The organism is Nocardioides sp. J54, from assembly GCF_000519005.1.
Taxonomy (GTDB): Bacteria; Actinomycetota; Actinomycetes; order Propionibacteriales; family Nocardioidaceae; genus Nocardioides.
The window spans coordinates 1-112,557 of the sequence record NZ_JAER01000012.1; the positions used below are offsets into that span (position 1 = coordinate 1).

General features: G+C 71.7%; 103 protein-coding genes (1 of these 103 only partly in view). 43 read left to right on the plus strand and 60 right to left on the minus strand.

Going from position 1 to position 112,557, the window contains the following annotated elements; all coding sequences use genetic code 11:
• Nucleotides 1–97: 97 nt before the first annotated feature.
• Both NOCJ54_RS25030 and NOCJ54_RS0110300 read right to left on the minus strand, forming a co-directional pair.
• On the minus strand, nt 98–358 hold the full coding sequence (locus NOCJ54_RS25030) for a metal-sensitive transcriptional regulator (protein WP_051485693.1): 261 nt from the start codon (nt 356–358) through the stop codon (nt 98–100).
• Nucleotides 342–758 carry a DUF302 domain-containing protein gene (locus NOCJ54_RS0110300; RefSeq protein WP_028655441.1) on the minus strand — a complete coding sequence of 139 codons (417 nt, stop codon included), beginning with the start codon at nt 756–758 and terminating at the stop codon, nt 342–344. Before NOCJ54_RS0110300 ends, NOCJ54_RS25030 begins: the two co-directional genes overlap by 17 nt.
• 185 nt (nt 759–943) lie before the next feature.
• Between NOCJ54_RS0110300 and NOCJ54_RS0110305 the strand changes: the two genes are divergently transcribed.
• The 5 genes from NOCJ54_RS0110305 to NOCJ54_RS0110325 all read left to right on the plus strand — a co-directional run bounded on the left by NOCJ54_RS0110305 (nt 944) and on the right by NOCJ54_RS0110325 (nt 4,877).
• Nucleotides 944–3,019 carry an MMPL family transporter gene (locus NOCJ54_RS0110305; protein ID WP_232221744.1) on the plus strand — a complete coding sequence of 692 codons (2,076 nt, stop codon included), beginning with the start codon at nt 944–946 and terminating at the stop codon, nt 3,017–3,019.
• A gap of 11 nt (nt 3,020–3,030) precedes the next feature.
• Nucleotides 3,031–3,420, plus strand: a complete 390-nt coding sequence (locus NOCJ54_RS0110310) for a carboxymuconolactone decarboxylase family protein (RefSeq protein WP_051485694.1) — start codon at nt 3,031–3,033, stop codon at nt 3,418–3,420.
• Nucleotides 3,421–3,438: 18 nt separating this feature from the next.
• Entirely contained in the window at nt 3,439–3,609 is a 171-nt protein-coding gene (locus NOCJ54_RS29870) for a hypothetical protein (protein ID WP_186449869.1), read from the plus strand.
• 23 nt (nt 3,610–3,632) lie between these two features.
• Nucleotides 3,633–3,836, plus strand: a complete 204-nt coding sequence (locus tag NOCJ54_RS0110320; protein ID WP_028655444.1) for a YgaP-like transmembrane domain — start codon at nt 3,633–3,635, stop codon at nt 3,834–3,836.
• Between the two features lie 855 nt (nt 3,837–4,691).
• Nucleotides 4,692–4,877: a hypothetical protein gene (locus NOCJ54_RS0110325; RefSeq protein ID WP_028655445.1), complete on the plus strand. Its 186-nt coding sequence runs from the start codon at nt 4,692–4,694 to the stop codon at nt 4,875–4,877.
• A 91-nt stretch (nt 4,878–4,968) separates the two neighbouring features.
• Here NOCJ54_RS0110325 and NOCJ54_RS25035 read toward each other — a convergent pair whose 3' ends face one another.
• Together NOCJ54_RS25035 and NOCJ54_RS0110340 are read right to left on the minus strand one after the other, a co-directional pair.
• Nucleotides 4,969–5,799 (minus strand): mechanosensitive ion channel family protein, encoded by an 831-nt coding sequence (locus NOCJ54_RS25035; protein WP_051485695.1) that lies wholly within the window; start codon nt 5,797–5,799, stop codon nt 4,969–4,971.
• Nucleotides 5,800–6,266: 467 nt separating this feature from the next.
• Nucleotides 6,267–6,815 (minus strand): TetR/AcrR family transcriptional regulator, encoded by a 549-nt coding sequence (locus NOCJ54_RS0110340; RefSeq protein WP_028655447.1) that lies wholly within the window; start codon nt 6,813–6,815, stop codon nt 6,267–6,269.
• Nucleotides 6,816–6,941: 126 nt separating this feature from the next.
• Here NOCJ54_RS0110340 and NOCJ54_RS0110345 point away from each other — a divergent pair, with 126 nt between their 5' ends.
• Nucleotides 6,942–7,853 carry an alpha/beta hydrolase gene (locus NOCJ54_RS0110345; RefSeq protein WP_028655448.1) on the plus strand — a complete coding sequence of 304 codons (912 nt, stop codon included), beginning with the start codon at nt 6,942–6,944 and terminating at the stop codon, nt 7,851–7,853.
• A 73-nt stretch (nt 7,854–7,926) separates the two neighbouring features.
• On the opposite strand, the gene NOCJ54_RS25040 is transcribed toward NOCJ54_RS0110345, so the two are convergent.
• The 8 genes from NOCJ54_RS25040 to NOCJ54_RS25045 all read right to left on the minus strand — a co-directional run bounded on the left by NOCJ54_RS25040 (nt 7,927) and on the right by NOCJ54_RS25045 (nt 16,778).
• On the minus strand, nt 7,927–8,193 hold the full coding sequence (locus tag NOCJ54_RS25040) for a hypothetical protein (RefSeq protein ID WP_051485698.1): 267 nt from the start codon (nt 8,191–8,193) through the stop codon (nt 7,927–7,929).
• A 274-nt stretch (nt 8,194–8,467) separates the two neighbouring features.
• The gene (locus tag NOCJ54_RS0110355; protein ID WP_028655449.1) at nt 8,468–9,544 is read right to left on the minus strand and encodes an ABC transporter ATP-binding protein; all 1,077 of its coding nucleotides are present in this window, start codon (nt 9,542–9,544) and stop codon (nt 8,468–8,470) included.
• Nucleotides 9,544–10,611, minus strand: coding sequence for an ABC transporter ATP-binding protein (locus tag NOCJ54_RS0110360; protein ID WP_028655450.1), 1,068 nt, complete (start codon nt 10,609–10,611; stop codon nt 9,544–9,546). Before NOCJ54_RS0110360 ends, NOCJ54_RS0110355 begins: the two co-directional genes overlap by 1 nt.
• Nucleotides 10,611–11,528 carry a carbohydrate ABC transporter permease gene (locus NOCJ54_RS0110365; protein ID WP_028655451.1) on the minus strand — a complete coding sequence of 306 codons (918 nt, stop codon included), beginning with the start codon at nt 11,526–11,528 and terminating at the stop codon, nt 10,611–10,613. Before NOCJ54_RS0110365 ends, NOCJ54_RS0110360 begins: the two co-directional genes overlap by 1 nt.
• The gene (locus NOCJ54_RS0110370) at nt 11,528–12,466 is read right to left on the minus strand and encodes a carbohydrate ABC transporter permease (RefSeq protein ID WP_028655452.1); all 939 of its coding nucleotides are present in this window, start codon (nt 12,464–12,466) and stop codon (nt 11,528–11,530) included. Before NOCJ54_RS0110370 ends, NOCJ54_RS0110365 begins: the two co-directional genes overlap by 1 nt.
• A gap of 6 nt (nt 12,467–12,472) precedes the next feature.
• Nucleotides 12,473–13,879: an ABC transporter substrate-binding protein gene (locus NOCJ54_RS0110375; protein WP_028655453.1), complete on the minus strand. Its 1,407-nt coding sequence runs from the start codon at nt 13,877–13,879 to the stop codon at nt 12,473–12,475.
• Nucleotides 13,880–13,980: 101 nt separating this feature from the next.
• A complete protein-coding gene (locus tag NOCJ54_RS0110380; protein WP_028655454.1) occupies nt 13,981–15,459 on the minus strand; it encodes an NAD-dependent succinate-semialdehyde dehydrogenase in 1,479 nt (492 codons plus the stop codon).
• A complete protein-coding gene (locus NOCJ54_RS25045; RefSeq protein WP_332248990.1) occupies nt 15,456–16,778 on the minus strand; it encodes an iron-containing alcohol dehydrogenase in 1,323 nt (440 codons plus the stop codon). The genes NOCJ54_RS0110380 and NOCJ54_RS25045 overlap by 4 nt, the downstream gene beginning before the upstream one ends.
• 138 nt (nt 16,779–16,916) lie before the next feature.
• On the opposite strand from NOCJ54_RS25045, the gene NOCJ54_RS25050 reads away from it, so the two are divergent.
• The 5 genes from NOCJ54_RS25050 (at nt 16,917) to NOCJ54_RS0110410 (ending at nt 20,797) form a co-directional block, all read left to right on the plus strand.
• Complete coding sequence (locus tag NOCJ54_RS25050; protein WP_084255046.1) at nt 16,917–17,696, plus strand: GntR family transcriptional regulator; 780 nt, start codon at nt 16,917–16,919, stop codon at nt 17,694–17,696.
• 131 nt (nt 17,697–17,827) lie between these two features.
• On the plus strand, nt 17,828–18,397 hold the full coding sequence (locus NOCJ54_RS0110395) for a DJ-1/PfpI family protein (RefSeq protein ID WP_028655455.1): 570 nt from the start codon (nt 17,828–17,830) through the stop codon (nt 18,395–18,397).
• 92 nt (nt 18,398–18,489) lie between these two features.
• Nucleotides 18,490–19,224, plus strand: coding sequence for an alpha/beta fold hydrolase (locus NOCJ54_RS0110400; protein WP_198020183.1), 735 nt, complete (start codon nt 18,490–18,492; stop codon nt 19,222–19,224).
• A gap of 48 nt (nt 19,225–19,272) precedes the next feature.
• Nucleotides 19,273–20,346, plus strand: coding sequence for an NADH:flavin oxidoreductase (locus tag NOCJ54_RS0110405; RefSeq protein WP_028655457.1), 1,074 nt, complete (start codon nt 19,273–19,275; stop codon nt 20,344–20,346).
• A gap of 85 nt (nt 20,347–20,431) precedes the next feature.
• Nucleotides 20,432–20,797: a DUF1330 domain-containing protein gene (locus NOCJ54_RS0110410; RefSeq protein WP_028655458.1), complete on the plus strand. Its 366-nt coding sequence runs from the start codon at nt 20,432–20,434 to the stop codon at nt 20,795–20,797.
• A 292-nt stretch (nt 20,798–21,089) separates the two neighbouring features.
• On the opposite strand, the gene NOCJ54_RS0110415 is transcribed toward NOCJ54_RS0110410, so the two are convergent.
• A complete protein-coding gene (locus NOCJ54_RS0110415; RefSeq protein WP_051485701.1) occupies nt 21,090–23,087 on the minus strand; it encodes a fatty acid desaturase in 1,998 nt (665 codons plus the stop codon).
• Nucleotides 23,088–23,327: 240 nt separating this feature from the next.
• On the opposite strand from NOCJ54_RS0110415, the gene NOCJ54_RS0110420 reads away from it, so the two are divergent.
• Together NOCJ54_RS0110420 and NOCJ54_RS0110425 are read left to right on the plus strand one after the other, a co-directional pair.
• Entirely contained in the window at nt 23,328–24,800 is a 1,473-nt protein-coding gene (locus tag NOCJ54_RS0110420; RefSeq protein ID WP_028655460.1) for a long-chain-fatty-acid--CoA ligase, read from the plus strand.
• A complete protein-coding gene (locus NOCJ54_RS0110425; RefSeq protein ID WP_028655461.1) occupies nt 24,797–26,335 on the plus strand; it encodes an aldehyde dehydrogenase family protein in 1,539 nt (512 codons plus the stop codon). Before NOCJ54_RS0110420 ends, NOCJ54_RS0110425 begins: the two co-directional genes overlap by 4 nt.
• A 205-nt stretch (nt 26,336–26,540) precedes the next feature.
• Here the strand turns inward: NOCJ54_RS0110425 and NOCJ54_RS0110430 are convergent, their stop codons facing one another.
• The 11 genes from NOCJ54_RS0110430 to NOCJ54_RS0110480 all read right to left on the minus strand — a co-directional run bounded on the left by NOCJ54_RS0110430 (nt 26,541) and on the right by NOCJ54_RS0110480 (nt 38,258).
• Entirely contained in the window at nt 26,541–28,292 is a 1,752-nt protein-coding gene (locus tag NOCJ54_RS0110430) for an FAD-dependent oxidoreductase (RefSeq protein ID WP_028655462.1), read from the minus strand.
• A gap of 161 nt (nt 28,293–28,453) precedes the next feature.
• Nucleotides 28,454–29,029, minus strand: a complete 576-nt coding sequence (locus NOCJ54_RS0110435; protein WP_051485703.1) for a hypothetical protein — start codon at nt 29,027–29,029, stop codon at nt 28,454–28,456.
• Nucleotides 29,026–29,529 carry a hypothetical protein gene (locus NOCJ54_RS28200; protein ID WP_028655464.1) on the minus strand — a complete coding sequence of 168 codons (504 nt, stop codon included), beginning with the start codon at nt 29,527–29,529 and terminating at the stop codon, nt 29,026–29,028. The genes NOCJ54_RS0110435 and NOCJ54_RS28200 overlap by 4 nt, the downstream gene beginning before the upstream one ends.
• On the minus strand, nt 29,526–30,866 hold the full coding sequence (locus NOCJ54_RS25060) for an MCE family protein (protein ID WP_157514865.1): 1,341 nt from the start codon (nt 30,864–30,866) through the stop codon (nt 29,526–29,528). The genes NOCJ54_RS28200 and NOCJ54_RS25060 overlap by 4 nt, the downstream gene beginning before the upstream one ends.
• Nucleotides 30,866–32,191 carry an MlaD family protein gene (locus tag NOCJ54_RS0110450; RefSeq protein WP_028655465.1) on the minus strand — a complete coding sequence of 442 codons (1,326 nt, stop codon included), beginning with the start codon at nt 32,189–32,191 and terminating at the stop codon, nt 30,866–30,868. The genes NOCJ54_RS25060 and NOCJ54_RS0110450 overlap by 1 nt, the downstream gene beginning before the upstream one ends.
• Nucleotides 32,188–33,291: an MCE family protein gene (locus NOCJ54_RS25065; protein WP_157514866.1), complete on the minus strand. Its 1,104-nt coding sequence runs from the start codon at nt 33,289–33,291 to the stop codon at nt 32,188–32,190. Before NOCJ54_RS25065 ends, NOCJ54_RS0110450 begins: the two co-directional genes overlap by 4 nt.
• Before the next feature lie 8 nt (nt 33,292–33,299).
• Entirely contained in the window at nt 33,300–34,304 is a 1,005-nt protein-coding gene (locus NOCJ54_RS25070) for an MCE family protein (RefSeq protein ID WP_051485709.1), read from the minus strand.
• A complete protein-coding gene (locus NOCJ54_RS25075; protein ID WP_051485711.1) occupies nt 34,301–35,341 on the minus strand; it encodes an MCE family protein in 1,041 nt (346 codons plus the stop codon). Before NOCJ54_RS25075 ends, NOCJ54_RS25070 begins: the two co-directional genes overlap by 4 nt.
• A 14-nt stretch (nt 35,342–35,355) precedes the next feature.
• Nucleotides 35,356–36,540: an MCE family protein gene (locus NOCJ54_RS25080; RefSeq protein WP_051485712.1), complete on the minus strand. Its 1,185-nt coding sequence runs from the start codon at nt 36,538–36,540 to the stop codon at nt 35,356–35,358.
• A gap of 7 nt (nt 36,541–36,547) precedes the next feature.
• Entirely contained in the window at nt 36,548–37,399 is an 852-nt protein-coding gene (locus NOCJ54_RS0110475; RefSeq protein ID WP_028655466.1) for an MlaE family ABC transporter permease, read from the minus strand.
• Nucleotide 37,400: 1 nt separating this feature from the next.
• Nucleotides 37,401–38,258, minus strand: coding sequence for an MlaE family ABC transporter permease (locus tag NOCJ54_RS0110480; RefSeq protein WP_028655467.1), 858 nt, complete (start codon nt 38,256–38,258; stop codon nt 37,401–37,403).
• Between the two features lie 240 nt (nt 38,259–38,498).
• Here NOCJ54_RS0110480 and NOCJ54_RS28205 point away from each other — a divergent pair, with 240 nt between their 5' ends.
• Nucleotides 38,499–39,734, plus strand: coding sequence for a PucR family transcriptional regulator (locus NOCJ54_RS28205; protein ID WP_051485713.1), 1,236 nt, complete (start codon nt 38,499–38,501; stop codon nt 39,732–39,734).
• 28 nt (nt 39,735–39,762) lie between these two features.
• Here the strand turns inward: NOCJ54_RS28205 and NOCJ54_RS0110490 are convergent, their stop codons facing one another.
• From NOCJ54_RS0110490 to NOCJ54_RS0110520, 7 genes are all read right to left on the minus strand, one after another.
• Nucleotides 39,763–41,001, minus strand: a complete 1,239-nt coding sequence (locus NOCJ54_RS0110490; protein WP_028655468.1) for an NAD(P)/FAD-dependent oxidoreductase — start codon at nt 40,999–41,001, stop codon at nt 39,763–39,765.
• A 43-nt stretch (nt 41,002–41,044) separates the two neighbouring features.
• Nucleotides 41,045–42,445, minus strand: a complete 1,401-nt coding sequence (locus tag NOCJ54_RS0110495; protein ID WP_051485714.1) for a cytochrome P450 — start codon at nt 42,443–42,445, stop codon at nt 41,045–41,047.
• A 115-nt stretch (nt 42,446–42,560) separates the two neighbouring features.
• Nucleotides 42,561–42,881, minus strand: coding sequence for a 2Fe-2S iron-sulfur cluster-binding protein (locus tag NOCJ54_RS0110500; RefSeq protein ID WP_028655470.1), 321 nt, complete (start codon nt 42,879–42,881; stop codon nt 42,561–42,563).
• 215 nt (nt 42,882–43,096) lie between these two features.
• Nucleotides 43,097–43,288: a hypothetical protein gene (locus tag NOCJ54_RS0110505; protein ID WP_028655471.1), complete on the minus strand. Its 192-nt coding sequence runs from the start codon at nt 43,286–43,288 to the stop codon at nt 43,097–43,099.
• Nucleotides 43,289–43,476: 188 nt separating this feature from the next.
• Nucleotides 43,477–44,898 (minus strand): phytoene desaturase family protein, encoded by a 1,422-nt coding sequence (locus NOCJ54_RS0110510; protein WP_028655472.1) that lies wholly within the window; start codon nt 44,896–44,898, stop codon nt 43,477–43,479.
• On the minus strand, nt 44,895–46,745 hold the full coding sequence (locus NOCJ54_RS0110515) for a DUF3556 domain-containing protein (protein WP_028655473.1): 1,851 nt from the start codon (nt 46,743–46,745) through the stop codon (nt 44,895–44,897). Before NOCJ54_RS0110515 ends, NOCJ54_RS0110510 begins: the two co-directional genes overlap by 4 nt.
• A 1-nt stretch (nt 46,746) precedes the next feature.
• Nucleotides 46,747–48,213, minus strand: coding sequence for a class I adenylate-forming enzyme family protein (locus NOCJ54_RS0110520; protein WP_028655474.1), 1,467 nt, complete (start codon nt 48,211–48,213; stop codon nt 46,747–46,749).
• A 194-nt stretch (nt 48,214–48,407) separates the two neighbouring features.
• Between NOCJ54_RS0110520 and NOCJ54_RS0110525 the strand changes: the two genes are divergently transcribed.
• The 9 genes from NOCJ54_RS0110525 to ppsA all read left to right on the plus strand — a co-directional run bounded on the left by NOCJ54_RS0110525 (nt 48,408) and on the right by ppsA (nt 58,813).
• The gene (locus tag NOCJ54_RS0110525; RefSeq protein ID WP_084255049.1) at nt 48,408–49,697 is read left to right on the plus strand and encodes a PucR family transcriptional regulator; all 1,290 of its coding nucleotides are present in this window, start codon (nt 48,408–48,410) and stop codon (nt 49,695–49,697) included.
• A gap of 135 nt (nt 49,698–49,832) precedes the next feature.
• Complete coding sequence (locus NOCJ54_RS0110530) at nt 49,833–50,138, plus strand: rhodanese-like domain-containing protein (RefSeq protein WP_028655476.1); 306 nt, start codon at nt 49,833–49,835, stop codon at nt 50,136–50,138.
• Nucleotides 50,139–50,141: 3 nt separating this feature from the next.
• A complete protein-coding gene (locus NOCJ54_RS25090; RefSeq protein ID WP_036517517.1) occupies nt 50,142–51,548 on the plus strand; it encodes an MBL fold metallo-hydrolase in 1,407 nt (468 codons plus the stop codon).
• 1 nt (nt 51,549) lies between these two features.
• Entirely contained in the window at nt 51,550–52,368 is an 819-nt protein-coding gene (locus tag NOCJ54_RS0110540; protein WP_028655477.1) for a sulfite exporter TauE/SafE family protein, read from the plus strand.
• Nucleotides 52,369–52,607: 239 nt separating this feature from the next.
• Nucleotides 52,608–53,438 carry a (Fe-S)-binding protein gene (locus NOCJ54_RS25095; RefSeq protein ID WP_261376794.1) on the plus strand — a complete coding sequence of 277 codons (831 nt, stop codon included), beginning with the start codon at nt 52,608–52,610 and terminating at the stop codon, nt 53,436–53,438.
• Nucleotides 53,435–54,883, plus strand: coding sequence for a LutB/LldF family L-lactate oxidation iron-sulfur protein (locus NOCJ54_RS0110555; RefSeq protein WP_028655478.1), 1,449 nt, complete (start codon nt 53,435–53,437; stop codon nt 54,881–54,883). The genes NOCJ54_RS25095 and NOCJ54_RS0110555 overlap by 4 nt, the downstream gene beginning before the upstream one ends.
• On the plus strand, nt 54,880–55,530 hold the full coding sequence (locus NOCJ54_RS0110560) for a LutC/YkgG family protein (protein ID WP_028655479.1): 651 nt from the start codon (nt 54,880–54,882) through the stop codon (nt 55,528–55,530). Before NOCJ54_RS0110555 ends, NOCJ54_RS0110560 begins: the two co-directional genes overlap by 4 nt.
• A complete protein-coding gene (locus tag NOCJ54_RS25100; protein ID WP_051485715.1) occupies nt 55,527–56,441 on the plus strand; it encodes a pyruvate, water dikinase regulatory protein in 915 nt (304 codons plus the stop codon). The genes NOCJ54_RS0110560 and NOCJ54_RS25100 overlap by 4 nt, the downstream gene beginning before the upstream one ends.
• The gene (ppsA, locus tag NOCJ54_RS0110570; RefSeq protein WP_028655480.1) at nt 56,438–58,813 is read left to right on the plus strand and encodes a phosphoenolpyruvate synthase; all 2,376 of its coding nucleotides are present in this window, start codon (nt 56,438–56,440) and stop codon (nt 58,811–58,813) included. Before NOCJ54_RS25100 ends, ppsA begins: the two co-directional genes overlap by 4 nt.
• 66 nt (nt 58,814–58,879) lie before the next feature.
• On the opposite strand, the gene NOCJ54_RS0110575 is transcribed toward ppsA, so the two are convergent.
• Nucleotides 58,880–59,071 carry a hypothetical protein gene (locus NOCJ54_RS0110575; protein ID WP_028655481.1) on the minus strand — a complete coding sequence of 64 codons (192 nt, stop codon included), beginning with the start codon at nt 59,069–59,071 and terminating at the stop codon, nt 58,880–58,882.
• Nucleotides 59,072–59,256: 185 nt separating this feature from the next.
• Between NOCJ54_RS0110575 and NOCJ54_RS0110580 the strand changes: the two genes are divergently transcribed.
• Together NOCJ54_RS0110580 and NOCJ54_RS0110585 are read left to right on the plus strand one after the other, a co-directional pair.
• A complete protein-coding gene (locus tag NOCJ54_RS0110580; RefSeq protein ID WP_232221745.1) occupies nt 59,257–60,762 on the plus strand; it encodes a malate:quinone oxidoreductase in 1,506 nt (501 codons plus the stop codon).
• A 108-nt stretch (nt 60,763–60,870) separates the two neighbouring features.
• Nucleotides 60,871–61,071 carry a hypothetical protein gene (locus tag NOCJ54_RS0110585; RefSeq protein ID WP_028655483.1) on the plus strand — a complete coding sequence of 67 codons (201 nt, stop codon included), beginning with the start codon at nt 60,871–60,873 and terminating at the stop codon, nt 61,069–61,071.
• A 29-nt stretch (nt 61,072–61,100) separates the two neighbouring features.
• Here NOCJ54_RS0110585 and NOCJ54_RS29440 read toward each other — a convergent pair whose 3' ends face one another.
• From NOCJ54_RS29440 to NOCJ54_RS30515, 3 genes are all read right to left on the minus strand, one after another.
• Nucleotides 61,101–61,277 carry a hypothetical protein gene (locus NOCJ54_RS29440; RefSeq protein WP_157514867.1) on the minus strand — a complete coding sequence of 59 codons (177 nt, stop codon included), beginning with the start codon at nt 61,275–61,277 and terminating at the stop codon, nt 61,101–61,103.
• 35 nt (nt 61,278–61,312) lie between these two features.
• On the minus strand, nt 61,313–61,660 hold the full coding sequence (locus NOCJ54_RS0110595) for a hypothetical protein (protein ID WP_157514868.1): 348 nt from the start codon (nt 61,658–61,660) through the stop codon (nt 61,313–61,315).
• A 134-nt stretch (nt 61,661–61,794) separates the two neighbouring features.
• Entirely contained in the window at nt 61,795–61,917 is a 123-nt protein-coding gene (locus NOCJ54_RS30515) for a hypothetical protein (protein ID WP_261376793.1), read from the minus strand.
• A 141-nt stretch (nt 61,918–62,058) separates the two neighbouring features.
• On the opposite strand from NOCJ54_RS30515, the gene NOCJ54_RS25105 reads away from it, so the two are divergent.
• The 3 genes from NOCJ54_RS25105 to katG all read left to right on the plus strand — a co-directional run bounded on the left by NOCJ54_RS25105 (nt 62,059) and on the right by katG (nt 66,440).
• Nucleotides 62,059–63,504, plus strand: a complete 1,446-nt coding sequence (locus NOCJ54_RS25105; RefSeq protein ID WP_051485717.1) for an APC family permease — start codon at nt 62,059–62,061, stop codon at nt 63,502–63,504.
• Between the two features lies 1 nt (nt 63,505).
• A complete protein-coding gene (locus NOCJ54_RS0110605) occupies nt 63,506–63,979 on the plus strand; it encodes a universal stress protein (RefSeq protein ID WP_028655485.1) in 474 nt (157 codons plus the stop codon).
• A 148-nt stretch (nt 63,980–64,127) separates the two neighbouring features.
• Complete coding sequence (gene katG, locus NOCJ54_RS25110) at nt 64,128–66,440, plus strand: catalase/peroxidase HPI (protein ID WP_051485718.1); 2,313 nt, start codon at nt 64,128–64,130, stop codon at nt 66,438–66,440.
• A gap of 77 nt (nt 66,441–66,517) precedes the next feature.
• On the opposite strand, the gene NOCJ54_RS0110615 is transcribed toward katG, so the two are convergent.
• Entirely contained in the window at nt 66,518–66,847 is a 330-nt protein-coding gene (locus NOCJ54_RS0110615) for a hypothetical protein (protein ID WP_028655486.1), read from the minus strand.
• A 40-nt stretch (nt 66,848–66,887) separates the two neighbouring features.
• The gene (locus NOCJ54_RS25115; protein ID WP_051485719.1) at nt 66,888–67,994 is read right to left on the minus strand and encodes a glycosyltransferase family 4 protein; all 1,107 of its coding nucleotides are present in this window, start codon (nt 67,992–67,994) and stop codon (nt 66,888–66,890) included.
• Between the two features lie 109 nt (nt 67,995–68,103).
• Here NOCJ54_RS25115 and NOCJ54_RS25120 point away from each other — a divergent pair, with 109 nt between their 5' ends.
• From NOCJ54_RS25120 to NOCJ54_RS0110635, 3 genes are all read left to right on the plus strand, one after another.
• Entirely contained in the window at nt 68,104–70,245 is a 2,142-nt protein-coding gene (locus tag NOCJ54_RS25120) for an amylo-alpha-1,6-glucosidase (RefSeq protein ID WP_084255050.1), read from the plus strand.
• A 62-nt stretch (nt 70,246–70,307) separates the two neighbouring features.
• On the plus strand, nt 70,308–70,655 hold the full coding sequence (locus tag NOCJ54_RS0110630; RefSeq protein ID WP_028655487.1) for a MerR family transcriptional regulator: 348 nt from the start codon (nt 70,308–70,310) through the stop codon (nt 70,653–70,655).
• 130 nt (nt 70,656–70,785) lie between these two features.
• Nucleotides 70,786–71,226 carry a hypothetical protein gene (locus NOCJ54_RS0110635; RefSeq protein WP_028655488.1) on the plus strand — a complete coding sequence of 147 codons (441 nt, stop codon included), beginning with the start codon at nt 70,786–70,788 and terminating at the stop codon, nt 71,224–71,226.
• A 58-nt stretch (nt 71,227–71,284) separates the two neighbouring features.
• On the opposite strand, the gene NOCJ54_RS0110640 is transcribed toward NOCJ54_RS0110635, so the two are convergent.
• Together NOCJ54_RS0110640 and NOCJ54_RS0110645 are read right to left on the minus strand one after the other, a co-directional pair.
• A complete protein-coding gene (locus NOCJ54_RS0110640; protein ID WP_157514869.1) occupies nt 71,285–71,833 on the minus strand; it encodes a hypothetical protein in 549 nt (182 codons plus the stop codon).
• Nucleotides 71,834–71,932: 99 nt separating this feature from the next.
• Complete coding sequence (locus NOCJ54_RS0110645) at nt 71,933–72,394, minus strand: Lrp/AsnC family transcriptional regulator (RefSeq protein WP_028655490.1); 462 nt, start codon at nt 72,392–72,394, stop codon at nt 71,933–71,935.
• Between the two features lie 145 nt (nt 72,395–72,539).
• On the opposite strand from NOCJ54_RS0110645, the gene NOCJ54_RS0110650 reads away from it, so the two are divergent.
• Genes NOCJ54_RS0110650 through NOCJ54_RS0110665 form a run of 4 tightly spaced genes read left to right on the plus strand, consistent with a single transcriptional unit; the run spans nt 72,540 to nt 76,516 of the window.
• Complete coding sequence (locus NOCJ54_RS0110650; RefSeq protein WP_028655491.1) at nt 72,540–73,709, plus strand: polyamine ABC transporter substrate-binding protein; 1,170 nt, start codon at nt 72,540–72,542, stop codon at nt 73,707–73,709.
• A complete protein-coding gene (locus NOCJ54_RS0110655; protein ID WP_051485721.1) occupies nt 73,693–74,856 on the plus strand; it encodes an ABC transporter ATP-binding protein in 1,164 nt (387 codons plus the stop codon). The genes NOCJ54_RS0110650 and NOCJ54_RS0110655 overlap by 17 nt, the downstream gene beginning before the upstream one ends.
• Entirely contained in the window at nt 74,856–75,704 is an 849-nt protein-coding gene (locus tag NOCJ54_RS0110660) for an ABC transporter permease (protein WP_036517519.1), read from the plus strand. The genes NOCJ54_RS0110655 and NOCJ54_RS0110660 overlap by 1 nt, the downstream gene beginning before the upstream one ends.
• Entirely contained in the window at nt 75,701–76,516 is an 816-nt protein-coding gene (locus NOCJ54_RS0110665) for an ABC transporter permease (protein WP_232221746.1), read from the plus strand. Before NOCJ54_RS0110660 ends, NOCJ54_RS0110665 begins: the two co-directional genes overlap by 4 nt.
• 216 nt (nt 76,517–76,732) lie before the next feature.
• On the opposite strand, the gene NOCJ54_RS0110670 is transcribed toward NOCJ54_RS0110665, so the two are convergent.
• Entirely contained in the window at nt 76,733–78,127 is a 1,395-nt protein-coding gene (locus NOCJ54_RS0110670) for an aspartate aminotransferase family protein (protein WP_028655495.1), read from the minus strand.
• A 124-nt stretch (nt 78,128–78,251) separates the two neighbouring features.
• Between NOCJ54_RS0110670 and NOCJ54_RS0110675 the strand changes: the two genes are divergently transcribed.
• The 4 genes from NOCJ54_RS0110675 to NOCJ54_RS0110690 all read left to right on the plus strand — a co-directional run bounded on the left by NOCJ54_RS0110675 (nt 78,252) and on the right by NOCJ54_RS0110690 (nt 83,187).
• Complete coding sequence (locus tag NOCJ54_RS0110675) at nt 78,252–79,691, plus strand: aminobutyraldehyde dehydrogenase (protein WP_028655496.1); 1,440 nt, start codon at nt 78,252–78,254, stop codon at nt 79,689–79,691.
• A 14-nt stretch (nt 79,692–79,705) separates the two neighbouring features.
• A complete protein-coding gene (locus tag NOCJ54_RS0110680) occupies nt 79,706–80,932 on the plus strand; it encodes a saccharopine dehydrogenase family protein (RefSeq protein ID WP_028655497.1) in 1,227 nt (408 codons plus the stop codon).
• Complete coding sequence (locus NOCJ54_RS0110685; RefSeq protein WP_028655498.1) at nt 80,929–82,305, plus strand: NAD(P)/FAD-dependent oxidoreductase; 1,377 nt, start codon at nt 80,929–80,931, stop codon at nt 82,303–82,305. Before NOCJ54_RS0110680 ends, NOCJ54_RS0110685 begins: the two co-directional genes overlap by 4 nt.
• Before the next feature lie 213 nt (nt 82,306–82,518).
• A complete protein-coding gene (locus NOCJ54_RS0110690; protein WP_028655499.1) occupies nt 82,519–83,187 on the plus strand; it encodes a lysophospholipid acyltransferase family protein in 669 nt (222 codons plus the stop codon).
• A 21-nt stretch (nt 83,188–83,208) separates the two neighbouring features.
• Here the strand turns inward: NOCJ54_RS0110690 and NOCJ54_RS0110695 are convergent, their stop codons facing one another.
• The 8 genes from NOCJ54_RS0110695 to NOCJ54_RS0110730 form a co-directional block, all read right to left on the minus strand.
• Nucleotides 83,209–83,574 (minus strand): YciI family protein, encoded by a 366-nt coding sequence (locus NOCJ54_RS0110695; protein ID WP_028655500.1) that lies wholly within the window; start codon nt 83,572–83,574, stop codon nt 83,209–83,211.
• Nucleotides 83,575–83,699: 125 nt separating this feature from the next.
• Nucleotides 83,700–84,296 carry an NAD(P)H:quinone oxidoreductase gene (gene wrbA / locus NOCJ54_RS0110700; RefSeq protein WP_028655501.1) on the minus strand — a complete coding sequence of 199 codons (597 nt, stop codon included), beginning with the start codon at nt 84,294–84,296 and terminating at the stop codon, nt 83,700–83,702.
• A 50-nt stretch (nt 84,297–84,346) separates the two neighbouring features.
• A complete protein-coding gene (locus NOCJ54_RS0110705) occupies nt 84,347–85,804 on the minus strand; it encodes a protein adenylyltransferase SelO (RefSeq protein ID WP_028655502.1) in 1,458 nt (485 codons plus the stop codon).
• The gene (treZ, locus tag NOCJ54_RS0110710) at nt 85,801–87,549 is read right to left on the minus strand and encodes a malto-oligosyltrehalose trehalohydrolase (RefSeq protein ID WP_028655503.1); all 1,749 of its coding nucleotides are present in this window, start codon (nt 87,547–87,549) and stop codon (nt 85,801–85,803) included. The genes NOCJ54_RS0110705 and treZ overlap by 4 nt, the downstream gene beginning before the upstream one ends.
• A complete protein-coding gene (gene treY / locus NOCJ54_RS0110715; RefSeq protein ID WP_028655504.1) occupies nt 87,546–89,906 on the minus strand; it encodes a malto-oligosyltrehalose synthase in 2,361 nt (786 codons plus the stop codon). Before treY ends, treZ begins: the two co-directional genes overlap by 4 nt.
• Complete coding sequence (glgX, locus tag NOCJ54_RS0110720) at nt 89,903–92,092, minus strand: glycogen debranching protein GlgX (protein WP_198020184.1); 2,190 nt, start codon at nt 92,090–92,092, stop codon at nt 89,903–89,905. The genes treY and glgX overlap by 4 nt, the downstream gene beginning before the upstream one ends.
• A 64-nt stretch (nt 92,093–92,156) precedes the next feature.
• Nucleotides 92,157–93,929 (minus strand): DUF429 domain-containing protein, encoded by a 1,773-nt coding sequence (locus NOCJ54_RS0110725; RefSeq protein ID WP_028655506.1) that lies wholly within the window; start codon nt 93,927–93,929, stop codon nt 92,157–92,159.
• Between the two features lie 8 nt (nt 93,930–93,937).
• On the minus strand, nt 93,938–94,279 hold the full coding sequence (locus NOCJ54_RS0110730; RefSeq protein WP_028655507.1) for a DUF1801 domain-containing protein: 342 nt from the start codon (nt 94,277–94,279) through the stop codon (nt 93,938–93,940).
• A 131-nt stretch (nt 94,280–94,410) separates the two neighbouring features.
• Between NOCJ54_RS0110730 and NOCJ54_RS0110735 the strand changes: the two genes are divergently transcribed.
• On the plus strand, nt 94,411–95,358 hold the full coding sequence (locus NOCJ54_RS0110735; RefSeq protein WP_028655508.1) for a TIGR03557 family F420-dependent LLM class oxidoreductase: 948 nt from the start codon (nt 94,411–94,413) through the stop codon (nt 95,356–95,358).
• A gap of 32 nt (nt 95,359–95,390) precedes the next feature.
• On the opposite strand, the gene NOCJ54_RS0110740 is transcribed toward NOCJ54_RS0110735, so the two are convergent.
• From NOCJ54_RS0110740 to NOCJ54_RS0110785, 9 genes are all read right to left on the minus strand, one after another.
• Entirely contained in the window at nt 95,391–95,789 is a 399-nt protein-coding gene (locus NOCJ54_RS0110740) for a hypothetical protein (protein ID WP_028655509.1), read from the minus strand.
• 166 nt (nt 95,790–95,955) lie between these two features.
• Nucleotides 95,956–97,206: an NAD(P)/FAD-dependent oxidoreductase gene (locus tag NOCJ54_RS0110745; RefSeq protein ID WP_198020185.1), complete on the minus strand. Its 1,251-nt coding sequence runs from the start codon at nt 97,204–97,206 to the stop codon at nt 95,956–95,958.
• A 3-nt stretch (nt 97,207–97,209) separates the two neighbouring features.
• Nucleotides 97,210–97,422: a DUF2945 domain-containing protein gene (locus NOCJ54_RS0110750; RefSeq protein ID WP_028655511.1), complete on the minus strand. Its 213-nt coding sequence runs from the start codon at nt 97,420–97,422 to the stop codon at nt 97,210–97,212.
• A gap of 160 nt (nt 97,423–97,582) precedes the next feature.
• Entirely contained in the window at nt 97,583–101,062 is a 3,480-nt protein-coding gene (locus NOCJ54_RS0110755; RefSeq protein WP_051485722.1) for an ATP-binding protein, read from the minus strand.
• Nucleotides 101,059–101,778, minus strand: a complete 720-nt coding sequence (locus NOCJ54_RS25125; protein ID WP_084255052.1) for a DUF4194 domain-containing protein — start codon at nt 101,776–101,778, stop codon at nt 101,059–101,061. The genes NOCJ54_RS0110755 and NOCJ54_RS25125 overlap by 4 nt, the downstream gene beginning before the upstream one ends.
• Complete coding sequence (locus NOCJ54_RS0110770) at nt 101,775–103,280, minus strand: DUF3375 domain-containing protein (RefSeq protein WP_028655513.1); 1,506 nt, start codon at nt 103,278–103,280, stop codon at nt 101,775–101,777. Before NOCJ54_RS0110770 ends, NOCJ54_RS25125 begins: the two co-directional genes overlap by 4 nt.
• A 149-nt stretch (nt 103,281–103,429) precedes the next feature.
• Nucleotides 103,430–104,047 (minus strand): HD domain-containing protein, encoded by a 618-nt coding sequence (locus tag NOCJ54_RS0110775; protein WP_051485723.1) that lies wholly within the window; start codon nt 104,045–104,047, stop codon nt 103,430–103,432.
• Entirely contained in the window at nt 104,028–105,554 is a 1,527-nt protein-coding gene (locus NOCJ54_RS0110780) for an ADP-ribosylglycohydrolase family protein (protein ID WP_036517526.1), read from the minus strand. Before NOCJ54_RS0110780 ends, NOCJ54_RS0110775 begins: the two co-directional genes overlap by 20 nt.
• Entirely contained in the window at nt 105,554–106,525 is a 972-nt protein-coding gene (locus tag NOCJ54_RS0110785) for a TY-Chap domain-containing protein (protein ID WP_028655516.1), read from the minus strand. The genes NOCJ54_RS0110780 and NOCJ54_RS0110785 overlap by 1 nt, the downstream gene beginning before the upstream one ends.
• A 65-nt stretch (nt 106,526–106,590) precedes the next feature.
• Between NOCJ54_RS0110785 and NOCJ54_RS0110790 the strand changes: the two genes are divergently transcribed.
• Together NOCJ54_RS0110790 and NOCJ54_RS28210 are read left to right on the plus strand one after the other, a co-directional pair.
• Entirely contained in the window at nt 106,591–107,286 is a 696-nt protein-coding gene (locus NOCJ54_RS0110790; protein ID WP_028655517.1) for an NrtR DNA-binding winged helix domain-containing protein, read from the plus strand.
• A gap of 551 nt (nt 107,287–107,837) precedes the next feature.
• A complete protein-coding gene (locus NOCJ54_RS28210) occupies nt 107,838–109,244 on the plus strand; it encodes an HNH endonuclease signature motif containing protein (RefSeq protein WP_028655518.1) in 1,407 nt (468 codons plus the stop codon).
• A 638-nt stretch (nt 109,245–109,882) separates the two neighbouring features.
• Here NOCJ54_RS28210 and NOCJ54_RS0110800 read toward each other — a convergent pair.
• From NOCJ54_RS0110800 to NOCJ54_RS0110810, 3 genes are read right to left on the minus strand one after another with little or no spacing between them, the layout of a single operon-like run.
• Nucleotides 109,883–110,617, minus strand: a complete 735-nt coding sequence (locus NOCJ54_RS0110800; protein ID WP_028655519.1) for an AIM24 family protein — start codon at nt 110,615–110,617, stop codon at nt 109,883–109,885.
• A 10-nt stretch (nt 110,618–110,627) separates the two neighbouring features.
• Complete coding sequence (locus NOCJ54_RS0110805) at nt 110,628–111,269, minus strand: AIM24 family protein (protein WP_028655520.1); 642 nt, start codon at nt 111,267–111,269, stop codon at nt 110,628–110,630.
• A gap of 5 nt (nt 111,270–111,274) precedes the next feature.
• Complete coding sequence (locus NOCJ54_RS0110810; protein WP_028655521.1) at nt 111,275–111,892, minus strand: AIM24 family protein; 618 nt, start codon at nt 111,890–111,892, stop codon at nt 111,275–111,277.
• A 192-nt stretch (nt 111,893–112,084) separates the two neighbouring features.
• Here NOCJ54_RS0110810 and NOCJ54_RS0110815 point away from each other — a divergent pair, with 192 nt between their 5' ends.
• Nucleotides 112,085–112,557 carry the 5' portion of a glutathione S-transferase C-terminal domain-containing protein gene (locus tag NOCJ54_RS0110815; protein WP_028655522.1) on the plus strand. The gene runs 505 nt beyond the window's last position, so only the first 473 of its 978 coding nucleotides appear in the window; it begins with the start codon at nt 112,085–112,087; its stop codon lies off the right edge, out of view.

A 112,557-nucleotide genomic window follows, 5' to 3' on the forward strand; every position in this document is an offset into this window, starting at 1 on the left:
CTCGGACAGGGCAGACTGGGGCAAGGCCATCGGTGGATCTCCTTCAGTGTGTCTCTTGGTCGTTTCACACCGAAGATCCCGCCGATGGCCGTCTACGTCAGGCAGCCTCGCCGTGGTCCCTCAAACCCCACCACTCCCGGGGACTCTTACGGCCGCCCTCGGTCAGACACTTCTCCAGGCCGGTGGCCACCAGCGCGTAGCCACCTCGACTGATGGCCTTGTTGACGGCCGCAAGTTGCGTAAGGGCGTCTTCACACTCCGAGCCCTCCTCGAGCATCCGGATCACCGACGCGAGGTGTCCATTGGCCCGCTTGAGGCGAGTGATGATCGCCTTGGTCTCCTCAGGTTCGAGCCGCATCGGAACCCTCCATTTCACCGGTCAGAGCGTTCATCATCCCCGACAGCCGCTCGCGCGCCTCGCGCGCCACGTCGGCGAGGGCCGGACTGAACTCGGTCATCACCGCCGGGTCGAACACCTCGACCGTCGCCCCATCGCCGCTGGCGGCCACCACCACATTGCAGGGCAGCATGGTCGCGACCCGCGGATCTGCGAGGAGCGCCTGGTGGGCCAGCTGTGGCCGGCAGGCGCCGAGGATGATCCGCGGCTCGGTCTCGACGCCGAGCTTGGCCTGCAGCGTGGCGGCCATGTCGATCTCCGTGAGCACGCCGAAGCCGGCGTCGGCCAAGAGGCCACGGACGCGCTCGACGGTGTCGTCGTACGGCGCCGCGACGGTGGCGCTGAGCGTGAAGTCAGTCATTTCGTTCCCTTCGTCGCAGCCGACTCTACATCCCCCCGGGGGGTTATGCTAACGTCGGCCTGCATATCCCCCTGGGGGGTTCCGATCTGAAGGGTTCAACCACTGTGCAGACGACACGCGAGTCAGCCGACGTACACGTCGCGACGACAACCGACACAGGGCCGCTGGGCCGACTGGGGATCTGGGTGACGAACCATCGGCGCCTCGTGACCGTGGCCTGGATCCTGATCGTCGTCGGCCTCGGGGTATTCGCACCCGCCGTGGAGAAGAACCTCTCCGGCGCCGGGTGGCAGGCCGATGGCTCGGAGTCGGTCGCGGTACGTGAGCTCGCCCAGGACCACTTCGGCGGCAACGCCAGCCACGCGATCCAGGTCGTCGTGCACAGCACCGACGGCCCGGTCACCGAGGGCGAGGGGCGGGACGTGCTCGCGGAGGTGACCCGCACCCTCGAGGAGGAGCCGCGCCTCGCGGAGGTCGTCGCCCCGATGCCCGGCGTCAGCCTCTCGGAGGACGGTCGGACCGCGATCGTCCTCGCCGGAGCCGGCGTGGACACAAACGAGATGGTCCGGGTCGCCACCGACCTCAAGGAAGGGCTTCAGGGCCTGTCTACCGACAGGGTGCAGGTCAACCCCACCGGATCCTCGCTGCTGTGGTCGGACTTCAACGAGGCGAACCTCGAGGCGATGTTGACCTCGGAGATGATCTCGTGGCCGGTCACCCTGGCCATCCTCGTCCTGGCGTTCGGCGCGCTGGTCGCCGCCGGCCTGCCGCTGATCCTGACCCTCGCCGGACTGGTCGCCTCGGCCGGTTCCCTGGTGCTCATCAACGAACTGGTTCCGGTCTCCATCTGGGCCATGAACTTCGCGATGATGTTCGCCCTCGCCCTGGGCATCGACTACGCCTTGTTCCTCGTGGTCCGCTACCGGGCGGCCCGCATGGGCCACCACGAGACCGCCCGTGAGGCGATCGCCGAGACCATGGACACCGCAGGCAAAGCCGTTCTCCTCTCCGGCGCTACCGTCCTGATCTCGCTGTCCGCGGTGATGCTCGTCCCGTCGCCGTCGTTCCGGTCGATGGCGGGCGGCATCATGCTCTCGGTCGTGTTCGTGCTTGCGGCGACGCTGACCCTGCTTCCCCTGGTGTTGTTCAAGCTCGACCACAAGATCAACAAGTTCTCGCTCCCGTGGGTCAACGCCGGTGAGCATCGCTCCCCCGCGTTCGCCGCCTGGGGCGAGCGACTCTGGCGCCGCCCGGTCATCTTCGGTCTCGGCTCGCTGGTCGTGCTCGTCGCACTCGCCGCGCCGATCCTCGGCCTCAAGACCGCGATGCCCTCGATCAAGGTCCTCCCCGAGGACGCCAGCGCACGCATCGGCTATGACCAGGTCCAGGACGCGTTCGGCACCGGAGCACCCGGCATGCTGCAGGTCGTCACCGACAACGACGACGCAGAGGAAGCCGCCCGCGTCCTGGAGGCGGACTCGGGCATCGGCGCCGTGCTGCCGGCAATGCCCGCAGCCGACAGGAGCGACCACGCGCTCATTCAGGCCGTCCCCACCGTCGATCCGTCCGACCCGGACCTCGGTGACACCGTCGAGCGCCTCCGCGCCGACCTGCCCAGGTCTGCACTGGTCGGCGGTGCCGCGGTGGAGAACATCGACCTCAAGACCCAGCTCGACGAGTCCACGCCCCTGGTTATCGGGGTCGTCCTCGTCCTCGGGTTCCTGTTGCTTCTCGTCGCGCTGCAGGCCCCGCTGATCTCGCTGCTCGGCACACTCGCCAGCCTGCTCTCGACCGCCGCCGCCTTCGGTGTCGCCCGACTGGTGTTCCAGGACGGCCACGGCGCCGGGCTGCTCGGGTTCGAGAGCCAAGGCTTCCTCGACGCTTGGGCTCCGGTGTTCTTCTTCGCGATGATCTTCGCCATCGCGATGGACTACACCGTCTTCCTGCTCGCCTCCGCCAAGGAACACTGGGAGAAGACCGGTGACCCCCGCGAGGCCATGGTCGGCGCAGTCGCGCACTCGGGGCGCGTCATCTTCGCCGCCGGCGGCGTGATGGTCGCCGTGTTCTTCACCTTCGCCCTCTCCGGCCCCCTGCCGCCCAAGGAGATGGGCGTCATCCTCGGCATCGCAGTTCTCCTCGACGCCTTCCTCGTCCGGCTCGTGCTGCTGCCCGTGATGCTCCGTCTCGCCGGACGCGCCGCCTGGGCCAGCCCGGCCTGGCTGCGCCGAATCCTCCCGAAGATCACCTTCTCCCACGGCTGAAAGGAACACCCATGACCGCCATCCACGTGCACGGCTCACCGCACGGCAAGGCCGTCCTGCGCGATATCGGCCCGCTCCACCAGGAGCTGCGGCGCGCGATCCCAGAGGTCTACAAGGGCTTCGGCGAGCTGTCGAAGGCAGCCTTCGCCGACGGTGCCCTGGACCGCAAGACCAAGGAACTCATCGCCTTCGCGATCGGGGTCGTCGAGGGCTGCGACGGCTGCATCGCCTCCCACGGCCAGGCAGCCGCCCGCGCCGGCGCCACCCCGCAGGAGGCAGCCGAGGCGATCGGCGTCACCTTCCTGATGCACGGGGGCCCGGCGACCATCCACGGTGCACGCGCCTTCGACGCCTTCTGCGAGTTCGTCGACGCCATCGACGCCGGTGAAGCCCCGGCCTGACCCCGAGAGGAATCGACCATGTGCCACCCGAAGAAGTGCCGCACCTGCGGCAAGACCACCTGGTCCGGCTGCGGCCAGCACATTGACCAGGTCAAGGCTCGTGTGCCAGCCGAGCAGTGGTGCGCCGGCCACACCGCCGACGCCAACGACCCCAACGGCGGCTGGCTCAGCCGCATCCTCGGCCGCTGACGGCCCAGACGAAAGTGAACGCAATGAACGTCGACCGCGCCGTGTTCCTGATGGCTGGCACCATCACCCTCCTCGGCCTGCTGCTCGCCCTTATCGTCTCGCAGTGGTTCCTGCTCCTGCCCGCCTTCGTCGGAGCCAACATGCTCCAGGCCAGCATCACCGGCCTCTGCCCCGCCGCGATGATCTTCAAGCGCATGGGCATGCCAGCGGGCTGCGCGTTCAACTGAGGCCATCCGCAAGGGAGCCGATCGCATACGCTCGCTTGGCCGAGTGCAGGCACGTGAACTGACACGACCGTCTCGAGGCGGAACCGGGCACGGAGGGAGATCTGAGATGCACGGTCCTACGATGCTTACGGGCTCGACATCTGCCAGCGTCTTCCGATGTCGTGCGTACCACCTGCACCCCACCGCCACCCTGAATCGGCATTTCCGCAGGTCAGATCACTAGCGGCATCAGAACTACGACATCTGATCCAGTGGGCGGAACCCGCCCCTGACCGCGATCACCGAACCCCCGTCGGCGTGTTCCCCTGGAGCGCCGGCGGGGGTTCGCGCTTGCCCGGCCCGGGGAGAAGCCGCCCGGTGGGCCCTCTGGTTGCGACCTGGGACCGCGACGGTCTGGGGAGCGGACCGACCAGACCTGTCGGCGGAGAGCGCCTCGTCGGGGCCACGCCAAGGCGCCGACGGCACGGCCCGGCAGGATCTCCGGAGTTTGTGGCCGACACCAGCGGAACCGATAGGCCGCATCACCAGCGCGGACCCGTATGGCGGCCGATCCTCGAGGCACAGGTTGTCTGACAACGTGCGCCGAGATCGGGCGGCGCACCCGGGGAGGGCAGGAGGCCATGAGCTCCCGCGGTGCGCACCATGACTCCTTCCGCCGGCGTCGCCAGGCACGGCCGGTCGCGTGTGGGACCACGACCAAGGGACGCTCCCGGTGCCGTCGCCAGCGGCGCTGGCGGAAGGGCCTGCCGCACCGGCAGACAGCAGGAGCTGGACCCAGCTGCTTGCGACGGTTTCGTGCCGGCACCACGCAGGCAGCTCGCCACGATCCCCTCGCAGTCACCGAAGGGGATCGCCGTGGTAGACGACCACGCCGAGTCGATCAGGACGCTCACCTACAGCGTCGAACGCCTCGCGGACGCCCTCACGTACCTCGCCGAGAGGCACCAGGCCCTCGCCGAACGTGTCGAAGCGCTCGAGGCCACGGTCAGCGCCCTCGACGACATCTGCCATCGGAGCGTCCGGGACCGCCACCCAGGATGAGGCGTGGCCCCTGTGGTGCAGGTCGAGGACACGGTTCCCAGGACGCGACCGTCGCCGGCAGGGGTCCGAAGCCCCTGCCGGCACTCGGGCGTCAGGGACGCTCGCCGCGGCCTTCTGTCGACCAGGTGGTCGTCGGGTCGAACTGTTGCGTACTGGTGCTGGGATCGGTGACGCCCGGAGGCGGCGTCGGCGGCGGCGTCTGGCGCGCGGGAGGTGCGGCGCTCGTGCTCGCCTGCCCGGCGTGACGTCGCGAACGAGTGCGCTCGGCCTCCTCACGGCCCTTCCGATAAGCGTCCTCGAGCATCGACTGGGCCACCGGGCGTCCCCCGAGCCCGAAGGCGAGCGCCAGACCCAGCGCGAGCGCCCCCATGGTGGCCGCGAACGCGATGCGGACGATCTCAGGTGCGATCTGGAGCTGCTCGAGGATCATGAACAGCGCAATGACCATCACCACGGCAGGAGCCACCGTCGCGACGATCCGCCCCGTGGGCGTGTCACCCATCGTCCGGGACACAGCGGCGGCGATGCCGCCGGAGACCAGGGCCGCGACGACGAAGATGGCGATCGCCACGAGGACGTTCGGCAGGTAGGCCAGGACCTCGTTCATGAACCTGGTGAGCTCCGGGATGTCCAGGGCGGTCACCGCAGCCACCGCGAAGAACACCAGCACGAACCAGAAGGCGACCAGCGCGACGGCGTGCGACACGCTGGCACCGGGCAGTGCCCGCTCGACGTAACTGTGCGCACGGGACCGCTGCATGTGACCGTCGATGCCCGTCATGGACAGGCCCTTGCGCACCGCGGTGCGGACGAGTCTCGCCACGATCCACCCGATGACCAGCAGGACCAGGAAGCCGATCAGGTTCGGCAGGAAGCCGATGAACCTGTCCAGGGCATTCTGCAGGCTGTTCTCGATATCCATTTGTTCTCTCCCCCCGAAGGTCGCAGGACTCCCCACGACGTGCAGGAGCAGTACCTCCCGCGACCACCGTCACACGGGGCGGAGTCGTGCGACCGGCCCGCGCGTGGGGTCCTCTCGGTACGTCGACAACCGCGCTGAAGCCTGAGGAACTGGCTGCCTAGCCAGCGCCTATTGGGCACCTACCTCCACCAGGCGCAGGCGTACCGTCGCCAGATCCGCGCTGACCTGAGAAAACACTGCAACTCGAAGGGGTCGGCGAGGTGGCACCAGAGGTACTACGACATCCAGGCCCAGGTAGAGGAGAGCGGGCCGGACTCGTTCTCCTTGGTCGGCGGGTGGCGGCTGACCTGCGGAGCTCCCGCGGGTCAGCCGCCGCTCCCCGGTGGGGCGCACGCGAGGAGCATCTGAGGTCGCACGGATGCGGAGACCTGATCGAGCTCGGTCTCGCGAGATCGACCGCACGCCGGTCAGGTGGGACGGGTCCACTGCTCGGCTAGTCGCCTGCAGATCGCCTGCTGCTCCTCCTGGCTCAGCCCGTGGGTCAGGAGTCCTTCGACGGTGAAGACGCCGATCTTGACCTCGGCGTCGAGCCCGGCATGGTCGACGCCCGCCTGGGCGAGGGCCTCGCGGAACATGCCTTCTGCAATGGCGTGGAAACCGGTGTGCCACTCGTCGATGGCAGGTGAGTGCGCTGCCCGCGCGTGGACGGTGTTGACGAGACGCTGCATCTGCTGCAGCTGCCGAACCACCCAGACGACCTGGTCCTCCAACGGCGCGGTCGCGACGCGTTCGTAGTCACCCAGGGCTTCGGTCAGCACGTCGTCGAGCACGGCGAGAAGGACGTCGTCCTTGTCTGCGAAGTACCAGTAGATCGTGTTGCCGGCCACCCCCGCGGCCTTGGCGAGGCTCGCCATGGAGGTGTTCTCGTACCCGTGCTCGATGAACAGCCGGCGCGCCTCGACGAGCAGCTCTGCGCGCTTCTCCTCGCGGTCCTGGTGGCGCTTGTTCGCGGGCATGGACGGGACCCTACCGCTCTCTTGATCATCGTTCCAGAGCGCTCTTGAACGGCAATCAAGATCGGTGCTACGGTCGCTCGAGATCCTTGAATGCGATTCAACAGCAGTGCGAAGGGACCACCAGAGATGACCGGCTACACCCGCGAGGACGTCACGTTCGACTCGCAAGGAACGGCATGCGCAGCGTGGCTGTACCGCCCGAGCGGGACGCAGAATCCGCCGATCGTCGTGATGGCGCACGGATTCGCAGCGATCCGGGCCCTCCGCCTGGACGCGTACGCCGCGCGCTTCGCCGAGGCCGGCTACGCCGTTCTCGTCTTCGACTACCGAGGGTGGGGCGACAGTGCGGGCGAACCGCGACGTGTGCTCGACATCCGCGCCCAGCACCGCGACTGGCGCGCCGCCATCGCCCACGCCCGCAGCATCGAGGGCATCGACGCCAATCGCGTCGTGCTCTGGGGGACGTCGTTCGGTGGCGGTCACGCGTTGCGCCTGGCCGCAGAGGACCACACCCTCGCCGCTGTCATCGCGCAGGTCCCGCACATCAGCGGCCCGGCGTCGGCCTTTTCCCAGCCACCGGGGCTCGTCGCGCGGTTGATCGCTGCCGGTCTCTGGGACCAGCTGCGCGCGCTGCTCGGCCACCAGCCGTACCGGGTGGACGCTGCCGGCTATCCGGGCGACCTGGCGATGATGACCTCGCCGGACGCCGCGCCGATGGCGATGCGCCTGGCCGGCGACCGCTACGAGGAGCTGCTCCCGGAGAACAACGTGGCAGCACGTATCGCGCTGCGGGTGCCCTTCTACTCCCCCGGCCGTCTGGCCCCCAGGATCACAGCTCCCACCCTCGTGCAGATCGCCGAGCGCGACACCGTCACCCCGTTCAAGGTCGCGCAGCGGGCCGCCGCGAAGCTTCCCAACGGCGAGGTCCGCACCTACGACTGCCAGCACTTCGAGCCCTACCTCGACCCCTACTTCGACACCGTCGTCGGCGACCAGCTCGACTTCCTCAGGGCCCACGTGCCGCTAGCCGCATCCTGAGCTTCCGAGCCCGGCCACAGCAGGAGGCCGCAGCGCCCGGACCCGGCCGACGGCGCTCGGGTGCGGCGGTGGGTCAGAGGTCCAGCTCCCGCAACGTCAGGTCCGCCGGCAGCTCGCCGGTCTCGAACCAGTGCCGGAACACAGGGGTCACCGTCGCCGACGTCCAGACCTCGTGGGGAGACACCAGGGCGACGTGGTCGCTCCACTCGATCTCCTCGGTCGGGGCCGGCGCCCTCGCCTCGTCGCGGTCACCGACCGCGCGGCCGAGGACGTACTGCCGGAACCGACCACCCTCGGCCCGGCGTACCTCGGCCGTCAGGCGAACCCGGCGGCCCGCCACCTGGAGGTAACTCCTCCGGCCACTGGTCGAAGTCGATGGCGCTCAGGCTGGGATCACCGACGAGCGGAGCCGGCAGCGCCGCCCAGATCTCGGACCACTTCCGCTTGCCGTCGAGGTGCGTGAACCCGCTCGACCCGGCGAAGGGGTTGCCCGGGTTCAGCGGGTCCGGCAGCGGCATCGTCGTGCGCCCGTACCGGCCGTGGTTGATCTTGACGTGGGTGAAGTTGGCGCTCGACACGCCCCCACCCTCGCACGGTGCTCCGGTGCGGAGGGCTCACCGCCCCGTCCCGGCCAGTGCCAGGCCGGTGTCGGCGTCGAAGAGGTGGGCGCGGTCGAGGTCGACGGCGACCGACATCCGCTCGCCGCGGGTCCCGGTGACGGTGGGGCGGGCCTTCACCTTGACCATCGCGTCGCCGATCTTGACGTCGACCAGCGCCCGGTCCCCCAGCGGCTCGAGGCCGTAGAGCTCGCCGTCCAGGGCCACGTCGCTGCGGCGCTCGACCGACAGGTCCTCGGCCCGCAGGCCCAGCAGGAGGGGGCGGCCGTCCTCGGCCGTCGCCCACTGCGGCCGCGGCAGCTTCCACCCCTCGGCGCCGATGAGCTGGTCGCCCTCGGCGTGGCAGGCGAGCAGGCTGATGCGGGGGCTGCCGACGAAGCCGGCGACCCACTTGTTCGCGGGGCGCTCGTACACCTCGGTCGGTGTGCCGACCTGCTGCACCGTGCCGTCGCGCAGGACGGCGAGGTGGTCGGCCATCGAGAGGGCCTCGACCTGGTCGTTGGTGACGTAGACGAACGTGCCGCCGAGGCTGCGGTGGATGCGGGTGAGCTCGGTGCGCATCTCGACCCGGAGCTTGAGGTCGAGGTTGGTCAGCGGCTCGTCCATCAGGAACGCCCGTGGCCGTCGTACGAGCGCACGTGCCAGCGCGACCCGCTGCATCTCGCCGCCGGACATCTGCGCGGGTCGCCGGTCCAGCAGCCGCTCGATGTGCAGGAGCTCGGCGACCTGCGCGACCGCGGTGCGGATCTCGTCCGCCGGCGCCTTGCGGGCGCGCAACGGCGAGGCGATGTTCTCGAACGCGGTCTGCCGGGGGTAGAGCGCGTAGCTCTGGAACACCATGGCCAGGTCGCGGGCGGCCGGCGGGTCGTGGGTGGCGTCGCGCCCGTCGAGGTGGACGGTCCCGGCGTCGAGCCGCTCCAGCCCGGCCAGCGCCCGCAGCGTCGTCGTCTTGCCCGCCCCGGACGGACCGAGCACGACGAAGAAGGACCCGTCGGGCACCTCCAGCGTCACGTCGTTCAGCGCCTGCACGTCTCCGAAGGACTTGCGCAGCCCCTGCGCGCTCACGGTTCCCATCAGGCCACCAGCTCTTCCGTGGTCGTGTCGTAGACGGGCGGGGTGCCGCCCGCGTGCCGCAGGCCGACCGGGGCGTCCTCGCCGAACCGCACGGTGGGTGGCATCCGCACCCGTACGTCGCGCTCGCCCCCGTGGTCGACCACGTAGATGATCTCGTCGCCCAGCGCCTCTGCGGAGACGATCCGGGCGGGGACCGCGCCCTCTGCCCCGGGCTGGGTGACCTCCAGCGCCTCGGGCCGTACGCCGGCGACCAGCTGCCGGTCGCGCGGGAGACCGGGCGGCGGGGTGAGCGTGAGCCCGCCCGGCGCCCGCAGCGCGCCGTCGGCCACCTCGACCTCGAGCAGGTTCATCGGCGGTGACCCGATGAACCCTGCGCAGAAGAGGCTCGCCGGCCGCTGGTAGACCTCGAGCGGGGTACCGACCTGCTCGACCCGGCCCTGGTTGAGGATCGCGATCCGGTGACCCAGCGACATGGCCTCGACCTGGTCGTGGGTGACGTAGACCATCGTGGTCCCGAGCTCGGCCTGGAGGTGCTTGATCTCGGTGCGCATGTCGGCACGCAGCTCCGCGTCGAGGTTGGTCAGCGGCTCGTCCATGAGGAACGCCCGCGGTCGTCGTACGAGTGCACGCGCCAGCGCGACGCGCTGCTGCTCGCCGCCCGAGAGCCGGTTGGGGCGCCGGTCGAGGAGCTTCTCGAGCTTCATCATCCGCGCGGCCTCGTCGACCCGCTCCCGGACCTCGGCCGCGGGCAGTCCCTCGGCCCGCAACGGGAAGGCCAGGTTGTCCCGGGTGCGCAGGTGCGGGTACAGAGCGTAGAACTGGAAGACCATCGCGATGTCCCGCTCGGCGGGTTCCAGGTCGTTGAGCAACGTGTCCCCGATGTGGATGTCGCCCGACGTCTGCCGCTCCAGGCCAGCGATCGCGCGCAGCGTGGTGGTCTTGCCGCAGCCCGAGGGGCCGAGCATGACGAAGAGCTCACCGTCGCCGATGGACAGGTCCACCCGGTCGACCGCGACGGTTCCGTCGGGATAGCGCTTGTGCAGGGCGCTCACCTCGATGCCGGCCATCAGCGACGCACCGCCCCGAGGGTCACGCCCGCCACCAGGTGCTTGCGGACGAGGTAGGTGAACACCAGCACCGGCAGCGCGAACACCACGGCGGACGCAGCCACCAGGCCCCAGTCGACGGTCGTGCCGCCGATCAGACCGGCGATCGCCGGTGGTGCGGTCCGCACGTCCGAGCTGGAGGTGAGGAAGATCGCGAAGACGAACTCGTTCCACGAGAAGATCAGGGCGAACACCGCGGTCGCTGCGATGCCCGGGACGAGCAGCGGGAGGGTGACCTTGTAGAACGCCTGGAACCGCGAGTAGCCGTCCAGCATCGCGGCGTCCTCGTACTCCGCGGGGACCTCGTCGATGAAGCCCTTCATCATCCAGATCGTGAACGGCACGTTGAACGCCGTGTAGATCAGGACGAGGCCGAGCTTGGTGTTGATGAGCCCGAGGTCGCGGTACATGAGGAAGATCGGGATCACGACGACCACGGGCGGCATGAACCGGGTCGAGAGGATGAAGAACAGCTGGTCCTTCTTCGCCTTCAGCGTGAAGCGCGAGTAGGCCCAGGCGGCCGGCACCCCGAGCAGCGTCGCCAGCGCCGTCGAGGCACCCGCGACGATGACGGAGTTGAGGAACGCGACCGAGAGGTCGGAGCGGCCACCGCCGGGCTTCACGAAGACGTCGCGGTAGTGGTCCAGCGTCGCGTCGAACCCGATGAACTGCGCGGGTACGGCGTAGACGTCGCGGCCGTCCTTGATGGAGGTCTCAACCATCCACAGGACGGGGAACAGCATGGCCACCGCCAGCAGGAGCAGCAGCCCGCCCTCGATCACCGCGCGGGCCCGGCTGCCGCCGCCGGTGCGGCGGCGGGCGTGCGGGGTCGGGTCGGAAGCCGGACCGGGGACGGCCTCGTCGACGGAGAGCGCCATCACCCCTCCTTCAGCTTGTTGAGGTAGCGCAGGTAGAACTGCGCCAGGACGATGACGACGAGGACCATCAAGATCCCGTACGCCGATGCGGTGCCGGTGTCGAAGCCGAGGAACGCGACCTTGTAGACGTGGAAGGACAGCGTCTCGGTCGACACCCCCGGACCGCCGTTGGTCAGGATGTAGACGGTGTCGAACTGGCGGAAGGCCTCGATCGCGCGGAACATCACGGCGATGAGCAGCAGCGGCCAGACCAGCGGCAGCGTGATGTAGCGGAAGCGGAACCACTCCGACGCCCGGTCGATCGCCGCCGCCTCGTAGAGGTACTTCGGGACGGCGGTCAGGCCGGCCAGTGCGATGAGCATGATGAACGGCGTCCACTGCCAGGTGTCGACCACGACCAGGGACAGCATCGCGGTCCGCTGCTGGGTCAGCCACTCGACCTGGCCGAGGCCCAGCGACCCGAGGAGGCTGTTGACGACGCCGAACTGGGTGTCGAGCATGAACCGCCAGAACAGACCGACGACGATCGGTGAGAGCATCATCGGCACCAGGAACATCGTGGTGAGGGCGCCCCGGCCGCGGGTCCGCCGCGAGATCAGGTAGGCGATGCTGAAACCCAGGACGGTCTGCAGGCCGACCGCCCCCACGACGTAGATCAAGGTCGTCAACGCCCGCTGACGCACCTGCGAGGAGGTCAGGACCTCCGCGTAGTTGTCGAAGCCCACGAAGCTGGCCGGCACGTCCCGCGCTGCCGAGTAGTCGGTGAACGACAGGTAGAGCGCCCACAGCAACGGGAAGACCGACATCGCCAGCAGCAGCAGCATGGCCGGCGAGATGAACCCGATCGCGAGCCATCGGTCGCCGAGGCGGGAGAGCCGCCCTGGAGCAGGAGGCGACACGGTCGCCTCCTGCTCCGGGGTCTCGAGCGTCGAGGTCATCGGCCGTCAGTCCAGCCCGCCGCTGGACTCCAGCACGGACTGCTGCTGCCGGGCGATCTCGTCGAGAGCCTCACGCGGGTCCTTGGCGCCGTTGAGCGCGGCGTTCACGTTGGTGTTCTCGATGTCGATCAGGCGGGCGTACTCGGGCACGTTCCACATGTCGCGCAGGCGCGGGACCGACTCGGCGTACACCACGTTGAACGGTGCGGCGTCGAGGAACTCCGGCGACTGCAGCGCGTCGGTGCGCGAGGGCACGCCACCCGCGGCAGCCCACTTCTTCTGGACCTCCGGCTGCTGGAACCAGCGCATGAAGTTCAGCGCCTCGAGCTGCTCGGCCTCGGAGGTGTACGCCGAGACGTGCATCCCCATGCCGCCCAGCGGCACGAAGTCGGCGTCCTGGGACGGCAGGGTCGCGAAGCCGAGCTTGTCGAGGATCTCCTCGCGGGTCTTGCCGAGCGTCGACTGGGCCGGGTCGAGCAGACCGCCGCTCGCGGCGATCCACTGGAAGGCGATGCACGCCTTGCCCTGGGCGACGGCGGCGTTGACCTCGTCGATGAACCAGTTGCCCGAGCCCTTCGCGGTGAGCGGCTTCATCTGGTTGACGAGGACGTCCATGGCCTTGTGCCCGGCCTCGTCGTTGATGACGCCCTCGATCTTCCGGTCCTTGGACTCCCAGAGGTTGCCGCCGTACACGCCGTTCACCGTGTTGTAGGTGACGGCTGCTGCGTCGGAGCCGTTGGACTGGTGGAACGCGAGCCCGCTGACACCGGGGTTCTCGTCCTGGCAGGTCTTGGCCGCGGCGATCATCTCGTCCCAGGTCTTCGGCGGCTCCTCGCCGATGAGGTCCTTGCGGTAGATCATCGTCCACGTGTCGCCGAGCAACGGCAGGCCGTAGAGGCTCGCGTCCTCGTCGCGCTGACCGGTCTCGGCCTGGGGGTACTGGCCGTACGCCGCCAGGAGGTAGGGGTCGTAGGCATCGGTGTCGATGTTCTCCTCGACGAACTCGGTGATGTCGAGGATGTTGTCGTTCGTCACGGCCTCACCGATGTGCTGCGAGTCCAGGACCGCGATGTCGAAGTCGGTCTGGCGCGCGGCGAACTGGGTGAACATGGCGTCGTGCCAGTTGGCGTTGGGCACCGTGTCGACCTTGATGGTCACGTTGGGGCGCTCCTTGGTGTACTCCGCGTTCGCGAAGTCCTCGAGCGCCTGCGCCGGCGGCCACTCGAACCAGATGAAGTTGAGGGTGACCGGGTCGTCGGTCAGGTCGTCGAGCTCGGACGGCGCCTCCTTGCTGGCGGGCTCGGAGTCGTCCCCGCACGCGGCGAGCCCGAGGCTCACCAGCATCGCGACGGCGGTGGCCCCCGCCAGCCGGGCGCGACGGGCCGGCCCTCGGGATCGGTTGGCGAATCGCATTGTTGTCTCCTCGTTCCTTCGCGAGCGGGTGGTTCGGCTCGTGGTTCCTCAGGTTCTTGCGGGTGGTGGTGGTTGTGGGTGGTGCTGTTCTCGTTCGTGGATCACCAGGACGTCGCGACGTACTGGGCCTCCAGGAACTCGAGGAGCCCTTCGGTGCTCCCCTCGCGGCCGAGTCCGCTCTGCTTGGTGCCGCCGAAGGGGGCGGCAGGGTCCGAGACGAGGCCTCGGTTGAGGCCGACCATCCCGCTCTCGAGGCGCTCCGCCAGGCGGAGGCCACGGGCGAGGTCGGCCGAGTACAGGTAGCTGACGAGGCCGTACTCGGTGTCGTTGACGGAGCCGAGCACGGCCTCCACGTCGTCGAACCGGACGACCGGCGCCACGGGCCCGAAGATCTCCTCGCGCAGCAGGCGGGCGTCTGCGGGTACGTCGACCAGGACGGTGGGCGGGTAGAAGCAGCCGGGGCCCTCGCCCGGGCTGCCGCCGAGCAGGACGCGGGCGCCCCGGCTGACGGCGTCGGACACCAGCTCGTCCACCTTGCGCACCGCCTCTGCGTTGACCAGAGGTCCGCAGTCGGTGACGTCGTCGGTGCCGGGGCCGACGGTGAGCGCACCCATCCGCTCGACGAGACCGTCGACGAACGCGTCGTGGATCCCACCCTGGACGTAGAAGCGGTTGGCCGCCGTGCAGGCCTGGCCGCCGTTGCGCATCTTGGCCACCATCGCACCGTCGAGCGCGGCGTCGAGGTCGGCGTCGTCGAGGACGACGAACGGCGCGTTGCCGCCGAGCTCCATCGCGGTCTTGAGGACGCGGCCGGCGGCGATCCCCAGCAGCACCCGGCCGACCTCGGTGGACCCGGTGAACGAGACCATCCGGGTGCGCTCGTGCGTCAGCATCGCCTCGACGACCGGACCGGGCGAGGAGGTGGTGACGACGTTGACCACGCCGGCGGGGAGGCCGGCCTCCTCGAGCAGCGCCGCGACCGCGAGTGCGGTGAGCGGTGTCTCCGCGGCCGGCTTGAGGACGGTCGTGCAGCCCGCGGCCACCGCCGGCGCGATCTTCCTGGTCGCCATGGCCGCCGGGAAGTTCCAGGGCGTGACGAGCACGCTGACGCCGACCGGCTGGTAGGACACGAGCAGCCGGTTGGCGCCCGAGGGGGCCGTGCCGAGCTGGCCGCGCAGCCGCACCCCCTCCTCGGCGTACCACCGGAAGAACTCGGCGGCGTACGACACCTCCGCGCGGGCGTCGCCGAGCGCCTTGCCGTTCTCGAGGCTGATCAGCCGCGCGAGCGCCTCGCTGCGCTCCTGCATGAGGTCGAAGGCGCGCATCAGGACTCCGGCCCGGTGCCGGGGGGACGTCGCCGCCCACTCGGCCGCAGCCGCCGCGGCGGCGTCGACAGCGGCGACCCCGTCCTGCGGGTCGGCGTCGGCGACGGAGGTGAGCACCGTGCCGGTCGCCGGGTCGTTCACGTCGAGGCGGCGCCCGGTGGCCGAGCCGCGCCAGGCACCGCCGATGAGGAGGTCGGTCGGCTGGGCCAGCCCGGGCACGAGGGCCGGATGGACGGGCTGGGCGAACGCGGTCATCGCGCACCTCCTGCTGCGGTGAGGTCGGGCTCGTCGAGGTCGTGCACGGTCGCGGAGGAGTCACGGAGCGCGGCGCGGTCGCCGGCGTACGCCGCCCGGACGATCTGCTCGACTGTGTCCACGTCGAGCGGCCGGGGGTTGTTGGCCACCAGCCGCTGGGCCCCCATCGCCTGCTCGGCGGTCCAGCGCAGCTGGTCGGCCGGCAGCCCGAGGTCGGCGAGGGAGGAAGGGATGCCGACCGCGTCGAGCAGCGCGGCGACCCGGTCGATCGCCTCGGTGGCGAGGTCCTCGGCGGAGGCGTCGGGCGAGGCGCCCATCGCCAGGGCGATCGCGGCGAGCTCGGGGATCCGGGCCGGACGGTTGAACTCCATCGCATAGGGCAGCAGTGCGCCCACCCCGAGGCCGTGCGCGGTGTGGGTCAGGGCCCCGACGGGGTACTGGATGGCGTGCGCCACCGCGGTGCCGGCGCTGCCGAGCGCGAAGCCGCCGGCCGTCGCGCCGAGCATCATCGCCTCGCGGGCGACGAGGTCGTCCGGCGTGGACCACGCTCGCTGCAGGTGGGCCGTGATGACGCGGACGCCGAGCAGCGCGAAGACGTCGGTCAGCTCGTTCTTGCCCACGAAGACCCGCTCGGTGCCGACCTCCGCGACCACTGGACGTCGTACGGCGGTGAAGGCCTCGATCGCGTGGCAGAGCGCGTCGGCGCCGGCCGCCGCCGTGAGGCCGGGAGGGCAGCCGACGGTGAGCTCCGGGTCGCAGATCGCGGTGTGCGGGATCAGGTGCGGGCTCGAGATGCCCACCTTGCTGACCCGCTCGGGATCCGTCAGGACCGCGACCGGCGTGACCTCCGACCCGGTGCCGGCGGTGGTCGGGAGTGCGACGACCGGCACGACGGGGCCGGGGACGCGGAGCTCGCCGTAGTAGTCGGCAGGGTCACCGCCGTGGGTCAGGACGACGGCGACGGCCTTGGCGAGGTCCAGGCAGCTGCCGCCCCCCATCCCGACGATGACATCGGGCCCGATGCCGGCGGCCAGCTCGGCACACTGGGCGACCTGGTGGACCGGGACGTCGGGCAGCACCTCGGTGTACGTCGTCACACCGACCCCCGCCTCCTCGAGGACCTGGACCAGCTCGGCGAACTCGGGGGTCGCGCCGAACCGGGCGTCGGTGCACACCAGGGCACGTCGGCCCAGGCCCGCAGTCATCGTCCCGAGCGCGCGCCGCTGCCCTGCTCCGAAGAGGACCTGACGCGGACCGCGCAGAACGCCGAGCATGCTCACGGGGGGACTCCCTTGCGTGGTTCGGGATGGTGGGACCATCGGTCGTGGGAACCGGTTCGGAGGAACGGCTACTTCTGGAAGTAGCCGATTTCCTATACGATCCGATTTCGTGAACAATGCATGAACTGGAAGGCCGTGTCAACAGACTCGGGGGAAGATTCCATGGGAGGAATGCGCATGGCTGGCGACCGACTGGTCCGGACCGATCCCGACTCCGCGACCGAGGCGAACGACCCCGAGCCGACCCGGCTCGGCAGCAGCTCGCCCCGCCACGGGAAGACCCGCGGCCGGATGGCGGACGAGGTGCACGCGACCTTGATGCGCGAGCTGATGTCGCTGCGGATCGTCCCGGGCGCCCGCCTCACCATCGACACGCTGGCCCGCGAGCTGGGCGTCTCGCAGACCCCGATCCGCGACGCGCTGAACCGCATGGAGGCGGACGGCCTGGTCGTCCGCGTGCCCAACGCGGGCTACCGCATCCCCCCGCAGATCACCCGCGACCGGTTCGAGGACATGGTCGAGGTACGACTGCTGCTCGAGCCCGCAGCGGCCCGCCGCGCGGCCGAACGAGCCACGAAAGCGCAGGTCAACGAGCTGCGGAGGATGATCGACGAGATGGCCGAGCTGGTCGAGGGCGGCGGCCAGGTGGCCTACGGGGACTTCGGCCTGCGCGACGCCGCGCTGCACGACCTGGTGGCCCAGGCGGCCGGCAACGAGCTGGTCCGGGAGGCGCTCGCCCGCCTGCACGCCCACGTCCACCTGTTCCGGCTCGTCTACGACACCCAGGTCACCTTCCTCGCGATGGGCGAGCACGAGGAGATCCTCAAGGCGATCGCCGCGCGCGACCCCGACGCGGCGGCGTACTCGATGCGGCAGCACATCCTGCTCTCGCGCGACCGCTTCCAGGTCCTCCTCGACCGCGCCGAGGCGTCCGCGGCATCGGCCGACGAGACCTGAGACACCGGGGCGGCGCCCGCACACAACCCGGATCTGGGGGTTGACGCCGCGTAGGTGGAGCGGGATTCTTAGCCCAATCCGGGTTCGATCGGATCGGATTTGATACCAGCCCACCTCCCGAGGAGAGAGACGTGCCCAGAGCGCTGCTCCTGGCCGGCGACGCCGCCGAAGAGCTCGACACCATGTACCCCTACTACCGCGTCCAGGAGGGCGGCTGGCAGGTCGACGTCGCCAACCGCTCGATGCGGCCCATCCAGCTCGTCATCCACGAGTTCGACCCCGAGTGCGACGCCTACGTCGAGAAGGACGGCCGCAAGCTGCCCGTCGACGTCTTGTGGTCCGAGGTCGACGTCGAGGCGTACGACGCGCTGATCATCCCGGGCGGTCGCGCCCCGGAGTGGATCCGCGACGACGCCGACGTACGCCGGATCACCGAGCACTTCTTCGCCCGCGACCTGCCGATCGCGCTGATCTGCCACGGCGCCCAGGTGCCGGCCGTCTACGGCTTGCTGAAGGGCCGCCAGACCGCCTGCTTCCCGCCGATCACCGGTGACATGGAGAACGCCGGCGCCACCGTCGTCGACGCCCCCGACGTGGTCGACGGCAACCTGGTCTCGTGCCGCGGGTGGCCCGACATGCCGCAGTTCGGCCGGGTGCTGATGGAGGTCTTCGACAAGTCCGTCAGCTCCGCGACCGCGTGAGCGCCGGGACTCCTGCGCTCACGGCAGGGGGGCGCACGGTCGTCGTCGGGGGCCTTCCGGTCTCGCTCCTCGACGTAGGCGACGGTCCGTTCGTGCTCCTCCTGCACGGCTCCGGCCCCGGCACCACCGGGGCCGGAGCCTGGTCGGCGACGGCCACGGCGCTCGCGGGCCGGGTCCGCTGCATCGCGCCCGACCAGGCCGGCTTCGGCCACTCGCCGCTCCCGCACGGGTCCCGCGGCGGCCTGCAGGTGTGGACCGAGCGCGCCGCCGCGCTGATGGACGAGCTCGGTGCGACGGCGTACTCCGTCGTCGGCCACTCGATGGGCGGCGCGGTCGCCCTCGCCCTCGCCGCCGCGCTCCCCGAGAGGGTCACCCGCGCCGTCGCCGTCTCCACGATGGGGGCGCCCGGCGCTCCCCTCTCCCCCGACCTCGACGCCTTGTGGGGCGCTCCCCCGGGTCCGCACGGCGCCCGGGACATGCTGGGTCGGCTCCTCCACGACCCCGCCCTCGTCACCGACGCCGCCGTCGCCGCCAGGGCCGAGGCCATGGAGGCCGGCAAGGACTCCTTCGCCGCGCTCTTCCCGCCGCCGCGCGAGCGCTGGGTCGACGACCTCACCCTCTCCCCGACCATCCTCGCGGCCATCCGCGCGCCGGTCCTCCTCGTCCACGGCGCCCGGGACCGCGTCACCCCGCTCGCCGAGTCGGCACTCCCCCTCCTCGACCACGTCCCCGACGTGCGCCTCCACGTCTTCGGGCGGTGCGGCCACGTGCCCGCCGTCGAGCACCCCGGGGAGCTCCGCCGGCTGCTGCTGGACTTCCTGACCTGAGGGCGCACCGCTGCTCGCGAGGTTGGCTCGCACTGAGACCATTCCGGGGTGTCCGCCCTCTCCGACAGCCTTCGTCCCGCCCACGGCCCCGCCTGGCGCAACCGCTTGGCCCTCGCGCCCCTCACCAACACCCAGAGCAACGACGACGGCACCCTGTCCGACGACGAGCTCGACTGGCTGGTGGCCCGGGGGCGCGGGGGCTTCGGGCTGACCGTGACCTGCGCTGCGTACGTCTCCCCCGAGGGCCGGGCGTGGCGTGGCCAGCTCGGCATCGCGAGCGACGACCACCTCCCCGGCCTCACCCGACTCGCCGCGGGGCTGCGGGCCACGGGCACCCGCTCGGCGGTGCAGCTGCACCACGCCGGGATGCGCGCCGACGCCGGCCTCAACGGGACGGCCAACGTGGCCCCCTGGGACGAGCCGCGCAAGGACGCCGTCGCCCTGACCACCGAGGGCGTGGACCGGGTCGTCACCGACTTCGTCGACGCCGCCGTGCGGGCGGAGCAGGCCGGGTTCGACGGCGTGCAGGTCCACGGCGCCCACGGCTACCTGCTGGGCCAGTTCCTCGACGGCCGCTCCAACCACCGCGCCGACGGCTACGGTGGCCCGCTGGAGCACCGGATGCGGGCCCTGCTCGAGGTGGTCAGCGGGATCCGTGCCGCCACCGGACCCGATTTCCAGCTCGGCCTCCGGCTCAGCCCGGAGGGCTACGGCATCACGGTCGCGGAGGGCCGCGAGACCGCGCGCACCCTGCTCGCGACCGGCGTGCTGGACTACCTCGACATCTCGCTGTGGGACGTGCGGATGCGCTCCCGCGACACGTCGTACGACGGCCTGCTGATCGACCACTTCACCGACCTGCCCCGGCACGGGGCGCTGCTGAGCGTCGCCGGCAAGGTCACCTCGGCCGCCGACGCCCGGTGGTGCCTGGACAAGGGCGCCGACGTCGTCTCGGTCGGCATCGGCGCGATCCTGCACCACGACTTCGCCGCCCGGGCCATCGCGGACCCCGGGTTCGAGGTGCGCGCGCGTCCCGTGCCCGCCGAGGTCCTGGCCGCGGAGCACGTCGGCCCCGCCTTCGTCGACTACCTCGCGGCGGGCTGGGACGACCTCGTCGCCTGACCTCTCGTGGGCACGGCGCGGCGGCAGGTGGGCCGGGTGGGCCGGGTCCCGCCGGCGACCGATGCTCCGTGCGAGACTCCCGGCCATGGCGATCGATCCCAGCGGCAAGGACGTGAAGCGCTTCCTCGAGGAGGACCCGGACGGACCGGTGGTGATGCTCAACCTGCTGCGGTTCGCCGAGGGCGGGCGCGAGCTCTACGACCAGTACGCCGAGGCCGTCACCACGACCTTCCTCCCGCGGTACGGCGGCAAGGTCGTCTACGCCGGCAGTGGCTCGACCGCGCTCGTGGCCGAGGACGGCCAGGCGTGGGACGCCGTGCTGCTGGTCCGCTACCCGTCGCGGGCGGCGTTCTGCCAGATGGTCGCCGACCCGGAGTACCAGCAGGTCACGCAGCTGCGGACCCGGGCGCTCGCCGAGGCCGTGCTCCAGCCCACCTCCGCCTGGGCGTAGCGGTAACCGGGCGAGTCAGGAGGTCGCGGCCAGGCCGATCAGCAGCGCGACAGCGGCAGCGCCGAGCGTCAGCCAGCACGCTTGGGACACACCACACGTCGGCGCCTGCCGGTGGCCCTCCGCCGACGCGTCGGTGCGGGCGGACGCCGCGTGGGCTGGCATCCTGCGTGGGGCGCGCGACCGGGGCGCGCCGGCGGAGGGGGTCTGCGAGGAGGGTCTCGACGAGCGGACGGGCGGCCAGGTGCTCCCTCGCACCCAGCCACCCCGGTCCGCGCTCCCCTCCGCGACGCCGTCAGGCGTCGTAGTCCACGCGGACCTCCTCGCTGACCGGGTGCGCCTGGCAGGTCAGCACGTAGCCGTCCGCCACCTCGGCGTCGTCGAGGGCGTGGTTCTGGTCCATGACGGCCTTGCCGAGGAGGACCTTGGCGCGGCAGGTCCCGCAGGCGCCGCCTGCGCAGGAGTACGGCGGGTCGATGCCGGCCTGCAGCGCGGCGTCGAGGATCGACTCGCCGGTCGACGCGAGCTCGAAGGTCGATTCGACCCCACCCACGGACACGATGACCTGGCTGGTGATCTCCACGTCGACGGCCGACTCGGCCTCGGCGAGGTGGAAGACCTCCGAGAGGACCTGCCCCCGGGCGGTGGGTGCGAGGGCACCGCGCACGTCGTCGACCATCTCCTGCGGTCCGCAGAGGAACCAGGCGTCGACGTCGGCCGCGTCGGGCACGAGGCTCGTGACCAGCGCCGGCGAGATGCGGCCCGCCAGCGCGGCCCCGGGCTCGCGGGACAGGACGCGGTGGACGACGAGGCGCTCGCCGTACCGCTCCTCCCATGCGCGGATCTCGGCGTCGAACATGGTCGAGTCGGCGGTGCGGTTGCCGTAGACGAGGGTGAACCGGCTCCGCGGCTCGCAGTCGAGCGTGGTGGGGATCGTCGACATCATCGGCGTGATGCCCGAGCCGGCGACCACCGCGACGTGGTGGCGCGCCTGCCCGGCGTCGAGCGGCACGTTGAAGGATCCGGTCGGCGTCATCACGTCGAGGAGCTCGTCGACGGCGAGATCCTGGTTGACGTAGGTCGAGAACACGCCGCCCTCGATCTGCTTGACGGCGACGCGCAGGGTGTTGGCCTCGACCGGCTCGACGAGCGAGTAGCTGCGCCGCACCTCGACGCCGCCGACCACGGCCCGCAGGGTGATGTGCTGGCCCTGTGTGTAGCGGTACTCCGCCGCCAGGTCGGCCGGGACGTCGAAGGTGACCACCGTGCTGTCGTCGGTCAGTCGCTCCACCGCGGAGACCCGCAGCGGGTGGAAGACCGGCCGGCGGGTGGTGCCGTCGCCGGCGCTCGGGGCGAGCTCATCGGTGAGGCGGCGCCACGTCCGGTACTCGCTGGCCGTCAGCGACCGGCCGAACCAGGTCGAGATCGCCGCGTTGCGGTCGAGGTAGGCCTGCTCGTTGCGCCGCCAGGCGCGGACGTAGCGGTAGAACGGGATGCTCGGGTGCAGGTGGTGCACCAGGTGGTAGTTCTGGTAGACGAACAGCGGCGTGAGCAGCGCCTCGCCGCCGACACGGACGCGGGTTGCCTGGTACCTGTCCTCGCGCTGCGTCCGGGTCAGGCCGTGGTGCGGCAGGTAGTCGAACCACCAGGCGAGGAACATGATCCCGATCCGCTGCGGGATGAACCACGCCCACAGCAGCTCGTGGCCGTAGCCCGCGGCGGCGACAGCGGCGAAGGCACCGGCGACGACCGTGAACACCAGCAGGACCGAGACCACCTCGCGCCGCGGCCGGTCGTTGATCCGGCGCAGGTAGTAGACGATGTACCAGATGTCGATGGTCGCCCACCGGAACGGGTACTGCCAGGCCGGACCCTCGTCGCACCACTTGTCCGGGTCGATCGACTTCGGCTCGTTGGTGTTGCGGTGGTGCTCGATGTGGATGAACTTCACCAGCGGGAAGGTCGCCCACGGCACCACCAGCGGCACGGACAGGTGACCCAGCGCGTCGTTGACGCGGGTGTTGGTGCTGATGGCGTGGTGGGTCGCCTCGTGCAGCACGCTGAACATCAGGAACGTGACCGCGGCCCCCATGGGCACCGTCACCCACGGCGACCAGCCCCAGGCCAGGGCGCCGGCCAGCTCGATCCCGAAGAGCGCCAGCGTGCCGACGTACAGGGCCAGCGTGGGCCAGGCCATCCGCGGCACGCGCTCGCCGGGATCCGGCAGCCCGGTGACCGGCTGGCGCAGCTGCGGCCGGGCGGTGTCTTCACGGAGTCCGGTTGACGTGTCCATGGCGCCACCGTAGGGCGCGCCGCCGGGGCGTGGCCTGTGCAGAAGTACAACGCTGGGCGGAGCGCTTGGACGGGCCACCGAGCCGGGAGCGCCCGCGCTGTCGTCGGCCTCCCCGACGCCGCCGCCCGGGTGGGCATTGGGCGGGCGACCAACGCCCCGCTGCAGATTTGGCCCTGCGCACGTATCGCCCCGGTGTGGCGTTGCCGACACTCGTCGTCACCATCCCGAGAAGGAGCTTCGATGACGAACCTGGGCGCACTGCTCACCACGACCGCCGCGGCCCACCCCGAGCGCGCCGCCATCCGCATGGACGACGCCGTGCTGTCCTACAGCGCGCTGGACGCCGCGAGCGCCCGCATGGCCGGCCACCTGGTCGCCGCGGGGGTCCGCCCGGGCGACCGCGTCGGCGTGATGCTGCCCAACGTGCCGTACTTCCCCGTCGTCTACTACGCCGTGCTCCGCGCCGGCGGCGTCGTGGTGCCGATGAACGTGCTGCTCAAGGAGCGCGAGACCGGCTTCTACCTCAGCGACTCGGGCGCGAAGCTCGTCGTCGCGTGGCACGACTTCCTGCCGGCCGCCCAGGCGGGCGCCGCCGAGGCCGGTGCCGAGTGCCTGTCCGTCGTGCCCGGCGAGCTCGAGAAGCTGCTGGCCGCCGCCACGCCGGCCCCCGAGGTCGTCGACCGCGACGACAGCGACACGGCCGTGATCCTCTACACCTCCGGCACCACCGGCAAGCCCAAGGGTGCCGAGCTCACCCACGCCAACCTCCGCAGCAACGTCGAGACGGTCGTCGCGATGCTCGAGCTGACCCCGGAGGACGTGATCCTGGGCGCGCTCCCCTTGTTCCACTCCTTCGGCCAGACCGCCGGCCTCAACGCCGCCATCGCCTCCGGCGCGTGCCTGAGCGTGATCCCGCGCTTCGACCCCGCCAAGGCCGTGGAGATGCTGGACCGCGACGACGTCACGATCTTCGAGGGCGTGCCGACCATGTTCTCCGCCATGCTGCACACGCCCGGGCGCCCCACGCACGGCTCCCTGCGCCTGTGCGTCTCGGGCGGCGCGGCCATGCCGGTCGAGGTCATGCGCGGCTTCGAGGAGGCGTTCGGCTGCATGGTCCTCGAGGGCTACGGCCTGTCCGAGACCTCGCCCGTGGCGTCATTCAACCACCCCGACCGCGAGCGCAAGGCCGGGTCGATCGGCACCCCGATCGCCGGGGTCGAGATGAAGCTCGTCGACGTCCGCGACGACGGCGTGGGCGAGATCGCGATCCGCGGCGCCAACGTGATGCGCGGCTACTGGCACCGCCCCGACGCGACCGCCGAGGCGATCGACGCCGACGGGTGGTTCCGCAGCGGCGACCTCGCCCGTGTCGACGAGGACGGCTACTTCTTCATCGTCGACCGCTCGAAGGACATGATCATCCGCGGCGGCTACAACGTCTACCCGCGCGAGGTCGAGGAGGTCCTCTACGAGCACCCGGCGATCGCCGAGGCGGCGGTCGTCGGCATCCCGGACGCCGAGCTCGGTGAGGAGGTCGTCGCGGTGGTCGCCTTCCGCCCCGGCGCGGAGGCGGACCCCGACGAGGTCCAGCGCTTCGTGCAGGACCGGGTCGCTGCCTACAAGTACCCCCGCAAGGTCTTCGTCCGCGACGAGCTGCCGAAGGGGCCCACGGGCAAGATCCTGAAGCGCGACATCCAGGTGGTGCCGGCGTGACGACCACGACGAAGGCCAGGAAGCGCGCCGCGGCGGCGCAGCCGGAGCAGATCCGGGTCGACAACCCCGCCACCGGCGAGGTCCTCACCCACGTGCCGAACCTGACCGCGGCCGAGGTGGCCGAGGTCGCCGCGCGCGCCAGGGCGGCACAGCCGGGCTGGGAGCAGCTCGGCTTCGAGGGCCGGGCCGCCGTGCTGCGTCGGATGCAGCGCTGGGTCGTCGACCACGCCGACGAGGTCGCGCGCACGATCTGCTCCGAGACGGGCAAGGCCTACGAGGACGCGCTGCTCGCCGAGATCAACTACGGGGCGGCAGCGTTCGGCTTCTGGGCGAAGCAGGCCCCGTCGTACCTCGCCGAGACCCGGGTGCGCTCCGCGCAGCCGCTGGTCGCCGGGAAGAAGCTGGTCCAGCGCTACCGCCCGATGGGCCTCGTCGGCGTCATCGGCCCGTGGAACTACCCGCTGACCAACTCCTTCGGTGACTGCATCCCGGCGCTGGCCGCCGGCAACGCCGTGCTGCTCAAGCCGTCCGAGCTGACGCCCCTGACCTCGCTGCTGCTGGCCGAGGGCCTGGCTGCGAGCGGGCTGCCGGACGGCGTGTTCAACGTCGTGACCGGCACCGGCGCGACCGGGTCGGCGCTCGTCGACGAGGTCGACATGGTGATGTTCACCGGCTCCACCGCGACCGGGCGCAAGGTCGCGGCCCAGGCGGCGCAGCGGCTCGTCCCGGTGTCGCTGGAGCTCGGGGGCAAGGACCCGATGATCGTGCTGGCCGACGCCGACCTCGAGCGGGCGGCCACGCACGCGGCGTACTACTCGATGTTCAACTGCGGGCAGACCTGCATCTCCATCGAGCGCTGCTACGTCGAGGCACCCGTGTACGACGAGTTCGTCGACCTGGTCACGAAGAAGGTCACGGCGCTGCGCCAGGGTGTCCCGGGCGGCCCGGGGAGCGTGGACGTCGGCTCGCTCACCTCGCCCGCGCAGGTGGACATCGTCGAGCGCCACGTCCGTGACGCCGTCGCTGCCGGCGCGCGGGCGCTGACCGGCGGGCAGCGGCCCCACCGTGAGGGCCTCTGGTTCCCGCCCACCGTCCTGGTGGACGTGGACCACGACATGACCATCATGCGCGAGGAGACCTTCGGCCCGACCCTGCCCGTCATGAAGGTCGCCGACGCCCAGGAGGCTGTGCGGCTGGCCAACGACAGCGAGTACGGGCTGTGCGGGTCGGTGTTCGGCCGTGACCTCGAGCGTGCCGAGGCCGTCGCACGTCGGCTCGAGGTCGGGGCGGTCACGGTCAACGACGCCCTGGTGAACTACACCGCGCTGGAGCTGCCGATGGGTGGCGCCAAGCCGGCGTCCGGGATCGGGCGCCGCCACGGCAAGGAGGGCATCACCAAGTACTGCCGTCAGCAGTCGGTGCTCGTCTCCCGCTGGCACCTGCGCCGCGACCTGCACACCTACCCCTACCGGGCGAGCCGCACCCGCGTGCTGGCGCGGCTCCTGGCCGTCCTCAACCGGGGTGCGAAGGACTAGCCGGCACCGCCGCGGCTGAGCCGACGACAGCAGGACGCCGCAGGACCCCACGTCGGTGGGGCCCTGCGGCGTCCTCGTCGTTGCACGCTGCTGCAACCGCTGCAGCCGCTGCCGCCGCAGCCAGCAGCTGCGGGCACGCCGAAAGGGGCACCGTCCGGCGTCCCCCCTGCCGCCGGACGATGCCCCTGCTCGAGGGCGGGTCGGGCTACGCCTTCGCGTCCTTGCCGCCCACCACGAAGAGCGGGAGCCGCAGCGCGGCCGGTGCGGTCGGCGGCACCACCGGGCGGGCCGGGGCCACCGGGGCGAGGCGCTCGTACGACGAGCCGAGGGCCGGCCGCTGGTCTGCCTCTCCCTTGTTGGGCCACAGCGACATGGCGCGCTCGGCCTGGGCGGTGATCGTGAGGCTCGGGTTGACCCCCAGGTTCGCCGAGATCGCGGCCCCGTCGACGACGTGCAGCCCGGGGTGCCCGTAGACCCGGTGGTACGGGTCGATGACGCCCGTCCGAGCGGAGTCGCCGATGGGGCAGCCGCCGAGGAAGTGCGCGGTCATGGGGATGTTGAAGATCTCGCCCGTGGTCGAGTAGGAGCCACCGTCGATCCTGGCGCTGATCCGGCGCACGACGTCGTTGGCCACCGGCAGCCACGTCGGGTTCGGCGCGCCGTGCCCCTGCCGGGAGGTGAGCCGGGCACGCTTGCCCTTGCGCCCCTTCTTCGGGAACACGGTGATCGAGTTGTCGCTGGTCTGCATGACCAGGGCGATGATGGTCCGCTCCGGCCAGCTGCCCAGTCCCAGCACGGTGGAGGCCAGCAGGCCGGGGTGGCGCACCGCCTGGCCGATCCACCTGACCCAGCGCGGCACGCGACCACCACCGTCGGTCATCAGCGTCAGCAGCAGGCCCATGAGGCCCGACCCCTTGCCGTAGCGGACCGGCTCGACGTGGGTGACGTCGTCGGGGTGGATCGACGACGTGATCGCGACTCCGTGGTGGAAGTCGTACTTGTCCTTGTTGCGCATCTTCGTGCTGGACGCGCACAGCGCCTCGGAGTTGGTCCGGGTCAGGTAGCCCAGCCGGTCCGAGAGGTTCGGCAGGTCTCCGGAGCGCCGCATGCCGTGCAGGAGCTCCTGCGTCCCCCACGTCCCGGCGGCGAGCACGACCTGGCCCGCGGTGATCGTCGTCGTACGACTCGCGGATCGTCCCGTCCGGTGCGTCACCACGTCGTAGCCGCCGTCCGGGCGCTGGCGGACCGCGCGGACCGTGGTGCGCTCGCGCACCTCCGCCCCGGCCCGCTCAGCCAGGTAGAGGTAGTTCTTGAGCAGCGTGTTCTTCGCGTTGTGGCGACAGCCCGTCATGCACTCGCCGCACTCCAGGCAGCCGCGGCGCTCCGGACCGGCGCCGCCGAAGTACGGGTCCGGCACCGCCTGGCCGGGCTGCTTGGTGCCGTCCGCACCGAAGCAGACCCCGATCGGCGTGGGCCGGTAGGTGTGGCCGACGCCCATGTCCTCGGCGACCTGCTTCATGATGTCGTCCGACGGGGTGACCGTGGGGTTCTCGACGACGCCGAGCATCCGCTTGGCCTGGTCGTAGTAGGGCGCGAGCTCCGACTTCCAGTCGGTGATGTGCGCCCACTGCGCGTCCTCGTAGAAGGCCGGCGACTTCGGCTCGTACAGGGTGTTGGCGTAGTTGAGGGAACCACCGCCGACACCGGCGCCGGCCAGCACGACGACGTCGCGCAGCAGGCGGATCCGCTGGATGCCGAAGCAGCCCAGGCGCGGTGCGAAGAGGAAGCGCCGCACGTCCCACGACGTCCTGGCGAACTCGTCGTCCTCGAAGCGGCGGCCCGCCTCCAGCACGCAGACGCGGTACCCCTTCTCCGTCAGCCGCAGCGCGGTGACCGATCCGCCGAACCCGGAACCGACGACGACGACGTCGTAGTCGTTGGCCTGGTTGCCCTTCATCCCACTACCTCCTGACCGGCATGACCCTCGTCACGTCCGCAACCTCATCCCACCGCGCCCGGCGCAGCCGGTTCTCGTTCCGCGCGCCAATGCCGATCAACCGGTTTGGGCAGCCGGACAACCCGGTCGGGGAGGGCACCTGGGCGCCTCGGACGGGTCCGTCAGACCGGGTCGAGGCCGGCGATGAGCCACTCGCCGTCGACCTCGACCATGGTGACCTCGACCCGACTGCCGGTGACGGCGGGCACGGACTTCCCGGCGGTGGTGGTCTGGGTCAGGAAGACGAGGACGACGACCCGGTCGCGGTCCGCCGAGACGACGCCGGCCGCACTGACGACGGCCGCCGTGCTGATCTTCCGCTTCCTCGCCGTCGGCTCGACGGCGTCCTCCAGGATGCGCTGGTAGTCGGCGGTGAAGTCTCCCGTGGTCTGGGCCAGCGCGCGGTCGAGGTCCTCCTCGAGCGACGCGGCCCGGTAGCTGAGCAGGTCGGGCACGCGGGCAGTCGCCGCGGCCAGTGCGTCCGCCCTGGCCGTGGTCAGGCCGGCGGCGCGGTGGGCGCCGAACGCCGCGGTGCCCGCCAGGGCAGCGGCGAGGACCAGGGCGACGACGGGAGCGAGGCGGCGCACTGCGGCCGTACGACGTGCGCCGTCGCCGGCGTCCTGCTCCACGTCCTGCCCGGCGTCGTTCCCGGTGTCCTTCCCGGTGTCCTTCCCGGTGTCTGCGTCCAGTGCGCTCACGACACGAACTCCAGTCCCGAGACCAGCCACTTCTCGTCCACCTCGCTGAGCTCGACCCGCAGGCGGTAGTTGCGCGGTTCGGCCTTCTTCGTCGACTTGTTCCTCACCGACCCGGCGGCGGCAACGATCACCGTCGCCCGGTCCTCGCCCAGCTCCACCACACCGGCGGAGACGACCTCACCGGTGGCGGTCACCTTGTTGTCCACGAGGGCCTTCCTGAGCTGCTCGGCCTGCGCCTCGAGCTCGGTCCGGAACCCGGCCGTGGCGCCGTCGAGCAGTGCGTCCAGGTCGGCCTCGGAGGTCGAGGAGCTGATGTCGACCAGCCCGGCGACCTCGGCGCTCGCCGCCGCGACGACCTCCTCCGCGTCGGACGCGCGCTGGCGCTCGTCGGACCACGCCAGGCCCCGCTCGACCGACAGCCCCAGCAGCACCAGCGTCGCCGCCAGCAGGACCAGGCTGCGTCGGCTGGCACCGGTGATCCAGCCGCGCACGGCGCTCATCGACGTCCTCCCACGGTCAGGGGGCCCAGGACCAGGAGGGTCCACAGGTCGTCCGCCGAGGTGGTCTCGTCGTCGACGGTGATCGAGCCGGACGAGTCGTCGCCGCCCTTGCCGACCGCGAGGTCGTAGGCGACCTTCCCGCTGGTCTCGGGCCAGACCCCGGCGCCGAACTCCAGCCCGCACGAGGCCGGGAGCGGTCCGCGGAGGTCACCCTCGGGACACGGCAGGTTGCGGGCGCCCCGGACGGCTGCGGGGTTGTCGGGCGCGATCTTGCAGTGGGCGAGGTGGTCCACGTCGCGGGTGGTCAGCCGCGAGGGGCTGCGACGCTGGTCCGGAGGCACGTAGCCCGTGATGCAGGTCGGCGGGTCGTTGAGCGTCCCGCGCAGGTCGAGCTGGACGTCGCCGAACTCGGCGCGCGGGTTGACCGCGCTCTGCACCCTGGCGACCGTCGCCGGGTAGACCACCAGCGTCTGCCGCAGCTCGGGCAGGTAGGTGTTGAGCACCTCGGCGTTCGTGGTCAGGTTGGCCAGCAGCATCGGCAGCACCTCCTGCTGGTCGGAGATCGCGCCGGTGGCCGCGTCCAGCCCGCCGGGGCCGTCGGCCAGCAGCGCACGCAGGTCGGCACTGTCGTCCCGGGCCAGCTCGGCGGTCACGTCGTCGAGCGAGTCCGCCCACGAGCGCGTCGACGGCCCCAGGTCGCGCTGCGTCTCCAGGACGGGTTGCAGCGCCGAGATCAGCTCCCGCGTGGCGCGGACGTTGGTCTGCGCCTCGGCGAGGAGGGTCGCGGACGACTGGACCAGCTCGTTGAGCTCCGGGCCGGTGCCGCCCAGGCCGTCGTCGACCTGCGCCAGCACCGCCCGCGTCTCCTCCCTGGGGACCGACTCGAGGAGCCGGTTGAGCGAGTCGAGCACGGGTGCGATCTGGGGAAGGTCGGTGGCGCGCTCGCGCGGGATGCTCGCGCCCTGGGCGAGGAGGTCGCCCGTCACGTCACCCTCGTGGACGAGGTCGACGTACTGCTCCCCGATGGCGGAGGTGCTGTGCAGCTCGGCGCGCACGTCCGCGGGGATGTCGATCCCGTTGTCGATGCGCAGCGTGGCGACGGCACCTGCGTCGCTGACCTCGAGGTCGGAGACGATGCCGACCTTCACCCCGCGGTAGGTCACCGACGCCTTCGGGTAGAGCCCGCTCGCGTCGGCGAACTCGACGCTCACGTCGTACACGCCGATGCCGAGCATGGCCGGCACCCGGGCGTAGTTGAAGAACGCCATGCCCAGGGCGACCACCGCGAGCACCGCGAAGATGCGCAGCTGGCGCTTGATGAGAGGAGTCAGCAGCATCAGCACAGCCCCAGGATCCGGAGCAGGCAACCCCTGGCCTGCTCCTGCTCGTCGTTCTTCCCCGACTGCCCGGACTTGCCGGACTTGCCGGACTTGGGCGACAGCAGGTCCTCGAGGAGGCTCGGGGCCCGTGCGTCGCCCTCGTCCGCCGTCTCGTCCGCCGGCTTCCCCTCGGGCTTGGTCCCCTCCTTGCCCTTCGGTGCGGTCCCGGGCGTCGTGAGCGGCCCCTGCACGGGGTCGCCGGCCTGCATCGAGGGCGTCAGGCCGCCGAGCCACGCGTCGACGAGGCCGTCGGTGCGCAGGTCGATGGTGGCGAAGAGGTTGGCGAAGTCACCCCTCACGGCCTCGGTCGTGGTCATCGCCGGGAACGGGATCGTGGCGCCGATCTTCAGGGCCTCGGGCAGCTTGTTGCTGGCCTTGCCGAGGTTCGTCAGGATCGGGCCGAGCGAGTCCAGGTTGGCGAGGAGCGCGCTCTGGCTGGCACGCACCACCTTCACGGCCCGGTTGCCGGTCCGGCCGGTCTCCGTGACCGCCCTGACCAGGGCGGCTCGCTCCTCCTCCAGCGCCTCGAGCCCCGGGGTGATCTGGTCGATCGCCTTCGCGATGCGCTTCTCGTCCTTGCGCAGGCCAGCGGCGAGGTCGTTCAGCGACTCCAGCGCCGCCACGATCTCGCCCTTGTTGGCGTCGAGCACCGCGAGCAGGCGGTTGGTACGACGGACCAGGCTCCGGGTGTCCGGCACCCGGTCCCGCAGGGCCGTCGACAGCTCGCCGGTGATGGTGCTGATCTGGGAGAGGCCGCCGTTGTTGAGCAACAGGGCGACCGCGCCCAGGACCTGCTCGGTGGCCGGGTAGGTGCCGGTCTGCTCGACACCGACCACGTCGCCGTCGGCCAGCAGGCCATCGGTCCCGGCCGTCGCGGACGCCGGCAGCACGGCTCCCTCCCCCGTGCTCCCGTCGCCCTCGACGGTGTCGTCGGTCGTCGTGACCTCGACGTACTGGGCCCCGAGCAGCGTCTTCTGGCCGATCGAGAACACCGAGTCCTTCGGCAGTGCCACGTCGTCCAGGAGGCGCAGCTCGACGACGGCCTCCCAGTCCTCGACATCGATCTTCGCGACCGTGCCGATCACCACGTTGTCCTTCTGGACGGTGGAGTTCGGGACGAGGTTCTCGATCTGGTCGAAGTGCACGGTGACGCTGTAGCCGTCGTCACCCACACCGGCCTGGCCGGGCAGGGTGTTGTCGTTGGGCTGGATCTCGCACCCGGTGGCGACGAGGGCCGCAGCGAGCAGCCCCGGCACCGCGAGCCGGCGCAGCTGGTGGTTCATCGGGTCCCTCCCGGCAGGTTCGGCAGCAGGCCGATGCCGCCGTTGTCGCCCTTGTTGAGCAGCCCGATCAGCGGCTGCAGCGCGCTGGTGCACGCCTCCTCCGTGCCGCCGGCGCCGAGGAGTGCGCCGCACAGCAGCATCGCCAGGTTGTCGAAGCCGGTGAGGCTGGCACGGCCGGTGAGGGCCTGGTCCTCGACGGTGTTGTGCAGGCCGATCAGCGAGTGGGGCGCGACGTGCAGCACGCCGGCGAGCTCGTTGGACTTGTCAGCCAGGGTGGCCGCCAGGGCGTTGAGGTCGGTGGTGGCCTCGGTGAGACGACCCCGGTGCTTCTTGAAGTAGGCCTCGGTCTCGTCGAGGACCACGGCGAGGTCGCGAATGGCGCCACTCAGGCTGGTCCGGTTCGCCGACAGGACCCCGGAGACCGCGTCGAGCTCGGCGGTGAAGCCGCGCACGGCCGCGTCGTTGAGTGCGAGGTTGCGGGTGAAGTCGTTGAGGTTGCTGATCGTGCTGAACAGGTCCGACCGACCGTCGGCGAGCGCGGTGGCAGCAGCCCTCAGCTCGCGGATCGACGTGCGCAGCTGATCGGCGTTGCCCGTGCGCAGGCTGGCGTCCATGGTCCGGATCGCCTCGGCGAGCGGCCCGTCCTTCCTCCCCCGGCCCGGGCCCAGGGTCGTCGACAGGTCGATCAGCTCCTGCTTGACGTCGTCGAAGGTGACCGGGACCGCGGTCCGCTCGACATCGATCGTGTCACCGTCCCGGAGCCGGTCCCCGCCGGTGAAGACGGGCGAGAGCTGCACGAACCGGCCGCTGACCAGGCTGGGCGAGACGATCGCTGCGCGGGCGTCCGCCGGGATCGGCTGGCCGGCGTCGACCTTCATGCTCACCAGCACGCCGTCGCCATCGTTCTCGACACCGGTGATCTCACCGACCCGGACGCCGAGCACCTTCACGTCGTCGCCCACGTAGAGCCCCTCGGCGCTCGTGAAGCGCGCCGTGAGCTCGGTGCTGCTGGAGTCCCGCGTCCAAACGAGGGCAGCTGCACCGAGGGCTGCGACGAGCAGCAGGGCCACCAGGGTGCGGCCACGCGGAAGGAAACGCATCAGCGACGTCACTGGAGCACCCCGGAGAGGATCGGAACCAGCGTCGAGGGCGACGTGAGGTTCTGGATGTAGGCGTCGAACCACGGCCCGGTGGCGAGCGCCTCGCCGAAGCCGGTGGCGTAGCCCTGGAGCCCGTCGATCGCGGCTTGCAGGTCGACCTTGTTGGCGTTGAGGACGTCGACGACGCCGTCGAGCTGGTCGAGCGCCGGCCCGATCACGTCGTCGGTCGTGGTCAGCAGCGCGCGCAGCTCGGTGGCCAGCTCGCGGGCGCCCTCGAGCAGGCTGACCACCACGGCCTGGCGCTTGTCGAGCTCCGCCAGCAGGGAGCGTCCGGACCCGAGCAGCGAGGCGATCTGCCGGTCCCGGCTGGCCAGCACACCGGTGACCCGGTCCGCCCGGTCGACGAGCGAGAGCAGCTCGTCGTCGTTGGCCGAGATGGCACGCGACAGGGCGGTGATGCCGTCGAGCGCCGGACGCAGGTCGGGATTCGAGGCCTTGAGGGTCGCCGACGCCTGATCGAGCGCCTCCGCGAGCTGCGCCTTGTCGATCTCGGCGCTGGTCTCGGTCAGCTCGTTCAGGGTGGCGGTCAGGTTGTACGGCGCGGACGTCCGCTCGACCGGGATCGAGTCACCCGCGCCGAGCGCACCCGTGCCGCGCGGCTCCAGCTCGAGCGCGGCCCTGCCGAGCAGCGTGATGGTGATGATCCGCGCCTCGGTGAGGTCACCCAGGCTGATGTCCTCGTCGGTGATCACGACGTCGGCGACGACCTTGTCGCCGTCGATCCGGACGTCGCGCACCTTGCCCACCGACGCCCCGGACACCTGCACGTCGTCCCCGCCCCGGAGACCGCCGGACTCGGCGAACTCGACGTGCAGGACCTCGTTGTTGCCGACCAGCGGCAGCCGGTTGATGTTCAGCGCAGCCAGGACGACGAGCGCGATGGTCAGCGTGCCCGCGAGGCCGCGCACGGCGAGCCGCTCGGGGCTGGCGTCCCTGCGCCGACGGCGGCTCATCGGTCACACCTCGGCGCGTCGCTGTAGATCCACGGCGTGAGGACGCCGGGACCGCTGCCGATGCCGGTCTGGACCCGCACCCCGCAGAGGAAGAAGTTGAAGAAGTTGCCGTACGACGACGTGTTGGCCAGCGTCCGGTAGTGGGTGGGCAGCTTCTGCAGGACCGCCTCCAGGGTCTCCTTCTCGCTGTTGACTCCCCTGGCGGCGACAGCGAGCGCGCGCAGGTCCGTACGCACGTCCGACCGGGCGTCAGCCACCAGGTTCGACGTCGTGCGGGCGAACCGGTCGATCCGCGCCGCGGCGTCGAGGACCTGCGTGTCCTGCTTGTCGAGCGAGGTCAGCAGCACGTCGAGGCGGTCGAGCAGCAGCCCGACGGTGTCCCGGCGCGCGTCGACGGTGCCGAGCACGCTGTTGAGGTTCCCGATGACCTCGCCGATGAGCTGCTCGCGGTTGCCGATGGTGGTGGTGAAGGACCCGACCTGCCGCACGAGGGTGGCGACGGACGACTGCTGGCCCTGCAGCACACGGACCAGCTGATTGGACAGCTCGTTGACCTGGGTGGGGTTGAGCCCCGCGAAGAGCGGCTTGAAGCCGTTGAGCAGGGTGTCGAGGTCGAGGGCCGAGGCCGTCTGGTTGGCGGGGATCGTGTCCCCGGGAGCCAGCGGTTCTGCCTTCCTCGCACCGGCGCCCCTGGTGAGCTGCAGGATCCGGTCGCCGATCAGGTTGCGGTACTGGATCGTGGCCCGGGTGGCGGAGGTGAGCTGCTGCCCCTCCGTGACGTCGAACCCGACGAGCACGGTGTTGTCGGGCTGGACGTCGATCTCCTTGACCTTCCCGACGTCGACCCCGGCGATGCGGACCTTGTCACCGACGGAGAGGCCGGACACGTCGTCGAAGCTGGCGCGGTAGAGCGCCTTCTCCCCGCCCCGGTACTCGCCGGTGATGGCGGCGATCCAGAACGTGAACACGGCGGCCATGGCGAGGAACGCCGTGAACTTCAGCAGGTCGTTGCGCTGGCGGCGTCGTTCGGGACTCACGGATCTCCTCTCGCTCATGGCAGGTTCACCGCACCCTTGAGCAGCCCCAGGAGCGTGGTGAGCGCTGCCTCGTCCGGGGTGGGCTGGGGACCGTGGTGCGGGTTGGCGCCGGTGCCGAACGCCGGCGGCGGCACCTGGGCCTCCTCGGCGTCGACGTAGGGCAGGCCGTGGCACACGGGGCCCCGGTCGTCGGTCTGCACCGGCAGGTTCTCCTCGTAGGTGTAGGCCTTGCGCCCCGGCACCAGCCGGGTGATGGTCGTGACGCCGGGGTTCGTGCCGCCGACGGCGGCCTCCGCGAGCTTGTTGGCGTTGGCGAGGCCCAGCAGCAGGCACGGCAGCTCCGGCGAGTAGCGCTCCAGCACACCCGTGACCGGCCGCAGCAGGGTCAGGCTGGTGACCAGGCCCTCGCGAGAGCTGCGCAGCAGGACGTCGGCCTCGTTGCTGAAGCCGGTCAGGCTGCGGCTCAGCGCGCGCAGCGACGCCTGCTGCCGGACCGCGGTCTCCGAGATGGTCCCCGCCTGGGTGAGCGAGGCGACGAGGTCGGGCCGGGCCGCGGCGTACACGTCGGCGACGTCGTCGGCGACCGCCAGGTCCTGGCTGAGGGTGCGCAGGGCGGGGTTGAAGGACCGCAGGTAGTCGTCGGTCTGCGAGATCAGCTCGCCGATCAGCTCGCCGCGCTCGTCGAGGGCCCCCGCGACCGCGGTCAGCGCGGAGTTGACCTCCGCCGGGCGGGCGACCTCGAGGACGGCGGTGAGGTTCTCGAACGCCTCGTCGATCTCGACCGTCACCCGGTCGCCGCGGAGCACTGCGCCTGCGCGGATGGGTCCGGCCGTGCTGCTGGCTGGCTCGGTGAGCTGGACGTACTTCGCGCCGAACGCGGTCGGGGGAACGATCTGGGCGGTGACGTCCGCCCGGACGCGGTCGGCCTTGTCGGTGTCGAGGAGCAGCTCGACGCGGACCCGGTCGCCCTCCCCCTCGATCTGCCCCACGGAGCCGACCTCGACGCCGCGGAGCTTGACGGGCGCGCCGGCGGCGAGCGTGAGCCCGGCGCGGTCGGTCTCGACCGTCACCGCGATGTTGTCGTCGAAGGCCCCGCGGTAGGTCGCGATGGTGCCGGCGATGACGGCCAGGACGAGCCCGACGAACAGGAAGCCGTAGACGACCTGGCGGTCGACGTGGTGTGCGTGCTTGGCGGTCATGTGGTGATCACCCCGCGATGTGGACCGACGGACCGCCCCAGATGGCAATCGCGAAGATCAGGTCGATGAACATCGTGACGATGAGGGCGGAGCGAACTGCCGAGCCGACCGCCTTGCCGACGCCCGCGGGGCCGCCGGCCGCGCGGAAGCCGTGGTAGCAACAGATCGAGACGATCGCGAGGGCCATCAGCACGACCTTGACGATCGCGAGGAAGAGGTCCTCCGGGATCAGGAAGGTGTCGAAGTAGTGCTGGTAGGTGCCCGGCGCCTGGTCGTAGCCGACGGTCACCACGACGTACGTCGCGAGCCAGCACATCATCAGGGCGATCGCGAAGAGCGGGACGACGGCGATCAGCCCGGCGATGATCCGGGTCGTGACGAGGAAGGGCACCGGGTGGACGGCCATGACCTCGAGGGCGTCGATCTCCTCGCTGACCCGCATCGCGCCGATCTGCGCGGTGAAGCCGGCCCCGACGGTCGCGGTCAGCGCGATGCCGGCGATGATCGGCGCGACCTCGCGGGTGTTGAAGTAGGCGGAGAAGAACCCGGAGAGGGTCGAGACGCCGATGTTGTCGAACGACGTGTAGGCCTGGAGCCCGACCTCGATCCCGGCCGCGGTGGTGAGGAAGCCGATGACGAGCACCGTGCCGCCGATGAGGGCCAGCGCACCGGAGCCGAGGGAGACCTCCGCGAGCAGCCGCACGACCTCCTTCGGGTAGTGCTTGATCGTGCGCGGCATGTGCGCGTAGGCGTTGCCGTGGAAGCTGAGCTGGTCCCCGAGCCGCCGCAGCGAGGAGACCGGCTTCGCCACCTGGCGCGCGAGCGCGCCGGGCTCACGGGCGGGTGCGTCACTGGCCACGTCAGGCTCCCAGCTTGATCTGGAGGAACAGGGCACTGATCACGCTGTTCGCGGCGAAGAGCAGCATGAAGGAGAAGACGACGGTCTGGTTCACCGCGTCGCCCACGCCCTTGGGCCCGCCCTTCGCGTTGAGGCCCAGGTAGCAGGCCGTGAGCCCGGCGAGCAGTCCGAAGACGAGGGCCTTCGCCTCGGAGGCGAGGAAGTCGGGCAGGCCCACCAAGAGCGTGAGGTCGGAGAGGTAGAGGCCGGGGGTGGCACCCTGCAGCACCACGGAGAAGAAGTAGCCGCCCGTCAGGCCGACCATCGTGACCATGCCGTTGAGCGCGAGCCCCACCAGCATCGACGCCACCACCCTCGGCACCACGAGGCGCTCGATCGGATCGATGCCCAGGGTGACCATGGCGTCGATCTCCTCCCGGATCTTCCGGGAGCCCAGGTCCGCGCAGACCGCGGTCGCGCCCGCACCGGCGACCACCAGCACGCTGACGATGGGCCCGATCTCACGGACCACCGCGACGGCCGCGCCGGCACCGGCGAGGTCGACCGCGCCGATCTGGATGAGCAGCTGGTTGACCTGGAAGATGATCACGACGCAGAACGGGATCGAGACCAGCATCGCCGGCCAGAACGACACGGTCGTGATGAACCACGCCTGCGAGATGAACTCCCGGAAGTGGAACTTGCGGGTGAACATCTGCTTGAAGACGGTTCCGACGAAGCCGTAGAAGTCGCCGAAGGTCCCCATCACCTTGAACGGCAGGGTGCTGCGCACGGCGTCCCGGGCCAGCTGGCGCGACTCCTCGGACATGCCGGCCGGCGCCGGCCGCTCCTCGACGGGCCGGTCCTGGGTGGTCGTCACGCGGCGCCACCGCCGAGGTCCGGTGTCCGGCGACCACGGCGCTGTGCCGCACGGTGCTCGGCAGTCATCGCAGAAGGCCTCCTGGCATCACGCTGGGATCGGGCACCGCTGTCCGCGCGACGCCGTCGTCAGGCCATCTAAGTTCGTTGCGACCGTCACACTCTCGGTCGTTCGTCCAACAATTCGCCGCGGGTTTGGTCACCCGAACCACACGCGCCGGCATTGGTTACCGTGAGGATCATGAGCAACGACGTGCTGCCCTCCGGCATCGAGCCCTGGCTGCTGGCCTACGTCGCCGAGCAGGCCCAGCCCGCCCGGGTCGAGGAGTGGTCCGCCCAGGTGACGGCGGGGATCCTCCGGGAGATGCCGGACGCCCGCCGCTTCGACGGCGTCGTGGACCTCCTGCAGACCGCCGTGCGGGACCACTGGGTGGCCTTCCTCGCCGACTTCGCCCGGCCGGAGCAGCACTTCTACCTCGTCGACACGGCCGCCGAGCTGGCGCGCGTCGTCGCCCAGCAGCAGGTCCCGGCGGAGACGTTGATCCAGTTCTACCGCGTCGCCCAGCAGGAGGTCTGGGTCTACGTGCGCGAGGTGACGACGAAGCTGAGCACCGACGAGGTCGACCGCGCCGAGCTGCTCGTCTACTTCTGGAACCGCGCGGGGGTCTGGCTGGACAAGTCGATCGGGGCGTCCATCGAGATCTACCACGCCGAGCGGAACCGGGTGCTGGCCGGCGCCGCCGCTCAGCGCTACGAGTCGGTCAAGGCGATCCTCGCCGGCGAGGTGACCGACCCGCGGGCCGCCTCCGCCGCCCTCGGCGGCTACCCCATCTCCGTCTTCCACACCGCCTTCGTCCTGTCCGTCGACGACCCCGAGCGCGCCGGCAGCCTCGAGGCGCTGGCCAGCGAGCTGGTCCGGGTGGTGGGCGGCAACAAGCCGCTCCTGGTCAAGCCCGGTGGCCGCCAGCTGTGGCTGTGGGTGGCGACGCGGGACGCCCTCGACCTGGCGGACCTCGCCGACGCCGCGTCGGGCTCCGCCCACGAGGGCATCCGGGTCGGTGTCGGCTCCCCCGAGCAGGGCCTGCGGGGCTTCGCCTCCAGCCACGCCGAGGCGATGGGCGCCCTGGAGGTGACCTCGTCGGACCGGAACTGGCTCGCGACGTACGTCGACGTGGAGCTGCCCGTGCTGCTCGGCTGCAGCCCCGAGGTCGACCGGTTCATGGAGCGCCAGCTCGGCCCGCTGCTCGGCGAGGACGAGTCGACCGAGCGCGTCCGCGAGACGGTGGTCGCCTTCCTCGCCTGCGGCGGCAGCGCCGAGGAGGCCGCGCGCACGCTGGTGGTGCACCGCAACACGGTGCGCTACCGCCTGGGCCAGGCCGAGGAGCTGCTCGGGCGGCCGGTCACGAAGGTCAGCCCCGACCTCGCGGTGGCGCTGCGGCACCACGAGCTCTTCCACCAGAGGGCCCCCCGCAGCTAGGTCGCGGAGGCTCCTCCCCCGGCCGGCGTCAGCCGACTGCGACGGGCCGGGCCAGGAGTGCCTTCAGGTCCGTCCGGGGATCGGCGAGCAGCTCCCGCTGGGGCGCGAGCCCGTCTGCTATCGCCCGCTTGCTGAACATGAACTCCTGCGGCCGGTTGACGCAGTCCGCGGCGATGATCCGACCCCGGGAGAGGTAGAAGCAGGCGAAGTCGCGGGCCGTCGTCGGGTCACCGCGGAGCACCACCTCGTCGTGCCCCGTGCTGAGGCCGGCGATCTGGAGCTTGAGGTCGTACTGGTCCGACCAGAACCAGGGCAGTGCGGCGATCTCCTTCTCCCTGCCGCAGATGGCGGCGGCGACGCTCTTGGCGTGCTCGACGGCGTTGGGGACCGACTCGAGGCGGAGCCGACGACCGTAGCGCCGGTCGGGGAAGCTCGCGCAGTCGCCAGCGGCGAAGACGTCGGGCGCGCTGGTCCGCCCGCAGGCGTCGATGGCGATGCCGTTGTCGACGTGCAGCCCGGCCTCGGCCGCGAGCTCGACGTTCGGGACGACGCCGATGCCGACGACCACGAGGTCGGCGACGACGAGCTCGCCATCGGCCAGCCTGACCCCGGTGACCCGGCCCTCGCCCTCGAGGGCGGCGACGCCCGTGCCCACCCGGAGGTCGACGCCCTCCTCGCGGTGGACCCGGTCGTAGAACGCGGACACCTCCGGGGCGGTGACCCGCTGCAGGACCCGGTCGGCTGCCTCGACGACCGTCACGGGGATGCCCAGCTGCCTGAGGGAGGCCGCGGTCTCGAGTCCGATGTAGCCGGCCCCGATGATGACGGCGTGCCGCGTGGTGGGCAGGTCCGCCCGGATGCCCTCGATGTCCTCCGCCGTGCGGAGGTGGTGCACGCCGGCGAGGTCGGCACCGGGGAGGTCGAACCGGCGCGGGCGTGCCCCGAGGCAGAGGACGAGCTTGTCGTAGGCGAGCGCCTCGCCACCGTCCAGCGTGACCTGCCGGGCGCCGGTGTCGATGCTGGTGACCCGCCCCTGGCGGACGTCGACCTGCTGCTTGTCGTAGAAGTCCGGCTTGCGGATCAACAGCTCGTCCAGGCTCGTCCTGCCCGCGAGGTAGGTCTTGGACAGCGGTGGTCGCTGGTACGGCAGGGAGGGCTCGTCCCCGACGAGGAGCACCTCCCCCGTCCACCCCTCCTGCCGCAGGCTCGCGCACAGCTGGGCGCTCGCGTGGCTGGCCCCGACGATGATCACTCGTGGGCTGGTCATGGTGCCTCTCCTCGCCGCTGCTGGCTGGGCTGGGTGGTGTGGTTCAGCTCGCCGCCTTCGGCGTGAGCCGGACCATCATCGACTCGTAGCCCTTCACGAAGTTGGACTGCACGTAGGTGGGCTCGTCGAGGACCTCGATCCGGTCGAAGCGGGCGAGGATCTCCTCCCACAGGATGCGCAGCTGCATCTCCGCGAGCCGGTTGCCCATGCACCGGTGGACGCCGAAGCCGAAGGACATGTGGTTGCGCGCGTTCGGCCGGTCGATGATGAAGTCGTCCGGGTTCTCGAACTGACGCTCGTCGCGGTTGCCCGAGCAGTACCACATCACGACCTTGTCGCCCTTGCGGATGAACTGGCCACCGAAGTGGACGTCCTTCTTCGCGACCCGGCGCATGTAAGCGAGCGGCGTCTGCCAGCGGATGGTCTCCGAGACCATGTTGGGGATCAGCGACGGGTCCGCCTTGAGCTTCTCGAACTGGTCGGGATTCTGGTGCAGGGCCAGGACGCTGCCGGACATCGAGTTGCGGGTGGTGTCGTTGCCGCCGACGATCAGCAGCGTCAGGTTGCCGAGGAACTCCATCGGCCGGTGGATGAGGTCCTTGGTGTCCTCCGAGGACTGCATCAGGCTGATCAGGTCGAAGCCCGTCTCCCCCTCCTCCCGGCGGGCGGCCTTGTCGTGCCACAGCGCGATGAAGCTCCGGGCCATGTCGCCGACGGCCTCGTAGAAGGTGTCCTGGTCAGTGGTCCCGCCGGTCGCCTCGGCGGTGCCGCTCATCGTGTCCGACCAGTACGGCAGCTTGTGGCGCTCCTCGTAGGGGAAGTCGAGCAGCGTCGCAAGCATCCGCGCGGTGATCTCCTTGGAGACCCGCTCCACCCAGTCGAACGGACGATCCGTGGGGAGGTTGTCCAGCACGTCCTGGACGCGCTCGCGGATGAGCGACTCCATCTCCTTGAGGTTGCGCGGTGCCACGACGCCCTGGACGGCCTTGCGCTGGACGTCATGCTTCGGCGGGTCCATCGCGATGAACATCTCGACGTTGATCGGGGCGTGCCCGAGGATGATGAAGGGCTCCGCGGAGAACGTGTCCGGGTCCAGGTCGACGGCGCGGATGTCCTCGTACCGGGTGATCGACCAGAACGGGCCGAAGGGGCTGTCGGCCAGGTAGTGCACCGGGGCCTCGTCGCGCAGTCGCCTGAAGTACGAGTGCCACTTGCCCTGGCGGAACAGGAACGGGTTGCTGACGTCGAGCTCGGTCAGCGGCACGTCGGCGGCGTCCGGGACAGGGCGCTCGGTGAAGACGACCTGGTCGCCCATCCCGACGAGGCGCTTGGCCTTGTCGACGAGGTACGCCGCCTGGACCTGCCGGTCGACGGGCACGGTCGCCTGGACCTTGCGCTGGACGGTGGCCTTCGCGCGCTCGAGCACGCTCTCGGTGGTGGTCATGTCTGTGTGCCGCCTCGGTGTCGTTCGGGTGGTCGTTCGCTGGTGTCGGTGACGTCGGTGACGTCGGTGCAATCGGTGGCCGGGACCGCGGCGCCCGGACTGCGGTGGCGCGGACCTACATCTGGAACTCGGGCAGGCGGACGCGCAACCCGTCCAGGGCCCCGGACGCGACGACCTGGCAGGCCAGCCGGGAGCTCGTCACGCACTCGGGCGACATCTCGAGCATCTGGCTCTCCCGGTCCGTGCGGAGGCCCGTCGTGCCGACCCACTCGTCGCTGACGATGATGTGGCACGTGCCGCAGGCGGCCTCGCCGCCGCAGTCCCCCTCGATGCCGGGGACCGCACTGCTGGTCGCGAGCTCCATGAGCGACTCGCCCTCGACGATGTCCACGTCGTGCGAGGTGCCGTCGTGCTCGACAAAGGTGACCGTTGCCATCTTCTCTCCCCTAACCGCGGCGGCAGGTGTGCTGCTCCGCCACCGTTGATCTGCCGGTGCCTTCCGGTGGCAGTGACCCTGCTCACCGGGTGCTCCCAGCGTGACAAGGGAGGACGCCCGCCTTCTTGGGCGAGCGGACAAGGGTTCGCGGTGCGCTCGGGCATCCGTCACAACGACGGGGCCCACCTGGCCACCCCGGCCCCGCACCGAACCACCTACTCCGCGGTGGCGAGGCCGTAGGACGCGGTCCGGGCCCGCTTGCCCGCGACGCGCCGGCCGGGGGCCGCCGACCGCCGCGGCCGTACGACGTCGAGGACGGCGCCGAACGTCACCGCGATCAGCGGGATCCAGATCGGCAGCAGCATGAACAGGTACATCGGCAGGAGTGCCTCGAGCGCTTCCTTCATCGGCTCGCTTCCCTTCGGCTGTCTCGGTGGACGTTCCGGGTGCGGCGACCGTCGACCCCGTCACACGGCCAGGCCTTCAGCGGTGTGACCGTCGCCACACGGGACGGTAGGTCGGACGCTGGACGCGTGGCCTGTGCCGGCCGCACAGCATTCAGCGCGGGAGTTGTGCCCTGGGACGACCCCGCGGGTCAGGCCTCCGTGCCGAGCCAGCGGAGTGCCCTGGCCGCGGCGTGGGCGCCGCACATGCCGTGGGCGCCGGGGCCGGGGGGCGTCGCGGCAGAGCAGATGAAGTGCCCGGGCACCCCGACGTCGTACGGCTGGACGCCGGGGCGCGGTCCCAGCAGGAGCTGGCGCACGTCCTTGGCGCCGGTGAGGATGTCACCACCGACGTAGTTGGGGTTGTCCTCGGCGAAGGCCGCAGCCGAGCGCACCTGCAGGCCGACGACCCGGTCCCTGAAGCCCGGCGCGAAGCGCTCGACCTGTCGCACGATGGCCTCCGTCGCATCACCGGTGTAGCCGTGCGGGACGTGTGCGTAGGTGTAGAGCGGGTGCACGTCGCCCACCGACCGGGTGGGGTCGGCGAGGTACTGCTGGCCGACCAGGACGAAGGGGCGCTCGGGCATGCGCCCCCGGTGCACGGCCCGCTCGTTCGCCACGACCTCCGCCAGGGGCCCACCGAGGTGGAGGGTGCCGGCCCTCCGCGCGGCCTCCGCGGTCCACGGCACCCCGCCCTCCACGGCGAAGTCGACCTTGAAGGCAGCCGGACCGTGGCGGAACCTCCGGTAGGCCCGCGCGACCCGGGCAGGCAGCCGGTTGCCGAGGATGTCCGCGACCGCTGCCGGGGCGAGGTCGTAGAGCACGACGTCGCTCGCCGGGAGCTCGGCGGCCGACGTGACGCGCACACCGGTCTCGATCCGACCGCCGTTGGCCCGGACCACCGCAGCCATCGCCCGGGTGATCGCCTGCGAGCCACCCTCCGCCACGGCCCAGCCGTTGGCGTGACCGGCGGTGAGGATCCCCATCCCGATCGCCGAGCTCAGCGGCCTGCCGAGCGGGTGGAACGCGTGCGCCGCCACCCCGGCGAAGAGTGCCCGGCCCTCCTCCGTCCGGAAGAGGCGCGCGAGCACGGTGGCCGGCAGGAGGGTCGGTGCCCCGAAGCGGGCCAGCCGCACAGGGTGCCGCGGCACCCGGACCAGCGGACCGAGGATGTCGTCCGACAGCTCGTCGTACCAGGACGCCGGACGGCGGAACAACCGTCGCCACGCCTCCCCGTCGGGTCCCAGCCCTCGCGCCGTCTCCTCGACGGAGCGGTGGAGCACCCCGGCACCGCCGCCGTCCAGCGGGTGCGCGCAGTCGACCTCCGGCAACCTCCAGACCAGGCCGTGCTCCTCCAGGCCGAGGTCGCGGAGGAACTTCGAGCCGGCCGCCATGGGGTGGATCGCGGCACAGTGGTCGTGCAGGAGCCCCGGGAGGATGCCCTCGCTGGTCCGGGTCCCTCCCCCGATCTCGTCGGACGCCTCCAGCACCGTGACGGACACACCGCGACGACTCAGCGCGGCGGCAGCGGCCAGCCCGTTGGGGCCGCTGCCGACCACGACCGCACTGCTCATGCCACGGGGCTGTCGACGCCGGTCCGCGGTGCCGCCGGGTCACCGTCCGCGCGCCACTGCACCTGCAGCGGGACCGGGCCGTTCGGCAGCCACGGCTGCTCGCGGACGCAGTCGCGGACGTCCCACGTGCCCCGCTCGACCACTCCCAGGGCGGCGTCGATCACCCGGTAGTGCTGGGGACGGCTCGTGCGCCAGGGCGTCGCCTGGGACTCGCAGTAGACGACCACCAGGTCACCCGGGGCGAGGTGGAGCCGGTCCTGGACCGCACGCACGAGGCGCTCGTCGTGGAGGTGGCCGTCGCCGAAGTTCCAGCCGAGGATGGTGTTGCAGACGAACTCACCCTCGCGGACCGTCCGGCTCTCGAGGTCGTCCAGCCGCTCGCAGAGCACCGAGAGCAGGCCCCGGCCCTGGCTGTGCATCGCCCGCCACGCGATGGCCTTCTGGATCGCCATCTCGGCGTCCTCGGCCGTGTACGGCATCGGCTTCATGCGCTGGAGCTGGTCGACCTGGCTCTCGGTGAGCGGGAGCTCGTTGAGCCGCTCCTCCACGCCGGGCTTCATGGCCCACACCGAGCACGCCCAGTTGCCGGCGTACTGGCGCATCGACGGGAGGAAGGAGACGAGGTCCGGGCGCAGGTTGCCCAGCACGGGACCGAAGCACAGCAGCGCGATGATCGGGACGAGCCACAGCGGCTCGGAGAACTCCCAGATGTTGTAGACCGACGCGGTGAAGCCGTCACCGATGCCGCACCACAGCACGATCGCGATATAGCCGAAGTACACGTTCCACTCGAGCGGGACCGCCAGCGGGAACGTGGAGGTGATGAAGAGGTGGAAGACCAGCATCGCGACCGCACCCACGGCAGCGACCGTCGGGCTGGTGGTGAGCAGGAGGACCACCGGGATGAGGATCTCGAGCGTGGTGCCTCCGACGTGCGCCATGAACCACGCGCCGCGGCTGGGGCGCAGGTCGTCCGGGGCGTTGCGGTAGTGCAGCTTCTTGATCCAGCCGAGCTGGCCGGGGCTGTTCGACACCATGGGCGGGACGACGTTGACGAAGTGCTCGCCCACCTTGGAGATGCCGGCGCCGATCCACACCACGCAGATGATGATCTTGAAGACCACGACGAGGTCGACGAAGTCGGCCGGGTCGCTGGAGGACAGCACGACCGCGCCGAGCACGGCGGAGAAGAACATGATCGGGTAGTACTGCTCCGACCTGGCGGCCAGGAAGACCACCTTGTCGCGCAGGCCCATCAGGGGCATGACCACCAGGATGGGCAGGAAGGCGGCGGGCGGCACGAGCTCCTGCGGCCCCGTTCCCAGCGGGACCGCGTCGACCTCCACCGCGGGCAGCGCCAGCGGGACGACGAGGCTGGCCAGGACGGCCCCGTACAGCACCACGTCCGCCACCGTCCGGACGTCGCCACCCGTGAGCGGGACCCGGCCCGCCCAGGGGGCCATCCGGACGGTGCCGGGCCGCAGCCAGTAGCGGATGTTGCCCACCATGGGGACGAAGTGCCCGCACAGCGGCCCGAACGTGCCGCCCAGGCCGACGACCTCGAGGAGCATCAGCCAGATCGCCAGCTTCTGGTAGACCACGATGTTGTCGAACCAGGTGCCGGGGTCGGTCAGGTGGACGTACTCGGTGGTCAGCGACGTGATCGCCAGGCCGAGGGCGAAGTAGAGGCCCAGCATCTTCAGGATGTAGACGACGTGGAGGACCCGGGGGGTCCCGAAGCCGTCGAGGACCCAGTTGGTCGTCAGGACGCGGACCCGCTCCAGGAAGGGCAGCGCGAAGAACTCGGCCGGCTCCATCGGCGGAGACGAGGGGTTGATGAAGCCCATGTCAGGCCTCCGCCATCTGTGCCCGCAGCCGGGGCTTGTCGATCTTGCCCACGGGGTTCTTGGGGATCTCTGCCAGCAGGTGGATGCGGGCCGGGACCTTGACCTTGGTGAGCTGCTCGGCGCAGTGGGCGCGGAGCTCGTCCTCGCCGACCTCCGTGCCGGGGCGGGCCGAGACGTAGGCGACCGGGATCTCGCCGTACGTCGCGTCGGGTGCGCCGACGACCGCCGCCTCCAGCACCACCGGGTGCGCGTGGAGGACGGCCTCGATCTCCTTGGGGTAGATGTTCTCGCCACCGCGGATGATCATGTCCTTGATCCGGTCGACGATGGTCAGGTAGCCGTCCTCGTCGAGCACCCCGACGTCGCCGGTGTGCAGCCAGCCGTCGCCCAGCGCCTCGGCCGTGGCCGACGGGTTGTTCAGGTAGCCCTGCATCACCGTCGGCCCCTGGATGACGACCTCTCCCCGCTCGCCCGCAGGCAGCAGGTTGCCGTCCGGGTCCATCACGGCGACCGTCTGCCCGGGCAGGGCGATGCCGACCGTGCCGGCCTTGCGAGGACCGTCGACGGGGTTGGCCGTGGAGGCGCACGTGCCCTCGGACAGGCCGTAGCCCTCGACCACCGGGAAGCCGAACCTGCTCTCGACCGCAGCCAGGAGGTCGGCCGGGGCGGGGGCCGCGCCGCAGATCCCTACCCGGACCGACGAGGTGTCGGCCTCGACCTCGGCCGGCAGGGAGACCAGGACCTGGTAGATCGTCGGGACGGCCGAGAAGTACGTCGGCCTCAGCCGGGCGACCTGCTCGAGGAAGCCCGTCGGGTGGAAGCGCTCGAGCAGGGAGACCTGCGCACCGTTGCGCAGGGGCGTCAGCACGCTCACGCAGATCGCGTTGACGTGGAAGAGCGGCAGGACCAGGAGGCAGTGGTCGTCCGGCGTCACCCGCAGCGCCTCGCCCATCGACGCGGTCATCGCGTCGATGTTCGCGTGGCTCAGCATCACGCCCTTGGGCCGTCCCGTGGAACCGCTGGTGTAGATGAGCAGCGCCAGGTCGCTGGCCCGGGTGGCCGGCGCCGGCACGGCGCCGAGGGCGCCCTCGGGGCGCAGGCGGAGCTGGTCGGCCAGGAGGGCGGGTCGACCAGCGGTCGGTGCGCCGTCCTGCCCCACGACGACGACCGTCGCGTCCGCGTCGGCGATCTGGTACTCGGCCTCGTTGGCCGTGAAGGTGGGGTTGACGGGCGTCGCTGCCGCGCCCAGGCGCCACGCGGCCACCATCGCCACGAGGAGCTCGACCCGGTTCGGCAGCATGATCGCCACGACCGAGCCCGTGCCGACACCCCGCTCGGCGAGCTGCTCGGCGGCTCCCTCGACACGCTCGGCGAACTCGGCGTAGGTCAGCTCGACCCGCTCGTCGCGCACGCAGGGACGGTCGGAGTACGCGGCCGGGCGCGTCCAGGGCAGGTAGTCCAGGGTCATGGTCAGCTCCGTGGTCAGGGATCGGGCGAAGGCTGACGCTAGGGACTGACCGACCGCGCCGACTTGTGCTGGCGGTACGAAACGCAGGCCACATTTCGGATGCGTGGCACCGGGAAGCCCGTGGCACAATCCGGGGTCGCTGGCCCGGTAGTCCACATCAGGTCGCACACCAGATCGCGAGGAGCGAGGTAGCCATGGCTCTGCGTCCGTCCCCCGACGGGGCGATCGACCCCCGGGTCGACCGACGGGTCCAGCAGGTGGGCGCCCTGCTGGCCGGCCACCTGCCCGACATCGCCAGCGCCATCTACGCCGAGCTGACCAACCGGGTCACCCACCTGAAGGGCGACCCCGTCATCGAGGAGCTGCTGCTGGCCAGCACGCTCGGCAACCTCGAGAACGTCGCCCACCTCATCCAGGGCCACACCCAGCCGGAGGACATCCAGCCGCCCGCCCCTGCGGTGGAGTACGCCCGGCGCCTGGCCCAGCGCGAGGTCCCCCTCGGCGCCTTGCTGCGCGCCTACCGGCTCGGGCAGCGGCAGTTCATCGACTGGGCCAACGACCAGCTGACGAGGCTCGAGGACGACGCCGACCTTGCCTACGCAGCGTCCCGGGAGCTGACGACCTTCGGCTTCGAGTACATCGACCGGGTCTCCGAGGCCCTGGTCGAGGTCTACCAGGTCGAGCGCGACCTGTGGCTGGCCAACCGGAACACGGTCCGGCTGGAGGTCGTGGAGAAGCTGGTCGCAGGACAGCCCGTCGACGTCGGCGCTGCGGAGGCCGCGCTCGGGCACCGACTGCGCCAGCACCACCTCGGAGTCGTCGTGTGGCGCGCACAGCCGGACACCCGTATGGCTGGCGACCTCGACCAGGTCGTGGACGCCATCGCCCGGAGCACCTCCGGGACGGGCAGACCGCTCGTCATCCCGCAGGACACCGGGACAGCGTGGGCCTGGATCCCCCTGGGCCGCCAGACGTCCACGCCGTCACCCTCCGCCGTGGCTGCCGCCGTGGAGGCGTGCGGCCCCGGCGTCCGGGCGGCCCTCGGCGTCACCGCAGCAGGGGAAGGTGGCTTCCGCACCTCGATCCTGGATGCCCGGAGGGCACACGAGGTCGCGATGGTCGCCGGCGGCCACGCCCGGGCCGTGACGTCGTACGACGACCCCGAGGTGCGCACGGCCTGGCTCCTCACCCAGGACCTGGAGAGCACGCGCCGCCTGGTGGCGTCGTCACTCCGGGGCCTCGCCGAGGACTCGGAGGGCGCCGAGCGGCTCCGGGCGACCCTGCACGCCTTCCTGCGAGCCGCAGAGAGCTACGTGGTCACCGCCGAGCGGCTCCACCTGCACAAGAACACTGTTCGTTACCGCGTCGCCAAGGCGCTCGAGAGCCGCGGGGTCCCCCTGACCGAGGACAGGCTGGAGCTCGAGCTCGCCCTGGTCGCCGCCCACCACCTCGGCCCGAGGGTCCTCCAGGCACCGGGCGACTGACGGCACGGCTCGATCGTCACATCGCCGCGAACCAAGGGGAGACTAACCCCCCGGGGGGTTGTGCTACTGTTGCCGAAGGATGATCCCCCCGGGGGGATCACGGCCTTTGCTGGAGCCACGAAGGAGAATCCACCCATGCGCGAGATCGACATCGACCAGCTCGCAGACGCGATCGACGGCGGTGCCGTGGTCGTGGACGTGCGCGAGACCAGCGAGTACGCCGATGGGCACGTGCCCGGCGCGCGCAACATCCCGATGGGCCAGCTGCCCGGGCGCCTCGACGAGCTCGACCGCTCCGCCGTCGTGCACGTAGTCTGCGCGAGCGGCAACCGCAGCTCCGCGATGACCGACGTGCTCGTGGCGCAGGGCTTCGACGCCGTCAACGTGGCCGGCGGGACCCGCGCCTGGATCAGCTCCGGACGCCCGGTCGAGCAGGGCTGAGCGATGACCACGCCGTCCTCCCCCGCCGACCTGACGATCGTCCCGATCGAGACGCCGACGCTCGGCGACCGCAGCTACCTGGTCCACGACGGCGACGTCGCCTTCGTCGTCGACCCGCAGCGCGACATCGACCGTGTCACGGACCTGCTGGCCGAGCACGGCGTGCGGCTGACGCACGTCCTCGAGACCCACATCCACAACGACTACGTCACCGGCGGCTTCGCGCTGGCCCGGGCGACCGGTGCGGCGTACCTGGTGAACGCGGCCGACGACGTGTCCTTCGAGCGGACCCCGATCAGCGACGGCGACGTCGTCGAGGTCGGCGACCGCATGCGCCTGACCGCCCTCGCGACGCCGGGCCACACGTTCACCCACCTCTCCTACGCGCTGCGCGACCTCGGTCCGGAGGCCGACTCCCCCAGGCGCGACGTCGGCGTCTTCTCCGGCGGCTCGCTGCTCTTCGGTGCGACGGGACGTCCCGACCTCCTCGGGCCGGAGCACACCGACGAGCTGGTCCGCCACCAGCACGCCTCGGCCCACCGCCTGGCCGAGCTGCTCCCGGACGACGCCGGCGTCTTCCCGACGCACGGCTTCGGCTCCTTCTGCAGCGCGACCCAGTCCGACGCCACGTCGTCGACCATCGGCCGCGAGAAGCAGGCCAACCCGGTCCTGACCCAGGACGAGGAGACCTACGTCCGCGAGCTGCTCGCCGGGCTCGGCGCCTGGCCGGCGTACTACGCCCACATGGCGCCCGCCAACGCCGCCGGCCCCGCGGCGCCCGACCTCAGCCCGCCCGCACTGGCCGACGCCACCGACCTGCGGCGTCGCATCGAGGCCGGCGAGTGGGTCGTCGACCTGCGCAACCGCACCGTGTTCGCCGCCGGCCACGCCGCCGGCACGCTCAACTTCGGCCTGGACGGCTCGTTCGCGACCTACCTCGGCTGGCTGGTGCCGTGGGGCACGCCGATCACGCTGCTGGGCGAGACCGCCGAGGACGTCGCCGAGGCGCAGCGCGAGCTCGTCCGGATCGGCATCGACCGACCCGCGGCCCACGCCACCGGCGGCCCCGAGGACTGGAGCACCCGGGCACCGGTCAGCTTCCCGACCGCGACCTTCGCCGACCTGGCCCAGGTTCGCCACCACCGCGACGTCGTGGTCCTCGATGTCCGCCGCGCCGACGAGCACGCCGCGGGCGCCATCGACGGCGCCGAGAACGTCCCCCTGCACGAGCTGTGGAACCGCATCGACGAGGTCCCGGCCGGCGAGGTCTGGGTGCACTGCGCGAGCGGCTACCGCGCCTCGATCGCTGCGTCCGTGCTGCACGCGCGGGGGCGGACGACGGTGGCGGTCGACGACAGCTTCGCCGACGCCGCCGCGGCGGGCCTGGACCTGGTGGGACCCGAGTCCTGACATGACCCTCGTCCTCGCCGTCGTCGCGGGAGCGCTCATCGGGCTCAGCCTGGGCTCCCTCGGCGGCGGCGGATCGATCCTCGCGGTGCCGGTCCTCGTCTTCCTCCTCGACCAGGGCCCCACCCAGGCGACGACCGGGTCCCTGGTCGTCGTGGGCGTCACGGCGCTGACCGGTGCCGTGGCCGCGGCTCGAGCGGGCCACGCGATGGTGGGACGCGGGGTCGTCTTCGGCCTCGTGGCCGTCGGCGGCGCCGTGCTCGGAGCACGCGCGTCGTCCCTCGTCGACGGGGACGTGCTGCTCGCCACCTTCGCGGCCCTGATGCTGCTGGTGGGCATCCTCATGGCCCTGCGGCAGCTGCGTCACCGCACCGGCCCCCAGCACGCGGCACGACCGACCCTCGACGACCCGATCATCACCTTCAGCCCGACCTTCGCGTGCGCCTGCCCGCGGGCCCTCAAGGTGCTCGTGACCGCGACGCTGGTCGGCCTGCTCACCGGGTTCCTCGGCGTGGGAGGCGGGTTCCTCGTCGTACCCGCCCTGGTGCTGGGCCTCGCCCTCCCGCTCCCCCACGCCGCCGGCACCTCGCTCGTGGTCATCACGATCACCAGCACCACCGCCCTCGCGGCCCGCGCGGGAGCCGGCACGAGCCCCGACTGGGGCCCCGTCCTCGTCCTCACTGCGTCCTCGGCCCTGGCCGCGGTCGCCGGCGCCCGCGTCGCGGCCCGGGTCGACGCTCGCGTGCTGTCCGGCGCCTTCACCGTGCTGGTGCTCGCCGTCGCCGCCTACACCGCCACCCGGGCGGTGCCCGCCCTCCTCTGACAGCGCGCCGTCAGGTGGTGGGCGAGTGGGAGCGCGCGGATGTGCTGGTCCACCCGGTCGGCGGCGAGCGCGCCGTCGCCGCCCTCGATGGCCGCGAAGATGCCACGGTGCTCGGTGAGCACGACCTGCGTCCGATCTGTCGGCCTTGACGCTGGGCCGAGGGCCACCCCACTGTCGATCGTGTGGCCCGACCACAGGATGGCCAGCCAACGAATCGCCGACGACCCTCGGGAGGTCCCGTGACTTCGCTCCCCGGCAGCGGCCTGCGCGTCGCGCTGTTCGCCACCTGCTTCAACGACACGATGTGGCCCGAGACGCCCAGGGCGGTGGTGACGGTCCTCGAGCGGCTCGGTGTGAGCGTCGACTTCCCGCTCGAGCAGACCTGCTGCGGGCAGATGTTCACCAACACGGGCTACGCCCGCGAGGCGCTGCCGCTGGTCGAGCGCTTCGCCGACGTCTTCGAGGAGTACGACGCCGTGGTGGCTCCCTCGGGCTCCTGCGTCGGCAGCGTGCGGCACCAGCACGCCGGGGTCGCGCGGGGCTGCGGCCGGCCGGCGCTGGCCGACCGTGCGACGGCGGCGGCCGGGAAGGTCTACGAGCTCAGCGAGCTGCTGATCGACGTCCTGGGGGTGACCGACGTGGGCGCGACCTTCCCGCACCGGGTGACCTACCACCCGACCTGCCACTCGCTGCGGATGCTGCGCGTGGCCGACAAGCCGCTGCGGTTGCTGCGCGAGGTGCGCGGCATCGAGCTGGTCGACCTGCCCGAGGCCGAGGAGTGCTGCGGCTTCGGCGGCACCTTCGCGATGAAGAACTCCGACACCTCGGTGGCGATGGGGGCCGACAAGGCCCAGCACGTCCGCGAGACCCGCGCCGAGGTCCTGGTCGCCGGTGACAACAGCTGCCTCGCCCACATCGGCGGCCTCCTCACCCGCCAGCGCTCCGGCACCCGTGTCATGCACCTGGCCGAGGTGCTGGCGTCCACCGAGCGCGACTTCGCCGCCGCGAACGAGCTCGGCGGTCCGCCGTACGCGGCCGGTGCGCGCGACGGCAGGGAGGCGACGGCATGAGCGGCACCTTCCTCGGCATGCCGTCGTTCCAGGCCGCGGCAAAGGAGGCGCTGGGCAACGCCCAGCAGCGGCGCAACCTCGAGCACGCCACCCGCACGATCCGCGGCAAGCGGGCGCAGGTCGTCGCCGAGCTCGATGACTGGGAGGGCCTGCGGCGCACGGCCGCGGCGATCAAGGACAACGTCCTCACCCACCTCGACTCCTACCTGCTGCAGCTGGAGGAGTCGCTCACCCGCGCCGGCGCGACGGTGCACTGGGCGTCCGACGCCGAGGAGGCCAACCGGATCATCACCGGCCTGGTCCGGGCGACGGGTACCGACGAGGTCGTCAAGGTCAAGTCGATGGCGACCCAGGAGATCGGCCTCAACGAGGCGCTCGAGGAGGCCGGCATCCGTGCGTGGGAGACCGACCTGGCCGAGCTGATCGTCCAGCTGGGGCACGACCGTCCCAGCCACATCCTGGTGCCGGCCGTCCACCGCAACCGCGCGGAGATCCGCGAGATCTTCCTGCGCGAGATGGGCCAGGTCGGCGCGCCTCCCCCGGCCGTCCTCACCTCCGACCCGCGCGAGCTCGCGGAGGCGGCGCGGGTGCACCTGCGCGAGAAGTTCCTGCGCGCGAGGGTCGCCGTCTCGGGGGCGAACTTCGCCGTCGCCGACACCGGCACCCTCGTGGTGGTGGAGTCGGAGGGCAACGGCCGGATGTGCCTCACCCTGCCCGAGACGCTGATCAGCGTCGTCGGCATCGAGAAGGTCGTGCCGCGCCTGGAGGACCTCGAGGTCTTCCTGCAGCTCCTGCCGCGCAGCTCCACCGGGGAGCGGATGAATCCCTACACGTCCACGTGGACGGGCGTCACCCCCGGCGACGGGCCGCAGGACGTGCACGTCGTGCTGCTCGACAACGGCCGCACGGACGCGCTCGCCGACAGCGTCGGGCGGCAGGCCCTGCGCTGCATCCGCTGCTCGGCGTGCCTCAACGTCTGCCCCGTCTACCAGCGCGTCGGCGGCCACGCCTACGGCTCGGTCTACCCCGGCCCGATCGGCGCGATCCTCAACCCGCAGCTGCGCGGGACGACCAGCGAGGTCGACCAGTCGCTGCCCTACGCGTCGTCGCTGTGCGGCGCGTGCGGCGACGTCTGCCCGGTGGGGATCGAGATCCCCGACCTCATCGTCCACCTGCGCACCCGGGTCGTCGACGAGCACCGCGGCGGCGTCCCGTCCGGCGAGCAGCTCGCCATGAAGGGCGCCGCGTGGCTCTTCGCCGACCACCGGCGCTGGGAGAAGGCGCAGAAGGGCGCCGAGCTCGGCGGTCGGGTCCTCGGGGGCAAGGACACCATCGGCCGCCTGCCGGGCCCGCTGGCGGCCTGGAGCGATGCCCGCGACGCCCCGACCCCACCTGCGGAGACCTTCCGGACGTGGTGGAAGCGGGAGAAGGGAGGCCGGCGATGAGCAGCCGCGCAGCGATCCTCGGCAGGGTCAGCGCCGCCCTGGCCGGCGCCGACCGGGTGCCCCCGCCCCGGCAGGAGTACGGCGCTCCGGCCGCCGTGCCCGACGTCGTCGGCCTGTTCGTCGAGCGGGTCGAGGACTACCGCGCCGTCGTCGAGCAGGTCGCACCGCAGGAGCTCGCCGCCGCCGTGGCCCGCGCGCTGGGCGGGACCGACCGGGTCGTCGTACCCCCGGGGCTGGAGGGGGCGTGGCTCTCCGCGCTCGACGGGGCCGAGGTGCTCGTCGACGACGGGGACCTCTCCCCCGACGACCTGGACCGGTGCGGCGCGGTCGTCACCGCAGCGGCCGTCGGCATCGCCACGACTGGCACGATCGTGCTCGACCACCGACCCGACCAGGGCCGCCGGGCGCTGTCGCTGGTGCCCGACCTGCACGTGTGCGTGGTGCGGGAGTCACAGCTCGTCGGCGACGTCCCCGAGTCGGTCACGCTGCTGCGCGCCGCCGTCGACGCCGGCCGTCCGTCGACGTGGATCAGCGGTCCCTCGGCGACCAGCGACATCGAGCTGGAGCGGGTCGAGGGCGTCCACGGTCCGAGAACCCTGCACGTGCTGCTCGTCCGTGACGGGGACGGTCTACAGTCACCGGCATGACGACGGCCGGCAGGGCGAACCGCGGGGCTGCGGACGACGTGGTGCCGGTCTTCTTCCTGTCCGACAGCACCGGCATCAGTGCCGAGACGATGGGCAACGCGCTGCTCATCCAGTTCCCCGAGCTGCGCTTCGAGCGGACGGTCATCCCGTTCATCTCCACCGTCGAGGACGCGCGCGAGGTGGTCGCCCGCCTCGACCGGACGCTGGACGAGAGCCCGCGCACGCCCCTGGTGTTCACGACGGCGGCGAGCGACGAGGTCCGGCTCGAGCTGCAGCGCACCCGCTGCCCGGTCATCGACTTCTTCGACATGCACATGCAGCGGGTGGAGTCGATCCTCGACACCCGCGGCGTGCGGCTGCCGGCCCGGCTGCACGGCGTGGGCGACGTCCAGCGCTACAACAGCCGGATGCAGGCGATCGAGTACGCCATCGAGCACGACGACGGCCAGAGCCTGCGCAGCCTGGAGAAGGCCGACGTGATCCTCGTGGCGCCCTCGCGCTGCGGCAAGACACCGACGTCGATGTACCTCGCCCTGCAGCACGGGCTGTTCGTCGCGAACTACCCGATCGTCGAGGACGACCTCGACCACACCGACCTGCCGCGTCCCGTCCGGCACCTGCGCGAGCGGTGCTTCGGGCTGACCACCTCCCCGCAACGCCTCGCAGCGGTGCGCGAGGAGCGCCGGCCCGGGTCGCGTTACGCCTCCCTCGAGCAGTGCACCTTCGAGCTGCGCCGCACCGCCGAGATGTTCCGGCGCCACGACCTCCCGGTCGTCGACTCCTCGACCAAGTCGGTCGAGGAGATCTCGACGATCATCCTGCAGCGGCTGAAGACCATGAAGGCTCTGCCCCCGTCGGTCGCGCGTCCACCGAGCTCACCCGTCCCCGGAACCCCGAGGAGTCGTCCATGACCCAGTCCCCCTACGTCCGCCCGTTCGCCGAGCTCGGCATGGCCGACCTCGAGCAGGTCGGCGGCAAGAACGCCTCCCTGGGCGAGATGGTCAGCAACCTGTCCTCGCTGGGCGTCAGCGTGCCCGACGGCTTCGCGACGACGGTCGAGGCGTTCCGGCGCTTCATCGGCGACACCGGGCTGGCCGAGGAGATCTCCAGCGCGTTGAAGGGGCTGGACCCCGACGACACCCTCGAGCTGGCCCGCGTCGGCCGCTCGCTGCGCGAGTCGGTGGCTGCGCAGGCCTTCCCGCCCGAGGTCGAGGCCGACATCCGGGCGGCGTACGAGCGCCTCGTGGACGGCCGCGAGGGCGTCTCCTTCGCGGTGCGCTCCAGCGCCACCGCCGAGGACCTGCCCGACGCCTCCTTCGCGGGCCAGCAGGAGACCTTCCTCAACATCACCGGCATCGACGGGGTGCTGCAGGCGGTCCGCGAGGTGTTCGCCTCGCTCTACAACGACCGGGCGATCGCCTACCGCGTGCACCACGGCTTCGACCACGACGAGGTCGGCCTGTCCGCCGGCGTGCAGCAGATGGCGCGCTCCGACGTCGGTGCGTCCGGGGTCATGTTCACGATGGACACCGAGTCCGGCTTCGACGACGCGGTGTTCGTGACGTCGTCGTACGGCCTGGGCGAGGCCGTCGTGCAGGGCGCCGTGAACCCCGACGAGTTCTACGTCTACAAGCCCGCCCTGCGCGCCGGGCGCCCCGCGATCCTCAAGCGCGGCGTGGGCTCGAAGGCCACCAAGATGGTCTACACCGACGACGCGTCGGTCGGCCGGACCACTGCCTTCGTCGACACCGACCCCGCCGAGCGCGGGCTGCTCAGCCTCACCGACGCCGAGGTCGAGGAGCTGGCCCGGCACGCCCTCGTCATTGAGGAGCACTACGGCCGGCCGATGGACATCGAGTGGGCCAGGGACGGCGTCGACGGCCGGCTCTACATCCTCCAGGCCCGCCCGGAGACGGTCATGTCGCGCGCCGGCGTGCAGCAGCGCTTCCGGATGAAGGACACCGGAACCGTCGTCGTGGAGGGCCGCGCGATCGGCCAGAAGATCGGCGCCGGCCCGGTGCGGGTGCTGACCTCGGTCGACCAGATGCACGAGTTCGTGCAGGGCGAGGTGCTCGTCGCCGACATGACCGACCCCGACTGGGAGCCGATCATGAAGCGCGCCTCCGCCATCGTCACCAACCGCGGCGGGCGCACCTGCCACGCGGCGATCATCGCCCGCGAGCTCGGCATCCCCGCCGTCGTCGGCACCGGCGGCGCCACCCGCGAGCTCACCGACGGCCGCGACGTCACCGTATCGTGCGCGGAGGGCGACACCGGCTTCGTGTACGACGGCCGGCTGGACTTCTCCGTCGAGGAGACCGAGCTGTCCGCGATGCCGGACGTGCCCACGAAGATCATGATGAACGTCGGCACGCCGGAGCAGGCCTTCGCCTTCGCCCGGCTTCCCCACTCCGGCATCGGGCTGGCCCGCCTGGAGTTCATCATCAACCGCCAGATCGGCATCCACCCCAAGGCGCTGCTCGACCACGCGTCGCTCGAGGAGCCGTTGCGCTCGGAGATCGCGGAGGCGACCAAGGCCTACGCGAGCCCGCGGGAGTTCTTCGTGCGCCGCGTCGCCGAGGGCGTGTCGATGCTCGCGGCGGCCTTCGCCCCCGAGCCGGTGATCGTGCGGATGAGCGACTTCAAGTCCAACGAGTACGCCAACCTCGTCGCGGGCGAGCTCTACGAGCCGCACGAGGAGAACCCGATGATCGGCTACCGCGGGGCGTCGCGGTACCTCTCGGCGGACTTCGCGGACTGCTTCGCGATGGAGGCCGAGGCACTGAGGTACGTGCGCGACGAGATGGGCCTGACCAACGTCAAGGTGATGATCCCGTTCGTGCGGACCCTCGCCGAGGCGGACGGGGTCATCGCGCTCCTCGCCGAGCACGGCCTGGTCCGTGGGGAGAACGGCCTCGAGGTCGTGATGATGTGCGAGGTCCCGTCCAACGCGATCCTGGCCGACGAGTTCCTCGAGCGCTTCGACGGCTTCTCCATCGGCTCCAACGACATGACCCAGCTGACCCTCGGCGTCGACCGCGACTCCGCGCTCGTCGCCGGCTCGTTCGACGAGCGCGACCCGGCCGTGCTGTTCATGCTCGAGCGCGCGATCGAGGCGTGCCGCAAGGCCGGCAAGTACGTCGGCATCTGCGGCCAGGGCCCCAGCGACCACCCCGACCTCGCGCAGTGGCTGCTGGAGCGGGGCATCACGTCGATGTCGCTCAACCCCGACACGGTCGTCGACACCTGGCTGGCGCTCGCCGAGACGGGCACGCAGGGCTGACCGGCTGACGGGGCTGACGGACGGCTGCGAGCCGCGGCTGGGGTGCCGGCCGCGGCTCAGCCGGCGTCAGGAGTCGCGCTCGCCGATCGCGGCGACGACGAGGCGGACCCGGTCGTCGTCGTACTCGAGCTGCAGGTAGTCCGGCCCGACCTCGAACCGGTCGGACGCCTCCTGCTGCCAGACCGGCTCGCCGAAGCGTGCCCGGACCTCGGCCCGGGTGGGCGTCGCGGACAGCCCGTCGTCCGCGACGGTCTGCACGATGACGGACTGCAGACGTCCTCGTCGACGATGTACTCCGCGGACCTCTGCTCGGCGATCCGTGCCGGTGCTACTGCCCCTGCCGAGCGTGCTGAGACGTGCGGGGTGTGACGTGCGTCAAATAATCGGGGGTGCCGGGACCCCCCGCTGCTTGTGAATGATTTCCCATGCTGGATAACAGGAGGGTGCACACCTCTGTAGCGCAGCCGCCCGCGGAGCAGACCACCGACGTGCTCCTCATCGGCGGCGGGATCATGAGCGCCACCCTCGCCTCCCTCATCGCCGAGCTCGAGCCGACCTGGTCGATCCGGGTCCTCGAGCGGCTCGACCGCCCCGCGCGGGAGAGCTCGAACCCGTGGAACAACGCGGGCACCGGCCACGCCGCCCTCTGCGAGCTGAACTACACGCCGCAGGCCGAGGACGGCACGGTCGACATCTCCAAGGCCGTGACCGTGAACGAGCAGTTCGCGGTCTCGCGCCAGCTGTGGTCCTTCCTCGTGGAGGCGGGCCGGATCCCGGACCCCGAGGCCTTCATCCACGCGACCCCGCACATGAGCTTCGTCTGGGGCGAGGAGAACGTCGCCTACCTGCGCGAGCGCCACGCCCTGCTGTCGGCGCACCCGCTGTTCGAGGGCATGGAGTACTCCGAGGACCCGGCGCAGATCGCGCAGTGGGCCCCGCTGCTGGGAGCCGGGCGCACCGGCGACGAGCCGATCGCGGCGACGTACTCCCCCGAGGGCACCGACGTCGACTTCGGCGCGCTCACCGAGCTGCTGCTGCAGTCGGTCGCCGAGCGCGGCGCGAGCATCGACTACGACGCGCACGTCAAGCTGGTCCACCGCACCATGGACGGCACCTGGCACGTCATGGGCAAGCAGGGTGGCGAGAAGTTCCACCACCGCGCCCGCTTCGTGTTCGTCGGCGCCGGTGGACAGGCGCTGACGCTGCTGCAGAAGTCGCGGATCCCCGAAATCAAGGGCTTCGGCGGCTTCCCCGTCAGCGGCGAGTTCCTGCGCACCAGCAACCCCGACGTGGTGGCCCGCCACCACGCCAAGGTCTACGGCAAGGCCGCGGTCGGCGCTCCCCCGATGTCGGTGCCGCACCTGGACACCCGCGTCGTGGACGGCAAGGCCAGCCTGATGTTCGGCCCGTACGCCGGCTTCAGCCCCCGCTTCCTCAAGCACGGCTCGCTGCTCGACCTGTTCCGCTCGCTGCGCGGGCACAACATCGTGCCGATGATCCGCGCCGGCCTCGCGAACATCCCGCTGACCGTCTACCTGGTCACCCAGCTGCTCGCGTCGGCGAAGAAGAAGTTCACCGAGCTGAAGGCCTTCTTCCCCGACGCCGACCCCGCCGACTGGGAGAAGATCACCGCCGGCCAGCGGGTCCAGGTGATCCGCCCCGACGGCGTGCTGCAGTTCGGCACCGAGGTGATCACGCACCGCGACGGCACGATCGCGGGCCTGCTGGGCGCCTCGCCGGGCGCCTCGACCGCGGCCCCGATCATGCTCGAGGTCCTCGAGCGCTGCTTCCCTGAGCGCTGGGAGGCCTGGCAGCCGCAGCTGCGGGAGATCGTGCCGAGCCACGGCAGCGCACTCTCGGACGACCCGGACTTCGCCCGCGAGGTCCGCGACCGCACCGCGAAGGTGCTCGGCCTGGACGCCGACGCCGCTGTGCGGGGCGCTGCCTGAGCCCCACCTGCCTGGCGCGCCCGGTATGAGCGGGCGCGCCACGGGGTAACTCCCGGTCCCCTCGGCGCGGCGTCCCACCGCGCCCTCTGCCGGCCCGAGGAGCGCACCATGTACTTCGACACCAAGCCCTGCCAGGTGTGCGGCTCCCAGGTCGAGCTGCGGGCGGGCGGCCCCGAGAGAGCCGACCTGTCCGAGCCGGTCGGTCCGGCCGACGGCGTCGTCGGCGACGGCGACTCCACCCCGGACGAGCGGGTCTGCACCAACGCCGACTGCCCGACCAACCAGGCGGGCAGCAGCGACCAGCCCTGAGGCCAGGTCCGGCTCGGCTGCGCCGGCGCTCAGGCTCCTCCGTCGCGACGGCCGCCACGGCGGCGGCCCCGCTGACGCGTGGTCCGCGGCGCCTGCTCACGGAGGTCGTGCTCGATCTCGCGGGCGCGACGGCGCTCGAACAGCAGGATCGCCAACGCGATGCCCAGCATCACGACGACGGTGAGGACGAGCCCGAAGAGGTCCATGCCCGGGCGGTACCCAGCACCGCCGCGAGCACCGGTCACAGGGTGAGCGCGATGAGCACCGGCGCCACGAGGAGCAGCGCGACCACCCAGGCCCGGATCACGGCCTGCTCGTAGCGGGGCCACCGGACCCCGACGAGGGCGAGCAGCCCGAGGAGCGTGAGGAAGGGGATGAGCCACCAGAAGAAGCTCTGCCCGAGGAGGACTAGCTTGCCGAAGATCGGCAGGAAGCCGATGACCAGCAGCACCTCCCACCAGGACGCCTTCTGGGTGAGCTTTCCCTCGGCACCCGGGTGGGTCGCCTGCAGGTGCTCGAAGAACTCCCCCGTCGCCGCCTGGGACGCAGCGGCTGCGTCCTCGCCCGGACGGTCGCCCGCCAGTCGCACGACCGGCACCAGACGTCGGCAGCACTCACCGCACCACCGTCCACCACCTGCGGACGGCTGTAGCGCCCGCGCACCCGCTCCACGTCAGCGACCCACCTTCGGTCCGAGCACCACCCGTCCCGGGTGGGGCCGGCTCAGTAGCAGGGCGCGCCCTCGCAGCACGGGCGGATGTAGCCGCAGCCGTCGCACCGCTCGTGGGAGGTCTCCCACCGCATCATCGTCTGGCAGTTGGGGCAGGGCTCGGTCAGGTCAGCCACAGACCCCAGCGTAGGTGGGGCGGCTGCGGCTGCGGCGGAGGCACGACGGTCCTTGCAGGAGGACCAGCGAAGCGTCGTACTCATGTTTCCGGCGGTTCGGGGAACCGGGGAGTCGCACATCCCCCAGCTCCGGAGGCTGACATGACGTCGTCCCAGACCGCGGACCGGTCGAGTCCCGACGCGGAGGTGGAGCTCACCCGGAGCATCACCGGCCGCCTGCTCTTCTTCTACGTGCTCGGGGACGTCCTCGGCTCGGGCATCTACGTCCTCATCGGGTCGGTCGCCGGGGAGGTCGGCGGTGCGTTCTGGATCGCCTTCGCCGTGGGCGTCTCGGTCGCCGCGATCACCGGGCTCGCGTACGCCGAGCTCGCGACGAAGTACCCCAAGGCAGCGGGGGCAGCGCTCTACCTCTACAAGGCGTTCGGGAACCGGCCGCTGGCATTCCTCGTGACGGTGTCCTTCCTGTCCGCCAGCTTCGCTGCGGCGGGGTCGCTCTCGGTCGGGTTCGCGCGCTACTTCCTCGAGCTGTGGGACGTCCCGCCCGCGCTCCTGGTGGCGCTGCTCTTCCTGCTGGTGCTGACGATCATCAACTTCATCGGCATCACCGAGTCGGTCGTGGTCAACATGGTGATGACCATCGTCGAGCTCTCCGGCCTCGTCATCGTGGTCGGGATCGGGATCTGGTTCGTCGCCCAGGGCGACGCCGACTTCGGCCGGATCACCGAGTTCGAGACCACGACGACCCCGATCTTCGCGATCATCGCGGGCGTCGCGCTCGCCTTCTTCGCCATGACCGGCTTCGAGAACGTCGCCAACGTCGCGGAGGAGACGGTCGACCCGCAGCGCTCGTTCCCGCGGGCCCTCATCGGCGGCATGGTCGCTGCGGGCGTCATCTACGTGCTGGTCGCGATCACCGCGTCCCTGGTCGTCGGCGCCAAGGACCTCGCCGCGTCCGACGCCGCCCTGCTGGAGGTCGTGAAGGCGGACATCATCCCGGTGCCGCTGGGCTTCATGACGACGCTGTTCGCGATCATCGCGTGCATCGCGATCACCAACACGACCCTGGTCGCGGTGGTCACCCAGCCACGCATCCTCTACGGCATGGCTCGCGAGGACGTCGTCCCCGGCGTGTTCGCGAAGCTGCACCCCGGCCGCCGCAGCCCGTGGGTCGGGCTGATCTTCTCCGCGCTCGTCGTCGCCGCCCTGCTGGTCATCGGCACGCTGGTGGTCGAGGCCGGCGGCGGCATCGACCTGATCGCGCGGCTGGCGACGGTCACCGTCGTGCTGCTGCTCTTCATCTACTTCCTCGTGATCCTCGCGGCGCTCAAGCTGTCCGGCCAGGACGTCACCGACCAGACCTTCCGCGCGCCGCGGCCGCTGCTCTACGTCGGCCTGATCGGCAACATCGTGCTGCTGGGGTACGTCGTCGTGGACGACCCGACGTCCGTGGTGTGGTGCGCGGGCCTGCTCGCCATCGGCGGGGTGCTGTTCCTCCTCGAGCACTTCTTCGGTCGCCGCAACCGTCCACCGACGGCCGCCCCGGGTGACCCGACGACCACCACGACCACCGGCGCGGAAGGAGCCTGACATGCACGTCCTCGTCACGACGGACGGCTCGCGCCAGTCCCTGCAGGCCGCCCGCACGTTCCTCGGCTTCGCCGACCCGACGAAGGTCACCGACGTGTCCGTGGTCGCCGTCGTCCGGCCGCTGTCCTCGGTCGCCTTCGCGGACGAGATCTCCGGCGCCTCCCCCGCCTCGTCCGGTCCCGAGCGCACCTTCCGCGCCGAGGCCGAGCGGGCCGTCGCCACGGTCGCCGCCGAGTTCGACGGCTGGGGCCCCAAGGTGCACCAGCGGATCCGCAGCGGCTCGCCGGCCAACGAGATCATCAAGGCGGCCCGCCAGCTCGGTGCCGGCCTGGTCGTCATCGCGGCGGGTGGTCGCGGGCTCAGCGAGTCGGTGCTGATGGGCAGCACGGCCCAGCGGGTCCAGCACTACGCGCCGTGCCCGGTGCTCGTCGTACGGCCGCAGCCGCGGGCGCGCAAGAAGGCGCCGAAGCGCTAGCCCGTTACATCCCGATCCCCGGGGTACCACGCTGCCGAGGCGGGCCTGGTCCTCGCGTGCTCCCTGCTGCCCGTTGCGCGGGTGCAGGGTGCAGGACGAGACTCCGGCTACGTGCACCAACCTCGAGACGAAGGACGGGAAGCGAACCATGACGTCGAGTGGCGACAACACACCCACGGACCCGCAGGGCTCGGAGCGCAAGGAGCAGGAGGGCTGCCCGGTCATGGGCGACTCGGCCCGCGCGAGCGGTAGCGAGAGCGAGAACCCGGCGATCCCGTCGCCGGAGCCGAAGGGGACGTCCCGGCCGCGGGGCAACCGCGACTGGTGGCCCAACCAGGTCGACTTGTCGGTGCTGCGCTCGAACCAGCCGGCGTCCGACCCGCTGCCGCCCGGCTTCGACTACGCCGCGGAGTTCGCCACGCTCGACGTCGAGGCCCTCAAGGCCGACGTGGTCGCCGTGCTGCGGGACTCCCAGGACTGGTGGCCGGCCGACTTCGGGCACTACGGCGGGCTGTTCATCCGGATGAGCTGGCACGCCGCCGGCACCTACCGCATCTACGACGGTCGCGGCGGCGCGAGCACCGGGCAGCAGCGCTTCGCCCCGCTCAACAGCTGGCCCGACAACGTCAGCCTCGACAAGGCGCGCCGGCTGCTGTGGCCGGTGAAGAAGAAGTACGGCCAGAAGGTCTCGTGGGCCGACCTGCTCGTGTTCGCAGGCAACGCGGCGCTGGAGGACATGGGCCTGCCGACGTTCGGGTTCGGGTTCGGCCGCCCCGACGTGTGGGAGTCGGAGGAGATCTTCTGGGGACCGGAGGACGCCTGGCTGGGCGACGAGCGCTACAGCGGAGAGCGCGACCTGGCCGAGCCGCTGGGCGCAGTCCAGATGGGCCTGATCTACGTCAACCCCGAGGGCCCCAACGGCAACCCGGACCCGCTCGCGTCGGCGCGCGACATCCGCGAGACCTTCCGCAGGATGGGCATGAACGACGAGGAGACGGTCGCCCTCATCGCCGGTGGCCACACCTTCGGCAAGACCCACGGCGCCGGTCCCGCCGACGCCGTCGGCCCCGAGCCCGAGGCGGCCCCGATCGAGAAGCAGGGCCTCGGCTGGGAGAACAGCCACGGCACGGGCAAGGGTGACGACACGATCACGTCGGGCCTCGAGGTCACCTGGACCTACCACCCGACGCGCTGGGACAACGAGTTCTTCCACATCCTCTTCAGCTACGACTGGGAGCTGATGGAGTCGCCGGCGGGCGCGAAGCAGTGGCGGCCGAAGAACGGCGCAGGCGCCGACCTGGTGCCGATGGCCCACGACCCGTCGAAGCACCGCGAGCCGCGGATGCTCACCTCGGACCTCGCCCTGCGCTTCGACCCGGAGTACGAGAAGATCTCGCGACGCTTCCACGAGCACCCCGAGGAGTTCACCGAGGCCTTCGCCAAGGCCTGGTACAAGCTGCTGCACCGCGACATGGGGCCGGTCGACCGCTACCTCGGACCGTGGGTGCCGGAGCCCCAGCCGTGGCAGGACCCGGTGCCGGCCGTCGACCACGAGCTGGTCGACGAGGCCGACGTCGAGACGCTCAAGGCGAAGGTGCTCGAGTCCGGGCTCGGCGTGCCCGAGCTGGTCCGCACGGCGTGGGCGTCGGCGTCCACCTACCGCAAGACCGACTACCGGGGCGGCGCGAACGGCGCCCGGGTCCGGCTGGCGCCGCAGAAGGACTGGGAGGTCAACGACCCGGAGGAGCTGCAGCGCGTCATCGGCGTGCTGGAGGGCATCCGCGACGAGTTCAACGCCGGCGGGTCCGGCAAGGCGGTCTCGCTGGCCGACCTGATCGTGCTGGCGGGCAACGCCGCGATCGAGAAGGCCGCGCGCGACGCCGGGGTCGAGGTCACCGCCCCCTTCCACCCGGGCCGCACCGACGCCAGCCAGGAGCTCACCGACGTCGAGTCCTTCTCCGTGCTCGAGCCGCGCGCCGACGCGTTCCGCAACTACGTCCGCCCGGGCGACAAGCTGGACCCGGAGGTGCTGATGGTGGAGCGGTCCTACCTGCTCGACCTGACGCCGCCGGAGATGACCGTCCTCGTCGGCGGGATGCGGGTGCTCGGCGCCAACCACGGCGGGACGCAGCACGGCGTGCTGACCGACCGCGTCGGCGTGCTGAGCAACGACTTCTTCGCCACGCTGCTCGACATGCGCACCGAGTGGCGCGTGTCGCGCGACCACGAGGGCGTCTACGAAGGTGTCGACCGTGCCAGCGGCGAGGTCGTGCACACCGCCACGGCGGTCGACCTCGTCTTCGGCCACAGCTCCGAGCTGCGTGCGCTCGCCGAGGTGTACGCCGCCGATGACGCCACGGAGCGCTTCGTCCACGCCTTCGTGGACGCCTGGACCAAGGTCATGGAGGCCGACCGGTTCGACCTCGACCGCTCCGGCGCCCGGGGTCGTCACGTGGCCTGAGCCGGCGGCCGGCCGCACCCGAGGGACGGCGCGACGTGCCCAGCGCGTCGCGCCGTCCTGCTGCCCGGCCGGACCGGCTAGGGGCCGTTGTCGATCACGCCGAGCGCTGCGGTCACCACCCGCGCGGCGACCACACCGGTCGTCCAGCCGATCAGCACCCCGGTGGCGGCGGCGGTGCCGAGGCCGGCCAGGGCCACGCCGATGCGGCGCGGCTCGGCAGCGAACCACCCGACCAGGCGCGCGGCGAGGACACAGGTCCGGGCGGTGGCGTGCCACAGCGCGGTCCCCACGGCGGCGAGGCCCCGGGCCAGCAGCGCCAGCAGCCGTCGCAGCCCGCCGGCGGGGTCGGCTCCCGACGAGCGCCGCGGGAGCTGGGGGATCCCGATCGGTTGCGTCGAGATCGTCATCGTTCCTCCTCTCAGACGTTCAGCAGGCCAGGTCTCCGGCTCAGGCGATCCGCGCGGTCGGCAGGTCGCGCAGGCCGCGGGTTCCGTCGACCAGGAGCTCGAAGACCCGCTCGTAGGAAGCTGCCATCACGGACAGGTCGAAGCGCTCGGCCGCGCTCCGGCGGCAGGCGACCGGCGACAGCGTGGTCGCACGCTCGAGGGCGCCGGCGAAGTCGGCCACGTGGTCGACGACCACGCCGGTGACGCCGTCCTCGATCACCTCCGGCACGCTCCCCCGGCCGATCGCGGCCACCGGCGTGCCGCACGCGAGGGCCTCGACCATCACCATGCCGAAGGGCTCGTCCCACTGGATCGGGAACGCGAGGCAGGCAGCGCGGGAGCACAGCTCGCGCTTGAGTGCCGCGTCGGCCTCCCCGACGTACTCCGCCGCGACGCCGTCGCGCTGGCCCAGCCGCGGACGCACCGCCTCCTCGAAGTAGGCCCGCTCCTCCGGCTCGTTGAGCTTGCCGGCGAGCACGATGCGGCGCCCGACGGCGCGGGCGGCGTCGATGGCGAGGTGGGCGCCCTTGTCGGCGCTGAACCGGCCGATCCACAGCACGTAGTCGTCCTTGCGCTCCACGTAGGGGAAGGACGCCACGTCGATGCCGTTGTGCACCACCCCGGCCCAGTTCAGCCGGGGGTTGAGCCGCTGCTGCGCCGCCGAGATCGCAACGACGTCGACGCTGGCGCCGAGGGCCTCGAAGTACTGCCCGTTCGGCCCGAGCGCGGGTCCGTGCAACGTCGTGACCGTCGGGACCGCGCGGGAGCGGGCCAGGAGCGGCCCGGCGAGGCTGTGGTCGTGGACCAGGTCGACGTCGAGCTCCGCGAGCGCACCAGCGGCGACCGCCGCAGCCTGCACCTCGGGCATCGGGGTGCCGAGCAGCGAGGACGGCGGGACGTCGTAGACCTGGACGAAGTGCTGGGCGCGGGTGCGGTGCCGGCCCGAGGCGACGAGGGTGACCTCGTGACCCCGCTCGACCAGCTGGTCCACGAGCCCGGCGACGACGACCTCGGTGCCGCCGTAGCCCCGGGGCGGGAGCTCGAACCACGGCGGAGCCACGACGGCGATCCGCAGGGCGGCCGGCTGGGGCGAGACGGTCAGCGACATCCAGTGAACTCCTCCCTTGCTGGCGTCCACGACGCAGGTTTGCTGTAGTTCCAGTTGGGCTAAAGTTACAACTCACGTTACAGATTCTCGGAAAGGGGTCAAGCAGGGAATGGAGACCGCCGCGCGCCCGACGCCGGACACCGCCACGACCACCGACCGCGCCGACCGGCACGACCGGGACGGGGAGGTCGCCGCCTCGAGCGCCGTCGTCGCCCGCGGCCGGGACGTGACGCTGGTCGAGGGATCCTCCTTCTGCGTGTCCGACCACGCCGGGGCGATCGACCCCGGCGGCGCGCACGGACTGTTCGTGCGCGACACCCGGGTCCTGTCGCGCTGGCAGCTGTACGTCGACAGGCACCCGGTCGAGCCGCTGACGGTCATCTCCGAGGAGCCGTTCAGCTGCCGCTTCCTGGGCCGTTGCACACCGCGCCCGGGCCAGGCCGACGCCACGCTGGTCAGCGAGGTCCGCCGCTTCGTCGGCCAGGGCATGCGCGAGGACATCACCTTGCACAACCACGGCCCGGAGGCTGCCGGCGTCGAGGTCCTGCTCCAGGTGGAGGCGGACTTCGCCGACCTCTTCGAGGTCAAGGACCGCCGCCCGGGGGGCCGGCGCGGGGTGGGCCGACGCGCCGTCGGCACCGACCTGGTCTGCTGGGTCGAGAACACCCCCGAGCAGCGCGGGGTGCGGATCTCGGCGCCCGGCGCCCAGATCACCGCGGAGGGCATCTCCTTCCGGGCGGTCGTGCCGCCGCACGGACGCTGGACGACGACGGTGGAGGTGCTGCCGAGCGTCTCCGGCCAGGAGCTCGCCGCCGCCTTCCCGACCGACCGGCCGCTGGAGTCCGCCGCACCCGCCCGGCGGATGCAGGGGTGGACGGCCGCGGCACCGACCATCGAGGTGGGTCACGCGGGGCTCGCAGCGGCGCTGGCGATGAGCCGGCGCGACCTGGGTGCGCTGCGCATCGTCGACGCCGACCACCCCGGGGACGACGTGGTCGCCGCCGGGGCACCGTGGTTCATGGCGCTGTTCGGACGCGACTCGCTGCTGACCAGCGCGATGTTGCTGCCCTACATGCCCGAGCTCGCGCTCGGCACCTTGCGCACGCTCGCCCGGCTGCAGGGACGCCGCGAGGACGCGATGACCGAGGAGCAGCCCGGCAAGATCCTGCACGAGGTCCGGCTCGGCGCCGACCTGTCCCTCGCGCTCGGCGGCGACAGCGTCTACTACGGCTCCATCGACTCCACCCCGCTGTTCGCGGTGCTCGTCGGCAGCGCCCTGCGGTGGGGCGTCCCCGTGGAGCAGCTGCGCGAGCTGGTCCCCGCTGTCGACCGCGGCCTGCGGTGGGTGGACACCTACGGCGACCGCGACGGGGACGGCTTCGTGGAGTACCAGCGCTCGACCGATCGCGGGCTGGTCAACCAGGGCTGGAAGGACAGCTTCGACGCCATCGCATTCCCCGACGGGCGCGCCGCCCGGCCTCCGATCGCGCTGGCCGAGGTGCAGGGCTACGTGTACGCCGCCCTCCTCGCCCGTGCCGACCTCGCCGACGCGCTCGGCGCCGACGGCGCACCGTGGCGGGACCGGGCAGCCGCACTGCGCCAGCGCTTCCACGACGCGTTCTGGCTTCCCGACCGCGGCTTCCACGCCATGGCCCTGGACGGTGACAAGCGACCGGTCGAGGTGCTCTCCTCGAACATCGGCCACTGCCTGTGGACCGGGATCGTCGAGGAGTCCGTCGCCGGGCAGATGATCGACCACCTGCTCTCTCCGGAGATGTTCACCGGGTTCGGGATCCGCACCCTCGGCACGGAGGCGGCGTCGTACAACCCGGTGAGCTACCACAACGGCTCGGTGTGGCCGCACGACACGGTCCTCGCGGCCGCCGGCATCGCGCGCTACGGCTACCGCGAGCAGGCCGAGCGGGTGCTCTCCGGCCTGTTGGACGCAGTCGGGGCGTTCGGCGGCCGGCTGCCGGAGCTCTTCTGCGGCTTCGACCGCACCGAGCTGCCCGTGCCGGTCCCCTACCCGACGTCCTGCTCGCCGCAGGCATGGGCCGCCGGGGTGCCCTACGAGCTGCTGCGCATCGCGGTCGGGCTGGATGCGGACGTGCCGCGCGGGAGGCTGTCCGCCGAGCCGGCCATGGGCCTGGTCGGATCGGTGCGTATCGACGGGCTGAGACTGGGCAACCGAACAGTGTCGGTCCACGCCGACGCGGCGCAGTCGCGCCTGACGGGGTGGACGCAGGGCTAGGATCCGGACCCGACCGCCCGGGACCGGGCGCGAGGATCAAGGGACGAGGAGCAGGGGGTGTGATGGCGGGCAGCAGCGACAAGGGCAGCGCGACCGACCCGTCCTCCCCCCTCGACGACGGGTCCGCGCCCTTCTTCACGATCGGCCAGGTGGCCCAGATCCTCGGCCTGCAGCCGGCCGCCCTGCGCCGGCTCGACGAGCAGGACATCGTCAGTCCCAGCCGCTCCGACGGCGGTCAGCGTCGTTACAGCCGCGACGAGGTCGAGCGCCTCCGTGAGGTCGTGGAGCTGACGGAGAGCGGCATCACCCTGCCGGGCGTGCGCGAGGTGCTCGCCCTGCGCCAGCGCGTCAGCGACCTCGAGGACGAGCTCGACGAGCTGCGCGGCCGGGGCCACGACGTCGAGGACTGATCGCCGGACCCTCCCCGACCGGGAACTCCCCCGAGCAACAAGGGCGATCCACGTCGTCCCGGTGCGTTGAGCGGGCGCGATCGGGTACCTCCGGGTCGAACCCGTCGTACCCCAGTGAGAGGACCCTGCCGTGCTCGGCACCCCGCACCTCAGCACCGTCAAGAAGATCGCCTCCAGCGCGGTCGGGCTCCCCCTGTCCGCGGCCCGGACGACCATCGGGGCAGCCGTCGGTGCGGCCCACGAGGCGGCCCGCGCCGTGCGCCCCGGGAAGCACGAGGGCGCCCGCCCCACCCCTTCCGCGCCGCGCGAGGCGACCGCCGACCAGGGCGGCCCGGCCGGGACGTCAGGCGCGGTCGAGCCCGAGGAGCCCGAGGTCGACATCGACCCGGAGACGCCGGTGAACGTCGTCGACGAGCTCGGCCTCGACCCGGCACCGGTGGACCGCTCCGGCGAACCGAAGCCGGTCACCGGCATCGACGCCGCGGCGGACCCGGATCACGTCGACGCGACGCCTGCGGACGTCGCCGACATCGTCGGCGAGACCGACGACACCCCGCCGCCGACCTCCTAGCCCGTCGGCCCCAAGGCACACGGCGCTCCCCTCCCCTGCGCATCACGCATCGCAGTGGTCAGGGGCGCGTCGTGATCGGTGCGAGGAGGCACTCGACGAGGTCGGGGATGTCCGTGCACCGCCCGTCCGGCGTCGGGCTGGGCGTCGGCGGGTCGGACGGCCTCGGGGTCGGCTTGCGCGTCGGCTTCGGTGTCGGCTTCGGTGTCGGCTTCGACTTCGGCGTGGACGAGCTGGAGGTCGGCTTCGTCCCGGGCGTCCGGGTGTCGGGCCCAGGTGCTGGCAGGTCGGCACCGGCGTCCACGACCGGAGCACCCTCGACGGTGCCCGGCGTCGGCAGGTCGGTCGCGCCCGGGCTCGTGGTCTCCGATGCCGCGTCGCCGCTGGCAGCCCCGGACGGCGTCGAGCGGGGCTCTTCCGACAGCTCCTCCTCGACGAGGGGGTCAGCCGACGTGCTGGCGGCGGGCGCGGGTTCGCGCGCCTGGTCCGCGCCGTCGTCGGTGCCGACCACCAGGCCGACCGTCCAGGCACCCGCCACGAAGGTGAGCACCCCCGCGGCGCCGCCGCGCATCAACCAGACCCTGCCCATGCCCCACGTCACCAGCCCCATGTCGGATGCGGCGATCGTAGGGGGTGCGGACGTCCGCGCGCACCTGTGGCACCGAGGGGTGGGCAGGACCCGTGAGGTCCCGGTCGCCCGGGCGTCCGCTCAGCGCACGCCCCACGCGTAGGTCTGCTTGCGCAGCCGCAGGTAGACGAGGGTCTCCGTCGACAGCACGCCCGGGATCTTCCGGATCCCGGCGGAGATGATCTGCAGCAGGTGCTCGTCGCTCTCGCACACCACCTCGGCGAGCAGGTCGAACGTGCCCGCCGTGATCACGACGTAGTCCACCTCGTCCAGCTCGGCCAGGGCGTCCGCGATCGGCTCCAGCTCACCGGTGGCGCGGATGCCGATCATCGCCTGCCGGGCGAACCCCATCTCCAGCGGGTCGGTGACCGCCACGACCTGCATCACGCCGCTGTCGACCAGTCGCTGCACCCGTTGCCGCACGGCCGCCTCCGAGAGCCCGACCGCCTTGCCGATGGCGGCGTACGAGCGGCGCCCGTCCTCCTGCAGCTCGGCGATGATCGCCTTGGAGACGTCGTCCAGCGGGGCCTTCGGCTTGGTCACCTCCGAATCCTCACAGGTGGGGACGGCGATACGCAACGCGCACGTTCGGATTCCGTTGCGTTCTCATGAACTGACCACGGAATCGCTTGTCACCTCCACGTCGGCGTGCCACGATGCGCAGACCCACACCCGAGGAGGTGAGCCATTGGCAGGCTCGTCCGGACTCAGTCGCAGGGCTGTCCTGCGCGGCGGGGCGGGGGTCGCGCTCGGCGCGGCCAGCCTCGGCGTGCTCCCCCTGTTCGGGACCCCCGACCGCAAGCAGGATCCCGCCACCTGCACGACGCGCGACCTGTCGGACTCGGAGCGCCGGCTGGTCGTGTCCAACTGGCCCGGCTACATGGACGAGGACGACGACGGCTACGTGTCGACCCTCACCGAGTTCCAGCGGCGCACCGGGATCGACGTCAGCTACACCGCCGACATCAACGACAACCTCGAGTTCTTCGCCAAGGTCGTCAACCAGCTCGGCGCGTGCGAGAGCTCCAAGCGCGACCTGTTCATGCTGACCGACTGGATGGCGGCCCGGATGATCCAGGTCGGCTGGATCCAGCCGCTGGACCCCGCGAAGGTCCCGAACCTGCACGAGAACCTCATCGACTCCCTCCGGGGTGTGGGCTGGGACCCGGACCGCACCTACTCGGCGCCGTGGCAGAGCGGCCTCACCGGCATCGCCTACAACAAGGCGAAGGTCAAGGAGGTGCGCTCCTTCGAGGAGCTGCTGTCGCGCCCGGACCTCAAGGGCCGGGTCACCCTGCTCACCGAGATGCGCGACACGATGGGCCTGACCCTCCTCGCCCAGGGCGACGATCCCGAGGAGTTCACCGAGGACCAGTGGTCCAACGCGATCGACCGCATCCGCAAGGCGCGTGCCGACGGGCAGATCCGGGCGTTCACCGGCAACGACTACATCCAGGACCTCGCAGCCGGCAACGTGCTCGCGTGCGAGGCGTGGTCGGGCGACGTCGCCGCGGCCGAGGACGAGAACCTCGTCTTCGTCGCGCCGGAGGAGGGCCAGATGATCTGGTCGGACAACATGCTGGTGCCCAACCTCTCGACCCACCAGGCCCATGCCGAGGAGTGGATCAACTACTACTACGAACCCGAGGTGGCGGCGAAGCTGGCTGCCTGGGTCTGGTACATCTGCCCGGTCAAGGGTGCCCAGGAGGCGATGGAGAAGGTCGACCCGAGCCTCGTCGACAACCCGCTGATCTTCCCGACGGCCGAGTCGCTGGCCACGACCCACGCGTTCATGGCACTCGAGGAGTTCCAGGTCCGCGCCTACGAGAAGGACTACGCCGATGTCACTGGCGGCTGACCGCACCGACACCACCGCCCGTCCCGCCGAAGGTCCGCGGGACCTGCGGCTGGCTGCGCTGACGAAGGAGTTCGCGACGTTCACCGCCGTACGCTCCCTCGACCTCACCGTGCCGGCCGGCACCTTCTTCGCCCTGCTCGGACCGTCGGGCTGCGGCAAGACGACCACGCTGCGCATGGTCGCGGGCCTGGAGACGCCGACCTCGGGGACGATCCACCTCGGCGACCGCGACATCACGTGGGAGAAGCCGTACCGGCGGCCCGTCAACACGGTCTTCCAGAACTACGCGCTCTTCCCCCACCTCGACATCCACGAGAACGTCGCCTTCGGCCTGCGGCGCCGTGGCGTCAAGGACGTCGACCAGCAGGTGCAGGAGATGCTGGAGCTGGTCGAGCTCGAGAGCCAGGCCCGCAAGAAGCCGCCGCAGATGTCCGGCGGCCAGCAGCAGCGGGTCGCACTGGCCCGGGCGCTGATCAACCGTCCCGAGGTGTTGCTCCTCGACGAGCCGCTCGGCGCCCTCGACCTCAAGCTGCGCCGGTCGATGCAGATCGAGATCAAGCGCATCCAGGAAGAGGTCGGCCTCACCTTCGTGCACGTCACGCACGACCAGGAGGAGGCGATGACCATGGCCGACACGATCGCCGTCATGAACGGCGGCGTGATCGAGCAGATGGGCTCGCCGACCGAGCTCTACGAGAACCCGCAGACCACCTTCGTCGCCAACTTCCTCGGTCAGTCCAACCTCATTGCGGGGACCGTGGCCAGCGCGGAGGGGGACGTCGTACGCGTCGACATGCACGGCACCCAGGTCTCGATCCCGGTCGACCGCGCGCACACCCGGACCGGCGCCGGGTGGGTGGGCATCCGGCCGGAGAAGGTGCTGGTCGCCCCGGCCGGCGAGCCGATCGACGCCCCCGGCAACCACATGACCGGCGGCGTGGTGACCGACGTCAGCTTCGTCGGCGTCAGCACGCAGTACCTCGTGCGGATGCCATGGGGGCAGGAGCTGATGGCGTTCGAGCAGAACACCGGTCGTCGCAAGATCCTGCGCCACGGCGCCGAGGTCGACGTGTCGTGGCGCCCCGAGTTCGCGTTCCTGCTGCCCGCCGACCAGGACGTCCGGGCCGGCGCGTTCGAGGAGGACTGATGCGTCGCGGCCGCTTCACGGGCTACTGGCTGATGCTGCCAGCGGCCCTGTGGCTCGGCGTCTTCTTCGTCATCCCGTTCTACTCGCTGCTGGCGACCAGCCTCTACGACCCCGAGGGGTCGGTGCTGACGGGCTACGACGTCACCTGGCACGTCGCGAACTTCGCCGACGCGCTGCGCGAGCACGCGGACGAGCTGTGGCGATCGCTGTGGTACGCCGGCGTCGCGACCGTGATCTGCGCCGTGCTGGGCTACGTGCTGGCCTACGCGATCGCGTTCAAGGCGGGCCGCTGGCGCAACGTGATGCTGGTGCTGGTCATCGCGCCGTTCTTCACCAGCTTCCTGGTGCGCACGCTGTCGTGGAAGCTGATCCTCGCCGACGACGGGTTCGTGGTCGACTTCCTCCAGACGCTGCACCTCATGGGCGAGGACGACCGGCTGCTGGCCACGCCGGTCGCGGTGATCGCGGGCCTGGTCTACAACTTCCTGCCGTTCATGGTGCTCCCCCTCTACGCCAGCCTGGAGAAGATCGACGTACGCCTCATCGAGGCAGCGGGCGACCTCTACGCCTCGCCGGCGCGGGGCTTCTGGAAGGTGACGCTGCCGCTGTCGATGCCCGGCCTGGTCGCCGGCACCCTGCTGACCTTCATCCCCTCCGCGGGCGACTACATCAACGCCCAGCTCCTCGGCAGCACCAACCAGCGGATGGTCGGCAACGTGATCCAGGACCTCTTCACCAACACCGGCGACTACGCCACCGCCGGCGCGCTGTCGGTGACGCTGATGGTGATCATCGTGGCGATGGTCGTGCTCTACATCCGCAAGGCGGGGACGGAGGAGCTGCTGTGAACGTCCTGCACCGCGTCGGTCGGTGGATCGGCGAGCACCTCGTCCTGGCGGCCGGCGTGCTCGTGCTGGTCTACATGTTCGTGCCGATCGCCGTCGTGATGCTGATGAGCTTCAACGACAACAGCAAGTCGCGCAACGTCTACGCCTTCCGCGACTTCACCTGGCACAACTGGGCGAACGTGTGCCAGCCGGACGGGATGTGCGAGGCGGTGCTGCGCAGCGTCGTCATCGGGTTGTCCGCCACCCTGGTCGCCACGATCCTCGGCACGCTCGCCGCGTTCGCGCTGGTGCGGCACCGCTTCCTGGGCCGCTCGTCGATGAACACGATCATCTTCTTGCCGATGGCCTCGCCGGAGATCGTGATGGGCTCCTCGCTGCTGGCCCTCTTCGTCTCCGCCGGCTTCGGCGGCCGGCTCGGCATGGTCACGATCTTCATCGCGCACGTGATGTTCTGCCTGTCGTTCGTCATCGTGACGGTCAAGGCGAGGCTCGCCGGCCTCGACGGCAACCTCGAGGAAGCGGCGATGGACCTCTACGCCAGCGAGTCCACGACCTTCTGGCGGGTGACCTTCCCGCTGGTCTTCCCCGGTATCGCCGCCGCGGCCCTGCTGAGCTTCTCGCTGTCCTTCGACGACTTCATCATCACCAACCTCAACGCCGGCCAGACCGTGACCTTCCCGATGTACGTCTGGGGAGTGGCCCAGCGCGGCATCCCGATGCAGGTGAACGTGATCGGCACGATCATGTTCCTCGTCGCCCTGGCCATCGTCGTCGGCAACATGCTCGCCACCCGCCGCAAGCAACCCGCCTGACCGGCCCGGGCCAGCCGGCCACCGCCCGCTCGTGTGCCGCGCACGGCGTACGCAACGCGCCCCAAGCGACCACTGGACCCGGCACACGTGACCACTCGACCCGCCACAAGTGACGTCTCGACGAGCCGGCCAACGAGAACCGGGCCGGTGTCGCGCGCTCTCCCACTCAGCTCTGCGCGACGCCGACCCGGTCCCGGTCCCCGGTTCGTTGGTGCCCTACAGGAGGGCGACCGCCTCGGTCAGCACCGAGCGGAGCTTCTCCTCGATCTCGTCGAAGTGCGCCTGGTCGCAGACCAGCGGCGGAGAGAGCTGGATGACCGGGTCGCCCCGGTCGTCGGCGCGGCAGTAGAGGCCCGCGTCGAAGAGGGCCTTCGAGAGGAAGCCGCGCAGCAGGCGCTCGGACTCGGCCTCGTCGAAGGACTCCTTGGTGCTCTTGTCCTTGACGAGCTCGATGCCGTAGAAGTACCCGTCCCCGCGGACGTCGCCGACGATCGGCAGGTCCAGGAGCTTCTCGAGGGTGCCGCGGAAGGCGCCCTCGCGCTCGCGGACTCCCTCGAGCACCTTCTCGTCCTCGAAGACCTCGAAGTTCTTCAGTGCCACGGCGGTGGACACGGGGTGTCCACCGAAGGTGTAGCCGTGCAGGAAGGTCTCGGTGCCGTGGGCGAAGGGCTCGTAGAGGCGGTCGCTGACGATCATCGCGCCGAGCGGCGCGTAGCCGGAGGTGATGCCCTTGGCCGAGGTGATGATGTCGGGCTGGTAGCCGTAGCGCTCGGCGCCGAACATGTGGCCGAGCCGGCCGTAGGCGCAGATGACCTCGTCGGAGACGAGCAGGACGTCGTACTCGTCGCAGATCTCGCGGACCCGCTGGAAGTAGCCCGGCGGCGGCGGGAAGCAGCCGCCGGCGTTCTGCACCGGCTCGAGGAAGACGGCGGCGACGGTGTCGGGGCCCTCGGCCTCGATCGCGACGGCGACCTGGTCGGCGGCCCAGCGGCCGAAGGTCTCGGGGTCGACGGTGCCGTCCGCACCGGCGAGGAACGACGGCGCGCGGTAGATGTTGGTGTTCGGGACGCGGAAGGTCGACGGGACCAGGGGCTCGAACTGCTGCTTGAGGCCGGGCAGGCCGGTGATCGACAGGGCCCCGGCGGTGGTGCCGTGGTAGGCGATCGCGCGGCTGATCACCTTGTGCTTCATCGGCTTGCCGACGAGCTTGAAGTAGTTCTTCGCCAGCTTCCACGCCGACTCGACGGCCTCGCCGCCGCCGGAGGTGAAGAAGACGCGGTTGAGGTCGCCGGGCGCGTAGCCGGCGATCTTCTCGGCGAGCTCGATCGCGGTCGGGTGCGCGTAGGACCAGAGCGGGAAGAAGGCGAGCTCGGCGGCCTGCTTCGCGGCAGCCTCGGCGAGGTCGGTGCGGCCGTGGCCGAGCTGGCTGACGAAGAGCCCGCCGAGGGCGTCGAGGTACTTGCGGCCGCGGCTGTCCCAGACGTAGGCACCCTCACCCCGCACGATCACGGGAACGTCGGCGGTGTCGTAGGACGACATGCGGGTGAAGTGCATCCACAGGTGGTCCCGGGCGGACTGTTGCAGGGCGCCGTGCGCGGCATCGTCGTACACGGCGCCATCCTCCCTCGCGTTCGCGATATCGGCAAGTGATTTCGTCGCTGTTACACGACTTCGCAACGGATTTCGTCGCGAAGGCGCTTCCCTGCGTGCGAGATGCTGGCTAGGCTCCCCGGGCATGACGACCCTCCGCAATGTCATCGACGGGGCCTCGGTCGACGCCGCGTCGGGCGCCACGTACGACGTCGTGAACCCTGCGACCGGGCAGGCCTACGCCACCGCCCCGGCGAGCGGCGCCGAGGACGTGGACCGCGCGATGCAGGCGGCCGCGAGGGCCTTCGACACCTGGGGCGACACCACCCCGAAGGAGCGGCAGGAGGCGTTGCTGCGGATGGCCCAGGCGCTGGAGGACCGCGCCGACGAGTTCGTCCGCGTCGAGTGCGAGAACACCGGCAAGCCGATCGGCCTGACCGCCGAGGAGGAGCTGCCGCCCAGCGTCGACGAGCTGCGCTTCTTCGCCGGCGCCGCGCGCGTCCTCGAGGCAAGCAGCGCAGGCGAGTACCTCAAGGACCACACCTCGTGGATCCGCCGCGAGCCGATCGGCGTGGTGGCGCAGGTGACGCCGTGGAACTACCCGCTGATGATGGCGATCTGGAAGATCGCGCCGGCGCTCTCGGCCGGCAACACCGTCGTGCTCAAGCCCAGCGACACCACCCCGGCCAGCACCGTGCTGCTCGCGGAGCTCGCCAACGAGTTCCTGCCGCCAGGGGTGCTCAACGTGGTCTGCGGCGACCGCGACACCGGCCGCAGGCTGATCGAGCACCCGGTCCCGCAGATGGTCGCCATCACGGGCTCGGTCCGCGCCGGCATGGAGGTGGCCGGGTCTGCCGCGACCGACCTGAAGCGGGTCCACCTCGAGCTCGGCGGCAAGGCTCCGGTGGTCGTGTTCGACGACGCCGACGTCGCGGCCGCCGCCGAGGCGATCGCCACCGCCGGCTACTTCAACGCCGGCCAGGACTGCACCGCCGCCACCCGGGTGCTGGCCGCCGAGGGCGTGCACGACGACCTCGTCGCCGCGCTCGCCGAGCAGGCGCGCAGCACCCGCACCGGCATGCCCGACGACCCCGACGTCCTCTACGGCGCGCTCAACAACCCCGACCAGCTCGCGCGAGTCAGCGGCATGGTCGAGAACCTGCCCGACCACGCCCGGATCGAGGCCGGCGGCACCCGCCCGACGGTCGCCGGCGGCGAGGGCGGCTACTTCTACGACCCGACCGTGGTCTCCAACCTGCGCCAGGACGACGACGCGATCCAGCAGGAGATCTTCGGCCCGGTCATCACGGTGCAGAGGTTCTCCGACGAGGCCGAGGCGCTCCGGTTCGCCAACGGCGTGCAGTACGGCCTGTCCTCCAGCGTGTGGACGCGGGACCACGCCCGCGCGCTGCGGATGTCGCGCAAGCTCGACTTCGGCGTGGTGTGGATCAACACCCACATCCCGTTCGTCTCGGAGATGCCGCACGGCGGGTTCAAGCACTCCGGCTACGGCAAGGACCTGTCGGTGTACAGCCTCGAGGACTACACGCGCATCAAGCACGTGATGTCGCACATCGGCGAGTGAGGACCGGCGCGACGATGCGGATCCTGCTGGTCGGTGCCGGTGGCGTGGGGGGCGCCCTCACCGCGATCGCTGCGCGCCGCGACTTCTTCGATCTCCTCGTCGTCGCCGACCACGACCCGGTCCGGGCCGAGCGGGCCGCCGCGACCGACCCGCGGTACGTCGCCGCCCAGGTCGACGCCTCGTCGGCCGAGGCAGTCACGGCGCTGTGCCGCGAGCACGGGATCACGCACGTGATGAATGCCGTCGACCCGGTGTTCAACATGTCGATCTTCGAGGGCGCGTTCGCCGCCGGCGCCGACTACCTCGACATGGCGATGTCGCTGTCGCAGCCGCACCCCGAGGCGCCGTACGAGCGGTGCGGGGTGAAGCTGGGCGACGAGCAGTTCGCCGTCGCGGACCGGTGGGAGCAGGCCGGGCGCCTCGCCCTGGTCGGGATCGGCGTCGAGCCGGGGTTGTCCGACGTGTTCGCCCGCTACGCCGCGGACCACCTCTTCGCCGAGATCGACGAGCTGGCCACCCGCGACGGTGCGAACCTCGTCGTCACCGACGACGACGGCAACGAGGTCTTCGCACCGTCGTTCTCGATGTGGACCACGATCGAGGAGTGCCTGAACCCGCCGGTGGTGTGGGAGAAGGAGCGCGGCTGGTTCACCACTGCCCCGTTCAGCGAGCCGGAGGTCTTCGACTTCCCCGAGGGCATCGGGCCGGTCGAGTGCGTCAACGTCGAGCACGAGGAGGTCCTCCTCATGCCGCGCTGGGTGGACTGCCGGCGAGCGACGTTCAAGTACGGCCTCGGCGAGGAGATGATCACCATCCTCGAGGTGCTGCACACCCTGGGGCTCGACCGCACGGACAAGGTGCGGGTCAAGGGCGTCGAGGTCTCGCCGCGCGACGTGGTCGCCGCCGTGCTGCCCGACCCGGCGACGATCGGCCCGCGGATGACCGGCAAGACCTGCGCGGGCCTGTGGGTGACCGGCACCGGGAAGGACGCCGACGGCAACCCGACCGGCCCGCGGTCGACGTACCTCTACCACGTGGTCGACAACGAGTGGTCGATGCAGGAGTACGGCCACCAGTGCGTGGTCTGGCAGACCGCGGTCAACCCCGTGATCGCGCTGGAGCTGCTGGCGACCGGCGTGTGGAAGGGCGCCGGCGTGCTCGGCCCGGAAGCGTTCGACGCCGTGCCCTTCCTCGACCTGCTGACGGCGTACGGCGCGCCGTGGGGGCAGCGCGAGCAGTGACGACCACCCCGGAGCGCGCCCACGCGCTCGCCGACGCCGCCGAGCCGCGGGTGCTCTGGCTCGACACCCCCGACCGGCCGCCCGCTCGACCGCCCGTGGGGGCGACCGCGGCCGACCTGGTCGTCGTCGGCGGCGGGTTCACCGGCCTGTGGACCGCGCTGCTCGCGAAGGAGCGCGACCCGGACCGGTCCGTGGTGCTGCTCGAGCGCGACCGGGTCGCCGAGCACGCGACCGGACGCAACGGCGGCTTCTGCGAGGCCAGCCTCACCCACGGCGAGGCGAACGGCCGCGACCGCTGGCCCGGGGAGTACGACGAGCTCGACCGGCTCGGGCTGCAGAACCTCGACGAGATCGAGGAGACGGTCCGCCGCCACGGCATCGACTGCGGCTTCGCCCGCACCGGCCAGCTGTCGGTCGCCACCCGCCCGCACGAAGTCGACCTGCTCGAGCCCGGCACCCCGGGCTTCCTCGACGCCGCCGCCGTCCGCGCGCTGGTCGACTCCCCCACCTACCTCGCCGGCCGGCTCGACGCCGACGGTTGCGCGATGGTCGACCCGGCCCGGATGGCGTGGGGCCTGGCCGGGGCCGCGGAGTCGCTCGGGGTGCGCATCGCCGAGGGCACCCCGGTCACCGCCGTACGACGGAACGGCACCCGGATGGAGGTGCACACGCCGCACGGGGTGGTCGACGCGGGGCACGTCGTGCTGGCCACGAACGTGTTCACCTCGCTGCTGCGCAAGGCCCGGCGCCGAGTCGTCCCCGTCTACGACCACGTGCTTGCCACCGAGCCCCTGACGGCCTCCCAGCTGGCGTCGATCGGCTGGGAGCAGCGCTGCGGGGTCGCCGACTCCGGCAACCTCTTCCACTACTACCGGCTCACCGACGACGACCGCATCCTGTGGGGCGGCTACGACGCGGTCTACCACTTCGGGCGAGGCATCGCCCCCCACCACGAGCAGCGCCCGGCGACCCACCGGGTGCTGGCCGAGCACTTCCACGAGACCTTCCCGCAGCTGGCCGACGTCGCGTTCACGCACCGCTGGGGCGGCGTCATCGACACCTGCACCCGCTTCTGCGCCTTCTTCGGCACGGCGAGGCGCGGCCGCCTCGCCTATGCCGCTGGGTTCACCGGCCTCGGCGTCGGGGCCTCCCGGTTCGCCGCGAACGTCATGCTCGACCTGCTGGCCGGCGAGGAGACCGAGCGCACCCGGCTGGCGATGGTGCGCGAGCAGCCGCTGCCGTTCCCGCCCGAGCCGTTCGCCTGGACCGGCATCCAGCTGACCCGGTGGGCGTCCGCGCGGGCGGACGAGACCGGGCGGCGGAACCTGTGGCTGCGGACGCTGGACCGGGTGGGGTTGGGGTTCGACTCGTAGGGGTGGGTCGGGGGTGGGGCCTCGTGGGGTTTCACCACCTAGGTGGTGAATCTCCGTGACTGGGCACAAGAAACCCGGACCTGGCACACGTTTCTCCCGGCGTGTCGCCGGGGTTTCACCACCCAGGTGGTGAAACCCCACCCGCCGCACGCCCCCCGTCCACCGAAACCCACCCGTCACGCCCCCGCCATCGACGCGGCCTAGGCTGGCGGCGTGCTGTACGAGGTCCTCCACTCCGTCGTCCCGCCACTGGCACGAGCCGTGTGGCGGCCGAGCGTCGAGGGCATCGACAACGTGCCGCTGACGGGGCCGGTGCTGCTCGCGAGCAACCACCTCAGCTTCGCCGACAGCGTCGTCATCCCGATCGTGGCGCCGCGCAAGGTGGTGTTCCTGGCGAAGGCGGAGTACTTCACGGGCAGCGGCCTCAAGGGGCAGCTGAGCAAGGCGTGGTTCGAGGGCCTCGGCATGGTGCCGGTCGACCGCAACGACACCCGTGCGGCGCTCAACTCGCTCGACGTCGCGCTCGAGGTGCTGGGGCGCGGGGACGCGTTCGGGATCTACCCCGAGGGCACCCGCTCGCGCGACGGCCGGCTCTACCGCGGCCGGACCGGTGTGGCGCAGCTGGCGCTGACCGCCGGCGTGCCGGTGGTTCCGGTCGGGCTGCTCGGCACCGACCAGCTCCAGCCGGTCGACGCCCGGCTGCCGCGGCTGGCGAAGGTGACCGTGCGCTTCGGGAAGCCGATCGACTTCACCGGGCGCTTCGAGGGGGTAGCGCCGGGCAGGGCGCGGCGGGAGGCGACCGACGAGATCATGGCCGCCATCCACGCGCTGACCGGCCAGGAGCTGGCGGGCGCCTACAACGACCGGCCCGCCGACGCCTGACCCCGCCGCCACGGGCGGGCGTCAGCCCAGCCCGTCGAACGGGCGGACCTCGACCTTCCCGCGGCACGCCTTCGACGCCTCGGCCGCCAGCCGGATCGCGACGTCGAGGTCGGGGGCGTCGATGACCCAGAAGCCGGCCATCGCCTCCTTGGTCTCCAGGTAGGGACCGTCCGTCACGACGGGCGAGTCACCCTGGCCGTCGACCACGGTGGCGTTGCTGGCCGCCTGGAGGCCACCGGCGAACACCCAGTGGCCGTCGGCCTTGAGCTGGTCGTTGAACGCGCCGGTGTCGGCGAACGACTGCTCCATCTCCTCCTTCGACCCGTAACCGGAGAACTCGTCGTGGTACTCGGTCGGGCCGATCACGGACATCAGGTAGTGCGTCATTGCTGGACTCTCCTCCGTCGTGGCGGTGCCGATCACCGCCCTCACCCCACCACGAAGGGCACCACGCGGGTACGACAACACGCCAGAGGAAATCTCCGGCGGGCCCGTCCCGGTCCCCGGAGGCCTCAGTCGAGCTCGAGGCCCTCCGCGACGCGCAGCACCCGGTTGACCAGGTGGTCGAGCGCGGCGTTGTCGGTGTCCGTGAGCGTCTCCTGCCCACCCGTGACCACGCCGACGCCGTACGGGTTGCCGTCCTGGAACTTCACCTCGTCGGTGTAGCCCGGCGGCACGATGATCCCGCCGAAGTGGCAGAAGGTCGTGAGCATGGCCAGGATCGTCGACTCCTGGCCGCCGTGCGGCGTGGAGCTGGACGTGAACGCGGCATAGACCTTGTCCGCGAGCTTGCCCTCCTGCCACACCGGGCCGAGGGTGTCGATGAACGCCTGCAGCTGGCTGGTCACGTGGCCGTAGCGGGTGCCGGAGCCCATGATCACCGCGTCGGCCCAGACCAGGTCGTCGGGCTCGGCCACGGGCATGTCCGCGACCGAGCGGGCGTGCTCGGCCCAGGCGTCGACGCTCTCGACGACCTCCGGTGGCGCGGTCTCGCGCACCCGGCGCAGGCGGACCTCGGCGCCGGCCTTCTCGGCCGTCTCCGCGATGCGCGAGGCCATCGCGTGGGCTGTGCCGTAGCTGGAGTAGTGGACGATCGTGAGGTTGACCATGCCCTGAGCGCTAGCCGATCCCGGCCGTCCCATACGGGGGCGCGGCCGGCTCAGGTGCCGCAGAAGGTGCGGTAGCGCCCGAAGTCCGCCGGCGCCGGCTCGGCGTAGCGCTCCCACCCCGCACGCGGGCGGTAGGGGTCGCGGACCGCCTCGAGCAGCCGGTGCATCAGCTCGAGGTCGCCGGACCCGGCTGCGTCGAGGGCCTCCTCGACGAGGTGGTTGCGAGGGACGTGCACGGGGTTGACCTGGTCCATGGCGTCAGGGTTCGGCCCGAGCGCGCGCCACTCCTCCAGCCAGGCGTCGAGCCGCGGCAGGTCGAGCACCATGCCGCGCACGGGCTCGGCGTCACCGCGAGCGGCGGCGGCGAGGTTGCGCCAGAACGACGTGTGGTCGACGTGCCCGCTGGCGAGGAGCTCGAGCAGCGGCTCCGCCAGGCGACGGGCGTCCGCCTCGGCGCCGATCGGCAGCCCGAGCTTGGCCCGGAGCCCGGCGGCCAGCGCGTCGTCGTACTCGCGGGCGAACTCGCCGAGCGCCTCGGTCGCGATCGCGACCGCCTCCTCCTGGTCCTCGTGCAGCAGCGGGAGGATCGCCTCGCCGAGGCGGGCGAGGTTCCACTGCGCGGCAGCGGGCTGCCGGCCGTAGGCGTAGCGGCCGCCGTCATCGATCGAGCTGAACACGGTCGCCGGGTCGTAGGCGTCGAGGAACGCGCACGGCCCGTAGTCGATCGTCTCCCCCGACAGCGTCATGTTGTCGGTGTTCATCACGCCGTGCACGAACCCGACGAGCATCCACCGCGCCACCAGGGAGGCCTGCGCGGAGATCACCGAGCGGTAGAGCGCCAGGTAGGGCTCGGGCGCCTCGGCCGCGAGCGGGTGGTGCCGCTCGATGGCGTGGTCGGCGACGCGACGGAGCAGGTCCACGTCGTCGGCGGCGCGGGCGAGCTGCACGGTGCCGACCCGCAGGTGGCTGGAGGCGACCCGGGCCAGCACGGCCCCGGGCAGGACCTCCTCGCGGTGCACGCGCCGGCCGGTGGCGACCACGGCGAGCGAGCGGGTCGTCGGGATGCCGAGCGCGTGCATGGCCTCGCTGACGACGTACTCCCGCAGCATCGGGCCGAGCGCCGCCAGGCCGTCGCCGCCACGGGCGAAGCGGGTGCGCCCGGAGCCCTTGAGGTGGAGGTCGCGCAGCCGGCCCTCGCGGTCGACGAGCTCGCCCATGAGCAGGGCCCGGCCGTCGCCGAGGCGGGCGAACCCGCCGAACTGGTGCCCGGCGTAGGCCTGCGCGACGGGCTGGGCGCCGGCCGGTGGCCGGGTGCCGGTCAGCAGGCCGAGGCCCTCGGGCGTCTCCAGCCGCTCGGGGTCGAGCCCGAGCTCCTCGGCGAGGGGCACGTTGAGCACCATCAGCCGCGGCTCGGGGGTCTCCGCGGCCTGCGCGGGCAGGGCGAGCTCCGGAAGCGCGGTCGCGAACCGCGCCTCGAGGGTGGCGAGGTCGGCCGGTGCGGTGGTCATGCGTCGAGCCTACGCACCAGCACTGCGTTGCCCGGAGGTACGTCGACCGGCCCGGTCGCGGCGCCGGCCGGGAGGTCGTCGGTGGTGCTGAACAGCACCTCGGCGGCGCCCACCGACCACGGTGCCGCGCCGAGGTTGAGGTGCACCGCGAGCGCGCCGCGGTCGAGCGTGAGCTGCCCGGCGTCCTCGTCGACCGTGGCGCGGCCGAAGGCGGGGTCGGTGAGCTCCGGGTGCGCGCGGCGCAGCGCGGCGAGGCGCTGGTAGCCGGCGAGCACACGGGCGTGGCGCCCGCCGAGTCGCTCGTCCCAGTCCAGCCGGCTGCAGGTGAAGGTCGCGGGGTCCTGGGGGTCGAGCACCTCGTCGGGATCCCAGCCCATCTGCTCGAACTCGGCGAGGCGCCCCTCGGCGGTCGCGGTGGCCAGCTCCGGCTCGGGGTGGGAGGTGAAGAACGCGAACGGAGTGCTGGCCGCCCACTCCTCGCCCTGGAAGAGCATCGGCGTGAACGGGGAGCACAGCGTCAGCAACGCGGCGCAGAGCAGGCGCTCGTCGTCGAGGTGCTCGGCGGTGCGGTCGCCGCGGGCACGGTTGCCGACCTGGTCGTGGTTCTGCGCGCAGACGACCAGCCGCCACGCGGGCAGCCGGTCGGTGTCGATGGGGCGGCCGTGGTCGCGGCCGCGGAAGCTGGAGAAGGTGCCGTCGTGGAAGAAGCCGCGGTCGAGCACCTTCGCCAGTGCACCGAGCGGCGCGAAGTCCGCGTAGTAGCCGCTGGTCTCGCCGGTGAGCGCGACGTGGACGGCGTGGTGGAAGTCGTCGCTCCACTGCGCGTCGATGCCGCGGCCGCCGGCCTCGCGCGGGGTCACCATGCGGGCGTCGTTGAGGTCGGACTCGGCGATGAGCGTGAGCGGACGGTTCTGGTGGGCGGAGAGGGCGGCGACCTCGACCGCCATCTCCTCGAGCAGGTGCACCTCGGAGTCGTCGACGAGCGCGTGCACGGCGTCGAGCCGCAGCCCGTCGACGTGGAGGTCGCGCAGCCACATCACTGCGTTGTCGAGGATGTAGCGACGCACCTCGGCCGAGCCCTCGCCGTCGAGGTTGACCAGGTCGCCCCAGGTGTTGCGGCCCTGCTTGAGGTAGGGCCCGAACCTCGGCAGGTAGTTCCCCGACGGACCGAGGTGGTTGTAGACGACGTCCTGGATCACGCCGATGCCGGCGCGGTGGCAGGCGTCGACGAGCCGCTGGTAGGCCGCAGGACCCCCGTAGGCCTCGTGGACGGCCGACCACAGGACACCGTCGTAGCCCCAGTTGTGCACGCCGTTGAACGCGTTGACCGGCATCAGCTCGACGAACCCGACCCCGAGGCTCGCGAGGTGGTCGAGGCGGGAGGCCACGGCGTCGAGGGTGCCCTCAGGGGTGAACGTGCCGACGTGCAGCTCGTAGACGATCGCCCCGGCGAGCTGCCGCCCGGTCCACCCGCCGTCCTGCCACATGTGCGCGGACGGGTCGAAGGTCGCCGAGCGCTCGTGCACCCCGTCGGGCTGGCGCCGCGAGCGGGGGTCGGGCAGCACCTGCTCGTCGTCGTCGAGGAGGTAGCCGTAGCGGCTGCCGTCGGGTACGACGCCCGGGGGCTCCGCCGGCGCCCACCAACCGTCGTCGTGCCGGGTCATCGCGAGCACGTCGTCGCCGAGCGAGAGCCGGACACGGTCGGCGCGCGGGGCCCAGACGGCGAACGGTTCGGTGCGGGTCATGCGTCCTCCCTCACGAGCAGGGCCACGGGCAGCTGGTCCAGCACGGGGCCGACCTCGGCGGACGCGAGCCGGCCGGTGAGCACGTCACGCCAGGTGCCGGGCGGCAGCGCGAGCCGGGTGTCGCCCCAGCCGCCGGCACGCCCGAGCCCGAGCGGCAGCCGCGTGGCGACGGTGATCGCGCCCCCGCGGTCGAAGGCGAGCACGTGCGCTGCGGCCGCGCCGCTCGCGGTGACCGCTTCGTAGCGGGTGAACAGGTCCGGTCGGTCGCGCCGCAGCCGCAGCGCGGCCCGCACGACGTGCAGCTTGGCCCGGCCGTCGTCCAGTGGGCCCTCGGGCCGCAGCGGTGCCGCCGGCGCGGGCTCGGAGAGCAGCCGTCGGCGCAGGTCGAAGTCGACCGGGCGGCGGTTGTCGGGGTCGACCAGGCTCTGCTCCCACAGCTCGCTGCCCTGGTAGACGTCCGGGACGCCGGGCGCGGTGATGCTGACGAGCTTGGCCGACAGCGCGTTGGTGAAGCCGGGGCCGGCCAGCCGATCGACGGCCTCCTCGATGAGCGCGGTGACCGGGCCGTCGTCGTACAGGGCGTCGACGAAGGCGTGCACGCCGTCCTCGTACGACGCGTCCGGCTCCGTCCACGTGGTGTGCTCCCCCGCCTCGCGCATCGCCTTCTCGGCGTAGGCGTGCAGCCGGTCGCGCTCGATCGGCCAGGCGCCGACCGCGGCCTGCAGCAGCAGGTGCGCGAAACCGCGCTCGGTGTCGGGGCCAGCGTCCAGCAACCGTGCGACGTGGTCGGCCCACCAGTCGGCGTCCTCGGCGAGCACGCTGATCCGGGCGCGGACGTCCTCACCGCGCTTGGTGTCGTGGGTGCTCAGCGTCGTCATCGCGAGCGGCGTGGCGGCCTGGCGGCGCGCCATCGCGGCGTGGAAGCCGTCGACGTCGACGCAGAACTGGTCGGGTTCGGCACCCACCTCGGTGAGCGACGTCAGCCGGCTCCACCGGTAGAACGCGCGGTCCTCGACGCCCTTCGCCATCACCATCCCGCTGGTCTGCTGGAAGCGCAGGGCGGGCGCCCGGAAGCGGTCCTCGAGCAGCGGCAGCACCGTGTAGAGCGCCTGGGCGAGGTCCGGCCGGACCGCCCGGACCTGCGCTGCGGCGTGGTGGAGGTGGTCGAGCCCGTCAGGCAGGTAGCTGCGGTAGACCGGGAAGGCGGCGAGCAGCTCGACCAGCACCGCCTCGACAGGGCCGCGCCACTCCTCGTCGGGGACGACCTCGAGCTCGGCGGCGACCTCGCGGGCGATCCGGCGCACCTCGGCGTTGAGGATGGTGCTCGCGACGTGCCGCTTGTTCTCGCGGACCAGCTCGGCCCACGCAGCCACGCCGCCGCGGAGCTCGTCGTCCAGCGCGGTGAGCCGCTGCTCCCCGGCCGGGTCGACGAGCACCCGGTCGATGACGGCGAGCGCGTCGTAGCCGGTGGTCCCGGCGGTGCGCCAGCGCGGCGGCAGCTCCTCGCCGGGCTCGAGGATCTTCTCGACGACGACCCACGCACCGTCGGTCAGGTCCGCAAGGTCGTCGAGGTAGGCCGCCGGGTGGCGCAGCCCGTCGGGGTGGTCGACGCGCAGCCCGTCGACGAGCCGCTCCCTGAACCACCGGGCGACCTCGACGTGGCTGGCCTCGAGCACGTCGCGGTCCTCGACCCGCAGTCCGGCGAGGGTGTTGACGGCGAAGAAACGCCGGTAGTTCTGCTGCGTGTCCGCCGCGCGCCACGAGACCAGCCGGTAGTGCTGGCGCCCGTGCACCACCTGCGGGTCGTCGGTGTCGTCGGCGCTGCCGGGCGTGACCGGGAAACGGTGGTCGTGGTAGCCGAGCATCCCGTCGACCAGGTGGAGGTTGCCGACCGGGCCGTCAGGGTCGGGGAGGTCGTCGTCGCCGACGACGGGCAGCAGCACGCGGTCCTCACCGGCCGCCCAGTCGACGTCGAAGAAGCGGGCGTAGCGCGAGGTGCGGCCGTGCGTGAGCAGGTCCCACCACCAGCCGTTGGTGGCCGGGCTCTCCACGCCGACGTGGTTGGGCACCACGTCGACGACGACGCCCATGCCGCGGCGGTGGGCCTCGGCGGAGAGCCGGGCAAGCGCCTCGGCCCCACCGCGGGCCGGGTCGACGCGGGTGGGGTCGACGACGTCGTACCCGTGGTCGCTGCCGGGGTGCGCCTCGAGCAGCGGTGACAGGTAGACCCAGCCCACGCCGAGGTCGTCGAGGTAGTCCAGCAGCGACCTCGTGGCGTCGAGGTCGAAGGACTCGCGCACCTGGATGCGGTAGGTGCTCGTCGGCACCCGCGCCGGTACGACGGCGGCGGGCTTCACCGCTCCCCCGCCATCGACGCGACGGAGGCGGCGGCGCTCGAGTCGGGCTCGGGCTCGGGCTCGTGCCACTGGCGGAGCACGACGACGCTGCGGTGCGGGAGGGCGAAGGTGCCGCCCGCCTCGAGGCGCACGTCGGGGTCGCTGCTGCCGCTGGTGTCGACCACGACCTGCCAGCCCGTGGCGAACTCCTCGTCCGGCAGCGTCACGTCGCGGGCGTCGTCGCCGTTGAGCAGGATCAGGAAGTGGTCGTCGCGGATCGGCTGCCCGCGCGGGTCCCGGCCCTCGATACCGTCTCCGTTGAGGTACATCCCGAGCGTGCGCAGGTCGCCCCAGTCGTCGTCCTCCATCGGCCTGCCGTCGGGGTGCAGCCACACGATGTCGTTGAGCCGCTCCCCCTCGCCGGTGCGCACCGTGGTGCCGGTGAAGAACCGGCGCCGGCGCAGGGACGGGTGCTCGCGGCGCAGCCGCACCAGCTCGGTGACGAACTCGCACAGCGGCCGGTCGACGTGCTCCCAGTCGATCCAGCTGAGGTCGGAGTCCTGGGCGTAGGTGTTGTTGTTGCCCTGCTGGGTGCGGCCGAGCTCGTCGCCGTGCAGGATCATCGGCACGCCCTGGCTGAGCAGCAGCGTGGCGAAGAGGTTGCGCTGGTCGCGCGCCCGGGCCTCGTTGACGTCCGCGCTGTCGGTCGGCCCCTCGACGCCGTGGTTCCACGACCGGTTGTCGTCGGCGCCGTCGCGGCCGTCCTCGCCGTTGGCCTCGTTGTGCTTCTGCTCGTAGGAGACGAGGTCGCGCAGGGTGAAGCCGTCGTGGGCGGTCACGAAGTTGATGCTCGCCACCGGCCGGCGGCCGGTGTGCTCGTAGAGGTCGGCCGACCCGGCGATCCGGCTGGCCAGTTCGCCGAGGTTGTGGTCGCCGCGCCAGAAGTCGCGCACCGTGTCGCGGTAGGCGCCGTTCCACTCGGTCCACTGCGGCGGGAAGCCGCCGACCTGGTAGCCGCCCGGGCCGACGTCCCACGGCTCGGCGATCAGCTTGACCTGGCTGACCACCGGGTCCTGCTGCACGAGCTCGAAGAAGGTGGCGAGCCGGTCGACGTCGTAGAACTCGCGGGCCAGGGCGGAGGCGAGGTCGAAGCGGAAGCCGTCGACGTGCATCTCGGTGACCCAGTAGCGCAGCGAGTCCATGATCAGCTGGAGCGAGTGCGGGTGCCCGGCGTTGAGGGAGTTCCCGGTGCCGGTGTAGTCCATGTAGTACTGCCGGTCGTCGTCGACGAGGCGGTAGTACGCGGGGTTGTCGATGCCCTTGAAGCTCAGCGTCGGCCCGAGGTGGTTGCCCTCGGCGGTGTGGTTGTAGACGACGTCGAGGATGACCTCGATGCCCGCCTCGTGCATCGCCTTCACCATCGCCTTGAACTCCTGCACCTGCTGGCCGGGCGCGGCGCTGGACGCGTAGCCGGCGTGCGGGGCGAAGAAGCCGAGGGTGTTGTAGCCCCAGTAGTTGCGCAGCCCGCGCTGCAGGAGCACGTCGTCGTGGACGAACTGGTGCACCGGCATCAGTTCGATCGCGGTGACGCCGAGGTCGTGCAGGTGGCCCACCACCGACTGGTGCGCGAGCCCGGCGTAGGTGCCGCGCAGCGCCTCGGGGACGTCGGGGTGGGTCGCGGTGAGGCCCTTGACGTGCGCCTCGTAGATCACGCTCTCGGCGTACGGCGTGCGCGGGTGCCGGTCACCCTCCCAGTCGAACCACGGGTTGGTGACCACGCCGAGCACCATCTGCTCGAGCGAGTCGTCGTCGTTGCGGGAGTCGGGGTCGCCGAAGTCGTAGCCGAACAGGCTCTGGCCCCAGTCGACCTCCCCGACGGTCGCCTTCGCGTAGGGGTCGAGCAGCAGCTTGTTCGGGTTGCAGCGCAGCCCCTGGGCGGGGTCCCACGGACCGTGCACCCGGTAGCCGTAGCACTGCCCCGGCTGCACGCCGGGCAGGTAGGCGTGCCAGACGTAGCCGTCGACCTCGGTCAGCTCGACGCGGGTCTCGGTGCGCGTCCCGCCGGCCCCGTCCGCTCCTTCGACGTCGACGAGGCACAGCTCCACCCGGTCCGCGACCTCGCTGAAGAGTGCGAAGTTCGTTCCGGTTCCGTCGAAGGTCGCCCCCAGTGGGTACGCCGACCCGGGCCAGGTCTCCACCACGTGCATGCCGCCTCTCGTCGTCGGGTCCTCGGCCACGCGCCGACGCAGGGGGTACCCGTCCTGCGGGGCTTCACCCACCCCCGGAGGAGGGTGTCCCACGCATCTTGGCCAGGCGCGCCCGCAGGGCGGGCACGCGGTCGGCGTTGGCGCGCAAGTCGAGGTACTCCTCGCCGTAGGTCCACAGCAGGGCGTCGTCGAGCCGGCGCACCGCGCCGGGCGGGTAGCGGTAGTCCATCCGCTGCATCAGCAGGTCGTCGTCGACCTGCCGCAGCACCTCGCCGAGCGCCGAGAGCGAGCTGATCCCCAGCTCGAGGACGATCGCCGCCATCCACTGGTAGTGGTCGGTGCGCGACCAGCCGGCGTCGGCGTACTGGCCGGCGAGGAAGGCGGCCAGCTCGCGCGGCGGGATCCGCGGGTCGTCGTCGTCGGACTCGTCGCTCGCGTCGACCATGCCCTGCTGGATCCGCTCGCGGATGATCGAGAACTCGCGGTCGGCCAGCTCGAGCAGGCCGGCGGCGAGGGTGAACCGGCGGTCGAAGTCGGGGACGTGCTCGTCGGGGATGGTGCCCTTGTAACGGATGTCGTGCTCGAACTCCGCCCACGCGTGCTGGAGGACGGTGCGGATCTGCACCTGCGCCACCTGCTCGTCGTCGAGGCGGACGAGCAGGTGCCGGCTGGCGTAGCCGAAGCGGCCCTCGCTGGCGGTCTCGCGGCCCATGTCCCGGTCGTCGAGGACGGTGACCTGGTCGTCGAGCAGCTCGGCGACGGCCTGCACGTCGCTGTGCACGTAGGTGATCACCCGGATCCCGACCTGGTCGGTGATCTCGCGCAGCGGGTCGGTGAACACCGCGTGCCCGGCCTCGGTCCGCGCTGCCTTGGCCGCGAAGGAGGTCACCGACTTCGCGCGCCCGGTGACCGTGAGGTAGTTGATGCCGGCCTCGTCGAGGACCGCGGTGACCAGGCGCACGAGCTCCTCGGTCGTGTCGCGCACCGCGGGCCACCGCTCGGCGTACTCGCGCACGGCGGCGCCGATGTCCGGTCCGGCGGGGACGGGCGGCACGGCGTCGGGCTCCGCGGACCGGGCGGCCTGCTTCGCGCGCGGGGTCGGGACGAGGTCGTCGGGCAGGGCGGGCGTGACGATGTAGCCGGTCTCCAGGTCGCCGTAGACGACCGTGTCGTCGCGGCGGCGGTCGGCGAAGAGGGCGATGTAGGCGCACACGACGGCGTCGACCTGGTCCTCGACCACCCGCAGCTCGCTCTTGCGCGCCGCGGCGACCACCGCAGCGTGCAGGGCACGCCACGCCGGGGTGTCGACGTGCAGCGCGGGGTCGGCGTTGGCGAGGCCCTCGACGAGGCGCACGAGGACCAGCAGCTCGGCGCGCAGGTGCTCGAGGTCGCGGCCCGGCTTGTCCTTGTACTTCAGGGTCCGGCCGAGCCGGAACAGCGCGACCGTCGCCGGGTGCGGGTAGACCTCGATGCCACGGCGCGGCCGGCGCGACCACGGGTTGATGTCGAGCCCGAGCCGCGCGCAGATCCGGGCGGCGCGCGGCTGGTCGCGGAACTCCGGCTTCCCGGTGTTGGACGGGTGGGCGCCGGCGTCGAAGCGGGCGAAGTCCTTGTTCAGCGCCTTCTCCGCCGGGCGGTTGCCGGCCTCGTTGCGCACGATCAACGGGGCGTCGACCGCGACCAGGCACTCCCCCTCGACGTACGACGCCAGCGCGGCCTCGATGTCGTCGTCGGTGCGCACGGCGGCCACCATCTGCAACCGCCCGTCCGCGTCGAGCACGGCCAGCCCGGTGGGCCGGCGCTCGCCCCACGCGAGGTCGATCCCGACGTAGTGCACCCGACGCCTCAGCCGCGGTTGAGCGCGACGGCCTCGCGCACCAGCGCCACGAAGGCGTCGGCGTCGGGCTGGTCGCCCTCGTGGAGGTCGATCGCGCGTCGGGTGCCCGCGTCGAGGCTGGCGTTGAAGATCCCGGACGGGTCCGCCAGGGACGCCCCCTTCGCGAAGGTGAGCTTGACCTTGTCCTTGTAGGTCTCGACCGTGCAGATGAGCCCGTCGGCCGAGAACGTGGGCACCCCGGCGGGGTTGGACGGCTTCTTCCACCTGGCCTCCTCGACGACGTCGGGCTCGGCCCGGACGATGAGGGCCCGCACGTGGTCGACCGTCTCGCTGCGCCAGTCAGTGGTCATGTCCCGACCCTACTGATTCCGGGCCGCGCCGTGCCGGACCTCGGATGCCGCGGTGGGCGCCGGGTAGCGCGAGGGGACGCCCCGGCCCCGACCTGGCCTGACCTGACCCGACCTGACCCTGAGGAGACCCCGTGAAGCTCGGCTACTTCCTGTCCTGCGAGGAGCACACCCCCGCCGACCTGGTCGCCCAGGCGGTCGCCGCCGAGGAGGCCGGCTTCTCCGGCCTGTGGATCAGCGACCACATCAACCCGTGGAACTCCGAGCAGGGCCAGAGCCCGATGGTGTGGCCGGTGATCGGCGCCGTCGCCCAGGCGACCAGCCTGCCGATCATGACCGCGGTGACCTGCCCGATCGGCCGCACCGGACCACTGGTGGTGGCCCACGCCGCCGCGACCTGCGCGGTGATGAACCCCGGCTTCCGCCTCGGCGTCGGCACCGGCGAGGCCCTCAACGAGCACCTGACCGGCGAGGTGTGGCCCTCCTTCGACGTCCGCATCGAGATGCTCCGCGAGGCCGTGGCGCTGATCCGCGAGCTCTGCACCGGCCGCACCGTCGACCACCGCGGCGAGTTCTTCACCGTCGACGACGCGCAGCTGTGGACCGTGCCCGAGGAGCCGTTGCCGATCTGGATGTCGGCCTTCGGGGAGAAGGCGACGCGCGCAGCCGCGGAGATCTCCGACGGCTTCGTCAGCACCATGCCCGACGCCGAGCTCCGTGGACTGTTCAGCGACCTCTCCGGCGGGAAGCCGTCCGCGGCGGGGCTGAAGGTCGCCTGGGCGCCGACCGCCGAGGAGGGCGTCGACCACGCGCACCGCCTCTGGGCGAACGCCGGCATCCCCGGCGAGCTCGCCCAGGTGCTCCCCTCACCCCGCCACTTCGAGCAGGCCTCGCAGCTGGTGACGAGGGAGAGCACCGCCGAGAGCACGACCGCCGGCAACGACGTCGACGAGCACGTCGCCGCTGTCCGTGAGTACGCCGACGCCGGCTTCGACGAGCTCTACGTCAGCAACATCGGCCCGCACTGGCGGGAGATGATCGCGGCGTACGGCGAGCACGTCCTGCCGGCGTTCCGGGACTGAGACGGGTCAGCCCCGGAACGCCAGGGCTCGGCTCAGCCTGCGGAGCAGGCGAAGTAGTCCTCCACGTTGACGATGCCGGAGCAGCGGGCGCCTCGCTCCTGTGCGTGGAGGGGGATCTCGCTGCCGGGTCCGACGATGTAGGTGGCGAAGTCGACGACGCTGTCGCCGTCCACGTCGATACCGATGAGGCCGTGGAAGCCCTCTCCTGTCTCGAGGTCGACCTTGCCCGAGTCGATGCGCTTCTGCAGGCCCTGCGAGACCCAGACGATGTCGTCGTCGACGCCGAAGACGATCTGCACGCCGGCGGCCTGGTTCTTCTTCGAGGCGTTGACGCACTCGTGCGCCGACGCGATGCCGCTGCTGAGGAGGACGAGGCCGGCGGTTGCGCCGACGACACCTGCCCCACGAGCGACCGTGGTGATGAGGGACATGAGCTGCTCCAGGGGGAGTTGGAACGCCGCCTCGTTGCGGCGTCCAACGACGGTAGGAAACTCTTTACCCGGATCCCACCCACACATCTGCTGCACGGCGACCACCCGTTCGAGCCCTCCCGCACGGCCCCTTCGTGTGCTGCTCGCCCGGCTCGCGCTCCGCCCGTCAGAGGCCGAGGTCGGCCAGCACCGCCGCAGCCGTGCGCTCCCCCGACACCAGTGCGCCCTGGATCGAGGAGGTGTCGCGGTGGTCGCCGCACACGTACGGTCCGTCGGCGTCGGGACGCACCGGCTTGCGGAAGGAGTGCGGGGCCGGCATGGCAGGCAGGGCCCGCGGGACGTCGTACGTCGCGACGTGCTCCCAGCCCGAGGTGGACGTGCCGTAGAGCGTGGCCAGCCGCGTGCGGACACCGGGCTCGTCGAACTCCTTGTCCCCGTGCACGATCGAGGTCGCGACGAGCGCATGGCCCTCCGGTGCGTACGCCGGCGCGGCGGCCGTGACCACGACGGTGTTGTTGACCGGACCGGGGTCGGGGTCGAGCAGCAGCGTCGGCGTGGTCAGCGGCGGCTCGGTGGTCGCGTGGTAGATCGTCGTGACGCCCTTCCACGCGGTGCTGCCGAGTCGTCCGTCGAGCAGGCCGTCGGCACTGTCGGCGTCGGCCGCCACGACGACCGCACGGGCACGGATGGTGCCCTCGTCGGTCACGACGCTGGTCGCGGACACCGAGCGAGCAGGCGTCTCGAGGTGCACCGTGCCGGTCGGCAGCCGGCCCGCGAGCTGCTCGGGGACCTGCTGCATCCCGCGTGCCGGCACCGTGGAGTCGCCGAGGGCGAACATCCGCAGCATCAGGTCGACGAAGCGCGAGGACGTCGACATCTCCTCCTCGAGCAGCACGCCGCTGAAGAACGGGCGCAGGAGGCGGTCGACGGCCGCCTCCTCGAGGCCAGCAGCCGCCCAGTGCTCGGCCGCCGTGACGTCGTCGCGCCCGCGGATCCGGGAGGCCGGCGCGAGGATCGCCCCGGCGCCGTACGCCACCAGCGCGAGCTTGCCGCGGATGCCGGCGAAGGGCGCGGCGACCGCGCGTGGCAGGGCGGTCAGCTCGCGCCGCGGGTCGCCGACGCGGTGGTTCTCGCCGTCGAGGTGGAGCAGGGCGGCGCGGTCGAACGCCCGCAGGTCCAGCGCGTCGAGGTCGACCAGCCGCTTGACCGCCGGGTAGGCGGTGTTGAGCACCTGGAAGCCTCGGTCGAGCAGGAAGCCGTCGACGCGGTCGGTGCGCATCCGACCGCCCACGCCGTCGCCGGCCTCCAGCACGGCGACGTCCAGCCCGGCCTCGCTGAGCCGCACTGCCGCGGTGAGCCCGGCGACCCCCGCGCCGACGACGACCACCTCGGCACCCTGCGGCAGCCCGGCGACCACGCCTCAGCCCTTCTTCCGCAGCGCCGACGGCTTGTGCACGGCCTCGCCACCGCTCTTGTCGCTGCGCACGAGGTACTGCGGCTCGTCCTCGCTCGCGCGCACGGTGCGGCCCGCCAGCGCGGTGTCCTCGGTGACCTTGCGCAGCACCTCGCCCTCGGCGGTTCCGCCGTGGCTCTGCCAGGTCACCTTGTCGCCCCTGCGGAAGTCCTTCGCCATCACGCCTCCGTCCCGAGTGGGTGTCGTCAGGCGCAGGAGGTACCCAGCCCGCGCCCGGACCACCCGCACCGCGGGTCGTCGGGAGGTGTTCGGCGCGGTCCCGGCTCCGGATTGCCGCACCGGCTCGCCGGTCAGGTGTACGACGCCAGCGGGCCGGGGGTCAGGCGGGTTCGGCGTCGGTGATCGGCGTGATCCACGCCTGGTGGGTGTGGGCGTTCTTGGTGATCGCGAGCAGCTCGTCCATGTGCGGCTCGAGGCCGGTCACCTTGTCGAGCGGCACGCCGATGATCAGCTGGAAGCCGAGGCCCTTCCACGCCTGGACGGCGCGGCCGGCGAACTCCGAGTCGGCCTTGACGAAGCCCTCGTCGAGGAAGACCGGGGCGAACCGGGGACGCGAGCGCATCTCGTCGCCGAGCCGGAAGCGCAGCGCGGAGCCGACGATGAAGGCGACCAGCTCCTGGCTCTCGCCGCCGGACTTCTCCCCCAGGGTCCGGTAGGTCGCCCGCACCTCGCCGGTGAGGTAGTCGTAGCGCTCCGCGCTGATCTCGACGTGCCGGCGCACGTCGAGCAGCCGGTCGCGGTCGGTCGGGCCGTCGCCCCCGTGCTCGGGACGGCGCAGCTGCTTCATGAAGCGGCTGAGCTCGGTGAACCTCTTGTCGAGGTCCTCCTCCTTCAGCTCACCACTGGTGCCGGCGGACAGCGCCCGCAGGTCCTTCATGAAGGCCTGGACGTGCGCCGGGGCGAGCCGGCGCAGCCGGATCCGCAGCCGGTCGCCGGCAGCGCCGAACTCCAGGCGCCGCAGGATCGCGTTGATCGGCTCGAGGCGGTCCTCGATCTCCTCGACCGACGCGGACATCGCCTGCAATAGCGGGACGAGGTCCTGGCCGCTCCACTCCGTGAGTCGGCGGCGCCACTCGGCGTGCCGGTCGGCGAGGCCCTTGCCGCGGATGTCCTCGAGGATGCGGGCGTAGTCGGGGTAGGACTCCGCCGTCGCGCCGAGGTTCGGCGAGTCCCAGGTGAACTTGTAGGTGCGGAAGATGTGCGCGAGGTCCTCGTCGCAGCGCTTGATCTCCGCCTCCGCGTCGGCCAGCGCGGTGCGCAGGCGCTCGCCGAGGCGGTGGGAGTTCTCCATGAACCGGTCGAGGTCCTCGGGGTCGGCCGGCGCCGCCGCCTCCGCGAAGTCCGCCGTCAGCGCGGCGTCCTGCTCCTCGCTCAGCGCCAGGACACCGGCGTCCTCGACGGCGATGACACGGTCCTTGACCACGTCCTCGGCGTCGGCGAGCTCGCCGTGCTCGGCGTTGAGCTGGTCGCGTCGCTGCTCGAGGGAGAAGCGCTCCTTGCGGGCCGCGCCGAGCTGCTCCTGGAGCTCGTCGATCTGCGCCTGCAGCACCTGCAGTCGGTCGTCGGAGGCGAGGATCGCGGAGCGGCGCTCCTCGAGGTCGGCGATGCGGCGGTCGCTGCCGGCGACGTCGACGTCGTCGAAGCGGACCATGACGATCGCCTCGTAGGCCTTGCGCTGCAGCTCGATCAGGCTGCCGCGGCGCTTGAGCTCCTCGAGCCGGCCGTCGATCTCGCCCAGCTTGCGCTCGACCTGCGCCAGCTGCGCGTCGATCTCGGCGATCGCGTCCTCGCTGGAGAAGCCGATGATGTTGCGCTGGTCGCTGCGCCCGTGCGTGCCGCGGCGCCCGTTGCGGGTCTGGCCCGAGACAGTGACCCGGAAGCCCGGGCCGTCGAGGTCGGCGGCGTCGTCGACGCACAGCGCGTTGCGCGACGGCTCCTCGACGTGCTGCTGCACCCAGCCGGCGAACGGCGAGTCCTTGAAGAGCAGCTTGCCGGCGATCCGCTCCGGGTCGGACGGACCGGTCCCGGGCAGGTCGAGCTCGACTCCCTGGAAGGTCAGCCGCGCCGGGAGCCGCAGCTGGTCGATCGCCTCGGAGAAGTCGCGCAGGCGGTCCAGCGGCACCAGCATCATCCGGGCGCTGCCGCCGAGCACGGTCTCGATCGCCGTGCGCCAGCGCGCCTCCTCGGGGGCGACGTCGATCAGCTCGGCAACGAAGGGCAGCTCGGAGACCGACAGCCCGCTCGCGCGGGCGACGGCGGTGCGCAGGTCGTGGAGGTACGACGGCACGCGGCCGGCGCGGCTCTCCAGCGATGCCCGCTCCTGGCGCAGCACGCCCTGCTCCTGGGTGAGGGGGAACTGCTGCTCGCGCAGCACCTTCTCCCGCTCGGCCGCGATCCGCTCGCGCTCCTTCTCGCCGGTGCGCAGCCGCTCGCGGGCCTGCTCCTGCAGCACCGTGAACGCACCCGCGTCCTCGAGCGCGGACTCCAGGTCCGGGACGTCGGCGTCGGTGAGCCCGACGAGCGGGTAGACCCGCTCCTCCAGCTCGGCGAGCCGGCTGGCCCGCTCCTCGCGCAGGTTGCGCTCGGCCTCGGCCAGCGCGGCGAGCGCCTGCAGGTCACCGCCACCCGCGGCGCGGTGCGCGTCCTTGGCAGCGTCGAGGTCGCCGGCGAGCTGCAGCTCGGCGGCCTGCGCCGAGGCGAGCGCCTGCATCGTGGCCGCACGGGCGTCGCGGTTGTCGGCCACCGCGGTCTCGATCAGGCGCAGGTGGGTGCGCAGCAGCCAGTACCGCAGCGGGGTCTCGTCGCCGGACTGGGTGATGCCGTAGGAGTCGAGCTCCTCGAGGCGCTTCGCTGCCGTCGTACGACGCTCGTGGATGTCGGTGATCGGCTCGAGCAGCTCGAGCTTCTGCTGCTCGGTGCGCATCGCGACGTGCGCGGCGTCGAGGTCGTCGAAGTGCTCGATGGCGCGATCGGCGGCGGCGTAGGTCGCCGGGCGCTCGAGCACCATGTCCTTGTAGAGCTCGTCGACGCTGCGGACCTGGTTGCCGGCCTGGATCCGGGCGAGCAGGCGCAGCGCCTTCGCGCCGTCGCCGTTGGCGCCGATGCCGAGCCGGGCGTGCAGCACGGCCGAGAACTCGGCGTACGTGCGGTGGACGCGGACGCCGGGGAACAGCTTCTTGAGGGTGTTCGCGTGGAACTTCTCCGGGACGGCGGCCTCGAGCTTCGCCAGCGGCAGCTCGCCCTCGTGGGTCCACATCTGCATGAGCACGTCGCTGGAGCGGCTCGCGCGCCGCGGCACGTAGTAGGTGCGCAGCGCGGTGAACCGGCCCCCCTGGTCGCTGACGAAGGTCATCGCCACCGCACCCCAGGTGTCGGCGCCCTTGCCGCGCAGGAGCTTCTCCACCGGCCGGCCGGTCTTCGGGTCGTCGACGACGTCGACGGCTCCGCGCAGGTAGGACAGCAGGTTGCGCTGCCCGACGCTGCGGGCGCGGCCGGCGACGGCGTCGTTGGAGGCGCCGTTGAACTTGGTGTCCGACGGCATCATCAGCGCGGTGTAGGCGTCGAGGATGGTGCTCTTGCCGACGCCGGAGGCGCCGGAGATCATCGTCGCGTCGCCGGCGAGCGGGACGGTGGTCAGGCCGCCGAAGCCGCCCCAGTTGACCAGCTGCAGCAGCGACGCGCGCCACTGCACGGTGTCGTCGGCGGGCGCGGCGACGACCTGCTTCTCGAACAGGCCGTCGGTCTCGTCGCGGTGGTCGAGCAGGCCGTCGGCCGTCTCGATGCCCTCGTCGATGCTCATTCGGCGTCGTCCTCCTCGAACAGGTCCGCGTCTGCCGGGGCCTCGGCCTCGTCGTCGCGCTGCGTGCCGTTCGCCTTCTGCAGCGCCTCGAGCAGCTCCTGGAGCAGCTCGAGCGGCAGCAGGGGCTCGACGGCCTCGCTGATCTCGAACCGGTCGTCGGACGCGGTGGGGATCAGCAGTCCGGCCTTGACGATGCTGGTGACCGCGTTGCGCGCCCGCTTCTCGTCACCCGACTCGTCGGTGGCGTGGACCGGGCGGTAGCTGGCCACGTAGTCGAGCAGGTCGTCGCGGTCGACGTACACCCGCACGTCGCCGCCCGCGATGCCGGCCCGCAGCCGGTCACGCAGGTGGACCAGGACGAGCGTCTCCTCCCGCGACCAGGCGGTGTCGTGAAGCAGGGTCGGGAAACGGCCGCCGCCCTCCGCCTGCGCCTGGCGCTTCCACGCGACCTCGCGGGCGCGGTCGACCTGGAGGTCGAGGAAGAGGTCGTTGAGCCGCCCCCGCAGCAGCTGCTCGTGCTCGACCAGCACCTGCCAGTCGCGCGGGTGGGTGCGGGCACTGATGAACCGCTGCTTGAGCAGGGTCACCAGCGTCTGGCGCTGGGCGTACTCGAGGCCGCCCTCGTCGCCCTCGAAGAGCGAGACGGAGCGGTCGTCGACGACGTCGAGGTCATCGAGCTCCGGGGTCTCCTCGAGCTCGGCGTACTCGGTGGTCACGTGCTGGCCCCCTCATGGTCCGGGTCACGATCGAGGTCGGGGTCGGGCAACGGCGTGCGCGGCACCGCGAAGGTACGGCGGGTGCCGTCGGGCCGTAGGGCGGAGAACGTCTCGACGTGCTCGTCGTCGGCGCGCAGGTCGCGGTTGGCCGCCAGGTGCAGCAGGCCGAAGATCTCCACCGGGCGGCGGAGCGACGGCTCGAGGCTCTCGAAGAGCTCGCCGAGGGAGCCGGCCGGGGCGAGGTCGCTGAGCGCGTCCTCGAGCCGCTGGCGCAGCGAGCCCAGCTGCGGGCCGCCCTGCGCCATCAGCGCGGTCAGCGACAGCCCGGGCGCGTCGGTCGGGTCGGCGGCCGAGATCGGCTCCGGCAGCACGTCGTCGGCAGGGTCGTGGAAGCGCTCGCGGAGGTGCTCGACGGTGACCCGGTTCGGCAGCAGCGCGACGTCGTGGGTCGCGCGCGGCCCGGTCTCGGCCACCCAGGTCATCAGCTCGGACTCGACCTGACGCAGCGTCTGCTCGAGCTCGCGGTCGCGGGCCGCGTCGTGGCTGACGATGTACTCCTTCAGCGTCGCGGTCACCCGGCTGCGCTGGGCGAGCACGCGGTCGAGGCCGTCGCGCACCAGCCGCACCGTGCCGCGCAGCTCCGCGCGATCGGCCTCGGCGAGGATCCGGTCGGCGAGCGGGTGCTCGAGCAGGGCGTTGAGGTCCTCGCGGAGCTGGGTGACCAGGGCGTCGTCGCGCAGCAGCGCGAACGCTCCCTCGAACGCCCGGCCCTCGTGGGTGGCGGTGATCAGCGCGTCGGCGCGGGAGAGGTACTCGTCGATCACCTCGCCGGCCGGCCGGTCCTCGGCGCGGAAGGCCGCCAGGATCTCGGCCCGGATCGTCGCGAACCGCTCCTCGACGCGCGCGAAGTCGCTGGGCAGCGCGGAGATGAGCGACAGCAGCTCGGTGAAGCCCTCGACCATGTAGTCCTCGGTCGCCCCCGGCATCTCCGCGCCGTCGACGAGCCGGTCGCGCTCGGCCTTGAGCCGCGCGATCTCCTCGTTGAGCAGGGTCACCCGGGCGCCACGGTCGGGGTTCGCCTCGGCGTTGAAGCGTCGTACCGTGCCGAGGATGGTGGTGATCCGGTGCTCGCTCAGCGTGGCCCGGTCGCGGGTGAGGTTCTTGACCAGCTCGAGCGCCTGCTGCGCGTGCGAGGTCAGCGAGTAGACCTCGTTGCCCTGCTCGTCGAGCGAGCGCACCAGCCACTGGCCGCGCATCCACCGCTGGCAGATCTCCTTGCCGCTGCCGCTGGGGACGTCCTGCTCCCCCGCCTGCCGGATCTCCGCGAGGTGCTCCTCGACCTGGGTGTGCAGCCGCGCCGTCGGGATCGGCTTGTTGTTCCGCCCGAACGCCGCCCGGAAGATCGTGATCACCACCGGTGCCTGCCGCTGGTGGAGGAGCGTGAGGGTCGGCTGCGCGAAGGCACCCTTGACCCGCGCCAGCTCACCGGCGATGTCGCTCACGGTCCCCTCCTCCCGATCAGGTCGAAATCGGTGAGCCAGTGTTCCAGAGGAGACCCCCGCAGCCCGCACCGAGGGCGTCACCGGTGGTTCGGGATGCAGGTGGGACTGGTGGGGTTGGCGAGGCGGGGGTGACGGCCGCGGGATCGCCGTCAGTCCCGCTGTGCCAGCTCCTCGATCGCAGCGACGGTGCGCTGCAGCATCTCGCCGAGCGCGGCAGGCACCTTCGGCCGGAGGGCCTCGACGAGCGAGCGGTAGTACCAGAGGTGCTGCTCGGGCTCCTGCACCCGGAACCGCTCCCAGACCGCCGGGCCGACCTCGCGCAGGTCGGCCTCGACCGAGCGCGCGTTGTGGAGCTTGTCGCAGGCGGAGATGAGGGCGACGCGCTCGTCGACGTCGGCGAGGTGCTGGAGGTACGTCGACTTCCGCTCCTGCCAGGGTGCCTTCTCCTCGCCGGCGTCGGTGTCGACGAGGCTGTCGGAGAGCGCCTCGACCAGGCGGGCGACCTCGGGCCCGAACTCCTTCGCGACGTCGGCGAGGCGGGCTGTGCCGCCGTGGTCCTCGGCGACGTCGTGCAGCAGGGCGGCGGCGACCTGCTCGTCGTCGCCGCCGTGCTCGAGCACGAGCGCGGCGACGGACCAGAGGTGGGAGAGGTACGGGATCGTCGTGCCCTTGCGCAGGTCACCGCGGTGCGCATCGGCGGCGTACGCCGCCGCACGCATCACGAGGTCGAGGTCCTGCCAGGGCTGGTCAGTGGCGCGTGGAGCCATCGGCTCCTCCTTCCGGTGCCGGGGTCCCGGCAGTCTGGGGCGTCAGGTCGGCGCGGGTCAGCGCGTCCCGGAACGCCGGGTTGGGGCTGGCAGCGGGCAGGGCGGCGCAGACGGCGTCGAGCGCCTCGTCGTGCGGCACGCCCCGCAGCATGGCGTACGCCGCGCCGACGGTGGGGGTCCGGCTCTGCGCGGCGACGCAGTGGACCAGGACGACGTGGCCCTCGTCGCGCAGGGCCGCCACGGTGCGGGCGGCATCGGCGAGGACGAAGTCGAGGTGCGGGTTGGACCGCGACTCGGCGCGGTCGATCAGCCGGAAGGTCACGTGCTCGACGTCAGCCGGCACCTGCTCGTTGCCCACGAGGCAGAGGCTGACGACGGCGGTGACGTCGTCGGGCAGCTCGTCGAGGACGCCGGCGTCGCCGAGCCAGACCCCGTCGTCGTGGGGGTGCCGGACCAGGGTCGATCCGGTCGGTGGCAGCCACCGCTTCTCGCGGTAGTCGATCCGCGCCGTGGGCCAGCCGTGCTGGCCGGGCCCGCGGTTGGCGGCGAGGTGCGCGATCTCGACGAGTCTCTCGCCCCGGATGCCCGGGTAGCCGTGCAGCGCCCGGCGCCACTGGGCCGGGACGGCGGAGGCGCCCCAGCGGGCGCCGACCAGCGCGCCGGCGATGGCGGCGACCGTGTCGGTGTCGTCGCCGATCGCGATTGCGGCGGCGAGCACGTCGCCGAGGTGGCGGCAGGCGTCCCCGCCCGACGGCACCGGCGCGTGGCTGATCGCGGACCAGGCAGCCTGGAAGGCGGCGACCACCCAGCCGTTGGGGTTGAAGTGGCCGGGCCGGCGCACCTCGGCCTCGTCGATCCGGCTCGCCCAGTAGCGGGCTGCGTCGTCGTCGAGCAGGTCGAGGCCGACGCGGACGTCGAGCTCGCCCTCCATGACCGCGTGCCGGATCGCGAGCGACCAGAGCACGCACGCCTCCCCTGCCCGCGGGTCGTGGTGGGTCAGCGCGCTGACCTTCGCGGCGGCCTCCGCCACGGCGTCGGGGTCGTCGAGGTACGGCAGCGCGACCGCCGCCGTACGCATGAGGGAGCCGTTGCCGGCGGTGTGGCCGGTCTGCTCGTGGAGCTTGCGGGAGGCGTCGAGCAGCGCGGCGCCGGTCGGGTCCGGCCCGGCGGCCCGCAGCACCCGGCTGGTCTGGATGCCGATGTCGGCCGGACCGGTCCCGTACCAGTCGCGGAAGCGCCGGGCGACCGCCGTCAGCCCTTCCTCGGAGCGGAGGTCGACGCCGCTCGCGGCGACGTCGGCGATGCACCACGCCATCGTGGTGTCGTCGGTCCACTCGCCCGGCGCGAAGCCGCCGAGGCCGCCGCCGATCATCGCCGGACCCTCCGGGCCGAGCGCGGCGCTGCCGAACTCGTAGCCCGCGCCGAGGGCGTCGCCGACGGCCGACACCAGCAGGGCACCGCAGGCGCGGTCGAGCTGGGCCGACGTGAGGTCGATCCGTGTGGTCATCAGGCGGTCCTTCCACCGACCCGGAGGGCCAGGTCGTCGCGGGTCGAGGTCATGGCGTCCATGAAGACGTCGAGCATGCCGTCCAGGTGCTCCGGCACGAAGGGGAATCCGGGAACCACGAGCTTCTGCCAGACGTCCCGGCCCCGCAGCTCCCACTTCAACCAGAGGTGGTCGCGGTTGAGCAAGCCGACCTCCACGGCGGTGCCGCGGCGCGACCGGACGCCGTGGGTCACCCGGGCGAAGATCTCGACGGCCGGCTGGTCCTCCCGCACCCGGACCCAGACCGGCTGGCCCATGTGCCGCACGCCGTAGTCGCCGTCGTCGTCCGGCTCGGGGCACCCGTCGTACTTCTCGTCGAGCACCCGGCCGACCAGCTTGATCAGCTTCTGCCGGTTCTTCGGGCGGTACGCCGTCCGGCGGCGCGCGGCCTTCTCGGTCGCTTTCTCGGTCACCTTCTCGATCGGCGCCTTCTCCACCGGCACGTCGCTGCTGGAGCAGAGGCCGAGCGCCGCGACACCGTCGGCCGCCGGTCCCCACGCCTGGTGGGTCAGCAGGTGCGGGTGGGTCACGCCGAGGACCTCCTGCAGCGCCAGGACGGCGAGCTGCGCGACGGCGGGCGCATCGACGACGGAGCGCTCGACGTACCAGTTGCCGGTCTGGGCGCCCTCGCTCGTGTCGACCGCGAAGCCGACGCGGCGCAGCAGGGCCTCCTCGGCGTCGTCGAGCACGTAATCCGGCCCGAGGAAGCAGTTGCCCGACACCTCGGCACGCAGCCGGGTGCCGTCGCCGAAGGAGGCGAACTGGACGTACGGCGCTGCGCCGGTCCGCTCGTCGCCGGGCAGCTCGACGATCAGGTGGTCGTCGCTGTCGACCATCGTGGAGAGGTAGCCCGCCAGTGCCTCCTCGAACTCGTCCCAGGCGATCTGGAACGCGGGGTCGGCGGGCGCTCCGCCGCGGCTGTCGTCGGCCATCACAGCCTCCTTTAGCATCTCGTTGTCGCTAAACATTAGCATGCGAGTCGCGCTAATATCGGGGAATGGCTTCCCGTGGCCTCGAGTCCTACCCCCGCCCCGGCGTCACCGTCGACCTCGCACTGCTGACCGTAGTGGGGGCCTCCGACACAAACCCCGAGCTGCGCCTGCTGGTGCAGGACCGCGCCGACCCCGGCGGGCGCGCCCTGCCCGGCGGCTTCATCCGCGAGCGCTGGACCGTGGCCCGGACCGTCGAGGACGTGCTGCGCCGCAAGGTCGGGATCGAGCCGCGCGACGACATCCGCCCCCGCCTGCTCCGCCTGTTCGACGACCCCGACCGCGACGACCGCACCTGGGCGATCTCGGCCGGCCACTCCGTGTCGCTGCACGAGTCCGACCTGGCCACCGCCGCCGGCGACCTCGTCCCGGTCACCCGGGCCGGCACGCTGCTCGATGAGGGGCCACTCCTCTTCGACCACGACGAAATCGTCGCCGCGGCGGTCGAGTCCCTGCGGGAGCGCTACGAGATCCGCTTCCGGTACGTCGACATCCACCCCGACCCCGACGGCTTCCTGCCCGAGCCGTTCACCCTCCACCAGCTGCGGAAGGTGCACGAGGCGGTCGTCGGCGACGAGCTGCACAAGGACAACTTCAACCGCCGGATGAAGCCGATGCTCGAGCCGGTACTGCGGGACGGGGAGCCAGTGCTGGCGACGAACCTGCGGGGGCGGCCGGCGGCGCTCTACCGGCGGGCTCGGTGATGCGACGGCGCCGGCCTCACCGGGCTCGGCGTACTCATCGGAGGCTGCGGTCGTCGGGCGGTTGCGTTCCCAGAAGCGGCGACGAGAGGCTGGGTGGATGGCCCTGTCCGCCCGTCGGGGCGCGGTTGGTGCGACGGAGAGGTCGAACCGCTTCCAGGCGGCGGGTTCCACCAGGTAGAGATCACCGGAGGCTGCGGTCGGCCGAGTGGTTGCGTTCCGACAGGCAGCGACGAGGAAGCTGGGTGGATGGTCGGGTCCGGCAGTCGGGCTGCGGCGGGCGCGACGGAGAGGTCAACCCGCTTTCAGGCGGCGGGTTCCACTAGGTAGAGATCGCCAGAGGCTGCGGTCGGTCGAGTGGTTGCGTTCCGAAAGGCAGCGACGAGGACGCTGGGCGGATGGTCGGGTCCGGCGGTCGGGCTGCGGTCCTCGCACAGAAGCGGCCGAGGCCGGCGCGGGCTACCTCCGCCCGCCGGCCACAATTACGCGTCTGACCTGCGGGTTCATCGCTCTTCGCCCTTGCGATCGAACACCTGTTCGACTAGAATCGGGACATGTCAGCACCCGCAGCGCTCACCACGGCCACCGCCCTGGCCGCCAGCGCTGCCGAGCTCGCCCAGGCCGACTGGGACCAGCTCNCNGCTGAGGACGCGGTCGAGGTGGCTGAGGCCATCGCCGCGGCGAAGGGCCTGCTCGACGCCGCCCTGCTCCGCACCACCGAGCGGTTGGCTGAGACGTGTGCGGTCGAACGGCTCGGTTGGGCCTCGGTCAAGGACTACCTGACCCACCTCCTCGGCGGCCACAAAGGCACCGGCGGCGGACTCGTCCGTGCNGCCGAGCAGCTCCGNGACCTNCCCCAGGTCCGCGACGCCCTCGAGGACGGNCGGCTCACCCTGCCCCAGGCCCGCACCATCGCCACCCAGGTCCACACCCTGCCCCGCGCCGCCGACGAGTTCCGNCAGGCGGTCACCGACCGNATGCTCGGACTNGTGGTCGAGCACGGCTACGACGCCAGCACCCTNCAGNCCGCNTTCGGCTCGATCGTNCGNGAGCTCGACCCCGACGCCACCATCATCAACACCGAGAAACAANGCGTNCGCGACGAGAAGGCAGCCCACCTGTGCCGCTACCTGTCCATCACCGAGGACGGACGCGGCGGNGTGCGNCTCAAGGGCTACGGCACCATCGAGGACTCCGAACGCATCAAGACCGTCCTCCTCCCCCTCTCCGCACCCCTCACCACCGACCCCGGTGCCTGCGGCGGCAAAAACCCCGACCCGGGTGCGCCGATGTTCGACCCCGACGGCAACTCGACCCACCGCTCCTGTGCCGAACCGGGNTGTGCCCACGACGGNCGNGATNCCCGCGACCACGGNAANNGNNTNTGGGACGCCCTGGTCGATGCCTGNGACCGGCTCCGNGCCACCGAGACCCTGCCCCGCGACCACGGCGCCGTCCCCCGGATCATCGTCACCATCGACCACAAGTCACTCNNNCAGAAGGTCATCGACACCGGGGTCGCCGGCGAGGGTGAGACCACCACCGGAGCCCGACTGTCCGCCACCGCCGTACGCCGCCTCGCNTGNGACGCCGANCTNATCCCCACCGTCCTCGGCAGCCAGGGCCAGGTCCTCGACGTCGGCCGCGCCCAACGNNTNGTNACCGCNGCGATCTGGGTCGCGCTCATCGCCCGCGACCACCACTGCGCCTTCCCCGGCTGCACCCGNCTCCCCCTCGCCTGCGATGCCCACCACATCCAGCACTGGGCCGACGGCGGGGTCACCAGCCTCGACAACCTCGTCATGCTCTGCCGCCACCACCACACCGTGGTCCACCACACCCCCTGGACCGTCGCGATCGACCCCGACACCAGAAGACCCGTGTGGACCCCACCCCCACGCCTCACCCTCCAATCCTTCCAAGGCCGCGCCACCTACCACCCCGCCACCGACGCTGCCTGATCTCCTGCCGCGCCGCCGCTGGCTGAGGTGCGAGGCGCCCCAGCGCCGAGCCTCGAAACCCCTGGCCCCGGTCCACCGGCCCCAACCACGCAGAGCCCGCCTCGCAGGCCCGGAGGTTTCGAGGCTCCTCGCTGGCGCTCGTCGCACCTCAACCACCGGGAGCCAGGCGAAGCGAACCTCGAGTCTTGCCGCCTGGCCAACGCAACCACCGACCGGAGCCAACTGCGCACGGCCCTCGAAGGCGACGGGCTCGCGCCATCAGAACCGGGAGCCAGGCGAAGCGAACCCGCGGCTATCGCCACGCGGACGAGCCATCCACCGGAGCCGACCGCGCGCTCGCGCCATCGGTGCAGCGCAGCGAGCTCCTTGACGGCGCGGGTTTGTTGACCTTCGATGCGCGGCCGCTCGACCGACCACGAAGCCCCGTCATCCGCGCAGGAATCACCGCTCCAGAGGCGATTCCCTCGCTTCCGGACCATTGCAACGGCCAGGAAGCACCAGAGGAGGTCAGGAAGTCCAGCCGGACGGCGGACCGGCGAACTTCGCCGTACTGGGTGGCCGTTTCCCGTACTTGGTGGCCGCTGCAGCGGTCAACAAGTCCGGGAATCACCGCCCAGGCGGTGATTCCCGGCCCCGACCTACCCCTGCGAGCGGGCGACGAGGCGCTGGCCGAGGATGCCGGCCTGCTGGGGCGAGAGCAGGCTGGTCTGCTGCTCGACGAGGCGCATGAGGGCGGCGTCCTCGCGGAGGGTCTCCGACGACTGCATGAGGATGGTGCCCTCGCCGGTGAAGTCGAACTGGCGCTCCTCCCCCGACTCACGGCCGAAGGCGCCCTGGAGCATGGCGCCGAGGGAGGCGGTCATCCACTGCGCGTCGTAGTGGTGCGAGGGCGAGGGGCAGTCGGCCCAGCCGAGGAGGGCCTCGGGGTCGGCGCGGAAGGGCGGCTCGACGAAGATCACCGGGCCGTTGGAGGAGGCGAGGAACTTGCCGGTGCCGAGGAGGGTGACGAAGCCCGGGACGATCGACTGCTTGAGCTCGAGGCCGGTCTCGAAGCCGAGCAGGTTGCTGGCGCGGATGGTGAGGTTGCCCGCCTCGAGGTCGAAGGACTGCACGTCGTACCCGCGGTCGGCGACGATCACCTTGCCCTGGCCCTCGGCGACCACCCAGTCCTGGATGTAGATCGGCGAGGAGAAGCGGCTGGCGATGAAGCCGTCGCGGCTGGCCCAGGCGCTGACGGCGTCGAAACCGACGTTGCCGTAGTACGCGATCATCGCGCCCTTGGAGACGAACCAGCGCCCGGCCAGGCCGATGGAGTAGGCGTAGGGGTTGACGTTGTCGTTGGCCGGCAGCGTGGTGGCGTCGTAGGTCTGCATCGTCTGCTCCTCAGAACTTCTGCTCGCTGGCCTGGATGTAGACCGTGCCCTGGCCCGACATCTTCAGCTGGAAGGCCTCGCCCGAGCCGCGGCCGACGGCGTCGCGCCAGCCGACCTTGGCGGACAGGTCGACCTGGACGTGGCCGACGTGGCCGACGTAGGCCTGCGGGTCGACCGCGACGCCGCCGCCGTCGACCGGGATGGCGTAGGTGCCGCCGTGGGACAGCAGCGCGACCGAGCCGGCGCCCATCACCTTGGTGGTGAACAGGCCCTGGCCGGTCATCGCGCCGCGGACGGCGGCACGGACGCCACCCTGGCCGATGAACTCGATGGCGGTCTGCAGGTTGGCGTCGTGCGCGAGCAGCCGGTCGGCCTCGCAGGTGAGCGGGCCGGTGCCGTCGAGGTCGACGACCGTGACGTGCAGGCCCTTGTAGCCGTAGAGCACGTTGCCGGTGCCCTCGGTCGCCATCATCGCGCTCGACTCGCCGGACAACGCGGCGCCCACGAAGCCGCCGACCCCGCCGCCGCTGGTGACCGGGCGGAAGGACACCTGTCCGTCGTACCCGAGCATCGCGCCGCGGCGGGCCAGCACCGGCGTCGCCGGCGAGACCTGGGCGCGGACGACCTTGCTGTTGACCTTCTCGAAGGACATCGTCGTCACCTCTCCGCCGGCTGGACGAGGACGGTGCCGGCGCCGTCGAAGCGCAGGCTGAACGGCTCCCCGGAACCCTCGCCGATGACCGACTTCCACGAGATGCCGGAGACGAGGTTCATCGTCATCTGCCCGAAGGAGGCGACGAACGCGTCCGGGTCGACGACGACCGGCACGCCGGGCTGTACGGCGAGGGCGATGATCGGGCCGTCGGACAGGATCGCGACCTGGCCGTGCCCGGTGACGGTGGTCGTGGCGAGGCCCTGTCCGGAGGTCATCCCCTGCAGGCCGGCGAACTTCACGTCGAGGTTGAGCCCCGGGGTGACGGCCAGGATGTGCTCCGACTCGACGGCGAGGGTGTCACCGGCCAGGTCGATGACGCTGACGTCCATCGCGTCCTGCGCGAAGGTGACGCGGCCGGTGCCGGAGCACTCCATCAGCTTGATCGACTCCCCGCTGACCTTCTGCTTCAGCGCGGCCTTGAGGCCCCCGCCGCCGCCCATGCCGGCGTGCTTGAAGTCGACGTTGCCGGTGTAGGCGACCATCGAGCCGCTGGCGGCCCGGATCGTCTCGCCGGCGAGGTCCGCGTGCAGCAGCCGCTTGTCGGCGGTCAACGTGACCATGCGGGTGTCCTGTCTCGAGGGCGGGCAGTGGCTGCAACCTACCGAGGCCGGGTGGACCTCACACCTGTCGGGCGTGAAAACTTTCGGCGTCGAGGTCTGCCCCCTGCGCCGTTGCGTACCACCCGGGTGGACCTCACCAGGTCCACTCCACCACCGACCCGCCGGGCGCGAGCCCGGCAGCAGGAGGCGCACGTGCCGTCGTACACCCAGGAGGGCAGCTCCTACGAGCGCGACATGGCCTACATCCCGGACCGGATCACCAAGGAGCCGGGCCGCTCGCAGGACAAGTACGACGACGGCGAGCTCGACGTCCGCACCTGGCCCGCCGAGCCGGGGCGCTACCGACTCGTCGCGGCCCGCGCCTGTCCGTGGGCCAACCGGTCGATCATCGTGCGGCACCTGCTGGGGCTGGAGGACGTGATCTCGCTGGGCCTCGCCGGCCCGGTGCACGACGAGCGCAGCTGGACCTTCGACCTCGACCCGGGCGGGCGCGACCCGGTGCTCGGCTACGAGCGGCTCCAGGAGGCGTACTTCGCACGGTTCCCGGACTACGAGAAGGGGATCACCGTCCCGGCCGTGGTCGACGTGGCGTCGAAGTCGGTGGTGACCAACGACTTCCCGCAGATCACCCACGACCTGTTCTTCGAGTGGCGCGACCACCACCG

Excerpts from the sequence above, each read along its gene's own strand:
- NOCJ54_RS25045 (WP_332248990.1), bottom strand. The coding sequence starts at position 16,778 with ATGGTCCCACCATCCCGAACCACGCAAGGGAGTCCCCCCGTGAGCATG.
- NOCJ54_RS0110630 (WP_028655487.1), top strand. The coding sequence starts at position 70,308 with ATGGCGGGCAGCAGCGACAAGGGCAGCGCGACCGACCCGTCCTCCCCC.
- NOCJ54_RS0110615 (WP_028655486.1), bottom strand. The coding sequence starts at position 66,847 with ATGACGATCTCGACGCAACCGATCGGGATCCCCCAGCTCCCGCGGCGC.
- NOCJ54_RS25035 (WP_051485695.1), bottom strand. The coding sequence starts at position 5,799 with ATGGATATCGAGAACAGCCTGCAGAATGCCCTGGACAGGTTCATCGGC.
- NOCJ54_RS25115 (WP_051485719.1), bottom strand. The coding sequence starts at position 67,994 with ATGTCGCTGACCGTCTCGCCCCAGCCGGCCGCCCTGCGGATCGCCGTC.
- NOCJ54_RS28200 (WP_028655464.1), bottom strand. The coding sequence starts at position 29,529 with ATGAGCGCCGTGCGCGGCTGGATCACCGGTGCCAGCCGACGCAGCCTG.
- NOCJ54_RS0110750 (WP_028655511.1), bottom strand. The coding sequence starts at position 97,422 with ATGGCGAAGGACTTCCGCAGGGGCGACAAGGTGACCTGGCAGAGCCAC.
- glgX (WP_198020184.1), bottom strand. The coding sequence starts at position 92,092 with ATGCACGTGGTGGAGACCTGGCCCGGGTCGGCGTACCCACTGGGGGCG.
- NOCJ54_RS0110800 (WP_028655519.1), bottom strand. The coding sequence starts at position 110,617 with ATGCAGACCTACGACGCCACCACGCTGCCGGCCAACGACAACGTCAAC.
- NOCJ54_RS0110370 (WP_028655452.1), bottom strand. The coding sequence starts at position 12,466 with ATGACCTCGACGCTCGAGACCCCGGAGCAGGAGGCGACCGTGTCGCCT.
- NOCJ54_RS0110365 (WP_028655451.1), bottom strand. The coding sequence starts at position 11,528 with ATGGCGCTCTCCGTCGACGAGGCCGTCCCCGGTCCGGCTTCCGACCCG.
- NOCJ54_RS0110780 (WP_036517526.1), bottom strand. The coding sequence starts at position 105,554 with ATGACCACACGGATCGACCTCACGTCGGCCCAGCTCGACCGCGCCTGC.
- NOCJ54_RS25100 (WP_051485715.1), top strand. The coding sequence starts at position 55,527 with ATGACGACGGCCGGCAGGGCGAACCGCGGGGCTGCGGACGACGTGGTG.
- NOCJ54_RS25050 (WP_084255046.1), top strand. The coding sequence starts at position 16,917 with ATGGCTGGCGACCGACTGGTCCGGACCGATCCCGACTCCGCGACCGAG.
- NOCJ54_RS0110605 (WP_028655485.1), top strand. The coding sequence starts at position 63,506 with ATGCACGTCCTCGTCACGACGGACGGCTCGCGCCAGTCCCTGCAGGCC.
- NOCJ54_RS25070 (WP_051485709.1), bottom strand. The coding sequence starts at position 34,304 with ATGAGCCGCCGTCGGCGCAGGGACGCCAGCCCCGAGCGGCTCGCCGTG.
- NOCJ54_RS0110360 (WP_028655450.1), bottom strand. The coding sequence starts at position 10,611 with ATGGCCGGCATCGAGGTGAGCGCCCTGCACAAGCGCTATCCCGACGGA.
- NOCJ54_RS0110755 (WP_051485722.1), bottom strand. The coding sequence starts at position 101,062 with ATGAGCATCGACGAGGGCATCGAGACGGCCGACGGCCTGCTCGACCAC.
- NOCJ54_RS0110510 (WP_028655472.1), bottom strand. The coding sequence starts at position 44,898 with ATGAGCAGTGCGGTCGTGGTCGGCAGCGGCCCCAACGGGCTGGCCGCT.
- katG (WP_051485718.1), top strand. The coding sequence starts at position 64,128 with ATGACGTCGAGTGGCGACAACACACCCACGGACCCGCAGGGCTCGGAG.
- treZ (WP_028655503.1), bottom strand. The coding sequence starts at position 87,549 with ATGACCCGCACCGAACCGTTCGCCGTCTGGGCCCCGCGCGCCGACCGT.
- wrbA (WP_028655501.1), bottom strand. The coding sequence starts at position 84,296 with ATGGTCAACCTCACGATCGTCCACTACTCCAGCTACGGCACAGCCCAC.
- NOCJ54_RS0110500 (WP_028655470.1), bottom strand. The coding sequence starts at position 42,881 with ATGGCAACGGTCACCTTTGTCGAGCACGACGGCACCTCGCACGACGTG.
- NOCJ54_RS0110340 (WP_028655447.1), bottom strand. The coding sequence starts at position 6,815 with ATGCCCGCGAACAAGCGCCACCAGGACCGCGAGGAGAAGCGCGCAGAG.
- NOCJ54_RS0110410 (WP_028655458.1), top strand. The coding sequence starts at position 20,432 with ATGGCGATCGATCCCAGCGGCAAGGACGTGAAGCGCTTCCTCGAGGAG.
- NOCJ54_RS0110705 (WP_028655502.1), bottom strand. The coding sequence starts at position 85,804 with ATGACCACCGCACCGGCCGACCTCGCCACCCTCGAGGCGCGGTTCGCG.
- NOCJ54_RS0110560 (WP_028655479.1), top strand. The coding sequence starts at position 54,880 with ATGAGCAGCCGCGCAGCGATCCTCGGCAGGGTCAGCGCCGCCCTGGCC.
- NOCJ54_RS0110530 (WP_028655476.1), top strand. The coding sequence starts at position 49,833 with ATGCGCGAGATCGACATCGACCAGCTCGCAGACGCGATCGACGGCGGT.
- NOCJ54_RS0110640 (WP_157514869.1), bottom strand. The coding sequence starts at position 71,833 with ATGGGGCTGGTGACGTGGGGCATGGGCAGGGTCTGGTTGATGCGCGGC.
- NOCJ54_RS0110420 (WP_028655460.1), top strand. The coding sequence starts at position 23,328 with ATGACGAACCTGGGCGCACTGCTCACCACGACCGCCGCGGCCCACCCC.
- NOCJ54_RS25080 (WP_051485712.1), bottom strand. The coding sequence starts at position 36,540 with ATGACCGCCAAGCACGCACACCACGTCGACCGCCAGGTCGTCTACGGC.
- NOCJ54_RS0110555 (WP_028655478.1), top strand. The coding sequence starts at position 53,435 with ATGAGCGGCACCTTCCTCGGCATGCCGTCGTTCCAGGCCGCGGCAAAG.
- NOCJ54_RS0110300 (WP_028655441.1), bottom strand. The coding sequence starts at position 758 with ATGACTGACTTCACGCTCAGCGCCACCGTCGCGGCGCCGTACGACGAC.
- NOCJ54_RS0110660 (WP_036517519.1), top strand. The coding sequence starts at position 74,856 with ATGCGTCGCGGCCGCTTCACGGGCTACTGGCTGATGCTGCCAGCGGCC.
- NOCJ54_RS0110775 (WP_051485723.1), bottom strand. The coding sequence starts at position 104,047 with ATGGCTCCACGCGCCACTGACCAGCCCTGGCAGGACCTCGACCTCGTG.
- NOCJ54_RS0110415 (WP_051485701.1), bottom strand. The coding sequence starts at position 23,087 with ATGGACACGTCAACCGGACTCCGTGAAGACACCGCCCGGCCGCAGCTG.
- NOCJ54_RS25065 (WP_157514866.1), bottom strand. The coding sequence starts at position 33,291 with ATGCGTTTCCTTCCGCGTGGCCGCACCCTGGTGGCCCTGCTGCTCGTC.
- ppsA (WP_028655480.1), top strand. The coding sequence starts at position 56,438 with ATGACCCAGTCCCCCTACGTCCGCCCGTTCGCCGAGCTCGGCATGGCC.
- NOCJ54_RS0110430 (WP_028655462.1), bottom strand. The coding sequence starts at position 28,292 with ATGAAGGGCAACCAGGCCAACGACTACGACGTCGTCGTCGTCGGTTCC.
- NOCJ54_RS0110680 (WP_028655497.1), top strand. The coding sequence starts at position 79,706 with ATGCGGATCCTGCTGGTCGGTGCCGGTGGCGTGGGGGGCGCCCTCACC.
- NOCJ54_RS0110810 (WP_028655521.1), bottom strand. The coding sequence starts at position 111,892 with ATGGTCACGTTGACCGCCGACAAGCGGCTGCTGCACGCGGACCTCGCC.
- NOCJ54_RS25090 (WP_036517517.1), top strand. The coding sequence starts at position 50,142 with ATGACCACGCCGTCCTCCCCCGCCGACCTGACGATCGTCCCGATCGAG.
- NOCJ54_RS25030 (WP_051485693.1), bottom strand. The coding sequence starts at position 358 with ATGCGGCTCGAACCTGAGGAGACCAAGGCGATCATCACTCGCCTCAAG.
- NOCJ54_RS0110540 (WP_028655477.1), top strand. The coding sequence starts at position 51,550 with ATGACCCTCGTCCTCGCCGTCGTCGCGGGAGCGCTCATCGGGCTCAGC.
- NOCJ54_RS28205 (WP_051485713.1), top strand. The coding sequence starts at position 38,499 with ATGAGCAACGACGTGCTGCCCTCCGGCATCGAGCCCTGGCTGCTGGCC.
- NOCJ54_RS0110525 (WP_084255049.1), top strand. The coding sequence starts at position 48,408 with ATGGCTCTGCGTCCGTCCCCCGACGGGGCGATCGACCCCCGGGTCGAC.
- NOCJ54_RS25060 (WP_157514865.1), bottom strand. The coding sequence starts at position 30,866 with ATGCTGCTGACTCCTCTCATCAAGCGCCAGCTGCGCATCTTCGCGGTG.
- NOCJ54_RS0110450 (WP_028655465.1), bottom strand. The coding sequence starts at position 32,191 with ATGAACCACCAGCTGCGCCGGCTCGCGGTGCCGGGGCTGCTCGCTGCG.
- NOCJ54_RS0110515 (WP_028655473.1), bottom strand. The coding sequence starts at position 46,745 with ATGGGCTTCATCAACCCCTCGTCTCCGCCGATGGAGCCGGCCGAGTTC.
- NOCJ54_RS29870 (WP_186449869.1), top strand. The coding sequence starts at position 3,439 with ATGTGCCACCCGAAGAAGTGCCGCACCTGCGGCAAGACCACCTGGTCC.
- NOCJ54_RS0110730 (WP_028655507.1), bottom strand. The coding sequence starts at position 94,279 with ATGACCACTGACTGGCGCAGCGAGACGGTCGACCACGTGCGGGCCCTC.
- NOCJ54_RS0110740 (WP_028655509.1), bottom strand. The coding sequence starts at position 95,789 with ATGTCCCTCATCACCACGGTCGCTCGTGGGGCAGGTGTCGTCGGCGCA.
- NOCJ54_RS29440 (WP_157514867.1), bottom strand. The coding sequence starts at position 61,277 with ATGGACCTCTTCGGGCTCGTCCTCACCGTCGTCGTGATGCTGGGCATC.
- NOCJ54_RS0110655 (WP_051485721.1), top strand. The coding sequence starts at position 73,693 with ATGTCACTGGCGGCTGACCGCACCGACACCACCGCCCGTCCCGCCGAA.
- NOCJ54_RS0110495 (WP_051485714.1), bottom strand. The coding sequence starts at position 42,445 with ATGACCACCACCGAGAGCGTGCTCGAGCGCGCGAAGGCCACCGTCCAG.
- NOCJ54_RS0110490 (WP_028655468.1), bottom strand. The coding sequence starts at position 41,001 with ATGACCAGCCCACGAGTGATCATCGTCGGGGCCAGCCACGCGAGCGCC.
- NOCJ54_RS0110785 (WP_028655516.1), bottom strand. The coding sequence starts at position 106,525 with ATGGCCGACGACAGCCGCGGCGGAGCGCCCGCCGACCCCGCGTTCCAG.
- NOCJ54_RS0110695 (WP_028655500.1), bottom strand. The coding sequence starts at position 83,574 with ATGACGCACTACCTGATGTCCGTGATCGGCCCGACCGAGTACCACGAC.
- NOCJ54_RS0110355 (WP_028655449.1), bottom strand. The coding sequence starts at position 9,544 with ATGGGAACCGTGAGCGCGCAGGGGCTGCGCAAGTCCTTCGGAGACGTG.
- NOCJ54_RS0110675 (WP_028655496.1), top strand. The coding sequence starts at position 78,252 with ATGACGACCCTCCGCAATGTCATCGACGGGGCCTCGGTCGACGCCGCG.
- NOCJ54_RS0110345 (WP_028655448.1), top strand. The coding sequence starts at position 6,942 with ATGACCGGCTACACCCGCGAGGACGTCACGTTCGACTCGCAAGGAACG.
- NOCJ54_RS25120 (WP_084255050.1), top strand. The coding sequence starts at position 68,104 with ATGGAGACCGCCGCGCGCCCGACGCCGGACACCGCCACGACCACCGAC.
- NOCJ54_RS0110375 (WP_028655453.1), bottom strand. The coding sequence starts at position 13,879 with ATGCGATTCGCCAACCGATCCCGAGGGCCGGCCCGTCGCGCCCGGCTG.
- NOCJ54_RS0110380 (WP_028655454.1), bottom strand. The coding sequence starts at position 15,459 with ATGACCGCGTTCGCCCAGCCCGTCCATCCGGCCCTCGTGCCCGGGCTG.
- NOCJ54_RS0110310 (WP_051485694.1), top strand. The coding sequence starts at position 3,031 with ATGACCGCCATCCACGTGCACGGCTCACCGCACGGCAAGGCCGTCCTG.
- NOCJ54_RS0110505 (WP_028655471.1), bottom strand. The coding sequence starts at position 43,288 with ATGAAGGAAGCGCTCGAGGCACTCCTGCCGATGTACCTGTTCATGCTG.
- NOCJ54_RS0110320 (WP_028655444.1), top strand. The coding sequence starts at position 3,633 with ATGAACGTCGACCGCGCCGTGTTCCTGATGGCTGGCACCATCACCCTC.
- NOCJ54_RS25105 (WP_051485717.1), top strand. The coding sequence starts at position 62,059 with ATGACGTCGTCCCAGACCGCGGACCGGTCGAGTCCCGACGCGGAGGTG.
- NOCJ54_RS0110520 (WP_028655474.1), bottom strand. The coding sequence starts at position 48,213 with ATGACCCTGGACTACCTGCCCTGGACGCGCCCGGCCGCGTACTCCGAC.
- NOCJ54_RS0110585 (WP_028655483.1), top strand. The coding sequence starts at position 60,871 with ATGTACTTCGACACCAAGCCCTGCCAGGTGTGCGGCTCCCAGGTCGAG.
- NOCJ54_RS0110805 (WP_028655520.1), bottom strand. The coding sequence starts at position 111,269 with ATGTCCTTCGAGAAGGTCAACAGCAAGGTCGTCCGCGCCCAGGTCTCG.
- NOCJ54_RS0110790 (WP_028655517.1), top strand. The coding sequence starts at position 106,591 with ATGGCTTCCCGTGGCCTCGAGTCCTACCCCCGCCCCGGCGTCACCGTC.